The organism is Chryseobacterium sp. SIMBA_038 (genome assembly GCF_046535115.1).
In the GTDB taxonomy this organism is placed as follows: domain Bacteria; phylum Bacteroidota; class Bacteroidia; order Flavobacteriales; family Weeksellaceae; genus Chryseobacterium.
This window is the reverse complement of sequence record NZ_JAWRXH010000003.1, coordinates 115,344-230,686: the sequence shown is the minus strand read 5'-3', so window position 1 is coordinate 230,686 and position 115,343 is coordinate 115,344. Positions and strand designations below refer to the sequence as shown.

The 115,343-nt window shown below is 33.0% G+C and carries 112 protein-coding genes and 1 pseudogene (2 of these 113 cut by a window edge); 44 read left to right on the top strand and 69 right to left on the bottom strand.

Annotated elements, in window-relative coordinates; all coding sequences use genetic code 11:
• From SB689_RS11995 to SB689_RS11955, 9 genes are all read left to right on the top strand, one after another.
• A protein-coding gene (locus SB689_RS11995) for a hypothetical protein (RefSeq protein WP_410692378.1) crosses the window boundary here: on the top strand, positions 1-469 show its 3' portion. Its footprint begins 131 nt before the window's first position; the window shows 469 of its 600 coding nt (coding positions 132-600); its start codon lies off the left edge, out of view; the stop codon is at positions 467-469.
• Between the two features lie 4 nt (positions 470-473).
• Complete coding sequence (locus tag SB689_RS11990; RefSeq protein ID WP_410692377.1) at positions 474-722, top strand: redox-active disulfide protein 2; 249 nt, start codon at positions 474-476, stop codon at positions 720-722.
• A 68-nt stretch (positions 723-790) separates the two neighbouring features.
• Positions 791-3,493 (top strand): WG repeat-containing protein, encoded by a 2,703-nt coding sequence (locus SB689_RS11985; RefSeq protein WP_410692376.1) that lies wholly within the window; start codon positions 791-793, stop codon positions 3,491-3,493.
• A 179-nt stretch (positions 3,494-3,672) separates the two neighbouring features.
• The gene (locus tag SB689_RS11980; RefSeq protein ID WP_410692375.1) at positions 3,673-4,041 is read left to right on the top strand and encodes a hypothetical protein; all 369 of its coding nucleotides are present in this window, start codon (positions 3,673-3,675) and stop codon (positions 4,039-4,041) included.
• A gap of 26 nt (positions 4,042-4,067) precedes the next feature.
• Positions 4,068-4,604, top strand: coding sequence for a hypothetical protein (locus SB689_RS11975; protein WP_410692374.1), 537 nt, complete (start codon positions 4,068-4,070; stop codon positions 4,602-4,604).
• Between the two features lie 70 nt (positions 4,605-4,674).
• Complete coding sequence (locus SB689_RS11970) at positions 4,675-5,043, top strand: hypothetical protein (RefSeq protein WP_410692373.1); 369 nt, start codon at positions 4,675-4,677, stop codon at positions 5,041-5,043.
• A 23-nt stretch (positions 5,044-5,066) separates the two neighbouring features.
• Positions 5,067-5,573, top strand: coding sequence for a hypothetical protein (locus SB689_RS11965; RefSeq protein ID WP_410692372.1), 507 nt, complete (start codon positions 5,067-5,069; stop codon positions 5,571-5,573).
• Positions 5,574-5,806: 233 nt separating this feature from the next.
• Positions 5,807-6,337: a hypothetical protein gene (locus SB689_RS11960; protein WP_410692371.1), complete on the top strand. Its 531-nt coding sequence runs from the start codon at positions 5,807-5,809 to the stop codon at positions 6,335-6,337.
• An 11-nt stretch (positions 6,338-6,348) separates the two neighbouring features.
• Entirely contained in the window at positions 6,349-6,690 is a 342-nt protein-coding gene (locus SB689_RS11955; RefSeq protein ID WP_410692370.1) for a hypothetical protein, read from the top strand.
• A 166-nt stretch (positions 6,691-6,856) separates the two neighbouring features.
• Here SB689_RS11955 and SB689_RS11950 read toward each other — a convergent pair whose 3' ends face one another.
• The 3 genes from SB689_RS11950 to SB689_RS11940 form a co-directional block, all read right to left on the bottom strand.
• On the bottom strand, positions 6,857-7,783 hold the full coding sequence (locus SB689_RS11950) for a malate dehydrogenase (RefSeq protein WP_123980017.1): 927 nt from the start codon (positions 7,781-7,783) through the stop codon (positions 6,857-6,859).
• A 364-nt stretch (positions 7,784-8,147) separates the two neighbouring features.
• The gene (locus SB689_RS11945; protein ID WP_410692369.1) at positions 8,148-8,699 is read right to left on the bottom strand and encodes a biliverdin-producing heme oxygenase; all 552 of its coding nucleotides are present in this window, start codon (positions 8,697-8,699) and stop codon (positions 8,148-8,150) included.
• Between the two features lie 26 nt (positions 8,700-8,725).
• A complete protein-coding gene (locus SB689_RS11940; protein WP_410692368.1) occupies positions 8,726-10,915 on the bottom strand; it encodes an ATP-binding protein in 2,190 nt (729 codons plus the stop codon).
• A gap of 501 nt (positions 10,916-11,416) precedes the next feature.
• Between SB689_RS11940 and SB689_RS11935 the strand changes: the two genes are divergently transcribed.
• Positions 11,417-12,553: a porin gene (locus tag SB689_RS11935; protein WP_410692367.1), complete on the top strand. Its 1,137-nt coding sequence runs from the start codon at positions 11,417-11,419 to the stop codon at positions 12,551-12,553.
• Between the two features lie 18 nt (positions 12,554-12,571).
• On the top strand, positions 12,572-14,002 hold the full coding sequence (locus tag SB689_RS11930) for an anion permease (protein WP_410692366.1): 1,431 nt from the start codon (positions 12,572-12,574) through the stop codon (positions 14,000-14,002).
• 138 nt (positions 14,003-14,140) lie between these two features.
• On the opposite strand, the gene SB689_RS11925 is transcribed toward SB689_RS11930, so the two are convergent.
• Both SB689_RS11925 and SB689_RS11920 read right to left on the bottom strand, forming a co-directional pair.
• Positions 14,141-15,103, bottom strand: coding sequence for a hypothetical protein (locus SB689_RS11925; protein WP_410692365.1), 963 nt, complete (start codon positions 15,101-15,103; stop codon positions 14,141-14,143).
• 64 nt (positions 15,104-15,167) lie between these two features.
• Entirely contained in the window at positions 15,168-16,181 is a 1,014-nt protein-coding gene (locus SB689_RS11920) for a nucleoid-associated protein (protein ID WP_410692364.1), read from the bottom strand.
• A gap of 136 nt (positions 16,182-16,317) precedes the next feature.
• Between SB689_RS11920 and SB689_RS11915 the strand changes: the two genes are divergently transcribed.
• The 6 genes from SB689_RS11915 (at position 16,318) to SB689_RS11890 (ending at position 19,083) form a co-directional block, all read left to right on the top strand.
• Entirely contained in the window at positions 16,318-16,812 is a 495-nt protein-coding gene (locus SB689_RS11915) for a phosphoglycerate mutase family protein (RefSeq protein ID WP_410692363.1), read from the top strand.
• Positions 16,813-17,319: 507 nt separating this feature from the next.
• A complete protein-coding gene (locus SB689_RS11910; protein WP_228394297.1) occupies positions 17,320-17,481 on the top strand; it encodes a hypothetical protein in 162 nt (53 codons plus the stop codon).
• Positions 17,482-17,485: 4 nt separating this feature from the next.
• On the top strand, positions 17,486-17,842 hold the full coding sequence (locus SB689_RS11905) for a hypothetical protein (RefSeq protein ID WP_410692362.1): 357 nt from the start codon (positions 17,486-17,488) through the stop codon (positions 17,840-17,842).
• Between the two features lie 48 nt (positions 17,843-17,890).
• Positions 17,891-18,022, top strand: coding sequence for a hypothetical protein (locus SB689_RS11900; RefSeq protein WP_410692361.1), 132 nt, complete (start codon positions 17,891-17,893; stop codon positions 18,020-18,022).
• A gap of 48 nt (positions 18,023-18,070) precedes the next feature.
• Positions 18,071-18,466 (top strand): hypothetical protein, encoded by a 396-nt coding sequence (locus tag SB689_RS11895; protein WP_410692360.1) that lies wholly within the window; start codon positions 18,071-18,073, stop codon positions 18,464-18,466.
• Between the two features lie 56 nt (positions 18,467-18,522).
• Complete coding sequence (locus tag SB689_RS11890) at positions 18,523-19,083, top strand: hypothetical protein (protein WP_410692359.1); 561 nt, start codon at positions 18,523-18,525, stop codon at positions 19,081-19,083.
• A 73-nt stretch (positions 19,084-19,156) separates the two neighbouring features.
• Here SB689_RS11890 and SB689_RS11885 read toward each other — a convergent pair whose 3' ends face one another.
• Entirely contained in the window at positions 19,157-19,675 is a 519-nt protein-coding gene (locus SB689_RS11885; RefSeq protein ID WP_410692358.1) for a thioredoxin family protein, read from the bottom strand.
• 121 nt (positions 19,676-19,796) lie between these two features.
• Positions 19,797-20,336, bottom strand: a complete 540-nt coding sequence (locus SB689_RS11880; RefSeq protein WP_410692357.1) for a hypothetical protein — start codon at positions 20,334-20,336, stop codon at positions 19,797-19,799.
• 139 nt (positions 20,337-20,475) lie between these two features.
• On the opposite strand from SB689_RS11880, the gene SB689_RS11875 reads away from it, so the two are divergent.
• On the top strand, positions 20,476-21,366 hold the full coding sequence (locus SB689_RS11875) for a winged helix-turn-helix domain-containing protein (RefSeq protein WP_410692356.1): 891 nt from the start codon (positions 20,476-20,478) through the stop codon (positions 21,364-21,366).
• Between the two features lie 103 nt (positions 21,367-21,469).
• Here the strand turns inward: SB689_RS11875 and dnaK are convergent, their stop codons facing one another.
• Both dnaK and SB689_RS11865 read right to left on the bottom strand, forming a co-directional pair.
• Complete coding sequence (dnaK, locus tag SB689_RS11870) at positions 21,470-23,362, bottom strand: molecular chaperone DnaK (protein WP_410692355.1); 1,893 nt, start codon at positions 23,360-23,362, stop codon at positions 21,470-21,472.
• A 152-nt stretch (positions 23,363-23,514) separates the two neighbouring features.
• Complete coding sequence (locus SB689_RS11865) at positions 23,515-24,747, bottom strand: M43 family zinc metalloprotease (protein ID WP_410692354.1); 1,233 nt, start codon at positions 24,745-24,747, stop codon at positions 23,515-23,517.
• A 184-nt stretch (positions 24,748-24,931) separates the two neighbouring features.
• Here SB689_RS11865 and ppk1 point away from each other — a divergent pair, with 184 nt between their 5' ends.
• The 7 genes from ppk1 to SB689_RS11830 all read left to right on the top strand — a co-directional run bounded on the left by ppk1 (position 24,932) and on the right by SB689_RS11830 (position 33,925).
• Positions 24,932-27,004 carry a polyphosphate kinase 1 gene (ppk1, locus tag SB689_RS11860; RefSeq protein WP_410692353.1) on the top strand — a complete coding sequence of 691 codons (2,073 nt, stop codon included), beginning with the start codon at positions 24,932-24,934 and terminating at the stop codon, positions 27,002-27,004.
• Positions 27,001-27,885, top strand: coding sequence for an exopolyphosphatase (locus SB689_RS11855; protein WP_410692352.1), 885 nt, complete (start codon positions 27,001-27,003; stop codon positions 27,883-27,885). Before ppk1 ends, SB689_RS11855 begins: the two co-directional genes overlap by 4 nt.
• Before the next feature lie 504 nt (positions 27,886-28,389).
• Positions 28,390-29,043: an NAD-dependent epimerase/dehydratase family protein gene (locus tag SB689_RS11850; protein ID WP_410692351.1), complete on the top strand. Its 654-nt coding sequence runs from the start codon at positions 28,390-28,392 to the stop codon at positions 29,041-29,043.
• Between the two features lie 5 nt (positions 29,044-29,048).
• A complete protein-coding gene (locus SB689_RS11845) occupies positions 29,049-29,189 on the top strand; it encodes a hypothetical protein (protein ID WP_410692350.1) in 141 nt (46 codons plus the stop codon).
• A 155-nt stretch (positions 29,190-29,344) separates the two neighbouring features.
• Entirely contained in the window at positions 29,345-32,383 is a 3,039-nt protein-coding gene (locus tag SB689_RS11840; protein WP_410692349.1) for a choice-of-anchor I family protein, read from the top strand.
• Between the two features lie 97 nt (positions 32,384-32,480).
• Positions 32,481-33,311 carry an SIR2 family NAD-dependent protein deacylase gene (locus tag SB689_RS11835; protein WP_410692348.1) on the top strand — a complete coding sequence of 277 codons (831 nt, stop codon included), beginning with the start codon at positions 32,481-32,483 and terminating at the stop codon, positions 33,309-33,311.
• Positions 33,312-33,313: 2 nt separating this feature from the next.
• Positions 33,314-33,925 carry a hypothetical protein gene (locus tag SB689_RS11830; protein WP_410692347.1) on the top strand — a complete coding sequence of 204 codons (612 nt, stop codon included), beginning with the start codon at positions 33,314-33,316 and terminating at the stop codon, positions 33,923-33,925.
• A 56-nt stretch (positions 33,926-33,981) separates the two neighbouring features.
• On the opposite strand, the gene SB689_RS11825 is transcribed toward SB689_RS11830, so the two are convergent.
• Together SB689_RS11825 and SB689_RS11820 are read right to left on the bottom strand one after the other, a co-directional pair.
• A complete protein-coding gene (locus SB689_RS11825) occupies positions 33,982-35,565 on the bottom strand; it encodes a flotillin family protein (RefSeq protein ID WP_410692346.1) in 1,584 nt (527 codons plus the stop codon).
• Positions 35,566-35,593: 28 nt separating this feature from the next.
• Positions 35,594-36,160 carry a serine protease gene (locus tag SB689_RS11820; protein WP_410692345.1) on the bottom strand — a complete coding sequence of 189 codons (567 nt, stop codon included), beginning with the start codon at positions 36,158-36,160 and terminating at the stop codon, positions 35,594-35,596.
• Positions 36,161-36,321: 161 nt separating this feature from the next.
• On the opposite strand from SB689_RS11820, the gene SB689_RS11815 reads away from it, so the two are divergent.
• The gene (locus tag SB689_RS11815) at positions 36,322-37,707 is read left to right on the top strand and encodes a T9SS type A sorting domain-containing protein (protein WP_410692344.1); all 1,386 of its coding nucleotides are present in this window, start codon (positions 36,322-36,324) and stop codon (positions 37,705-37,707) included.
• 57 nt (positions 37,708-37,764) lie between these two features.
• Here the strand turns inward: SB689_RS11815 and SB689_RS11810 are convergent, their stop codons facing one another.
• Positions 37,765-38,013 (bottom strand): NifU family protein, encoded by a 249-nt coding sequence (locus SB689_RS11810; RefSeq protein WP_066755730.1) that lies wholly within the window; start codon positions 38,011-38,013, stop codon positions 37,765-37,767.
• A gap of 50 nt (positions 38,014-38,063) precedes the next feature.
• Positions 38,064-39,170 (bottom strand): Mrp/NBP35 family ATP-binding protein, encoded by a 1,107-nt coding sequence (locus SB689_RS11805; RefSeq protein WP_410692343.1) that lies wholly within the window; start codon positions 39,168-39,170, stop codon positions 38,064-38,066.
• A 127-nt stretch (positions 39,171-39,297) separates the two neighbouring features.
• On the opposite strand from SB689_RS11805, the gene SB689_RS11800 reads away from it, so the two are divergent.
• Entirely contained in the window at positions 39,298-42,099 is a 2,802-nt protein-coding gene (locus tag SB689_RS11800) for a GH92 family glycosyl hydrolase (protein ID WP_410692342.1), read from the top strand.
• Positions 42,100-42,169: 70 nt separating this feature from the next.
• On the opposite strand, the gene SB689_RS11795 is transcribed toward SB689_RS11800, so the two are convergent.
• The 4 genes from SB689_RS11795 to SB689_RS11780 form a co-directional block, all read right to left on the bottom strand.
• A complete protein-coding gene (locus SB689_RS11795; protein WP_410692341.1) occupies positions 42,170-43,177 on the bottom strand; it encodes an AAA family ATPase in 1,008 nt (335 codons plus the stop codon).
• Entirely contained in the window at positions 43,174-43,854 is a 681-nt protein-coding gene (gene pnuC, locus SB689_RS11790) for a nicotinamide riboside transporter PnuC (RefSeq protein ID WP_410692340.1), read from the bottom strand. The genes SB689_RS11795 and pnuC overlap by 4 nt, the downstream gene beginning before the upstream one ends.
• Before the next feature lie 9 nt (positions 43,855-43,863).
• Positions 43,864-44,577 carry a phytanoyl-CoA dioxygenase family protein gene (locus SB689_RS11785; RefSeq protein ID WP_410692339.1) on the bottom strand — a complete coding sequence of 238 codons (714 nt, stop codon included), beginning with the start codon at positions 44,575-44,577 and terminating at the stop codon, positions 43,864-43,866.
• A gap of 538 nt (positions 44,578-45,115) precedes the next feature.
• On the bottom strand, positions 45,116-46,366 hold the full coding sequence (locus tag SB689_RS11780) for a dicarboxylate/amino acid:cation symporter (RefSeq protein ID WP_410692338.1): 1,251 nt from the start codon (positions 46,364-46,366) through the stop codon (positions 45,116-45,118).
• Between the two features lie 221 nt (positions 46,367-46,587).
• On the opposite strand from SB689_RS11780, the gene SB689_RS11775 reads away from it, so the two are divergent.
• The 4 genes from SB689_RS11775 to SB689_RS11760 all read left to right on the top strand — a co-directional run bounded on the left by SB689_RS11775 (position 46,588) and on the right by SB689_RS11760 (position 52,318).
• On the top strand, positions 46,588-47,079 hold the full coding sequence (locus tag SB689_RS11775) for a BON domain-containing protein (RefSeq protein WP_123980119.1): 492 nt from the start codon (positions 46,588-46,590) through the stop codon (positions 47,077-47,079).
• A 6-nt stretch (positions 47,080-47,085) separates the two neighbouring features.
• A complete protein-coding gene (locus SB689_RS11770) occupies positions 47,086-47,505 on the top strand; it encodes an SH3 domain-containing protein (RefSeq protein ID WP_410692337.1) in 420 nt (139 codons plus the stop codon).
• 82 nt (positions 47,506-47,587) lie between these two features.
• Positions 47,588-50,362 carry an outer membrane beta-barrel protein gene (locus tag SB689_RS11765; protein ID WP_410692336.1) on the top strand — a complete coding sequence of 925 codons (2,775 nt, stop codon included), beginning with the start codon at positions 47,588-47,590 and terminating at the stop codon, positions 50,360-50,362.
• Positions 50,363-50,458: 96 nt separating this feature from the next.
• On the top strand, positions 50,459-52,318 hold the full coding sequence (locus SB689_RS11760) for a CocE/NonD family hydrolase (RefSeq protein WP_410692335.1): 1,860 nt from the start codon (positions 50,459-50,461) through the stop codon (positions 52,316-52,318).
• A gap of 172 nt (positions 52,319-52,490) precedes the next feature.
• On the opposite strand, the gene SB689_RS11755 is transcribed toward SB689_RS11760, so the two are convergent.
• From SB689_RS11755 to speB, 3 genes are all read right to left on the bottom strand, one after another.
• Positions 52,491-53,099 (bottom strand): alpha-ketoglutarate-dependent dioxygenase AlkB family protein, encoded by a 609-nt coding sequence (locus SB689_RS11755; RefSeq protein WP_410692682.1) that lies wholly within the window; start codon positions 53,097-53,099, stop codon positions 52,491-52,493.
• Between the two features lie 109 nt (positions 53,100-53,208).
• A complete protein-coding gene (locus SB689_RS11750) occupies positions 53,209-54,069 on the bottom strand; it encodes a bifunctional helix-turn-helix domain-containing protein/methylated-DNA--[protein]-cysteine S-methyltransferase (protein ID WP_410692334.1) in 861 nt (286 codons plus the stop codon).
• 68 nt (positions 54,070-54,137) lie between these two features.
• A complete protein-coding gene (speB, locus tag SB689_RS11745) occupies positions 54,138-54,992 on the bottom strand; it encodes an agmatinase (protein WP_410692333.1) in 855 nt (284 codons plus the stop codon).
• A 176-nt stretch (positions 54,993-55,168) separates the two neighbouring features.
• Between speB and SB689_RS11740 the strand changes: the two genes are divergently transcribed.
• The 3 genes from SB689_RS11740 (at position 55,169) to SB689_RS11730 (ending at position 56,720) form a co-directional block, all read left to right on the top strand.
• Positions 55,169-55,828: an HAD family hydrolase gene (locus tag SB689_RS11740; RefSeq protein ID WP_410692332.1), complete on the top strand. Its 660-nt coding sequence runs from the start codon at positions 55,169-55,171 to the stop codon at positions 55,826-55,828.
• Positions 55,829-55,914: 86 nt separating this feature from the next.
• Entirely contained in the window at positions 55,915-56,214 is a 300-nt protein-coding gene (locus SB689_RS11735; protein WP_410692331.1) for a hypothetical protein, read from the top strand.
• A 41-nt stretch (positions 56,215-56,255) separates the two neighbouring features.
• Positions 56,256-56,720 (top strand): tetratricopeptide repeat protein, encoded by a 465-nt coding sequence (locus SB689_RS11730; protein ID WP_410692330.1) that lies wholly within the window; start codon positions 56,256-56,258, stop codon positions 56,718-56,720.
• A 149-nt stretch (positions 56,721-56,869) separates the two neighbouring features.
• Here SB689_RS11730 and SB689_RS11725 read toward each other — a convergent pair whose 3' ends face one another.
• The 4 genes from SB689_RS11725 to SB689_RS11710 all read right to left on the bottom strand — a co-directional run bounded on the left by SB689_RS11725 (position 56,870) and on the right by SB689_RS11710 (position 60,617).
• A complete protein-coding gene (locus tag SB689_RS11725; protein ID WP_066755691.1) occupies positions 56,870-58,261 on the bottom strand; it encodes an arginine decarboxylase in 1,392 nt (463 codons plus the stop codon).
• 109 nt (positions 58,262-58,370) lie between these two features.
• Complete coding sequence (locus SB689_RS11720; protein WP_410692329.1) at positions 58,371-59,246, bottom strand: tyrosine-protein phosphatase; 876 nt, start codon at positions 59,244-59,246, stop codon at positions 58,371-58,373.
• Positions 59,247-59,428: 182 nt separating this feature from the next.
• Positions 59,429-60,058 (bottom strand): thiamine diphosphokinase, encoded by a 630-nt coding sequence (locus SB689_RS11715; protein WP_410692328.1) that lies wholly within the window; start codon positions 60,056-60,058, stop codon positions 59,429-59,431.
• Positions 60,048-60,617, bottom strand: a complete 570-nt coding sequence (locus SB689_RS11710) for a cob(I)yrinic acid a,c-diamide adenosyltransferase (protein WP_066759734.1) — start codon at positions 60,615-60,617, stop codon at positions 60,048-60,050. The genes SB689_RS11715 and SB689_RS11710 overlap by 11 nt, the downstream gene beginning before the upstream one ends.
• A 493-nt stretch (positions 60,618-61,110) precedes the next feature.
• Here SB689_RS11710 and SB689_RS11705 point away from each other — a divergent pair, with 493 nt between their 5' ends.
• A complete protein-coding gene (locus SB689_RS11705) occupies positions 61,111-61,602 on the top strand; it encodes a DinB family protein (RefSeq protein WP_410692327.1) in 492 nt (163 codons plus the stop codon).
• A gap of 113 nt (positions 61,603-61,715) precedes the next feature.
• Here SB689_RS11705 and SB689_RS11700 read toward each other — a convergent pair whose 3' ends face one another.
• From SB689_RS11700 to hemB, 6 genes and pseudogenes are all read right to left on the bottom strand, one after another.
• Positions 61,716-62,816, bottom strand: a complete 1,101-nt coding sequence (locus SB689_RS11700) for a linear amide C-N hydrolase (RefSeq protein WP_410692326.1) — start codon at positions 62,814-62,816, stop codon at positions 61,716-61,718.
• A gap of 28 nt (positions 62,817-62,844) precedes the next feature.
• Positions 62,845-63,795: a helix-turn-helix transcriptional regulator gene (locus SB689_RS11695; RefSeq protein ID WP_410692325.1), complete on the bottom strand. Its 951-nt coding sequence runs from the start codon at positions 63,793-63,795 to the stop codon at positions 62,845-62,847.
• 98 nt (positions 63,796-63,893) lie between these two features.
• Positions 63,894-65,621, bottom strand: coding sequence for an ABC transporter ATP-binding protein (locus SB689_RS11690; protein WP_410692681.1), 1,728 nt, complete (start codon positions 65,619-65,621; stop codon positions 63,894-63,896).
• Between the two features lie 165 nt (positions 65,622-65,786).
• Positions 65,787-66,044 carry a hypothetical protein gene (locus SB689_RS11685; protein ID WP_410692324.1) on the bottom strand — a complete coding sequence of 86 codons (258 nt, stop codon included), beginning with the start codon at positions 66,042-66,044 and terminating at the stop codon, positions 65,787-65,789.
• 339 nt (positions 66,045-66,383) lie between these two features.
• Positions 66,384-67,109, bottom strand: a pseudogene (gene lptB / locus SB689_RS11680) (LPS export ABC transporter ATP-binding protein); the annotation flags it as partial.
• A gap of 171 nt (positions 67,110-67,280) precedes the next feature.
• Positions 67,281-68,270, bottom strand: coding sequence for a porphobilinogen synthase (gene hemB / locus SB689_RS11675; protein WP_410692323.1), 990 nt, complete (start codon positions 68,268-68,270; stop codon positions 67,281-67,283).
• Between the two features lie 119 nt (positions 68,271-68,389).
• Between hemB and SB689_RS11670 the strand changes: the two genes are divergently transcribed.
• The 3 genes from SB689_RS11670 (at position 68,390) to SB689_RS11660 (ending at position 71,072) form a co-directional block, all read left to right on the top strand.
• Positions 68,390-68,740: a T9SS type A sorting domain-containing protein gene (locus tag SB689_RS11670; RefSeq protein WP_410692322.1), complete on the top strand. Its 351-nt coding sequence runs from the start codon at positions 68,390-68,392 to the stop codon at positions 68,738-68,740.
• Positions 68,741-68,847: 107 nt separating this feature from the next.
• Positions 68,848-69,759 (top strand): ABC transporter ATP-binding protein, encoded by a 912-nt coding sequence (locus tag SB689_RS11665; protein WP_410692321.1) that lies wholly within the window; start codon positions 68,848-68,850, stop codon positions 69,757-69,759.
• Positions 69,760-69,761: 2 nt separating this feature from the next.
• Positions 69,762-71,072 carry an ABC transporter permease gene (locus SB689_RS11660; protein ID WP_410692320.1) on the top strand — a complete coding sequence of 437 codons (1,311 nt, stop codon included), beginning with the start codon at positions 69,762-69,764 and terminating at the stop codon, positions 71,070-71,072.
• Between the two features lie 87 nt (positions 71,073-71,159).
• On the opposite strand, the gene SB689_RS11655 is transcribed toward SB689_RS11660, so the two are convergent.
• The 8 genes from SB689_RS11655 to SB689_RS11620 form a co-directional block, all read right to left on the bottom strand.
• Positions 71,160-71,828, bottom strand: coding sequence for a porin family protein (locus SB689_RS11655; RefSeq protein ID WP_410692319.1), 669 nt, complete (start codon positions 71,826-71,828; stop codon positions 71,160-71,162).
• 16 nt (positions 71,829-71,844) lie between these two features.
• On the bottom strand, positions 71,845-72,717 hold the full coding sequence (gene sucD / locus SB689_RS11650) for a succinate--CoA ligase subunit alpha (RefSeq protein ID WP_054510282.1): 873 nt from the start codon (positions 72,715-72,717) through the stop codon (positions 71,845-71,847).
• A gap of 92 nt (positions 72,718-72,809) precedes the next feature.
• Entirely contained in the window at positions 72,810-73,712 is a 903-nt protein-coding gene (locus tag SB689_RS11645) for an LpxD N-terminal domain-containing protein (RefSeq protein ID WP_410692318.1), read from the bottom strand.
• A 205-nt stretch (positions 73,713-73,917) separates the two neighbouring features.
• The gene (efp, locus tag SB689_RS11640; RefSeq protein WP_410692317.1) at positions 73,918-74,484 is read right to left on the bottom strand and encodes an elongation factor P; all 567 of its coding nucleotides are present in this window, start codon (positions 74,482-74,484) and stop codon (positions 73,918-73,920) included.
• A gap of 27 nt (positions 74,485-74,511) precedes the next feature.
• On the bottom strand, positions 74,512-75,306 hold the full coding sequence (gene lpxA, locus SB689_RS11635; RefSeq protein ID WP_054510285.1) for an acyl-ACP--UDP-N-acetylglucosamine O-acyltransferase: 795 nt from the start codon (positions 75,304-75,306) through the stop codon (positions 74,512-74,514).
• Positions 75,307-76,704: a bifunctional UDP-3-O-[3-hydroxymyristoyl] N-acetylglucosamine deacetylase/3-hydroxyacyl-ACP dehydratase gene (locus SB689_RS11630; protein WP_066755652.1), complete on the bottom strand. Its 1,398-nt coding sequence runs from the start codon at positions 76,702-76,704 to the stop codon at positions 75,307-75,309.
• The gene (lpxD, locus tag SB689_RS11625; RefSeq protein WP_410692316.1) at positions 76,697-77,728 is read right to left on the bottom strand and encodes a UDP-3-O-(3-hydroxymyristoyl)glucosamine N-acyltransferase; all 1,032 of its coding nucleotides are present in this window, start codon (positions 77,726-77,728) and stop codon (positions 76,697-76,699) included. The genes SB689_RS11630 and lpxD overlap by 8 nt, the downstream gene beginning before the upstream one ends.
• Before the next feature lie 80 nt (positions 77,729-77,808).
• Positions 77,809-79,026, bottom strand: coding sequence for an HD domain-containing protein (locus tag SB689_RS11620; RefSeq protein ID WP_410692315.1), 1,218 nt, complete (start codon positions 79,024-79,026; stop codon positions 77,809-77,811).
• A 279-nt stretch (positions 79,027-79,305) separates the two neighbouring features.
• On the opposite strand from SB689_RS11620, the gene SB689_RS11615 reads away from it, so the two are divergent.
• The 5 genes from SB689_RS11615 to SB689_RS11595 all read left to right on the top strand — a co-directional run bounded on the left by SB689_RS11615 (position 79,306) and on the right by SB689_RS11595 (position 85,380).
• On the top strand, positions 79,306-80,946 hold the full coding sequence (locus SB689_RS11615) for a S41 family peptidase (RefSeq protein ID WP_410692314.1): 1,641 nt from the start codon (positions 79,306-79,308) through the stop codon (positions 80,944-80,946).
• 150 nt (positions 80,947-81,096) lie between these two features.
• Positions 81,097-82,131: a YncE family protein gene (locus SB689_RS11610; RefSeq protein WP_410692313.1), complete on the top strand. Its 1,035-nt coding sequence runs from the start codon at positions 81,097-81,099 to the stop codon at positions 82,129-82,131.
• A gap of 18 nt (positions 82,132-82,149) precedes the next feature.
• Complete coding sequence (locus SB689_RS11605; protein ID WP_410692312.1) at positions 82,150-82,719, top strand: thioredoxin family protein; 570 nt, start codon at positions 82,150-82,152, stop codon at positions 82,717-82,719.
• Between the two features lie 262 nt (positions 82,720-82,981).
• Positions 82,982-84,526 (top strand): PglZ domain-containing protein, encoded by a 1,545-nt coding sequence (locus SB689_RS11600; protein ID WP_410692311.1) that lies wholly within the window; start codon positions 82,982-82,984, stop codon positions 84,524-84,526.
• 89 nt (positions 84,527-84,615) lie between these two features.
• Positions 84,616-85,380, top strand: a complete 765-nt coding sequence (locus SB689_RS11595; protein WP_410692310.1) for an exodeoxyribonuclease III — start codon at positions 84,616-84,618, stop codon at positions 85,378-85,380.
• A 50-nt stretch (positions 85,381-85,430) separates the two neighbouring features.
• Here SB689_RS11595 and SB689_RS11590 read toward each other — a convergent pair whose 3' ends face one another.
• The 13 genes from SB689_RS11590 to wecB all read right to left on the bottom strand — a co-directional run bounded on the left by SB689_RS11590 (position 85,431) and on the right by wecB (position 97,341).
• Positions 85,431-85,802 carry a septal ring lytic transglycosylase RlpA family protein gene (locus SB689_RS11590; RefSeq protein WP_410692309.1) on the bottom strand — a complete coding sequence of 124 codons (372 nt, stop codon included), beginning with the start codon at positions 85,800-85,802 and terminating at the stop codon, positions 85,431-85,433.
• A gap of 520 nt (positions 85,803-86,322) precedes the next feature.
• On the bottom strand, positions 86,323-87,063 hold the full coding sequence (locus tag SB689_RS11585; RefSeq protein ID WP_410692308.1) for a hypothetical protein: 741 nt from the start codon (positions 87,061-87,063) through the stop codon (positions 86,323-86,325).
• A gap of 38 nt (positions 87,064-87,101) precedes the next feature.
• Positions 87,102-87,761, bottom strand: coding sequence for a hypothetical protein (locus SB689_RS11580; RefSeq protein ID WP_410692307.1), 660 nt, complete (start codon positions 87,759-87,761; stop codon positions 87,102-87,104).
• A gap of 414 nt (positions 87,762-88,175) precedes the next feature.
• Positions 88,176-89,477, bottom strand: a complete 1,302-nt coding sequence (rimO, locus tag SB689_RS11575) for a 30S ribosomal protein S12 methylthiotransferase RimO (protein WP_410692306.1) — start codon at positions 89,475-89,477, stop codon at positions 88,176-88,178.
• A 94-nt stretch (positions 89,478-89,571) separates the two neighbouring features.
• Positions 89,572-90,117: a dTDP-4-dehydrorhamnose 3,5-epimerase gene (gene rfbC, locus SB689_RS11570; RefSeq protein ID WP_410692305.1), complete on the bottom strand. Its 546-nt coding sequence runs from the start codon at positions 90,115-90,117 to the stop codon at positions 89,572-89,574.
• 36 nt (positions 90,118-90,153) lie between these two features.
• A complete protein-coding gene (locus tag SB689_RS11565) occupies positions 90,154-90,723 on the bottom strand; it encodes a sugar transferase (protein WP_410692304.1) in 570 nt (189 codons plus the stop codon).
• An 18-nt stretch (positions 90,724-90,741) separates the two neighbouring features.
• A complete protein-coding gene (locus SB689_RS11560; protein WP_410692303.1) occupies positions 90,742-91,872 on the bottom strand; it encodes an aminotransferase class I/II-fold pyridoxal phosphate-dependent enzyme in 1,131 nt (376 codons plus the stop codon).
• A 1-nt stretch (position 91,873) separates the two neighbouring features.
• Positions 91,874-92,515 carry an acetyltransferase gene (locus SB689_RS11555; RefSeq protein ID WP_410692302.1) on the bottom strand — a complete coding sequence of 214 codons (642 nt, stop codon included), beginning with the start codon at positions 92,513-92,515 and terminating at the stop codon, positions 91,874-91,876.
• 104 nt (positions 92,516-92,619) lie between these two features.
• On the bottom strand, positions 92,620-93,294 hold the full coding sequence (locus SB689_RS11550) for a PIG-L deacetylase family protein (protein WP_410692301.1): 675 nt from the start codon (positions 93,292-93,294) through the stop codon (positions 92,620-92,622).
• Positions 93,287-94,246: a formyltransferase family protein gene (locus SB689_RS11545; protein ID WP_410692300.1), complete on the bottom strand. Its 960-nt coding sequence runs from the start codon at positions 94,244-94,246 to the stop codon at positions 93,287-93,289. The genes SB689_RS11550 and SB689_RS11545 overlap by 8 nt, the downstream gene beginning before the upstream one ends.
• Positions 94,239-94,823 carry a sugar transferase gene (locus tag SB689_RS11540; protein ID WP_410692299.1) on the bottom strand — a complete coding sequence of 195 codons (585 nt, stop codon included), beginning with the start codon at positions 94,821-94,823 and terminating at the stop codon, positions 94,239-94,241. Before SB689_RS11540 ends, SB689_RS11545 begins: the two co-directional genes overlap by 8 nt.
• Before the next feature lie 166 nt (positions 94,824-94,989).
• Positions 94,990-96,201, bottom strand: coding sequence for a glycosyltransferase family 4 protein (locus SB689_RS11535; RefSeq protein WP_410692298.1), 1,212 nt, complete (start codon positions 96,199-96,201; stop codon positions 94,990-94,992).
• Positions 96,202-96,207: 6 nt separating this feature from the next.
• On the bottom strand, positions 96,208-97,341 hold the full coding sequence (wecB, locus tag SB689_RS11530; RefSeq protein WP_410692297.1) for a non-hydrolyzing UDP-N-acetylglucosamine 2-epimerase: 1,134 nt from the start codon (positions 97,339-97,341) through the stop codon (positions 96,208-96,210).
• A 66-nt stretch (positions 97,342-97,407) separates the two neighbouring features.
• Here wecB and SB689_RS11525 point away from each other — a divergent pair, with 66 nt between their 5' ends.
• Positions 97,408-98,556, top strand: coding sequence for a glycosyl hydrolase family 28-related protein (locus tag SB689_RS11525; RefSeq protein WP_410692296.1), 1,149 nt, complete (start codon positions 97,408-97,410; stop codon positions 98,554-98,556).
• Here the strand turns inward: SB689_RS11525 and SB689_RS11520 are convergent.
• The 18 genes in view from SB689_RS11520 to SB689_RS11435 are tightly spaced (at most 46 nt apart) and all read right to left on the bottom strand, a layout consistent with a single transcriptional unit that may run on beyond the window.
• Complete coding sequence (locus SB689_RS11520; protein WP_410692295.1) at positions 98,553-99,671, bottom strand: NAD-dependent epimerase/dehydratase family protein; 1,119 nt, start codon at positions 99,669-99,671, stop codon at positions 98,553-98,555. The genes SB689_RS11525 and SB689_RS11520 overlap by 4 nt on opposite strands.
• Complete coding sequence (locus tag SB689_RS11515; RefSeq protein WP_410692294.1) at positions 99,671-100,096, bottom strand: WxcM-like domain-containing protein; 426 nt, start codon at positions 100,094-100,096, stop codon at positions 99,671-99,673. Before SB689_RS11515 ends, SB689_RS11520 begins: the two co-directional genes overlap by 1 nt.
• 8 nt (positions 100,097-100,104) lie before the next feature.
• The gene (locus tag SB689_RS11510; protein ID WP_410692293.1) at positions 100,105-101,139 is read right to left on the bottom strand and encodes a polysaccharide biosynthesis protein; all 1,035 of its coding nucleotides are present in this window, start codon (positions 101,137-101,139) and stop codon (positions 100,105-100,107) included.
• Between the two features lie 7 nt (positions 101,140-101,146).
• Entirely contained in the window at positions 101,147-101,905 is a 759-nt protein-coding gene (locus SB689_RS11505; protein ID WP_410692292.1) for an AglZ/HisF2 family acetamidino modification protein, read from the bottom strand.
• 5 nt (positions 101,906-101,910) lie between these two features.
• Positions 101,911-102,525 (bottom strand): imidazole glycerol phosphate synthase subunit HisH, encoded by a 615-nt coding sequence (gene hisH / locus SB689_RS11500; protein WP_410692291.1) that lies wholly within the window; start codon positions 102,523-102,525, stop codon positions 101,911-101,913.
• Positions 102,522-103,658, bottom strand: a complete 1,137-nt coding sequence (locus SB689_RS11495; protein WP_410692290.1) for an N-acetyl sugar amidotransferase — start codon at positions 103,656-103,658, stop codon at positions 102,522-102,524. Before SB689_RS11495 ends, hisH begins: the two co-directional genes overlap by 4 nt.
• A complete protein-coding gene (locus tag SB689_RS11490) occupies positions 103,659-104,402 on the bottom strand; it encodes a glycosyltransferase (protein ID WP_410692289.1) in 744 nt (247 codons plus the stop codon). It lies immediately after the preceding gene.
• 25 nt (positions 104,403-104,427) lie between these two features.
• Positions 104,428-105,246, bottom strand: a complete 819-nt coding sequence (locus SB689_RS11485; protein ID WP_410692288.1) for a glycosyltransferase — start codon at positions 105,244-105,246, stop codon at positions 104,428-104,430.
• A gap of 4 nt (positions 105,247-105,250) precedes the next feature.
• Positions 105,251-106,315 (bottom strand): EpsG family protein, encoded by a 1,065-nt coding sequence (locus SB689_RS11480; protein WP_410692287.1) that lies wholly within the window; start codon positions 106,313-106,315, stop codon positions 105,251-105,253.
• A gap of 46 nt (positions 106,316-106,361) precedes the next feature.
• Complete coding sequence (locus tag SB689_RS11475) at positions 106,362-107,423, bottom strand: glycosyltransferase family 4 protein (RefSeq protein ID WP_410692286.1); 1,062 nt, start codon at positions 107,421-107,423, stop codon at positions 106,362-106,364.
• Positions 107,420-108,922 carry an oligosaccharide flippase family protein gene (locus SB689_RS11470; RefSeq protein WP_410692285.1) on the bottom strand — a complete coding sequence of 501 codons (1,503 nt, stop codon included), beginning with the start codon at positions 108,920-108,922 and terminating at the stop codon, positions 107,420-107,422. Before SB689_RS11470 ends, SB689_RS11475 begins: the two co-directional genes overlap by 4 nt.
• The gene (locus tag SB689_RS11465; protein ID WP_410692283.1) at positions 108,923-109,921 is read right to left on the bottom strand and encodes a glycosyltransferase family 2 protein; all 999 of its coding nucleotides are present in this window, start codon (positions 109,919-109,921) and stop codon (positions 108,923-108,925) included.
• A gap of 4 nt (positions 109,922-109,925) precedes the next feature.
• Positions 109,926-111,026 (bottom strand): DegT/DnrJ/EryC1/StrS family aminotransferase, encoded by a 1,101-nt coding sequence (locus tag SB689_RS11460; RefSeq protein ID WP_410692282.1) that lies wholly within the window; start codon positions 111,024-111,026, stop codon positions 109,926-109,928.
• 6 nt (positions 111,027-111,032) lie between these two features.
• Positions 111,033-111,521 (bottom strand): acyltransferase, encoded by a 489-nt coding sequence (locus SB689_RS11455; RefSeq protein WP_410692281.1) that lies wholly within the window; start codon positions 111,519-111,521, stop codon positions 111,033-111,035.
• Positions 111,511-111,933: a sugar 3,4-ketoisomerase gene (locus SB689_RS11450; RefSeq protein WP_410692280.1), complete on the bottom strand. Its 423-nt coding sequence runs from the start codon at positions 111,931-111,933 to the stop codon at positions 111,511-111,513. The genes SB689_RS11455 and SB689_RS11450 overlap by 11 nt, the downstream gene beginning before the upstream one ends.
• Complete coding sequence (locus SB689_RS11445) at positions 111,923-112,324, bottom strand: sugar 3,4-ketoisomerase (RefSeq protein ID WP_410692278.1); 402 nt, start codon at positions 112,322-112,324, stop codon at positions 111,923-111,925. The genes SB689_RS11450 and SB689_RS11445 overlap by 11 nt, the downstream gene beginning before the upstream one ends.
• A gap of 23 nt (positions 112,325-112,347) precedes the next feature.
• Positions 112,348-113,640, bottom strand: coding sequence for a nucleotide sugar dehydrogenase (locus SB689_RS11440; protein WP_410692277.1), 1,293 nt, complete (start codon positions 113,638-113,640; stop codon positions 112,348-112,350).
• A protein-coding gene (locus SB689_RS11435; protein ID WP_410692276.1) for a GumC family protein crosses the window boundary here: on the bottom strand, positions 113,640-115,343 show its 3' portion. It continues 696 nt past the right edge of the window; 1,704 of the gene's 2,400 nt are visible here — the last part of the coding sequence; its start codon lies off the right edge, out of view; it ends in the stop codon at positions 113,640-113,642. The genes SB689_RS11440 and SB689_RS11435 overlap by 1 nt, the downstream gene beginning before the upstream one ends.

Here is a 115,343-nt window from a genome sequence, read left to right as displayed (position 1 = left end):
GGACATTCTGATCAGTCCGATTGCTGATATGGCTTCAAGTCCTATTTTGATCATTGTAATAATTTCTGTTGTGCTTTTATTCTTTCTATTTCAGGTAATACTGGTGAAAAACAGCGATAAAAACTGGAGTAAAAAGCTATTAGGAAGCTATAAAATAAATCATGAAGGTGATAAAAAAACGCTTCAAAAATCGATGATTCCGGTATTTGCCATACTTGTAGGTATTGAACTTCTCGCTTTGTTTGTAGGATTGGGGTTGGGTGAAGGCCGAATTATTAAAAAGAGAATTGATACTCAAGATTTAAAATACAATTACAAGATCGTTTCCGAATCCGGTGGCGAACCGACTGACATTTACATGATCGATATCAACAGTTCTTACTATTTTTATGTCGAAAAAGGAGACAGAAACATTAAGATCGCACCTGTTGGAAAAATTAATACCCTTGAAGTCATTAAGAAAAAATAAAACCATGAAAGAAACTAAACCAATAACCGAATACTCTGATGAAGAAATTATCAGCAATGAAAAGAAGATAAAAATTTTAACCATTATGTTGATGGTTTTCCTTATTCTTTTATTTTTAAGTACGATGTTTTTAACATTCAAAAAAGGATTCAGTGCTTTAACAGTTGTTCCGATCGCCCTACTTCCTATTCTGATCATGAATATCAACAACTGGAACAAATTAAAGAAAGAAAAAGCGGATAGAAATTTATAGATAAACACAGAAATTTATTACGAAAATTTAATTTTTGTACTTTCGTTTTTAAGAAAAAATATATTGTGGTGAAAAAAAATCTGTTTTTAATAATTATACTCTTACATCAGTTTTTGTTCGCTCAAAATATTGATTCGCTGAAAAAACAATCACTCCAATATTATGAAATCGGCGATATCCGAAATGCTTTATGCGTTTTGGAAAGCTATCCTGATGACGAAAAAACAAAAAGTGACATCTGGCAATATAAAATGCATCTGAAAAGCATTCTTGCCTATGATTTTACTCAAAAAGCAATTCTCAATCTTGATCACTGCATTGAAACAGTCACCTTCGAAAAAGGGATAATTTTCACGATGGGAATTTACAGTGCTAATGAAAAACGATACATTATCCCTCCTATTTATGACAAAGTTGGAGCTTTAAGCCTCAAAAAAGACCTTATTCTTTTAAGAAAAAACGGAAAATCAGGGATTGCAGATATCAATGGTAAAATTCTTCTCCCTTTAGAATACCACAACATCGGACAGCATATGAGAGATTTCATTGGTGTTATAGGCTTGGATTTCAGGTACAGTCTTTATGATGTTGATCTTAATATATTACTTAAAGACTATTTTGAATTCGTAGATCTAGACCATTCCGACGACTATTTTTTAGCTTATAAAACCAAAGGTGACGTTCGTCTTATTGAGAAAAAAACGATGAAAGTACTTGCTCAGGGCAGTTCAATCGATGCAACTTTGCTCAGTAATTTTGAACCGGGTCTTCAGGAACTATTTTTCAATAGAAGAGCATTGAAAAAATCGAATATTCAACTCATAAAAGTTAAAAATAATTCATCCGTAAAACTTTATGCGCTGTCTAATGAATCGGGTTTACAATATATTAATGAATTTGAAGAAGTTTATTTCGAAAATGGAAACATTGATAAAATCATCAATAATTATGAATCTGCTAAAAAACCTTTAAGTGAATACAAAGAATCAAAGCATTATATCCCTTTTAAAAGAAACGGAAAGATTGGCATTTATTGCGTTGATGACAACAGCGTTTATAAAGAACCGATCTTAGAAAACATTGATGAATTCGGGAACGGAATGGTGAATGGAAAAAAAACGAGTATCCTGTTTGATTATCCTGTTTCCCTTTTTAACTATGGTTCTTCAATTGTTCGAAATAATACTTTAATGTTCGAAAAAGACGGCAAAATGGGTTTAATGAATTACAAAGCCCAGCCCATTCTCGATGCCGAATATGATGAATTTTACAATTGGGATGGAAGAGATGTTTCAGACAAAAGAAATCTACTGTTTCTTCGAAAAGGCTATTTGTGGGGATTCCTTAACCTTAATGCAGGCCTTATACAACGGGCTATTTACGATTTCATTCCTATGGGCGAGCATGAGGAAGATGTCTATTATACCTATAAAGACCGACAACATTTTAAACGAAATGTTTTTGCAGCAGATTCCATGGAAGTGTATAAGCAAGCGGAAAACTTCATTCAAGATAACAGAAAGAATTTTTATCAAGCCAACGATACAGAAAATAAGGCTGAAGTTAAAAAAAAGAAGAAAACCATAACAAGTTTTTTCAAAGATCTTGATATTAACATCATTGAATATGGAAAAACAGGAAGATCAACTTACGCTCTAAAAAAATCGCCCGCATATCCTTTGGAACTCTACAAATTCGTAAAAACAGACAATAAATATGCACTAAAGGTAAGTTATGAATCGAATGGAAAGGAAGACATCAAAGCTTCTTATCCTCCACTTTTTGACTCTATAAAATATCTTAAGGGAAATTATTTTCAGGCTACTTTAAATGGAAAAATGGGTTTGATTGATGAGTACTACCAATGCATTTTGAATTATGAATATGAAGATATTAAATCTTACTATTTTCAGTTTATGGATGATCCTATTTTCAGGGTAAAAAAGGACGGTAAGTATGGTTTGATGAATAAGAATTTCAACTATATTCTGCCTCCGGAGTATGAGGATATACAGGTTTATGAAAATCAAACTTTAAGTGTAACACGGAATGGAAAGAATTATTATCTGTTGATCCAGAGCTTTACTACTCCCAATTTGTTTAATATGTTTGAGCATTCGGAAAGAAAATATGCGTTAAAGCAATATCATCCAAAACTCGGTATTACGACTTTCAGTTACATAGAAAATGGTAAAACAGGACTGGTAGATTATAATGAAAAAGAACTGCTCGCTCCAGTTTATGAAGATGCCCTTTTTGTGACTACATCTAATGATAAGCACTACTCTATCGTAAAAAATAAGAATCAGTATTATTTTTCTGATCAGGCCGGAAAAATTCTTGTATCTGAACCGGTTTCGATTGATAAACGATTTTTGTATCCTGAATCATTCAATGTATATTATCCGTCAGGAATTTTTGAAAAGGCTGTTATTTTAAAATCTGCCAAAACACAGAAGATGGGATTGTATGATTTTGAACTTGGTAAAATGATCATTCCTTTCAAATATGATGATCTGGAAAAAACCAATTCCCGTTCTTATAAAAATGATTTCGCAGAGACTATTATTTATGATAAAAATGATAGTGAAAAGAGAAACTATATTATTACTGTTGTAGATATCCATTCCGGGAAAACTATTTTTGGCCCGGTGAAAAGTTATTTTCATTTCTCAAACGATATTTATTTCAATGGAGGCGGAATCATCTATACGATTGACGGTAAGATCGTTGCAGGGCATAGCGATCCTGGCGTTAAGGAATACTATTAATTGTCTTTTTTATCTATAATTTTATAATAAAAATAAGTTCTTTTTAATTTTTCATTAATAATATAATATCAATTTGATTTTAATAGTAATAAATTAAATAATAACATTTTTTATCACTAATAGTTGATTTAATTAATATTTTAGTTACTTTTATACGAACTAAAATATTAATAATCATTATGAAAAAAACATTCTTGCTTGCTATTGCATGCTTCTTTGTCATGACATCATGCAATAACGAAAGCATTCCCGCTGTTGCTCAGGAAAACCAAACGGCAGAAGCTGTTCAGAATTTTAAACGAGCTGTCATCACTTTTAACAACGCCAAAGATCTTCCAATGTTTGCAGAAAGGCGAGACAAAAAATCTCCATTTCCTGAAATGAGTGAACAAAGAAAAGACATTCTGGTTCCTGCCGCGAAACATCTTATAAAGTCAACAGGGATAAAAGATGAACAAATTGAAAAAGCAACCAACGGCGACAAAGCAAAGATTATTGCATGGGCGATGGAAGTTTTCCAGAACAATTATTCAAATTCTTCTTTATAATCTTTAAGCTTTAACAACAAATCAATATGAAAAATATCTCATTATTCCTTTTATTATTAATCGGAACTTTCGCATACGCTCAGACAGGAAGCATGACAATCTACAATTTTTCTTCACAACCTATTAAGTACAGAATTTTGGGTACTAATGATTATAATTATACAATGGATTGCCATCCTCTCGTTGAAGGCCTTTCAGCAGCAGCATTATCCCCTGCGAGTACAGTAGTCTACTCTCAGTATAACTCGAGCCATCTGCCAATACCTTCTACAGCACCACCTATCAACCAATGGACAGTAGATTCTGATAGTATAGGAATTCCAAGCCAAACCTATAATGTATCAGGAGGAGTTACAATTCCTGCAGCTATTACATCAATTACATCCTGGCAATCTATTGACTTGCAGTTCGGTAATGGAGAACATATATATCTTGGAAGAGATTGTGGATATGTTAGTAGTAATAATGGAGCTTTCAGTGGCAGTACTCCAAGCAACATTCATGCAACATGGAACTATGTAGGTCCTTCTACCAGTGGGAATGTTGTAATCTTCATTAATTAAAATACCTATCCATATTTCACGATAATAAAATTAGATTCTATATTATCACAAACCTAAATTACTAATTACTATGAAAAAAACATTTTTGCTGGCTGTTTCATGCTTTATTGTCATGACGTCATGCAGTACCGAAAACATGCAGACCGTTGCTCAGGAGAACCAGACTGAAGAAGCGGTTAATAATTTCAAACGTGCGATCATTATCGTAAACAATTCTAAAGACCTTCCGGTAACTGATGAAAAACTCAACGCTGAATATCAATCTTTTCAGATGAGTGAGCAGAGAAAAGACCTTCTAATGCCAGCTGCAAAGCATCTCATTAAATCTACAGGAATAAAGGATGAACAAATTGAAAGAACAACTAACGGAGATAAAACAAAGATCATTTTATGGGCGATGGAAATTTTCCAGGATAACTACAAAAAATCTTCTTTATAACCTTTATGTTTAAACAAATCAATATGAAAAAAATCTCATTATTCCTTTTATTATTAATCGGAACTATCGCATACGCCCAAACAGGCACAATGACTATTTATAATTTTTCAGCTTACAGTGTTAGTTACAGATTGGTAGGTTCTCAACTCAATTCTTTTCCAATTGACTGTCAACCGGTTGTTACAGGTTATTCTGCAACATCATTAGCTCCTGCAAGCACTGTGACCTATCCATCGTATAATACTAGTCATCTCCAAAATCCTCCTATCAATCAATGGAATGTAATTTCGGAGGCAGTAGGTATTCCTAGCCAGACGTATAATGTGGCTGGAGGAACAACCATCAACCCGCCAATTACGACTGTAACAGCCTGGCACACTATTGACCTGAATTTTTCCAACGGCGGATTTATAAATCTCGGTGTACATTGTGGAGGTGGCGGTACCGGAATATTTACAGGATCAACCACTGGCCCCATCACAGCAACATGGAATGTACTTGGAAACAATGTTGTAGTATTCATCAACTAAGATAGGTTTTCACATCTAATATCAAGGCAGATTCGTTTTTTGAGTCTGTCTTTTTTTTATGGAAATATTGATTTTTATATTGAAGTCCCTTCAGCTATTTTTATAAGGGGATTTACCTCATTAGGTAAGGGAGTGTTTGGCGTGAGGAAGGGGATTTAATTATTTGACGTTATGGCTTTCCGTAATTTATTCACTTAGCATATTTATATTTTTGAAATATTAAAAATAATACCATGAGTAAAAAAATGAATCTTCTACTTTTAGGCCTGTTTATAATTCCTTTTAGTTGCAATAAAAACAAAAAAGAAATCGATACAACGCCGACTCCTGTTGATAGTTTAGCATTAATATCTAACAATGAAACCACTGAAATACATCACAATACTGAACCTATGAGCGAATCTGTAAATACTAATATTAAAAAAATTGACACAAAAAAAGAAATTCGAGAAAACGATGGAAATTTTAATCAAATGACTCTTTTTGAAGTTAATAAAGATATCAGTTTAGAACAATTAAAGAATTACTGTTCATCCGTAAAACCTAATTACACTGATGGTTATTTTCAAATTCTAGTTTTCTTTAAGGAACCAAATAGTGCAAGATTTCCAGATAATCCTGTAACTGCATTACATAATGATGAAAAGGATTTAAAGAATATAAAAGCTGTTTATACAATTAACAATATGAATGGTTATAGTAAATTAGATTTTTACGAGAATAATAGCTTTGAAAGTTTGGCACAAGTAGTTGGTGTAAATTAAAATAATTAATCATGAAAAAAATTTCACCTATTTTAATCCTGATTTTGGTATCATGTAACGAAAAAAATAATCCTGAACTTGAGTGGCTGAAAAATGGAACTCTTCATAATAAAACAATTACAGATTGGAAAGCAGCATCGGACGAAAATAAATTGGCAACCTGTGCCGATTTTGTAGTAAATCTAAAAGAAGTTGAACATCAAAAATATACATCCATTGATGAAATGAAATATGATGCTACTAATTTAAAAATATGTATTGATGAAGGAACAGCAAATAATAACTATGCTGATAATATGAAAATTAAAGAAATCGCTGTCACTTGTCATATTTTAATGGTATCAACTGAATAAATATCAAAAAATGAAAATAATCTTACAACAATTACATACCCTTTCTTGGACAACTACATTATTTACTTTATTGCAGTAGCAATAATCCTAGTACTTAAGAACCTTTTTAAAAGAAAATAAAAACCACGCCCTTCGGGCGCGGTTTCAATATATAAAGTCTAATCAATTAAAACTTCAAATCACCATTCACTTCTCTTACTGCATTAGCAGCTTCAGCGAATTTCAATTGCTCGTCAGCAGTCAATGTGATGTTAACGATCTTTTCTACACCATTTTTCCCGATGATTGCAGGAACACCTAGGCAGATATCATTTTGACCGTATTCACCTTCAAGCATTAATGAACAAGGAATCATTTTCTTTTGGTCACATGCAATCGCCTGAACCATTACAGAAACAGCTGCACCTGGCGCATACCAAGCAGAAGTTCCTAATAATTTAGTAAGAGTAGCACCTCCAACTTTAGTTTCTTCGATTACATATTTTTGTTGTTCGTCGCTAAGGAATTCAGTTACAGGAACTCCGTTTCTTGTAGCTTTGCTCAATAGAGGAAGCATACCAGTATCACTGTGAGCAGCGATTACCATTCCGTTTACGTCAGAAATTGGAGCTTCTAAAGCTTCAGCCAATCTGTACTGGAATCTTGCAGAATCTAAAGCACCACCCATTCCGATGATCTTGTGCTTAGGAAGACCTGAAGTTTTGTGTACCAAATACGCCATAGTATCCATTGGGTTAGAAACCACAATAATGATTACTTCCGGAGAATGTTTTACCAGGTTTGCAGTTACGTCTTTTACGATTCCTGCGTTGATACCGATCAATTCTTCTCTTGTCATTCCAGGTTTTCTAGGAATCCCTGAAGTGATAACCGCTACATGAGAACCTGCAGTTTTGCTGTAATCTCCTGTTGTTCCGGTAATTTTGGTATCGAATCCGTTAAGAGATGCGGTCTGCATCAAATCCATTGCTTTACCTTCCGCAAATCCTTCTTTAATGTCTACTAAAACTACTTCTGAACAGAAGTCTTTCATTGCGATGTATTCTGCACAACTCGCTCCTACAGCGCCTGCACCTACTACAGTTACTTTCATAATGTATACTTATTTAAATTTATTTGTTGTTTAGTTTCAATTTTTTGACTCCCAAATTTAACAATTCCTGAAAAATTGAGCAATCTTTCAGGAGTTTATATTGAACTTGGTTAAACTTTTTATTTTAACCACAAAAGAAGCAAAAGCTATTATTAAACTGTTTCAAGTTTATCTATTCTGAAAATAGAAGTATACAAAAGAATAAAAAATCAAAGATTTTTAGAACTTATGTGTTCTTATCTACCTTTCATGATGAACTTAAATAACTTATGTGTTAATCTTTTGTGACTTTTGTGGTTAAATTTTCATTAGCTTAAACAAGCTTATTATCTACTAGGTAAATATTTATTTTTTTGGAAAGATCTTAGTTTACGTTCAGTAAAAACGTATATAGTTTTTTAGCGCCTGATAAAACTTCATTATAGTTCTCTTCAGTAACTTCTATATCTAAAACTTCTTTGAAATTCTTCCACATTGCCCCTGTATTTTCCTGATAACATCCGAAGAAATTAAAAGTTACTTTATCAAAACCTTCCGTTTTAGAAAGTTGTTTTGCGATCACATTTCCACCCAAAGTAGAACCTTCAATCACGTACATTGCTCCTAAAGCCTCATAATCGTTGCTGAATTCAAGATCATGAGAAGCATTTTGATTTTCCAATGATAAACTTTGAAGGTCTTTCTCGATAAGAGGAAGTTTTTTTCTTTGATCCAATTGAAGTTTCTCAGAAAATTTATCAGAAAGATTGCTGAATATTTTGTCTTCAGAGTGAAGCAACATCAAATAATTGGTATTGATGATTTTTTTATAATCTTCTAAAGTGAAAGTCTTGTTAAAAATTTTTTCAGAATTAAAAAGTTTCTCTGCTGCATCGTGATATTCTGCAGTGTTTTGTTTAAGATATTCAGATACCATAATAAGGTTTTAAAAGTTTCCCAAATTTAAGGTTTTTTGAACGTTAAAATGAAACTTGTACCATCTTTATTGCTTTCATAATCAACATTTCCTCCAATTCTGTTCATAATCCTGTGAACAATGGAAAGTCCTACTCCATTTCCTTTAAATTTTTTCGCATTATCCATTCTATTGAAAATTTTAAACATCTTGTGTTTATCCTCTTCAGGAATCCCGATTCCGTTATCTGAAATTCTGTAAATAATGTTTTCGCCCTCTTCAAACCCTTCAATCTCAACCCTTGGCTGATCATGTTGTGAAGAATATTTCACAGCATTATTAATGATATTTAAAAATACCTGATGCATCATCGTTTTATCTGCCAACACTTCAGGACAATCTTTAATGATAATCTCACTTCGTGGACTTTCGAAAGTGATCTTAGCATTATCTGAGATCTTTTTAATGGTATTTGCCGGCTGAACTATTTCAAGCTCGATTTCGCTGTGTTTTGCACGGCTCAGTTGTAAGACATCGTGCATCATTTCTGCCATTCCGTCGATTTCTTCGATGATGGAAGTCAGTTTATTTTTATTTTTATCTGTTTTTTCAAAATTAGAAAGAAGCATTTGAGCATTAAGCTTCATAACAGTCAAAGGCGTTCCCAAATCATGAGAAATCGTGTAAGAAAAACTATCAAGTTCTTCATTTACTTTTCTCAGTTGATTATTTAATTCTTTGATTGCATTATATTGTTTATGGGACGTTTCCAGAATTACATCTCGCACAGATTGTATCGCACTGAGGTTTCTAGAACTCCATCTTCTGGAATTTCCTTTAATATTTTCTGTAAAAGTCTGAAAAGAAGTTCTTGGAGAAATAATATGCTTTTCTTCGCCGTTTTGTGAGAAGACACCTATTTGTTTTTCGGGATTTCCAGCCCAGTTGATGTGTTCATCAAATTCTTTTCGGAACCAGATCAACATTTCGTTTTTACTTCTTTCGATAAAATAAATGATGATTCCGGCTGCATTTTCATTTAAACCCAATTCATCTCCATATTCTTTAAGAAAACTTCGATTTACATATAAACTTTCCTGCGTATTTTCATGAGCCCAATTAATGATTTTTCCAATTAAAGAACGTTCAGGCGTTATGCCGTCCGTTACAATATCTTCATCAGAAACGATGACCAAACCATCAGCTTCGGGCAGTTCTCTGATCTCTCCTTTATTTTCAATTAAGGAATCAAATAAAGTATTATGCTTTAAAAAATCTGATTTCAAATAAGCCGATTTTTCATTCAGTCCAATACGATATTCAAGTTCTTTTTTAGATTTAAAAGATGAATAGGCATTCGAAGCCAAAGCCGTGAAAATTCCCGCCTGCACCCTATCTTCAAGGTCAATATGCTTCGCCTCTGAGTTTTGACACGTCACCAAACCCCAAAGTTTATCATCAATAATAATAGAAACACTGAAACTTGAAGATGCTCCCGAATTCTTGATATATTGCCCATGAATAGGCGACATACCGCGTGAACCTGTAAAAGTAAGATCAATAGTCTTATGAGTTTTACTGAGAAGAGGAACCGTTTCAGAATGTACATTACTGAAAATTCTCTTTCTTTTTTTCATGTACAATTCCCTCGCCTGTCTCGGAATATCCGATTCGGGATAATGAAGACCTAAATAACTTTCTATATCTTTATTTCTGCGTTCTGCAATTACTTTTCCGGAACCGTCTGCCATGAATTTATACACCATCATTCGGTCATAGTTCACGATTTTTGAAAGAGTGCTTAAAAGCTGCTCCCAAATTTCCTGTGCATTATCGATAATATAAAAGTTATCATATTTATTCGAAATACGTTTGTTCGGATTTGCTAAAACCTCTTCAAATTCAAGAAAAATATGATTTTTACTTCTAAAAACTGAAAAATGATACTCCGATACCCCAATAATGATTTTATCAAAATACGTTTCGTTTTCTCTTCTTGTGAATTTATGTAATGAATGATAAATGTCAGAATCCATAATACTTTTAAAGCTTTCAGGAAAATCTGTAATCTTTTTGCCAAAAAGAAATTCAACATTCTCAATATTGAAAATGTTGGAAATATTCTGGCTAAAAAAAGTAATGGAATGAGATTCTACATCAATGCCAATCAGATACCCAAAACTTTGTATGTACCCAGGAATATGAATGGGTTCTTCATGACAATCTACAAAATTCATATAATTCTTTAATCTATCAAATATAACGAAATTTTTAAAGCAATATTACGATGTGGTATCAAATGTTTAAAACGTTAAAGCATCGTTAATGCGGAGGATAACTTATGTAAAACACCTTTAAATCAGCACAAAAACATTTCCATTATTCATTTTTAAAAGGCCTTTTTACTAATAATATACTAAAAATAGAGCTAATAATTATTCTAAATTCACCGTAACTGATTATTCACATGAATTTTGTATTATAGTTTGAAAGTTTTATGTTAATTAAACAAAAATTATTAAATTTATATCACCAAATAAAGAATACATTTAAAAATCATTGAATATTTAATCATAAATCAAGATTAATTTTCACTTAAATTAAAACATATTATATGAAAAACTTCCCTTTTAGCACCTCTCAAAAAGAGTTCTGATTAGTAAACTTCAGATTCTTAGCTTAAAAAATAACACTACTCACTAAACACAAATTCTATGACTTTTTTTTCAACAAAAAAAATGAGTCTCCTGCTTTGTTTTATGCTGTTTTATTTTTCAGCAAATGCTCAGGTTCCGGACTCTCTGCACGCCAAACAAGAAACGGAAGACAATGTAAAATATCCTGTTCTTCAGATAAAAGGTCTGTTTCAAGCAAGATATCTGGTCGGAATGAAAAATGATGTGGACGTAAACGGATTTCATCACAGTGACGGCTCGGGAACCAACAATAATTTCATGGTGAAATACATGAGGGTTCAGGTTCGGGCACAAATCAGCAAACGGACGGAGGTTGTCGCTTTGGCCAATTTAGCCGACTTCAAAAATGATCCCAAAAGCAGAGTTCTCGAAAATGCTTATTTAAAATACACTTTCAATCCGAAATTAGCCTTTACAGTCGGGCAATTCAGACCTTGGTTTGGTATTGAAGAAACTTATCCTATCGACATTATTAAATCACTGGACTGGTCAAATCAATACACAGAATTCGGGAAATTAGGCTGGACGAGCTTCCAAATCGGAATTTCAGCAACAGGACAACTTGAATTAGGTAAAATCCCTTTTCAATACGCCATTTCTGTAGTGAATGGAAACGGGAAAAATCAAGTCAATGACAACGATGACGGGAAACAATATTCAAGTCGATTAGTTTTTGGTTTGGCTAAAAAATATAATTTAAATCTAGGCTTAAATGGAGGTATCGGTGAGGTTTTCGGAAAGAAAATTTATGCTGTTGGAATTGATTTAAATTCATTAGTCAATTTTGATTCAAAATGGAGCTTAGATATGCAGCTGGAAGCCAAACAGGGAACCAATCATCCTTTATATTTTGCCGTTGCACCGGAACTCAGACCCGACAACCCCGATGAATACTTGATTCGCGGAGCTTACTTTCTCCCGAATTTGCGATATGAAATCAATCATAGAAATTTAAGTGCTTTCGAATTGTCTTGTCGTTATGAGTATTTGGACACGAATTTCAGATTAAATTCAAATCCAAGACAGACAATAACTCCAATGTTCGGGTTGGAATTTTTGAAAAACTATGGCGCCAGAATTCAGTTGGGTGTACAGTTCGACCGTTACAAACACAGCATTGCAAACACCTCACAATACAACAATAATCTATTCATTGTTCAGGTACAGAGTAGATTCTAATTATTAAAACTAACTATTATGAAAGAAATAAATATCAAAGCCATAGCAATCACCTTTGCTGTTGCCCTTATCATATGGTTTATTCCTGCTCCGAAAGGCGTCGCGGAAAATGCGTGGCATTTATTTGCCATTTTTGCAGCCACAATTTTAGGAATTATCTTAAAAGCGGCTCCAATGGGAACGATGTGTATGATGGCTATCGGATTTACAGCGCTTACTCAAGTTGTAGCTCCGGGAGATGCAGGAAAATCAATCACAAAAGCACTTTCAGGCTTCGGAGACAAAGTAATATGGCTAATTGGGATTTCATTCTTTATCGCCAGAGGTTTTATTAAAACAGGATTGGGAAACAGAATTGCCTTTTTATTCATCAGAATTTTCGGGAAAAGTTCTTTAGGACTGGCTTACGGATTAGGGTTGGCAGATGTTTGCTTGGCTCCAGCAATTCCGAGCAATACCGCAAGAGGTGGTGGAATTATTTATCCGATTATGAAATCAATGGCTATAAGTTTTGATTCCGTTCCTGAAAAACCTGAAACACATAGAAAACTCGGTTCATTTTTAACATTAAACAGTTATTACATGAATTTAATTTCATCTTCCATGTTTTTAACAGGAACGGCAAGTAACCCGATGTGTCAGAAATTTGCAGCCAATTTAGGAATTAATATTACCTGGATGTCTTGGGCTGCTGCCGGTTTCGTTCCAGGATTAGTCGCTTTTTTTGTAGTTCCATTAGTTTTATACAAACTATATCCGCCTGAATTAAAGAAAACAGGTGACGCACCAAAAATGGCGGCTCAAAAATTAAAAGAGATGGGACCTATTTCTAAAAATGAGTGGTTGATGTTGTTAGCATTCTTCATTTTATTAGGTCTTTGGATTTTCGGTGGAGCACTATCAATTGATGCAACAACAACAGCTTTCATTGGATTAACCTTACTTTTATTAACATCAGTTTTAACCTGGGAAGATGTAAAATCTGAAAAAGGCGCTTGGGATACCATCGTTTGGTTTGCCGTTCTGGTGATGATGGCGAGTTCACTCAACGAATTGGGATTTATTGGATGGTTTAGTGATTTAATTAAGGTTAAAATCGGACATATGACATGGACGGTTGCTTTCCCTGTAATTATTTTGGTGTATTTTTTCAGTCATTACATTTTCGCGAGTGCTACGGCTCATGTTGCAGCAATGTACGCAGCTTTGCTCGGAGTTGGTGTTGCAGTAGGAATTCCTCCAATGTTATTAGCCATGATGCTTGGATTTTTAGGATCAATTTACGGTGTATTAACGCATTATGGACACGGTCCGGCACCCGTATTTTTCGGAAGTGGATATGTCGACTTGAAAGCTTGGTGGCTTCGCGGTTTGGAAATCGGAATTGTCCTACTGATTATTTACATGGGAGTCGGCGGACTTTGGATGAAAGTGCTAGGATATTATTAAAAGCGGGAAGATGGAAGGTTGAAGTTTATGAAAAATGAAGTTAAGAAGTTAAGAAGTTAATATGTGCTAATAAATCCTCCAGCTTCCAACTTCCATCTCCCAAACTTTAAAACTGCTATCGATTTTTCATATTTAAGTTTAATTCATCCTCGGAATTGTAATTTTTGAAGGATTATTTTCATCATACATAATCTCGATTTTGCCTTGTCTGGGAACAGAAGCTAAATCCAGAAGATTGACTATTTTTTTGAAAACCGTAATATGTTCTTTACCCTTAAAATCTTTAAAACTCACCTGAACCATAATCTGAGGTTGATCATTTACCGTTAAACCCGTTTGACTTACACTGATAATTTCGGCCTCGGCATTTCTACCGGCAAAAAGAATTTTCTCTTCTTTTGTTTTCTTAAAAAACTTCCCGACGATCATTTGATAAACCAAAATGGTTAGCAAAAACATTACTCCACTGAAAATAATCGGATGCATGAAAGTCAGAAACCGCCAACCAAAATCAAAGGATTCCGTGGTGTAGAAATAGTAGTACAGCCCAATAACATAGGCGATCATAAAAACCACAAATAAAATTCTCAAGATCATTCCGACAGGATTAAATTTGGTCTGTTGGCCACTTAAAATAAAATAAGGTTCTTCGGATATATTCGGATTCAGTAAAACTTTAACTGTTTTTCCTGCATCAAATCTTTTTTCCTGAGGTTTAATATCATGAAAAAGTAGCTCATGTTCAATCAAAACATTCCTCAAATTTTGGAAAGAAAGTTTGATCTGGATGGCATTGATATTCGATTTAGCATTATATTTTATCAATTGATAATCAATAATTTTCGCTTCTCTCGGTGTGCCGTTTTTGAGAATATTATTGATCGTATTTTTAGCTTTAAAAGTTTTTACGAAAAGATTATTGATGAAAAATATAATCACGTACAACCATACTAAAACAGAAAAACCAAGATAAATATAGCTGACAATCAGCGAATTTCTTGGTTCTAAAAGCGTTTCCGAAGTTGCCATATAAATGAAAATCGGAAACGGTATGCAGAAAAACAACATATAAAGTGCCCAGAAAATGATCATGAACTTCATAACGAATATTTTGTGATTGGTTATAAAGTTATCATTTTATTAATTAACCGGGCAATTTTATAGTTTAAACTTCTTTATCGAAATATAACATATAATATTTCCCTTTTTCATCTTCTCCTGTAGCCAATTTCTGACGATCTCCGTGGATGTAAATGTGGAAATTTTTATCTAATTTAATGATACTCTTGAAATGTCTTTGCGTCTTTTTAACAGCCGCTTCACTAATCGGGAATTCTTCCGCAATATTGATCTGCATATCCTGCTCGTAATCTGTTTTAAAATTATTAAAACTCTCGATCACATGCTCATCACCTAAAACTTCAGCAGCAAATTCGTCTAACTTAAATTCTTCTTTTTCTTTAAAGAAATTGATTGATTTATTTAAGAAATCTGCCTGATCTGCTTTAGAAACTTCAAATTCCTGAGGAAGTTGTTTGGTGATATAATCTTTGTACACCATTAACGCTTCTTGTGTATGAAAATATTCATCATCACGCTGTTTTACCTTTAAGAAATCCTCAAACCAGTAATACATATCTCCGTTTTTGTTATTGTCAACTACAGAAAGTACATATCCGGTTTCTTTATGATTATTGTAAATCAATGCTGCTTTATCGATTTTTGACAAACCAATTCCCAGATCTTTTTCAATTTCAAAACTTTCGCCCTGAGGTGCTATTTTTAAGAATGGTTCTCTTTTTTCTGTTTTAAAAATTCCGATTTTATCTACTTTTTCATCACCTTCTCTATCATCTTCAAAATAAACGATGAATAGTTCACCACCCATAACTCTTGGGTTTTCAGCAGCTTCAAAAAGGTGTTTGGCAATATTTTCGGCTTCCCAAAGAAACTTGGCTTTATCATCAAAAATTTCAGATACAGAACTGAAAACAGGATTATTCACCAAATAAGTATCACTGTAAAAATTGAATGTTTCCTCAGATTTGAAAGACCCTAAAAAGTAATCTTCAAGCGATTCTGCCATTCCTTCTTCCAACTGCAATTCTTCCTGAGAAAGTATTAAAGACTCTCCGTTGATTTTATTTCCTACTCTGTGTACTACTATTTTTGAAAACATTTTTTTTGATCTTTTTTGAAGGCACAAATATAGTTTTAAACTTCAAAGGCAACAAGAAACAAATAAATCTATTTTGAGGTTTGGATAAAATTATAGTAATTTAGTTTTGAATCAAAATCAATTAAAAACAACTTCGATGAAAAATTTATTAGCAACATTTTTATTGATCTTTTCCTTTACTTGTCTATACTCACAAACGACTAACATTTATATTGTAAGACACGCGGAAAAGGATATTTCTGATGTAAACAACAAAAATCCCAACCTCAGCGAAATTGGAAAACAAAGAGCCAAAAAACTATTGACAGAATTAAAAAAAGTAAAATTCGCGGCTGCCTATTCCACTCCTTTTAATAGAACTCAGCAAACTTTGCAGCCTATCGCAGAATTTAATAAAATTGAAATCACCAATTACAATCCTGCTGATAATAAAAAACTTATTGAAGAAATTCTCAGTAAATATTCCGGTAAAAATGTAATTATCGCGGGACATTCTAATACAATTCTCAATATTCTGGAAGCTTTTGGAGCTAAAAAGCCATTTGAAACTGTTTCTGAAGAGGATTACTCTAACCTTTTTCACATCATTATTAAAAAGAATAAAGTAAAGCTTAAGTCATCGAAATATTGATTTAATAGTGTTTTTTTAACGCAAAGCCCGCAGAGATTTTTTTGATTACTAACTGTTTTTAAGTTCGCAAAGGCGTTCTACTCAGCAAAGTTCTCAAAGCTTTTGAAATTAATTCTTCTTAAGCTAATTAAAAATTTAGACACAAAAGTTATTATTGAGCTATTTAAAGTTGAGCTATTTTGAAAACAGAAGCTTGCAAAAGAACAAAATCAAAGATTTTTTAAAAACTTATGTGTTCTTGTTTGCAATTCATAATCAGCTTAAATTAAACTTGTTAATCTTTTGTGTCTTTTGTGGTTAGAATAAAACTCGATCAATCTGAATCCTTAAGAAAACCTTGAGGATTTTTTCATGCCATTTCATTCTGATAAAAACCTTATCATTTTGACAGGCTTTTTTGCTTTAAAATTTTAATTAAAAACAAACAACTAATTGATTTTAAACCATTTAAATTAAATTAATATTAAAAGGAATACAATTTGGCATTTAGTCTTCAAAACATACAAAATGGACTTAAAGACATTAAACAGATTGGACACCTTAAGAAGATTAAAAAGCAAAGGCCCAAAAACGCCAAAATGGTTAAAGCCTTATCATGTTATATTGATCGCTTTATTGGTCGTCTTTATTTCCGGTGTTTTCATTAAAATTTTAGATCAAAATCAATAGTAATATGAATTATTTACAAGCTGCTCAGGAAATTACAGATGTGGTTCCCGACATTCAAAATGAATTGGAAAACAATAAAACTCAGAATTCTGACAGTGTTATCCAGACTTTTACGGATCGTATTAAAAACATGATCCGCCAAAACGACAGAAATCTTTTATTTAAGAGCTTACAAAAGATGGATGAGATTTACAAAAACGGCGATGTAAAACTGAGAAATGCTGTAGAAAACACTTTCATTTATTCTCTAGACAATTTTACCACATTTTGCAACGAGGAATATAGAAAAGCCATTTTTACTCATATTTCTCAGGACTTGCAGAAAATTTATTCAAAACAAATTTATAAACATGGAATGTAAAATTTTCATTACATATTTCACCCATTTTATTACAAAAAAGTTAAAATTATGAAGACAAAAATCAGAAAAGAATTCGACTGGAAACAATGGAAAAAGTCCAATTCTAGGCATAATATGGAAATATTGGCAACTCATATTGCTATCATAATAGGTGTATTTGTTTTTGCTTCCTGCTTATAAGTTTGGTACGGTTTTCGCGGCAATAGAAGTATTCGAAAAATATTAATTATGATGAATGTGCAAATGCAAACTATTAACCAAAAAATGGCTGTAGAGTATTTAAAATTTTTCTATCCACCAATCAGAAGTGAGATCACTCAATTATCAAAACAAAATAATTTCGCCGGGGTTATGCAGGCGACTATCAATTATCTGAAAGATCTTTTATTAGAGTCTAAGATTAACATCATTGGACATCATATTAAATTGATGGAATTCATTTACGAAAAAGGAAATTCTTATGTAAAAGATATGATTGAAAACCTTTTTGTAAGATCTTTTGAGAGCTTTAAAAAACACACTAAAATCCAATATTGGAACGATCTTTACAATTATATGCCTGTAAAATTTCAGGAAATATATGTAGAACAACAAAAGAAAGACGAAATATTCTTTGGTAAATAAAAATTAGATTAAGCTCCCTGAACGTTTTGTTTGGGGAGTTTTTTTATATTTATGGCATGAAAATAAAAATTGCTTTTCTTCTCATCTTTCAGCTATATTTCGTAAATGCTCAGATCTCTCAAAAAGTAAAAGCATTAGCAAAACCTTTAGATACAATCGACTATGCAGAATCTTCACATGTAGAAATTGATGGTGAGTCAAGTATTATTTATGGTTATTTCAAAGAAATATCTAAAGCAGCCAAGAATGATGAGCTCTATTTCTTTGCTAAAAATGGCAGTAATTCGTTAAGATTATATTCGAGTCTAGAGCTTTTTAAAAGAAATGATAAAAGGTTTTTGGAAATTTATAAATTCTATTCTGATAATCCACTTATTATGAAATACAAAATGGGTTGTGTAGGTAATAAGGAAAATATTTCAACTTACTTGAAAAATGAAATCTATATGGCAACCGAAATTGTTTCGATGAGAGACACTTCATTAAAAATGAAAAAGGATAAGTTTATTCAAGTTCAGTTGCAAAGTATTAAAGAAGAAGGTTATGATAAACTCACTCAAAAAAACTTAGAATTTTATTTAAAAGAAACAGATAAAATTGATAAAAGTAGCAATTAGGATCATCCTATTTATAACAAAAAATGCCTCTAAAAATTTACACTTTTAGAGGCATTTCAATTTTTAGAATTTATTATTGAGCTTTTTTCACAAACACACTTTGAATTGTCTGAAGCTCTTCTTTATTCAATTTAGAAGATTTTTCCAACTTAGCTAAAAAGGAATTAACCTCTTCTGGTGTTGCCGGTGAACCTAAATTATCACCTTTTTCATCAAAAGAATCTGCCAACACTTTTCCTTTCGGATCCAGTACAAGCCAAAAAGGAAGTCCTGCATTTTCGCCTTTATATTTGTTCATTGTTTCCTGTCCGCCAGGATTTTCAAGGCTTTTCTTTTCGCCTCTTTCCTGAACGTCAAGATATGCAGTTACAAAACTTTTATCGAAGAGTGGTTTTGTTTCAGGAAGGTTCATATTTTTCTCCATCATTTTGCACCACTTACACCACGATGCATGGAAAACCAAAAGAACGTTTTTATTTTTAGCTTTTGCTTCTGTAAGAGCTTTGTTTAATACAACGTCTGCTTTTTCCTGAGCAAAATTTAACTGAAATAACAATAAACCAACAATTAAAATTATTTTATTACACTTCATCTGAACTTTATTTTTTGATTAAAACTATACGAATTTAGGTATTTTTCCTTTAATTCTGGACACAAAAAATCCCCTCGCTTACGCTCGGGGATTTTATATTTATAGATATTTCATCATTTATTTAGCATCCGTCTTTGCGAGGGCTACGTTGGAAAATTACTTTACTATCCCGTTCTACATATCCGACTGGTATTATTGGGTATGCATACTTAGGTGCATGCATTAGGCTATGGCTTTTTATAATTATTTTGTCGTTAACTTTTAAGCTATGCAATTGCTCAAGTTGAGACTTTTCCGGCTGAAATATTGCAATGTAATCGTCATCATTAATCCTGACCATCACTCCGAAACCTAATCTTGAGCCTGACGGAAGAGAAAGAGAGGTTATAACTCCCTCCATATTTGTATACCCTTTAATATTCTTCCATATTTTAGCTTCAGCGTCCTGTACTTTTTTACCTGCGGGAGACACTTCCCATTTTTTGTACATTATACCGGCAGGAGTAGCCTCCCATTTTTTCTTTTCGGCTTTAATTTCAGTAGCAGAGAGAGTCTTGGGAATTGGTTTTTTAGAAGTTTCATTTTTAATTTCACAATTAGCGAATACCAGTCCGCTTACCACAATGAGTAGTAAGATCGGCGCATAAATAACTTTTTTCATGTTTCTTGTAGATTTAATTAATAACATTATTTTATAATCCTTTTAAAGTTTATGCATCAAAATTACTCTACTATTTTTCTGTTGATGAGCTTAAAATTGTAAATAAAAATGTAAACTTTGTAAATAATAACTTGACACTATGTTTAATAGCAGAAATCTCCTTTCAGGAAAACGCAAATACCTGTTCGGATTCATACTTTTCTCATTTATCTGTGTAATCTATGCAGCTTTCAGCAGTGAGGATAGTGACGATTTTGACTTTGCCAGAAGAGAAGTTTTGCTCCGTAAAATCGGACATGAGATACTTCTACAGTCGGGTGATCGTACATCAAGAGTACTCCCTGTGAAAAAAATTGCAAAAAATGAATATCTGATCAGCTTTGAGAATAAAATTACTTTTCAACCAGACTCTTTAGTGAATACTACTCAACGTTTGTTAGCCAAAGACCCGTTCGCAAGTGATTATGTTGTTAATGTACTTAACTGTACCAACTCCAGTGTAGCTTATGGATACGCTATATCTAAAAATAAACAAGATGATATTGTATCCTGCAGAGGAAGAAAGCAGCCCGTCGCCTGTTATATGATCAACATTAAATTCAAACCTACAGGAATAAATACAGTAAAAAATGGATATCTTCTGGGCGGCCTGTCATTTTTAGCATTTGTTGGTTTTATTTTTTTCAGATCTGTTAAGCCCAAGAAAACTTTACCTGAAAGTCAGCATACAGATATGCTAACTTTGGGCTCAGTGTTGTTCGATGCGAAGAACCGTAAGCTAATAAAAAATGAAAATACAATAGAATTGACTGGAACTGAAACGCGTCTGTTACTCATTTTCGCATTATCTCCTAACGAAACTATAGAGAGAACCAGATTACAAAAAGAGATATGGGAAGATGAAGGTGTTATTGTAGGGCGTAGTCTAGATATGTTCATATCAAAACTTAGAAAAAAACTGGAATTTGATCCGAATATCAAAATTGTTGTTATACGCGGAAAAGGATATAAGCTTGAAATTAGCGCTTAGAAATACAAGGAATATTTATTTAAGTATTTTACTTTAATTCCGGATACAAAAAAATCCCCTCGCTTTCGCTCGGGGATTTTATATTCAATCAGTCTGTAACTGCTTATTTTACTTCTTCGAAGTCTGCATCTTGTACATCTTCTGCACCATTTGCATTACCTCCAGGGTTTTGAGCTCCTGCTCCTTCTGCCTGTTGTCCTGCTGCATACATTTCTTCTGAAGCTGCCATCCAAGCTGCATCTAAAACTTCAGTTTTAGCTTTCACATCATCACCGTTTTTAGCTTCGAAAGCTATTTTCAATTCTGCGTGAGCTGCTTCGATTGCCGCTTTTTTGTCAGCTGATAATTTATCACCAAACTCTTTCAATTGCTTTTCAGTCTGGAAGATCAATCCGTCAGCTTTGTTGAAAATTTCAACTTCTTCTTTTCTCTTCGCATCAGATGCAGAGTTTTCCTGAGCTTCTTTTTTCATTCTTTCGATTTCTTCGTCAGAAAGACCTGAAGATGCTTGGATTTTGATAGACTGCTCTTTACCTGTACCTTTATCTTTAGCAGAAACGCTAAGGATACCATTTGCATCAATATCGAAAGTTACTTCGATCTGAGGAACTCCTCTTTGTGCTGGTGGAATATCAGTAAGGTCAAATCTACCGATCTCTTTGTTATCGTTGAACATTGGTCTTTCACCTTGTCCTACTCTGATGCTTACAGCCGGCTGGTTGTCAGAAGCTGTAGAGAAAACTTCAGATTTTTTAGTTGGGATCGTAGTGTTTGATTCAATTAATTTAGTGAATACAGAACCCATTGTTTCGATACCTAAAGAAAGTGGAGTAACGTCAAGAAGCAATACATCTGTTACGTCTCCTGTAAGAACTCCTCCTTGGATTGCAGCACCAATTGCTACTACTTCGTCAGGGTTTACTCCTTTAGATGGTTTTTTACCGAAGAATTTTTCAACTTCTTCCTGAATGATAGGGATTCTTGTAGAACCTCCAACCAAGATTACCTCATCGATATCAGAGATAGAAAGACCTGCATCAGAAAGCGCTTTTTTACAAGGCTCCATAGATCTTCTTACTAAGTCTGCAGCTAACTGCTCGAATTTAGCTTTAGTTAAAGTCTTCACTAAGTGTTTAGGACCTGTAGCTGTAGCCGTGATATATGGTAAGTTGATTTCAGTTTGTGGAGAAGAAGATAATTCAATTTTAGCTTTTTCAGCAGCTTCTTTTAATCTCTGTAGTGCGATTGCATCAGATTTTAATTCAACTCCTTCTTCAGCTTTGAACTCGTCTGCCATCCAGTTGATAATTACATCATCAAAGTCATCACCTCCTAAGTGTGTATCACCGTTTGTAGACAATACTTCGAAAACTCCGTCTCCTAAATCCAGAATAGAAACGTCGAAAGTACCACCTCCAAGGTCATAAACAGCGATCTTCTGATCTTTGTGAGCTTTATCCATACCGTAAGCCAATGCAGCTGCAGTAGGTTCGTTGATAATTCTTTCTACTGTAAGACCAGCGATTTCTCCTGCTTCTTTAGTAGCCTGTCTTTGTGCATCATTAAAGTAAGCCGGAACAGTGATTACCGCTCTTGTTACTTCTTGTCCAAGATAATCTTCAGCAGTTTTCTTCATTTTCTGAAGCGTCATTGCAGAAATTTCCTGTGGAGTATATTCTCTATCGTCAATTTTAACTTTTACAGTGTCATTCGGACCTTTTACAACTTCGTAAGGTACTCTTGAAATTTCACTTGCATCATCTTTAAAATGAGTTCCAATAAATCTTTTGATAGAATATACTGTCTTTTTTGGATTCGTTACAGCCTGTCTTTTTGCAGGATCTCCTACTTTTCTTTCACCATCTTCTGTAAATGCTACAATAGAAGGAGTCGTTCTTTTACCTTCTGCATTAGGAATAACAACAGCATCTTTACCTTCCATTACTGCAACGCAAGAGTTGGTTGTTCCTAAGTCAATTCCAATTATTTTACTCATAATATTTATATTTTTTCTAATTTTAATTATTAATTACAATCTCTATTTCTCAATATCTGTACCATATAGTTTTTTGTGACAAATTGACATATTAAAAAATTAAACCCCGAAATAATCGAGGTTTTAATATAAATAATTGGAAATTTTTTCACTTATTTCTTAATAAATTTCAGAGACTTAACGAACTGTTTGTCACTATAGGTTCTTACATAATAAACTCCGGATGCAAAATCTTTGACATCAATTTTGTCAGTTTCATTTTTAATAAAAGCTTTTTTCAATAATCTTCCTTCTGAATTAAATATCTCTACTTCATTAATTTTAACCATAGGTGAAGCTATAGAAATGTATTCTGTTGTCGGACTGGGAAAAATATTGATTGAAGTAGCTTTTTCACTTTCACTTGTACCTAAAACAGCAGAAGAACATCCATTGGCATTGAGTAAACTGGCACGCGGGCCTGCCATTGTATTACTTGTAATTGTTTTCTGATCATTACTAAACATAGCCATTGCGGCATCATCTACATAATCCATAAAATTCATAAACATAGCGCCATTTGCAGAGGGTGTGCATGTTAATTGATTATCTGGAAATGTAGGCGAATCATAATACGGTCCGTCAGTAGCAGGAGTATCAGCACAAAAATCATCATTATCAGGAGTTCCACAAGCACTTCCGTTAAGTCCCCAAATATGTTCCAGTCCAAAATAATGTCCGATTTCGTGAGTCGCCGTTCTTCCTTTATTAAAAGGCGAGGAAACCGTTCCAGTTGTTCCAAAAAATTGATAACCAATGGCAAGACCATCAAGTTCAGATCCCGCGGCATCCGGTAAATATGCCCAACCCAAATATCCGGGAGGTAAATCACCTATCCAGATATTTAAATATTTCGTAGGATCCCAGGCCAAAGCACCCGAAGCATCATAATAGTATCCTTCAAAATCAAAATTTGAAGCTACAGATTTCCTTTCAATACCGGTTGTTTGGTTTCCGTTGGGATCTTTTGTTGCCATACAGAAAGCCAATTCCAGATCTGCAGCCATTGGTTTGAATGCATTCGGAACTACGGTATTAAAGTCTGAGTTCATCTTTCTGAAATCATTATTTAAAACTGCAATTTGAGATGCAATTTGAGCGTCAGAAATATTCTGCGTCGCATTCTTATATAATACATGCACAACCACAGGAATAGTAATGACAGTTTGAGGAGATTTCGCCGTATTATTTTTCTTAATAAGAAAGTTACGAAGATCTGTTTTTCTTTCTAAAGCCTGAGGATTTTTTTGAAAAAACTCTTTCATCTTCTGATCTGTTGCACATCCTCTTTGTGCATAGATGTTAGTTATAAATAAACCGATGATTAATAATAAATACTTTTTCATAAATAATTTTTTGTGGTTATAATTTATCTTTATAACTATAGTCGGAATCGTTTCAGAATCCTTACAGAAAATTATCTTTTCTTTTGTTCTTTATTTAAAACATTAAAAATTAATCAAAGTTTAACCTAGAAAAATAGTTGAAAAGCATATGAATTATTATTTTTGATAAATTATAAACTAGAGAATGTCATTACACTTTAATCCGAGAGATATCACATGGCTTGCCTTCAACGAAAGAGTTTTGCAGGAAGCGATGGACGAAAATGTACCTTTACATCTGAGAATCCGTTTTCTTGGGATTTTTTCCAATAATTTAGATGAATTTTTCAGAGTGCGGGTTGCCGGATTAAAGCGCGCCATGGATTTTAAGGAAAAAGTAATCGCTGAGTCTTTTTATCAGCCACCTTCTAAAATCCTTCAAAATATTAATGAAATTGTTATTAAACATCAGCAGAATTTCGATAAGACCTGGAAAAAAATTCAGACCGAAATGGCTGATCAAAAGGTTTTCATTAAAAATTCAAAAAATCTAACGGCCAGACAAAAAGAGTTTGTAAGAACATATTTCGATGAAGTTGTGGAAGCTAATGTTATTCCTATTTTACTTCACGAAAACACGCCAATGCCTTATATGAGGGATAAAAGTCTTTATTTGGGTGTTGCGATGAGAAAAAAAGACTGGCAATATTCCAGTAATTATGCGATTATTGAAATTCCGTCGCGTTTTGTGGGAAGATTTGTGTTGCTTCCGACAGAAGATCCAGAGGAAAAAAATGTAATGTTGCTGGAAGATGTCATTACATTCAATTTACCGCATATTTTCTCTTATTTCGGATATGATGAATTTGCTGCAAATGCTTTCAAAGTAACAAAAGATGCCGAAATGGATCTTGATAACGACATCAGAACCAATTTCGCAGAAAAGATAGAAAAAGGAATTAAAAACAGAAGAAAAGGAAAGCCGACAAGGTTTGTTTTCGATAAAGATATGGATAAAGCGTTGTTGGAATTGCTTATCCGTAAACTGAATTTAACCAAGAAAGACAGCATTATTCCGGGAGGAAAAATTCATAATTTCAAGCATTTCATGGATTTCCCTGATGTTTTTGAATCTTATGCAAGACCTGCAGAAAGAACTTCTTTTGAACATCAAGCTTTTGAACATGGCGAAAGAGTAACGGACGTTATTCTTGCAAAAGATGTACTTCTTACCTTCCCTTACCATAAATATACTCCTGTCATTGATCTTCTTCGTGAGGCCGCAATGGATCCTGATGTAAAATCAATTCAAATCACAGCGTACCGTTTGGCGAGCAGTTCAAAAATCATTAATGCTTTGATTTATGCTGCAAGAAACGGTAAAGATGTTACCGTAATGCTTGAACTTCAGGCAAGATTCGACGAAGAATCCAATTTAAAATGGAAAGAAATGCTGGAACCGGAAGGAATTACTGTTTTAGTGGGAATTCCGGATAAAAAAGTTCACGCTAAGCTTTGTATCATTAAGAAAAGAGCACAAAACAAAACCCTTCAATACGGTTTTGTAAGCACAGGAAATTTTAACGAAAAAACGGCCAGAATTTACGGAGATCATTTATTAATGACCTCGGATCGTCATGTGATGGCGGATATTAATAAAATTTTCAACGTATTAAAGAAACCGAAAGAAGATTATTTACCTGTTTTAAAGACTTGTAAAAATTTATTGGTTTGTCCACAGTTTATGCGTGAAAAGATTGTTCATCACATAGACAAAGAGATCGAGGAAGCAAAAGCAGGAAGAAGAGCAGAAATGATCATTAAAGCCAATTCGGTGAGCGACCGTGCTTTAATTACAAAACTATACGAGGCTTCTATTGCCGGTGTTGTCATAAAAATCATTGTAAGAGGTATTTACTGTGCTGTGAATCAGAAAGATTTCAAAGAAAAGATAAAAGCCATCAGTATTGTGGATGAATATTTGGAACACGCCAGAGTAATGTATTTCTACAACAAAGGTGCGGAAGATATGTATATTTCCTCAGCAGACTGGATGACCAGAAACCTAGACTACAGAATTGAAGCCGCAGCCAAGATCACCGACAAAGATCTGAAGAAAGAATTAAAAGAAATTCTAGACATTCAGTTGAGAGATAACGTAAAAGCTCGTATTTTAGACAAAAAATTGAGCAACGAATACATCAGCAATGGAAAAGAAGAATGCCGTTCTCAGATAGAGACTTATAAATATTTAAAAGCTAAAACAAGCAAAAAATGAAGATCGCAGCTATAGACATTGGTAGTAACGCAGCCCGACTTTTAATTAATGAAGTAAAAATCAACAACAATAAGCCTGAATTCATCAAGCTTAATCTTCTGAGAATCCCTCTGAGATTAGGAATGGATGTTTTTACATTGGGAAAGATCGGTGAAGAAAGAGAAAAAATGGTAATCGATTCCATGAAAATTTTCAGTGACTTAATGAAAATCTATAAAGTTGAACATTACAGAGCTTGTGCTACGAGCGCAATGCGTGATGCAACCAACGGTCAGGAAATCATTAAACATGTAAAAAAAGCTTCCGGAATTGAAATCGAGATCATTTCAGGAGACGAAGAAGCAACCCTGATTTATGAAAACCATGTGGCAGAAGGCTTAGACAAAGAATTCGCCTATCTTTATATTGACGTTGGCGGTGGTTCTACCGAGCTTACCTTTTACGAAAACGGTAAAATGGTCTATGAAAAATCTTTCAATATCGGAACAATCCGTTTATTGAACAATCTTGTTACTTTCGATAATTGGAAGGAGATGAAAGAAGAGATCAACAATAATATTTCAAGCAAAAAACCTATTGTTGCCATCGGTTCGGGCGGAAACATCAACAAAGTTTTCTCCATGAGCAAAACCAAGGACGGAAAAGCGATGACTCTTTCTCATCTTAAAAAGGTGTACAAAGAATTTAACGAACTTTCTGTGGAAGAAAGAATGACAAAACACAACCTCAGAGAAGACAGAGCCGATGTTGTGGCGCATGCTTTGAAGATTTTTAATAATGTCATGACATGGTCTGATATCAATAGAATTTTTGTTCCGAAAATCTCTGTTGCAGATGGACTTATTCATAATATTTACAGTCAATTACATGATAAAAAATAATTGTAAGTTTACAATATAATAGTAAAACCAGTCATTTTTGGCTGGTTTTTTATTGTGGATAGGCAAGAATTGTAATTATTCATTACCAATTACTCATTACTTATATTCTTGGGAGCTATTTCCCGCTCTCCGCACTCGCTATTTTGTTGTGTTTCGGCGCGGCGGCTTTGCCGCCGCGCCGAAACACAACAAAAATGAGCTCAAACAAATGCTGCGATTGGGGCTAGGGATTTAGTCATCATTGGAAATATTCAGCAAAAAACCGGTGGCTTCGAGAACCTCAGCCTCCAGTTTTATCGAACTTTGGCGACCATTCGATAAGTCTTCAAATCAGTATTTCATCAGATAATTTTCTCTATTGATAACTGAAATGAAGTTCTCAACTGGTGGCTGAGGCTCTCGAAGCCACCACAATAAAAAATAATTTCAACAATAACCTATTTTTTGTAATTTACTTAAAGTAAAAACAAATCCGGAAACGTCATTACTTTATAACATAAAAAAATGAGCTCAATCAAAATAATTCTGACAGGTGCAACCGGAATGGTAGGCGAAGGCGTTTTACTGGAATGTCTTGAAAATCCAAACATTTCTGAGGTTCTAAGTGTAAGCAGAAAACCATCCGGAAAAACACACGCGAAACTAAAAGAATATTTAGTTCCCGACTTCCTTGGAATTGATGTAAACGATGAAAATTTAAAAGGTTACGATGCCTGTTTTTTCTGCGCCGGAATCAGCAGTGTTGGGATGAACGAAGAGGATTATACTAAAATTACATACGACACGACTTTACATTTTGCCAAAGTTCTTTTAAATCTGAATCCGGAAATGGTTTTTAACTATGTTTCAGGAGCTCATACTGACAAAACAGAAAGCGGAAAATTGATGTGGGCGAGAGTAAAAGGAAAAACAGAAAACGATTTGAAGAAATTAGGTTTCAAAGATGCTTATAATTTTCGTCCCGGATTTATGAAACCTGTTGACGGACAAGTAAATGTAAAATGGTTTTTCAAACCTGTGATATGGCTCTTCCCTATTCTTCTGCCTTCAAAATCGTTAACATTACATGAAGTCGGAAGAGCAATGATTAATACTGTGCAGAAAGGATATTCTACATCAATTTTAGAAATTCAGGACATTAAAAATTTAGCAAAATGAGAGCAATGATAAAAAGAATCATCTTCGTTATTTTCATACTACTGATTATCACAGCAATTTCAGGATTTTTGTATACACAAAAACATCAGTCCGGAAAAGTATCAACTTTAAAAAGTAAAGATTATAACGAAAAAGCTACAAGATAAATTTCAGAAACAGTTTCTGTCATTATTAATTATATCTTACTGTTTTAAAATTAATATTTAGTTTTCATTACGAATTATTAATCATTTCTTAAGATTCTATTAAAACCTTTACAGACTAGAAAGTTCATTTTTGCATAAATCTAATTTAAGTAAAAATGGTTAACAATTACCTTTTAAAAGGGTCTGTCATTGCCGCATTCTTTCTTCAGGGCGGACTTTTCGGGCAGACACTTATTCACTATTGGAATTTCAATAACAATGCTTCAGCAGCTGCTATTACCACTCCGACTTCCACGTTGGTGAGCGGTTCTCTTACCGCAGTAACGAGTGGAACAACAGAAGTAGATTTCGCAGGAGGAACCGGACAAAACTTCAGTACAGAAAACCTGAATGCCAGAAATGGCGATGCACCGGGAACCCATTTAAGATATAATTTCCCAATTAACGGAAACCTACAATTCAACCTTCCGACTACAGGATATAACAATGTGGTGGTGAAATTCACGACAAGAAGATCAGGATCGGGAGCAGGAACTCAGACTTGGTCTTATTCAACAAACGGAACGACTTTCCTACCTTATCAGACCGTTTCTCCTCAGGATGCCAATCCACAATTAATTACTTTCGATTTTTCTGCAATTTCAGGCGTTGCAAATAATCCGAATTTTAAATTAAAAGTGGAATTCTCAGCAGGTACAGGAGGAACTGTTGGAAACAACCGTTTTGATAACTTTACGGTAGACGCAGCTGCAACAGGCGGTGCAGACACTACTCCACCCACGGTAGCTTATCTTCCGACAAACAGCACAAATAATGCCTCTACGACTGTAAATCCTACGATTTCTTTTAATGAAAATGTAAGATTAACAGACAATTCCGCGATCAACGATTCTAATGCACAAAATCTTGTAGATTTCCGTCTTGGAAGTTCTACAGGTACACAAGTTCCCTTTACAACAACATTCAGCAACAACAAAATCACAGTAATCCCGACTGCAGGTTTAGTTCCAAATCAAACTTATTATTTGGCTTTAAAACCAAATATGGTAGAAGATACCAGCGATAATGCGGTAACGACAACAACGGCAACTACTTTCACAACAGCCGGAACTTCTATTTCTTTAGATAAAAACTTCATTAAAGTCAATGAAAATGCGGGAAGTTTGGCATTTAAGATTAATGTTAACAATCCATCTACTTCAACGGTGAATTTGGTGGTAAAACCTGCACCTTTCAGTACGGCAAACAGTAGTGATTTTACTTTAACAAATCAGACAATTAATATTACTCCGTCAACAACGAGTTATACCGTAAATATTCCGATTATTGATGATACATTGGAAGAGCAAAGCGCTGAGTATTTCGTTGTAAGTCTTGAAAATCCTGTTGGGGCAACGATTTCTGGTGATAATAATGCTACCGTTTATATTATTGATAATGATAAGCAAGCTCCGGTTCCTTCTCAGCAGATTCAATTAAATTATATTGGAAGTTTTGACCCTTCTGGAAACAGTACAAGTTCTACGGAAATTGTAGTTCATGATGCTACCTCACAAAAATTATTCACAATCAGTTCTCTGACTGATGTTTTTGATATTATTGATTTCAGCAATCCTACCACTCCGGTTGTTACTAAAACCGTGAACATGGCTTCTTTCGGAGGAATTACAAGCATCGCTGTGAAAAATGGAATTATTGCCGTTTCTTCTCCTAACGCAAATCCTCAATTAAATGGTTCTGTTGTTTTCTTTGATATTAATGGAAACTTCATGAAACAGGTTACGGTTGGCGCTTTACCGGACATGATCACCTTCACTCCGGACGGAACCAAAGTTATCACAGCTAACGAAGGTGAGCCAAACGATGCTTACACGGTAGATCCGGAAGGAACTATAAGTATTATTGATATTTCTGGAGGTGTTGGAAATCTTACTCAAACTAATGTTTCAACCCTAAATTTCAATGCATTTGATTCTCAACTTGCAGCTTTAACCGCAACAGGATTAAGAAAAGTAAGAACCAATAACACACTTTCTCAAGACCTAGAACCTGAATATGTTACGGTAAGTGCTGACAGTCAAAAAGCTTGGGTTACGCTTCAGGAAAACAATGCTGTTGCGGAAATTAATTTAGCCACAAAAACCATTACAAGTATTTGGGGATTAGGCAAAAAAGATATGAGCTTACCTGGAAACGGTTTTGATGCTTCTGATAATAATAGTGAGATTTTAATTGCCAACTGGCCAGTAAAAACATACTACACTCCGGATGCCGTTCAAAACTTTAAAATCGGAAGTACCAATTATATCGTAACAGCAAATGAAGGAGACGAAAAAGACCTTTCTGGTTTCAGTGAAAGAACGACCGTTGGAGCGGCTGCTTACACTTTAGATCCAACCATTTTCCCGAATGCTGATATTTTAAAAGCTTCTCATAATTTAGGAAGATTCAGAGTTTCAAATGCAACAGGAAATACGGACGGAGATGCAGAATTTGAAGAAATTTCTGCGTTGGGTGCGCGTTCATTCTCTATTTTCAATGCAGATACAAAACAGATCGTTTATGATAGTGGTGATAAATTTGAAAGATATATTGCAGCTAATCATCCATTAATTTTTAATGCTGATAATGAAGCAAACGGTGCAAAAAACAGAAGCCGTGCAAAAGGCCCTGAACCGGAAGGTGTAGCGTTGGGAACAATCAACGGACAAACTTACGCGTTCATTACTCTGGAAAGAACAGGTGGCGTGATGGTTTACAACATTACAGATCCTAATAACCCTACATTTACTGATTATAAACATTCCCGTTCTACTTCGGCTTACGGAGGCGACAATGGCCCGGAAGGAATCACTTATATCGCTCCTCAAAACACAACGACAGGAAAAGGTTATGTGATTATTGCCAATGAGATCAGTGGAACTTTATCTATGTATGAAGTGGCAAATTCTGCAACGTTAGGAACAGGAGAAATAAAAACTGAAAATTCCACGTTCAATATATTCCCGAATCCTGTGGCAAAAGGAAATACGCTGTACTTCAACAGAGCGCAAGGATACGAATTGTATGATATGTCCGGCAAGTTAATCGGAAAAGAGAAAAATGCTTTAACAATAGATACATCAAAACTTTCTACAGGAGTTTACTTGGTAAAAACTTCAGAAGGTCAGGTGAAAAGAGTCATTGTAAAGTAGATATATTATTTAGTTGATTGCAAAAGGCTTCGGAATTATTTTCCGGAGCTTTTTTGTTGGCAGGAAATTGATTAGTTTTAGATTTTTATTATTTTAAATGAAAACACAACTAGAAGATATTATTCAACAAGTTTATAAAAAGGAAAAACGAAATCTTTTTACTTTCCTCACAGGCGCAGGAATCTCTTCCGACAGTGGAATCCCAACATATCGGGGAACAGATGGTATTTGGGTGAAAGGAACCCAGTTTCACAAACCGGAAGAGTTTGGAACATTCAAATATTTTAAGGAACATCCTGAAGAAGTTCTGCAATATTCTTTATTCAGAAAAAAGATGTTTGAAGATGTTGAACCCAACCAAAGTCATTTTGAATTGGCTGAAATCGAAAATATTTTGCAAGACAGATTCCATTTATTAACTCAAAACATTGACAATCTACATCGTCGCGCGGGAACTCAAAGAATTTATGAAGTTCATGGAAATAACAGAGAGCTTAAATGTTCAAACGGATGCAAGGAAATTATAAATCTTCCAGAAGAAATCAAAGGCAAAAATATTGACGAAGATCTAACTCAAAGAGATATCGAGCTTTTGACCTGCAAAATTTGTGGACACTGGATGCGTCCTAATATCCTTTGGTTCGATGAATATTATGATGAAAAGGCTCATAAGAAATTCAGTTCTTTAAAGGTTGCCAAAAACAGTGGAGTTCTTTTTATCGTTGGAACTTCTGGGGCAACAAGTCTCCCAATTGCCATTGCTGAAACGGCTTTGAAATATGGAGCTACAATTGTAGATATTAATACCGAAGACAATAACTTCACAGAACTAATTAAGGATAAAAAGAACAAATTGATTATCAGAGAAAAATCAACTGACGTTTTGAAAGTGATTAAAGAGATTATTAAAAAAGTTATAGTCGAATAAATATGTATAAAAACCTATTTTTTTTAATTTCAACAATGACGCTTATAAGCTGTCATAATGAAGATAAATTTGAATTAAATCAAAACATCAATGAATTTGATGATATAATAGAAGCTGTAATAAACAATGATAGTCTAAAGGTTTTTAAAAATAATAAAGAAAATAATGTCGTTATTGAATATTTAGAAAAACAAAAAATTTCGGATTCTAAAGAATATAAAATCGATGGCATAATTCAAGTAACCCCTCCAAATGATCTTTCTATTGGAGATTTATTTAATCTTTGGCAAGTTGATGCAAAAGGGTTTGATAAAAAAGATTCACTTTATTTACTTTCTCAAAATACCAATCCTGATTCATTAAAAATTTCAGGAAAATTACTCTCAAAAATTGAACATTTACCGCATCAACAAACTTTACAAGAGTGGAAAAAAGATAATTATTTAAAATATTTCACCTTTTGTATACCTATTATTTCTAAAGATAAATCAAAAGCCTATGTAGAATCCGGTTACCATTGTGGAGGTTTATGCGGAAGCGGAAGAGCTTATTTCTTAGAAAAAATAAATAAAAAATGGAAGGTTGTAAAGAAATGGGGAACTTGGATAAGTTAAAATAAAAAAGACAGGCTTCAAAAAAACCTGTCTTTAAAAATATCATTTTATTTTAATTAAGCTTGTGGAAGATCCCCTTTCGGAGCATCATTTCCAGAAGTCATATCATCAAAATTCTTCTTCTCTTTTTTCTCAACAACTGTTATAATCTCTTTTTGAACTTCTTCCGGCTTTCCTTTAAGGTATTCCGGTAAATTCAGTCCGGCCATATTAAATAAGTCATTCAAAGGAGGTACAGATTTCATCATTCCTGAAACAAAATTAGAGGTAGAAATCCCACCGTCTTGTCCGTTTCCGCTGTCCCAAACTGTAATTTTATCTATCTTAATATTCTTAACCGCTTCAACCTGAGTTTTAACCAATTCAGGAAGTTTTTCAATTAACAATAACTGGAATGCACTGTTTGTATCACCACCCGCAGCTTGTATTATTTTGTCATAACCTTCTGCCTGTTTTGTCAGGATTTCGTAAAGACCTTTTGCTTCAGCTTCCATTTTAGCGAAGATAGCGTCTGCTTCTCCTTTTGCCTGAACTCTTATTTTCTCGGCTTCTGCTTGAGCATCGATGATCGCTTTATGTTTTGCAATCTCTGCATGAACGACAATATTCGCCTGTTGCGTAGAACGTTCTCTTTCAGCTCTGGCTGTTTCTGCTTTTTGTTCGGCAAGATAAGATTCTTCCAATGATCTTGCAGCCTGGACTTTCTCGGCAGCCGTTGCAATTCTTAATGCTTCTGCTTCTTTTTCTCTTCTTTCTGCATCGGAGTTGGCGATGGTAATTTTTGCTTCGTTTTCCCCTTTTACAGCAATTGAGTTGGCTAATGAAGTCGCAATTCTGGCTTCTTTTGCCGCTTCCGCTTTACCGATGGATTCATCTTTCATTGCAGAAGCAATACTGATCTCTTTATCTTTTTGAGTGATTGCAATTTTTACATCTCTGTGTCTTTGCGTTTCAGCGATCTGAGTATCTTTTTCTCTGTCAGCAATCGCTTTTCCGGTTTCCCCGATCTTCGTTTGTTCAGCAACACTGATGATGGCTTCATTGATCGCTTTTGCAGCAGCTTCTTTTCCTAAAGCTTCTATATATCCAGATTCGTCTCTGATATCCGTAACGTTTACGTTAATTAGTTTTAAACCAATTTTCTTTAATTCAGTATCAACATTTTTAGAAATATTATCTAAAAATTTATCTCTATCAGAGTTGATCTCTTCAATAGTCATCGTTGCGATAACCAAACGAAGCTGCCCGAAAAGGATATCTTTAGAAAGTTCCTGAATCTGCTCCTGAGCCAATCCTAATAATCTTTCCGCTGCATTTCCCATAGAATCCGGTTCTGTAGAGATTGCGATGGTGAATCGACAAGGTACGTCCACACGGATATTCTGTCTGGATAATGCATTGGTAAGGTTGGCTTCAATTGAGATCGGTTTCAGATCTAAATAAGCATAATCCTGAATCACAGGCCATACAAAAGCACCACCTCCGTGAATACATTTTGCAGAGCTGCCTCCTGTTTTACCATAAATAACTAAAATTTTATCTGAAGGACATCTTTTGTACCTTGAAATAAGGGCTAAAAACGTGACGAATAGTACAAATACGATTACTACTATCAGAATAAGTGTTCCGGGTATTGCCATAAATAAAGAATAAGTATGTTATAATAAATTAAATTTTTGCAACAACAAGTGTTTCATCATAAATATAAATCACTCTCACAGAATGACTGGACGGAATATTTTCCTCAGCTTCGGTCATCGCCTGAAGCTCGTGATTTGTTCCGTTTAAAGAAATCTGAATCTTCCCTTTTCCGCCCATTTTGGCAGGGATGGTAAGATAAACCTCTCCTACTTTTCCGATCAGATTTTCAACCTTAAAAGTATTGTCTTCCGTAAGTTTTAATATTTGAAGAATTAAAAAGAAAAATAAAACCACAAAACCGATTCCTATTATCACTGAAATAATAATCAAAAAAGTTTTGCTTTCTATAGAATTATAAAATGCGACACCACCCCAACCAAAACCTAACAGGAAATTGACCAGATTTCTCAATGAAAATAACTGAAAAGGGGTATCGTGGTGAAGATTTCCATCAAAATCAGTACTGAAGTCACCACCATGATGACCGCCGATAAAAGTAAGAACAGTTTGAAATAAAAAGAATAAACTGGCACCTAAGGCGATATACCAAAATCCTTGGTGAAGAGAATCCAGATGTTGAAGAAATTCAAACATAATTTGTGTGTTTTCTCAAATATAATTAAAAAAAGTGAGATTTTAAAATGGAAACACCAAAAAGATTAAGACTAATACCTCTTTATTCACAGGAGCTATTCGTGTATATATCATAATTTTAAAAACATAAATTTTGGTAACTTCGCGGTTTTAAAATAACTATGAAAAACATTTTTACTACCGTAGCAGTAATCGCTGCTTTATATACCAATATCAATGCGCAGACAATCAATTTAGACAACTCTTTTGGAAGCGGAGGAATCGTTTCACTACCGTTATTTGGTGAAGCAGATGATCTACAAATTTCATTAAGTTCAGATAATAAAATTTTCGCGTACGGAAAAGATATTGCTTCATCAGGTTCTATCAATCCTAATAAGATTTATAAACTAAACCTTGACGGAAGTTTAAATACCAATTTTGGCACTGGCGGAATAGTAACTCTTCCAAACTATGTAAGTGATTTTAATATCATTCCACAAGGAAATGACAAAATCCTTATCACCTTTCAAAAAACAACCAACGATCCTTCTTCTGAAACAAGTATTTTAAGATATAATCTTAATGGTATTTTAGATACAGCTTTTGGAAATAATGGAGAATTTAAAGCTCCTTACGACGGAACCAATGGTTTTAGATATAACAACACTGTCGTTCTTTCTGATAATTCTATTATTCTGGCAACGGGAAATAAATTAATAAAATTATCTTCGAATGGATCTATCGATACCTCTTATGGAAACAATGGAATGATTGATAAAATCAACAGTGGAAATATTCAATTATCAAATTCAAACATACTCGATTTTTATGATACTAAAATTGATAAAATCAGTACAACCGGAACTCCTGTTAATACATTTGGAACCAACGGAACTTTCACTTATCCGGATTCAGGAAATTATTTTTCGAAACAATCTTCAGATAATAATATCTCGACGTTAGATTTAGATAACAATACTTTCTACAATATCAATGCTAATGGAAATACTTCAAATATGATTTCATTGACGGATGATAATAACACGCTTGATTACTACAGTAATTTTAATTTTGCAGGAAATAAAGTCTATTTTGTAGGCACAGCATCTACAGACTCTCCATTCATTATAAGCTATGATAACGCGGGGAATATCATTCCTTTAAACTCTCAAAATTCTTATAAAGAAACTTCTTTCACAGCAGGAAATTACACTTCGATTGTAGCAAAAGATAACGCCATTTACGTAGGAGGTGACAAAAAAGATCTTTCAACAAATAAATGGTATTATGTAGTGGCAAAGTACAACGTATCAACACCTACTTTATCAACCAATGAAATTCAACCTGAAAACTTCATTTCGTTTGAAAATCCGGCTAAATCAAATTTAATTTACACTACCAAAGAGAAAATAAGAAAAATTGAAATCTATTCTGCAGATGGCAAATTATTAAAAACAGTAACTGAGAATAATGTCAATATTTCCGATATAATAAAAGGTATTTATATTGTGAAAACTGAGTTTCATAATGGAAAAACTATCACAAAGAAGCTGATCAAAAATTAAATAAAAAAAAGACAGGCCTAAAAAACCTGTCTTTAAAAATATTTCAATTTTATTTTTTTACTCTACGTTAATTACTTTTTCAATTTCCGGAGCGTGTTGTTTAATAGTAGTTTCAACACCCAATTTAAGGGTTGAAAAGTTTAGAGAACAACCGGAACAATTTCCTAAAAGTTTTACATAAACCGAGTTATCTTTCACATCAATAAGCTCAATGTCTCCTCCATCTTTATTCAAAAACGGACGAATACTTTCTAAAGCCTCCATTACTCTTGTTACAGTATCTTCGTGTGCTATCTTTGTTTCCATATTTTTTTCTTCAGTTCAATTCGGTTTTTCAAATGTATTGAAAATAATTATTATTTTGCTTTCGGAGAACATCCAGCCATTGTGGAGATTTTCACCGCTTCAGTTGGAGGAAGGTGTTTGTTTCTTTCAACAAGACTTTCTACCATTTTACGTGCAGTTTCTGTGTAGATTTCTGCAATTTTAGAATTTTCCTGCAAAGCAGCCGGTCTTCCGACATCTCCTGCTTCTCTGATGCTTTGGATCAAAGGAATCTCTCCCAATACAGGAATTCCAAGATCATCGGCCAAATATTGCGCTCCCTGGTTTCCAAAGATATAATATTTATTGTCTGGTAATTCTTCCGGTGTAAAATACGCCATATTTTCGACTAATCCAAGAACCGGAATATTAATACTTTCCATATTAAACATCGCAATCCCTTTTCTAACGTCTGCTAAAGCTACGTGCTGAGGTGTACTTACGATCACCGCACCTGTCACAGGAACTTCCTGAATGATTGATAAGTGAATATCACCCGTTCCCGGAGGAAGATCGATCAATAAAAAGTCTAATTCTCCCCAAGCTGCATCTCTGATCATTTGGTTTAATGCTTTTGAAGCCATTGGGCCTCTCCAAACCACCGCCTGATTTGCTCCTGAGAAATATCCTATTGAAAGCATTTTCACGCCATAATTTTCGATAGGTTTCATTAAGCTTTTTCCGTTAACATCTATAGAAATCGGTTTTTGACCTTCTGTATCAAACATTGTAGGAACAGACGGTCCATAAATATCAGCATCTAAGATTCCGACTTTAAAACCCATTTTTGCTAAAGTAACCGCAAGGTTTGCTGCCACTGTAGACTTACCAACACCTCCTTTTCCGGAAGCTATGGCGATAATATTTTGAATTCCAGGAATTTGTTTTCCTTTGATCTGACTTTGCTGAATTTCGGTAGGTTCGGGAGAAACGATCTTTAATTTTAAATTAATTTCTTCTCCAAACTCACTGGCAAAAGCCTGCTTCATAGCAGCTTCCAATTTCTTTTTTTCGTGCATTGCAGGCGAATGAGCCGTCATGTCGATATAGACATCATTACCCATAACCTGAAAATTAGTCACTAAGTCATCTACTTCTATCTCTTTAAGGAAATCCTGTACCTTTTCTTTCGTCAACATATACATATAAATTGTTTACAAATTTACGGAATTTTTAGCTATTTAGAATAAGTAAACGTAATCATAGATAAATTCTTTTGTGAAACCAAATTTTGTGGTAATTTAGGGCGATTTTAATTTTTACATGATGAAAAAAATATTAATTATTCTTTTAGGAATTATTGCCCATAATTTGTTTTCTCAAAATTATTCGCAATATGTAAATCCTTTTATTGGAACAGGGGGTCACGGACACACATTTCCGGGTGCTATTGTTCCATTCGGAATGGTACAGCTTTCACCCGATACAAGAGTGGACGGAAGCTGGGACGGTTGCAGCGGATATCATTATTCAGACTCTGTAATTTATGGTTTTTCTCACACGCATCTTAATGGAACCGGTGTTTCTGATTACGGAGACATTATGCTGATGCCTACAATGGGAAATCCAAGCTTGGATAACAAGGAATATTCTTCAAAATTTTCGCATAAAAACGAAAAAGCTTCGGCAGGATTTTATTCCGTTAAATTAGATAAAAATAATATTGATGTTCGACTGACAACTACAAAAAGAGTCGGTTATCACGAATATACTTTCAACAATGCAGGAAATGCAAACATTATTTTAGACCTCAACCACAGAGACAAATTGCTTGAAGGTGAGGTTAAAATAATTGACGATAAAACAATCGAAGTTTTCCGTAGAAGTGAAGCTTGGGCAACTAACCAATACATTTATGCAAGAATTGAGTTTTCAAAACCAGTAAAAATTTCAAAAAAATTAGTGAATGGTAAAGATGAAAATAACCTATTCACAGGAACAAAATTGGCATTAGCATTTTCAACCCAAGTTAAAAAAGGAGAAAAAATTAATGTAAAAGTGGCGATTTCTCCTACAGGTTATGAAGGTGCAGGAAAAAATATGTTAGCTGAAGGTAAGTCTAATGATTTTGAAGCCATCAAAAAACAAGCTGCTGCTGATTGGGACAAAGAATTATCTAAAATTGAAGTAAAATCTTCCGATAAAGATAAACTGGCGGTTTTCTACACGGCAATGTACCATGTTTTCACACAACCAAACATTAATATGGATGTTGATGGGAAATACAGAGGCCGTGACAACAAGTTCTACACAGCTAAAGACTTCGGTTATTACTCGGTTTTCTCGCTGTGGGATACTTTCAGGGGAGCGCATCCTTTAATGTCTTTAATTGACAGAAAAAGAACGTCAGATTTCATCAATACTTTCATCAAACAATACGAACAGGGCGGAAAATTGCCGGTTTGGGAACTAGCTTCCAATGAAACGGAATGTATGATCGGTTATCACTCGGTTTCTGTAATTGCAGACGCAATGGCAAAAGGAATTACAGGTTTTGATTATGAAAAAGCATTTCAGGCTTCTAAAAATTCTGCAATGCTGGATATTTTTGGTTTAAATGCTTACAAACAAAATAATTACATCGCTATTGATGACGAACATGAAAGTGTTTCTAAAACTGTAGAATATGCTTACGACGATTGGTGTATTGCTCAGATGGCTAAAATTTTAGGCAAAAAAGAAGATTACCAATATTTCATGAAGCGTTCTCAAAACTGGAAAAATTTGTACAATCCAAAGAACGGATTTATGCAACCTAGAAAAAACGGAAATTGGAACGAACCTTTTGAACCAAGAGAAGTGAATAACAATTATACGGAAGGAAATTCTTGGCATTATTCATATTCTGTTCAGCAAGATATTCCGGGATTGATTGCTGCTCATGGTGGAAAGGAGAAATTTGAACAATTTATTGATGCTATTTTTGCTGCTCCAAACACAACGACAGGCAGAGAACAGGTGGATATCACAGGTTTGATGGGACAATACGCCCAAGGTAACGAACCGAGTCACCACATTGCTTATTTATACAATTATGTTGATAAGCCGGAAAAAACGGATGCAAAAATCAAATATATCCTTGATAATTTTTATAAAAATACGCCGGATGGTTTAATTGGAAATGAGGATTGCGGACAAATGAGTGCATGGTATATTTTGAGTACAATGGGAATTTATTCTGTAACTCCAGGATTGCCGGAATGGCAGACTACCACACCTTATTTTGATGAGGTTAAAATTCATCTGGAAGACGGAACAACAAGAACTATCACAAAAAATACAGGCAGAGCTGAACTTAAAAAACTAGGTTTTGAGAACGCAAAATCATTCAAAGATTATAAATATGATGAACTGACAGCCACGCCGGTCATTAAAGCAGACAGAATTTTCGATTTTTCTACAAAAGTTGAGATCACAGCTTTAAATCCAAATGACAAATTGTATTTTATGACCATGGATGAAGGTGATGCCAATGTAAGAAAGACTTTTAAAGCTTACAAAGAACCATTTAGCATTAGTAAAACCACTCAAGTTTCGGCTTACGCTGAAAGAAATGGTGAAAAAAGTTCAATTGTAACTGCCAATTTCAACAGAAGACCAAATAATTGGGACATCACAGTGAATTCTAAACCTACTCCACAATATACAGCAAGCGGAAAATTGTCTTTAATTGACGGAATCAACGGTGATACAAACTGGAGAAAAGGTGAATGGCTGGGTTATCAAGGTCAGACTTTTGAAGCAATTATTGATATGAAATCACCTCAACAGATCACAAAATTGTCTTCAACTTATCTTCAGGACAGCAAAGCATGGATCTTGATGCCTAAAAAAGTAGAATATTATGCTTCTATGAATGGGAAAGATTTCATTCTTCTAAAAACAGTTGATAATACGGTTGATCAGAAAGATGAAACCATTCAGGTAAAAGATTTCGGGACAGATATCCTTCCAACCGAAGCCCGTTATGTAAAGGTAAAAGCTTATTATTTCGGAATTCTTCCGGAATGGCATCAGGGAGCTGGCGGACAGGCTTATATCTTTGTTGATGAGATTTCTGTGAAATAGTTTACAATTAATTTTAAAAATAAAAACCTTCGAAAATTTTCGAAGGTTTTTATTTTTTCACTAAAATATCTCAAATCTTGGAACCGAAATAATTCGAATATTTTTTAAATTCCGAAAGGATATTTTCAACTTTCTGAATTCTTTCTTCCAGATTTCCGGAAAGAAGGATATACGGTATATTTCTTTCCTTAAGATCAGCAATAATTTGTTTTTGAAAAATTTCTCTTTTTTGATCTCCGCTTCTATCCCAGGTATCATCATACGGAATATCGATATCACAAAGAAAGAAGAGATCATATCTTTTGTAATTTTGATCTGCTGTTTTCATTAGAAATTCGGGGGCTTTTCCATGATAATCCATTGCAAACATATAGGTCGTGATCGCATTCGTATCAACGAAGAAATATTCATTAGCATTTAAAATATTTCTGTCCTCAATTTCGATATGTCCTTTTGCAATCACATCAAAAGCTTCAAAACCAATTCTTCTGTTTACATGATGCTTGGTCCAATATTCTCTCCCATATTCAGGTGCAAAAGCTGTGTTAAGTTTCTTAGCCAAAGCTTCCGTAAGAGTAGATTTTCCTGAAGACATTGCGCCTAGAAAGACAACTTTCGTTATTAAATCTTTGTAAACAATATCACTTACAAACTCTTTATTAGCAAATGAATTCTCTCTTATTTTTGTTGCAGAAATGGGCACAATATCCCTTGCCTCGTCGATTCTTCTGTCAACTGCATTTAAAGCCTTACTTACATGATCCCCGTAAAACTCACTTGAATAAAAATGGGTGATTTCCTTCCCGTTAAGCATCTTTAAAATGTATTCTTCCTGAATAATTTCAAACCATCTTTCGCTGGAATATCCATCCGGACCATCCCAACATTCTATGACCTCAACTTGTGGATAAAGATCTTTTATCCATTTTGCTCGAATATGCAAAGGAACTTCAGTCACGTCTGTATCATAAATAAGAACTACCAATTCATCAACCTCACTCAAAGCCGTATCAAATACAAATTGATGACCTTTATGAAATGGCGCATATTTTCCTAAAGTAAGCCCTGTTTTCTTCATTGTTTTAATTCTTTACTTCCTTTGTTCCAATTATAATATCCATACACAGCATTGATCAAAAAAGCCGACCACATCGCAATCATCATTATTCCGCTTTCGCTTCCATCTGCAGTTCTTATAATCCAGATAATGACGGTAACAATATTTAAAATAATGTATAAAAGCCATTGTTCCTTATAACGGAAAATCATTAAAATGGTAGCAACAATTGAAATAACTGTAGACATCCCATCCAAATAAGGACTATTTTGATTATTGATTATTGATAAAAAATATCCAAGAACAAAACATCCGATAACGGTACCCGAAAACACAAATAAAACAGACTTTACATTGAGCGTTTTCATTTGCACAATATCATTTGTTGTATGATTTTTCCACATAAAATATCCTACAATATTCATTGGCAAAAAGAATAATATGTACAATCCCAACTCTCCAAATAAACCATTCATGTAAGCAACATAAGCATATGCAATGGTATTTACTGTTCCTATTATATAATTCCAGATACTGCCTTTAGCAGCCAGAACTACACACAAAACACCAGAAACAAGAACTAAGAAATTAAGCCAATTATCCTTGTTTAAAATCGCAATTCCAACTCCTAATAATGAAAATGATAAAAGCCAAATAATCTCAAATGGCTTCCATGATTTTAAAATGTTATTCATCATTTTTCTTTGTTAATTTATTCTTTCCGACCAATTCAATTCTTTCGGAAGTTCTCTATCAGAAAATTCGATGTGAATAACTCTCCTTTTCTTACCATTTGTTGTACGATTGGAACCGTGAAGCGTTAAAGGTTTCATGATCATAATTCCACCTTTTTCTACATTGCAAATTTCTTCGGTTTCTACATTCCAATCAATTGTTTCCGGTCTATAAATTCCTTTTGCGTGAGATTTTGGAACAACTTTTAAAGCTCCGTTATTTTCATCGGTATCATCTAAATGAATCCTAATTGTAAAAATATTTTCAAGAATATCCAAAGGAGGCTGAACTGCAAACTGATTCTGTTTTGTCGTCCAAGGTCCGAAATTTTCCAAATCAACTTTTTTATCAACAGAAATTGTTAAGTCCTGATGATAGGCAACATACCAATTTGATTTTTCAGGTTTATCGAAATAAATACTTTTTACAGCAAAATATTTTTCACCGAAGATTTCTTTGATGATCGTTTTTATACTTTCATTAAAAATCAAATCTTTAGCCTCAGGAATTTCCTTTAAAAATTGTCTTATTGCAAAAAGATCTTCTGATTTTCTGAAAGTCTCTTTTGAGGTATCTATATTTTCAAGAATGTGAATTATCTTATTAATTTCTTTATCAGAAAAAATATTATTTATTACTGTAAAACCATTTTCTGTAATTAAATTTTTATGATTTTGTAAATTCATTAAATGTAAGTTTTATTGCACACGCCTGTCATTCTTAAAGAAGCAAGCGTATTGAAGAATTTATTTAAACGCAAAGATCGCAAAGATTTTTTGTAAAATGATCGAGAATATTTTTTTGTTCGCAAAGGCGTTTCACTCAGCAAAGGTTGAATCTTTTTTGTCATTGCGAACAGACTGAAGGTCTGCGAAAGTATTTCAAAAGCGACGAAGCAATCTTTTTGTTATTACTAAATTTTTATGAGATTGCTTCACCTTCGGTTCGTAATGACCAATTTTGAAAGAAGGACAACTACCCTAGCCCCGATTGCAGCATTTGTTTGAGCTCATTTTTTTGATTTCGGTTTCGGCGAGCCTTTGGCTCGCCGAAACCGAAATCAAAAAAATAGCGAGTGCGGAAAGCGGGAAACAGCTTCAAATAATAGAATAAATATTGGCTGTTCGACGTAGTCAAATTGCTCCTAAAAAAATAAATGGTCAATAATGAAGCTATAAAAAATTCACTATTGACCATTCACTTAGCATAAGCTAAATTGACATTTTACATATCACCACCGTGATTCTCCAACTGCCCTTCCCATTTGGAAACCGCAGAAGTCGCCAAAGCATTTCCTAAAACGTTGGTCATACTCCTTCCCATATCACAGAAATGGTCGATCGGCAATATTAAAGCAATACCTTCCGGCGGAATTCCAAACATTGAACACGTTGCTACGATGATCACCAAAGACGCTCTCGGAACACCTGCAATACCTTTTGAAGTCAACATTAATACCAAAAGCATTGTAATTTGCTGTCCGATTGTCATTTCAATTCCGTAGATCTGAGCGATGAAGATTGACGCAAACGTCATGTACATCATACTTCCATCAAGATTGAATGAATATCCTAATGGTAAAATGAAAGATACTACTCTATTATTACACCCGAATCTTTCCAATTCTTCAACCAATTTCGGGAAAACAGCTTCCGAACTTGTTGTTGAAAAGGCGATTAATAAAGGCGCTTTTATTCTTTTTAATAATTCGAAAAGACGGTTTCCTAGGATCAGATATCCAACCAATAATAAAACCAGCCAAAGAACAGCTAATGCAAAGAAAAAATCTCTTAAATAAATGGCGTAAACTTTAAAAATTTCAAAACCATTGGTTGCGACGACAGCTGCGATAGCTCCTAAAACTCCAAACGGGGCAAACCACATGATGTAGCCGACCATTTTTAGGATTCCGTGAGCTACAATGTCGAATAATTTAATAACGGGTTGAGAATATTCCTCACCCATATTTGCCAAAGCAACCCCGAACATAATAGAGAATACTACAATCTGTAATACCTCATTGGTTGCAAAAGCTTCAAATATACTTTTAGGAATTACGTGTTTTACAAAATCTTCCATCGAAAAACCTTTACTGCTTTTCAATAATTCTTCTGCAGATGCTGCATCCTGAATAGGAAGTTTGGTTACATGTCCCGGTTCAAGCCAGTTTACCAATATCAAACCAATAAAAAGAGAGATCAGGGAAGCAGAAATAAACCATAACATTGCTTTAGTTCCTACTCTTCCGATCATCTTAATGTCACTCATTTTAGCAATTCCTACAACCAAAGTCGTAAAAACCAAAGGAGCAATAATCATTTGTACCAATCTGATGAAAACTGTACCGAGAAGTTTTATGTTTTTAGAAAAAGGTTCTGCGCTTTCCGGATACTGCAAATGCACAAATCCACCAATACCCACACCAATAATAAGCGCAACGATAATTGCTATAAAAAGTTTATTTTGTCCTTTCATATAATAGTTCAAGTTTCGCAAATATAATAGTTTTTAAGTTGGCATAGGATTTTATTAAGGCTGTAATAATTTTATGTTAAATTAATAATACATTAAAATTAATCGCCTGATTTATAAAATATTGTAAAAAAAGTCAGAAATATTTATTTAATTTTTATCTGTTTGGTATAAATTTTATTATTACATTTGATTGTATTAACAACATTAATAAATATACAACTATGAAAAAAACTATCGCAATGGCTGCACTGGCTATGGCAGTATCTTTCGGAGCTATTTCTTGTAAGAAGAAAGTTTCTGATGCGGACCTTCAGACTCAAGCAACAACAATCGTAACATCTAATCCGAACGCTTCTGTTGAAGTAAAAGAGGGTGTTGCTCACTTAAGCGGAACTTTCGCAGATCAGGCTTCTAAAGATGCAATGATCGCTCAATTAAAAGCTGTAAAAGGTGTAAAAGAAGTAATGGATATGTCTACTATTGCAGCTCCAATGCCTGCTACTCCTGCAGTTGAAACTACTTCAGCGGTAGATCCTGCTGCTCAGAAAAAAGTTCAGGACGCTGTTAAAGATTTCCCATCTGTAAAAGTTGAAGTTGTAAACGGTGAATTAACGCTTACAGGAAACGTTTCTTCTCTACAGGCTAGAAAAATCAAAGAATCTGTAGATGCTTTGAAAGTTGGAAAAGTAAATTATAACTATACAGTAAAATAATTAGAAATGAGCACATTACAAGATAAATATTCAAGTGTAGTTTCTGCAGCTCAGTCAGCAGGAATTTCAGGTCTTCAGGTTCAGGAGCAAGATGGAATCCTTTATGTTTCAGGAAGCGCTTCAAACACAGCTGCAAAAGATGCTGTTTGGAATGCTTTAGGAGCAATTGATTCTACTTATTCTGCATCAGATATCAACATCGATGTACAGGTTTCAGGTCTTGCTGCCGGTGCATCTCTTACTGTTGCTACAGAAGATTCTAACCTAAACATCAGACAAGAGCCTTCTACGGAAGCTGCTGTTGTTGGTAAAGCTGCAAAAGGTTCTAACGTAACGTTGATCGAGCAGACTTCTGACGATTGGTGGAAAGTGAAAAATGATGATGGACAGGAAGGTTACGCTTATTCAAGATATTTGAAAGCTTAAAAATTAAGTTTAACTCTATTTAACTTATAAACATCCCTTTGCGGGGATGTTTTTTTTTATTTTTGTGCCTTAAACAACATGAATGAAAAAAATTATTGCGGTATTATTTATCTTAACCATTAATATTGTATTTGTAAACGCACAAAAATTTAGTATCGACGGAAAAGTTTCAAATTTTGAAAAGAAACCTGTAGAAAATGCCACCGTCTATCTTCTCAAACAAAAAGATTCTTCTATTATCAATTACACGGCAACGAATAAAGAAGGCAAGTTTTCCTTAAAAACAGATGAAATCAGTGAGCCTTCAATATTAAAAATTGATGCTGATAAATTAATTTCTTACACTAAAAACCTTGAAAAGCTAGACAAATCTCTGACTTTGGGAGATATTGAACTCGATAAAAATTCAATCAAAAATATTGAAGAGGTAAAAATTACCGTTTCTCCAGTAAAAATCAAAAAAGATACGATTGAGTTTAATGCTTCAGCGATAAAAGTTCGTCCAGACAGTAAAATCGAAGAACTTTTAAAACAAATTCCGGGCGTTGAAATTGATAATGACAGTAAAATAACCGTCAACGGTAAAGAAGTAGATCAAATCATGATCAACGGAAAACCTTTCTTTGATAAAGACGGAAAAATTGCCCTGCAAAACCTTCCTGCGGATATCATTAAAAATATTCAGTTTACGACAACAAAAACAAAAGAAGAAGAACTGACCGGAAAAACTGCAAAATCAAACAACGCAACCATTAATTTTAATATTGACGAAAAGAAAAATAAAGGACTAATTTCCAGGCTTACCCTCGGATACGGATCCGATAAACGATATGAAGGAAGCGGACTTTTAAGTTATTTTAAAAATGATACCAAAATAAGTATTCTGTCATCATCAAACAATATCAACTCGAAAGGATTTTCTAATGATGAGGTTTTCGACAGCATGGGTCATGGACGAAATTCTTGGTTGATGCAGGGCGGAAGCGTTAGAACCGTAGGAAGCACGACCTATTATACGGATGGCGGCGGTAATAATAAAGGAATTCAAAAATCAACGACAATAGGATTAAATTACAGCGATAAATTTGGAAAAGGTGCAGAGCTTGAAAGCGTAAGTCTGATGCACTACAACAGCAACCTGGAGACAAGATCCAAAGTTTCGAGAACAACTTTACTTCCTGATTATGCTTTAAAAACCAACTCAGAAAGCAATGGTGAAAATGAATCTAAACAATATAATTTTGATACTTCCGCAAAAATAGATCTGGATTCTCTGACGAATATTTATATTTCACCAACATTTTCAAGATCCGAAGGTTTCAGTTTTAATAATTTAAAATCAAACACTTTTAGAGATAATACTCTGCTTAATGAGAGTGATTCTTATACAAGCACAAAGTCTGAGAGCAATACTTTTAGTCCTAACATTTATTTTTCGAAAAAATTTAAAAAGAAGGAAAGAGTTGTTTATGCAAACATCGATACTAATATTTCTGAATCAAAAAATGATAATCTGAACAGGTCACAAACCCTTTTTTACCAAAGTACAGGAGCCAACGATATCAGAAATCAGCTTGCAAAAAATAAAAACCAGAGCAGTGATTACCGTTTCAGTGCAGGATATACAGAACCCATTTCTGATTCGGCAACGGTAACTCTTAATATGAGCTATAGTTCAAAGCTAAACCGCGACATCAGAAACGTTAATGATTTTAATGAAAATACAGGGCAATATTCAGATTACAACATCCTTTTATCCAATAATATGAATCAAAAGGTTAATCAGATTACTCCTGAGTTATCATTTGCGCTTAATAAAACTAAGATCAATATGTGGGGTTCTTTTAATCTTGATATTTCAGATATGAAAGTAAATTCTGTTTTTAATGGAGAACAATATGACCTTCAGAAAAACTTTGTACTTCCCAATTATAATGTTGGTGTTAATTATGAATTTTCACCCAATAAAAGATTAAGTATTTACAATTCTGCGGATTACACGATTCCCACTGCAGAGCAACTGACTCCTTATCAGGATTTTTCTAATCCGTTAGTAGTTTTTCAGGGAAATCCCGAACTGAAAAATACGTGGGCAAACAGAACCTATCTTTATTTCAATAATTCTAATCTGATAAAAAATATCAGTTATTATATGAATATCGGTTTCACTTACAGTAATAATGACATCATTAATTATTCTTATTATGATAAGTCAGGAAAGCAGTTTGTGACCTACTCCAATGTAAGTGGAAATAAAAATTTCAACCTCGGAGGAAGTTTCACAAAAACCTTTAAATGGAAAGAAAATAAGCTGACCATTAACCCAAGATTTAATATAAATTATAGCTATAGCAGTGGGTTTATTGACAGTCAAAACTTCACAAGCAATAACTATAACATTAATCCCGGATTTAATCTTACCTACGAAATCAAAGATAAACTTACTATAAAACCATCATACAGAATAGGTTACAATACTTCCAATTACACCAATTACAGTATTGATAAGGTACAGACAACCCATCAAACCCTAAAACTTGAACTCACCAACTATATTTTTAAAAGCAACCTTGTTATTGGAAATGATTTTGAATACAACACCAACTCAAATATAGCTCCCGGATTCAAAAGAGATTTCTATTTCTGGAATACAAGTTTGGGATATGCTTTCTTCGACAAACAACTTACTGCCAAAATCAAGGTTTATGATGTTTTAAATCAAAATCAAAGCGTGAAAAGAACTATTTCAAGTGCTTATTTTGAAGATCGTGAAGATTTGATCTTAAAACGATACATTATGTTTTCATTAAGTATGAAACTCAACAAGTTTGCCGGAAAGAAAATGAAAAGTAAATAAATGATTAATAGTAAATGGTTGGAAGTTTTTCCAGCCATTTCTTTTTTAAGTTCGGTTAAAAATATTTTATGATTAAATTAGCAACAAATTAAATTCATGAAGATCCCTATTTCAATTCTATTTATTTTCTTTTTCATTTTTGGAAATTCACAAAATACGCAGCCGGCAGATCCGTTTGTGAAAGATAATTTTACAAAGAAAGAAGTTTACATTCCGATGCGTGATGGAACGAAGCTTTTCACCGCAGTTTACATTCCGAAGGATATTTCTAATAAAAACAAATATCCGTTTTTGATGCAGAGAACCTGCTACAGCATTGCTCCATATGGTGAAAATGAATATAAAACCAAGGTTGGTCCGAATCAATATTTAATGAATGACAAATACATTTTTGTATATCAGGACGTTCGTGGACGATATATGAGCGAAGGAACTTTCACGAATATGACGCCTCAGGTAGATCATAAAACGAAAAAAGATGTCGATGAAAGTACCGATATATATGACACAATCGATTGGTTAATAAAAAACATCAAAGATAACAATGGAAAAGTAGGTCAATACGGAACTTCTTATCCCGGTTTTTATACTGCTGTTGGGATTTTGGCGGAACACCCTGCATTAGTTGCATCTTCTCCACAAGCTCCAATTTCCGACTTCTGGAATGATGATTTTCTTCACAACGGAAGGTTTATGTTAGGTTATTTTAAAACATTCCCTGTTTTTGGAGTTCAGAAAACAAAGGCAGAAAACAAAGCTTGGTATTCAGATTCAATGATTAAACCAACATCTGAAGATGGTTTGAAATTTTATAGGGATATGGGCACGTTGAAAGACGGTTACGAGAAATATTACAAAGACAATTTCTTCATGACCGAAATAATGAACCATCCCAACTATGATGAATTTTGGCAAAAAAGAAGTCTTCTTCCTCATCTTAAAAACGTAAATCATGCAGTAATGACTGTTGGTGGTTGGTTTGATGCTGAAGATCTTTCAGGGCCTTTAAATATTTACAAAACCATTGAAAAATCAAGCCCAAAAGCGAAAAACACCATTGTAATGGGACCTTTTTCTCATGGCGGATGGGGACGCGAAGAAGGGAAACACTTCCATAATCAGATCTATTTTGGAGACAGCATTGCAACGTATTATCAAAAAAATGTTGAAACGAAATTTTTCAATCATTATCTAAAAGGAAATACAAAACAGGATGCCGGACTTCCCGAGGCTTTGATGTACGACACAGGAGTAAAACAATGGAGAGAGTTTACGACTTATCCTCCAAAAGAAGGGCAAAAAGTGAATTTCTATTTAGCTAACAAAACATTGAATAAATCTGCAGGACAAGGTTCATCAGAATATTACAGTGATCCAAATAATCCGGTTTTAAGTTCAGATAATCTGAAAGATTTTAATGGATTTACGCCTAGAAATTATATGTCGGAAGATCAAAGATTTGCAGAAGGAAGACCTGATGTCTTGACTTTCACAACCGATGTTTTAGCGGATGACATGACTTTTGCAGGAGAAATTATGGCAAAATTAAATATTGCTTCCACTTCTACAGATGCAGATTTCGCCGTGAAATTAATTGATGTTTATCCTGAAGATTTCAAACCTGTAGAAAAGAAAGACGGTGTGATTTACGGAAACTATCATCAAATGGTGAGAAGCGAAATTATGCCTGCAAAATTTAGAAATTCCAGAGAAAAAGCAGAAGCTTTAGTTCCAAATCAAAAAACGGCAGTGAATTTTAGATTACAGGATGTGGTTCACACTTTCAAAAAAGGACATAAAATCCAGATACAAATAAGTTCAACTTGGTTTCCGCTTTTTGCGATTAATCCACAGAAATTTATGGAAAATTCGAATTTTGCAACGAAAGAAGATTATACGAAAGCGTTTATCAAGGTTTTTGATGATAGTGCGATTGAAGTTGAAGTTTTGAAATAAAATTTAAAAGGCTGTTCAGGATTTGAATAGCCTTTTTTTCTTTAAACTTAACCACTCAGTTTGTCATTCCGTAGGAATCTAAACAAGGATTTTTATAATTAAACCTCTAATAAAAGAGTCTAGATTCCTACGGAATGACAAACTTTGGGGTTAAAATCTTTGCTTCAAAAATTTATTCTTCAATGGTTCTAAAAGTCAAATTCACTCTAGGAATTTTCACTTTTGTCGTCGGAGGAAGTCGATGAAGCCAATTGTCCTGAGTTTCCCCTTTCATTATTAATAAACTTCCGTTTTCAAGAAATATCTCCACCTTTTCTTTGGTAGTTTTATGTTTAAATAAAAACTTCCTTTCTGCTCCAAAAGTTAGAGATGCAATTGCACCATGTTTTTTCAAATCCTTTTCGCCATCGCTGTGATAGGCCATTCCTTCGCTGCCATCGTGATATAAATTCAACAAACAAGAGTTGTAGGTTTCTCCTGAAACCTCTTCGCATTTTTTCTTTAATTCTAATAATTCGGGAGTCCAGGGTTTTGCTAATTTTGTTCGTTTTGAATAGGTATATTCAAATGGTTTTTCTCCAAACCAGCCTACTTTTCTTTTGGTTAAAATTAATTTTCCAAAAATTACCGCTTCATCATTTTCCCATGGAACTTGATTGAACAAATAATCATAATAAAAATCGGATTTTTCCTTGGAGAAAACCTTTCCGTAATAGTGAACGATTCCATCGTTGGGGAGGATATTTAATGGATAATCTGATATATCTTCGAATAGACTCATCATTTTAATAACTTTTAAAACTATATTTTAAACACAAATTACACGAATATTTTTCACAAATAAACACAAACATCTGTGTAAATCCGTGAAAAACTATGGGAGAAAAAATTTAAAGTAAAATAGAATCCTCAGCATAAACATGAGAACTTTCCCAACCAATAATCAACTGCTTTCTTTCACTTCCCCACATATATCCTCCAATATTTCCAGAAGATTGAATCACACGGTGACAGGGAATTAGAAAAGCCACAGGATTGCTTCCAATCGCTGTTCCGACTGCTCGTGAAGCGTTTGGATTTCCAATTTTTTCGGCTAAATTTCCGTACGTTGATAATTTCCCCATTGGGATTGTGAGAAGGCTTTCCCAGACTTTCAATTGAAAATCGGTGCCTTTTAAATGTAATTTAATAGTATTGAGTTTTGTCCAGTCCTGATTGAAAATGGACAAGGCATTTTTCTGAAATCCGTCCTGTTTTTCAAAAAAAGAAGCATTAGGAAATTTATGTTTCAAATTCCCTAATGCTGTTCCTTTATCGTTTTCAAAAGCCATATAACAGATTCCTTTTTCTGTGGAAGCTGTAATTATTTCTCCAAAAGGACTTTCGGAAAAACTATAATTGATGGTAAGGCTTTTTCCTCCATTTTTATATTCTGCCGGAGACATTCCTTCAATTTTCACAAACAAATCGTGTAATCTGCTTGTGCTTGAAAATCCTGTCTCGTAAGCGGTATCAAATAAGCTCGCTTTTTCTTCCTTCAACAAATTTTTAGCATGTTCAAGACTGATGAACTGTAAAAATTTCTTCGGACTTGTTCCTGCCCAATCCGTGAATATTTTCTGGAAATGAGCCGGACTCAAGTGAATTCTCTCTGCCACTTCATCCAAATTCGGCTGAAGTTTAAAATTGCTTTGGATATACTCAATCGCTTTGGCAATTCTTTCGTAATCTATTTGATTTTGTGTGGACATATCATTTTATTTTACCTCACAAATTTCCAAAAAAACCTTTGCAGAAAAAATCCGAATCTTGCGGAATTTTAGTCTTGGTTGATGTGATAATAAGCAAGCATTTTGTAATATAACTTAGCTGCCAAGAATGCACTTGGTTTTGCATAAGGAGAATCCATTAATTCTACAATATCAAATGCTACAACGTTACATTTTTCAAATACTTTTCTTAATAATTCTAATGTCGGATACCATTGTAAACCACCTGGCTCAGGAGTTCCTGTTGATGGAGCAATAGATGGATCAAAAGCATCTAAATCAATAGTGATATAAACGTTTCCTGAAACTTTTTCTAATACGTCATTCACCCAATTTTCATTATTGGCAATTTCATGAGCGAAAAACACTCTTCCTTCCGGTAAATATTCAGCTTCTTCAACATCCATAGAACGAATTCCCACTTGCACTAAGTTATGCTTCTGGTTGGCTTCAAAAACCGCACAAGCATGATTAGAAGTAGAACCGTGGAATTCTGGACGTAGATCTGTGTGAGCATCTAACTGAAGTACAGTCAGGTTTTCATATTTTTCACCCACCGCACGGATCGAACCTATAGAAACAGAATGCTCACCTCCAAAAAGGGTAAATAATTTATCATCATTCTGTAAAAGCTCTTTTGTTTTTTGATAAACAGCTTCTGTCATTGCTTCAGGCGAAGATTTTTCTGTAATTTCTCCAGCTAAATAAACACCTTCCAAATAAGGTTCAGTTCCTGTTTCAATGTCATAAAGTTCCATGTTCTCAGAAGCATCAAGGAATAATTCAGGACCTTTGTCTGCTCCTTTTCCCCAAGTTGAAGTTCCGTCATAAGGAACCGTTACCAATACTACTTTTGAAGCCTCCAATGAAGCATTTTCTTCAGGAATTCCTGCGTATGTTTTCATGTTTTATTTAAAAATTAAATGATTCCTGCAAAGATACAAAGAAGTTGGAAGATGGAGGATTGAAGATGGAAGTTTCTTGATCATCTCATATAAATTCTGCGTCACAATTTTAACTTCAATCACCCGGCTTCAAGCTTCCAGCCAAAATCATTATCTTTATAAAAAAATTCAAAAATATGCCTTTAAAAGCTGTTCTTTTCGATATGGATGGAGTGATTGTAGATACAGAACCATTGCACAGAAAAGCTTATTTCAAAACATTTAACGACCTTGGAATTGACGTTTCAGAAGATCTATACACGTCTTTTACCGGAGCTTCAACGAAAAGGGTTTGTGAAATATTAATCAATCAATTCAATTTAACTCAGACTTACGAAGAAATCGCAAAAACTAAGAGAGATTATTTCAAAGATTATTTTTATAACGATGAAGAATTTGATCTGATTCCGGGAGTCAAACAATTGATCGAACATTACTACGAGAACGGAATTACATTAATTCTGGCTTCGTCTGCAACGATGAATACCATTAATATGGTTTTTGAAAAATTCGAATTAGATAAATATTTTAGTGGGAAAATAAGCGGTGCCGATTTAAAAGAATCAAAACCTCATCCTGAAGTTTTTCTTTTGGCAGCAGAATTAGCAAACCAACCTGTTGAAAATTGTATGGTTATTGAAGATTCAACTAATGGAATTCTGGCTTCTCACAGAGCGAATATTTTCTGTGCGGCGTACAGAAGTCCACATTCTAAAAATCAGGATTATACCTTGGCAAATATTGTGGTTGCAGATTATATTGAACTGGAATTAGATAAAATATCAAAATATTTTTAAACTAGAAATAAAAATTCTGAACTCATATTTATTCAGAAACAGTTTTGTGTAAATTTAGAACGTAATTCAATGCTTAAATTTAATACATGAAAAAAAATGTCTTTCTAATTCTATTTTCACTTACTACATCATGTTTTTTAAGAGCACAGGAAAGCTATAAGCTTGCTGAAAAAGAATTTGATAAAGATAATTATGAAAAGGCAATTACCTATTATACAGAATCTATTCAAAAGAAAGAAGAGGTAGCAAAGTCATATAATTATCGCGGAATGGCCTATCTATATTCTGAAAAAATGTCGGAAGCTCAGAAAGATTTAGAATATCATTTCAACTTGACTCTAATGATTATAGGATATACATCAGTCTCGCGCGTTTTTGTTATCTAACTCAACAATTTGAAAAGGGGTTAGAGTATTATAATGTAGCTTTGGAAAAAGAGCCCAAAAGATATGATCTTTACAACGAAAGAGCAGGTGTAAAAGCCATATTGGAAATGTATACCGAAGCGATTGCCGATGCCGATTTCTCGATAAAAAACCTTCCTAAAGATCATTCTGCCTATCTTAATAGAGGATTTGTTTATTTAAGAATGGGGAAATATGATGAAGCAATAAATGATCTAACGGCATCATTAAAAATTGAGAAAAGCCAAAAAGGATTTGGAAATCGTGGAACAGCTTATGCTTTATCAAAAAAATATGATTTAGCACTTAATGACTTCGATAAGGCTCTAGAATACAATGCAAATGATCCTTTGGTTTTGTACCAGAAAGGAGAAGTTTTATTATCATTGGGTCAAAGAGACAAAGCTTGTGATTATTTTTTAAAAGTTAAACAATTGGGTAACAATGAAATTGATGATATCATTGAAAAGGAGAAATGTCGTAAATAATTCTCCGCGTCAACAAAAAGTAATTTCAATATTTTTGTTGAAAGAAAATAGCCATCAATTTGATGGCTATTTTTATTTATAAACGGGTTAAAACCCGTTCCTATTGATGAGATTGCTTCGTCGCTTTCGCTCCTCCAATGACGGTTTTATTAATATCCTAAAAGTTTCAAAATATCTTCCGGTTCCTGTTTTTCACGGAAAATTTCATATTGGAACTCGCCGTTTTCATCTTTTTGGATCAAAATATGTCTTGGTTGAGGCATCAAACAGTGGTGAACACCGCCATAACCTCCAATTGTTTCCTGATAAGCTCCGGTATGGAAGAAACCAATATATAAAGGCTTCGTATCACTGAAAACTGGTAAATAAATTGCGTTCGTATGTTGCTCAGAGTTATAATAATCGTCTGAATCACAAGTCAATCCACCTAAGAATACTCTTTCATATGTATCATCCCAACGGTTCAATGGAAGCATGATAAAGTGTCTCGAGATTGCCCAAGTATCAGGAAGCGTTGTCATGAAAGATGAATCGATCATATTCCATTTTTCTCTGTCATTCTGACGTTTTTGAGAAATAATTTTATAGATATTTGCTCCGCTTTCTCCAACGGTAAAGCTTCCGAATTCAGTATAAATGTTAGGTTCTTCTACTCCTTCCTCTTCACAGAATTTTTTAATTTGAGAAACGATTTCTTCAACCATATATTGATAATCGTAATCAAACTGCAAAGAAGTTTTGATAGGGAAACCGCCACCGATATTCAATGAATTTACTTCCGGAGCAATTTTCTTCAAACGTGCGTATACACGAAGACATTTGTACAATTCGTTCCAATAATACGCCGTGTCTTTAATCCCCGTATTAATGAAGAAATGAAGCATTTTCAATCTTGCATTCGGGTGTTCAGCGATTTTTTGGCTGTAATAAGGAATAATATCTTTATATCCAATTCCTAATCGTGAAGTATAAAATTCAAACTTAGGCTCTTCCTCAGAAGCAATTCTGATTCCGATATCGAAAGTTGTGTCTATACTTTCTGTAAGTTTATCCAATTCACGGTAATTATCCAAGATTGGCGTGATATTCTCAAAACCGTTATTGATCATATCTGAAATTTTCGCCAGATAATCATCAGTTTTGAAACCGTTACAAATCACTTCGATATCTTTTGTTACTTTTCCTTCCTTGTAAAGTGATTTCACGATATCCATATCGTATGCAGAAGAAGTTTCTATAGAAATATCATTCTTTAGTGCTTCTTCAATTACAAACTTAAAATGGCTGGATTTTGTACAGTAACAATATCTGTAGTTTTTCTTATATTCGGTTTTCTCAAAGGCTTCTTTAAACCAGCTTTTCGCTTTCTGAATATTTTGAGAAATCTTCGGGAGGTAACTTACCTTTAAAGGCGTTCCAAACTTTTCAACAACTTCCATTAAAGGAATATCGTGAAACAACAAATTGTTCTCAGAAACATTAAATTCTTCCGTAGGAAAATACAATGTCTGATCAATAAGTTCCGAGTATTTTATTTTCATTTTTTGACAAGTGAATTAAGAATGCAAAATTGCTAAAAAAGTTTGATTTTTGGGTGTTAAAATTATTATAAATTTCAAGCAATTTTCGGTGAAATTTTAAACCAAATTATTAATATGTAAACTTCCTGATATATTCTTTTCTTTTATCTTCAGAAATCTGCAAAACATTTTGAATATAAAAATCCATTGAGCCATATTTCTTATCAATTTCATCAAAAGCGGCATCAAGATAATTACTTTCAATCCAGCTTAATTTTTCTAAAACTTTTAAATCCATTTTAGGATAAATGAAATGTAAATTATTTGCTAAATTCAGCCTTTTTAGAATTAATTTTTTCCTGAAATTATTGGATAAAAGATAATCGTTGTAAATGGTTTCTTTATCGAATTTTAAGATAGTGAGAATTAACGCTGTAGTAATTCCTGTTCGGTCTTTTCCAGCTGTGCAGTGATAGAGAATTGGTTGGTCAGATTCCAGGATTTCTGTAATAATTTTCTTTATTATTTCCGGATTTTCTGTTACATAATCTTTATAGAAATCCAACATTCTTTTGTTCGCGTCTGAGCCGTTTACTTTTCCTTTTAAAACTAATTTTTTAGCTTGTGACAACTGATCTCCTTGATCTTCAAAAGCAGAATAATTTTTATAGCTTATGTTTTCAGGAAGATGATCCGGTTTTTGAGAAATCTCCTTTGAATTTCTAAGGTCAATAATTTCCGTTATTCCTAATTTTTCCAATTCCTTAAATGAACTGTTTTTTAGCTTATGAAGATCTCCGCTTCGATAAAATTTTCCTTCTTTTAAGGTTTTCCCTTCAGAATTTTTAATATTTCCTACAGTTCGGAAATTGTTTACTTTTTTAATCTTAATTGGGTTTTCTGTTTCTTTTTTACCGTATTCGGGTGTGGAAAACTGCTGTACTTTACAGGAGAAAATACAGAATAATGAGATGATGAGAAATGGTATTTTAATTAGGTTTTTCATTTTTTATTTCCCACTGATTGCACGGATTTACACAGATGTTGTGTTTATTTTAATAGATTAAATTTAAGTTTGGCTAAAGCCAATTGCATTATATTTATTGTGTAAACGGGCTAAAGCCCGTTCCTATTAATGAAAGTACTTGTGTGTATTCGTGAAAAAAATTAGTGTAATTCGTGTTTAAACTATAAATAATTCCTCCCAATAAAAATCAACAAATTTCCTTTTTCATATTCAACAGAAACCTCATCTTCAACAGCAAAATTTCTGGTTCCGATTCTTGAAGTTATACTTAAATTTCCTTTTGTTAGAGGCCAATTCAAACCTTTTGTTGTAATATTTTCAACCGTTGGAAATGGATATAATGAAACCATTTTATTTTTAACGCCTTTTACAGCAAAACTTTTCGGAACAAAATAATATTCCGAAAATTCATCATAAAACTTAATATTTAATTGATCTTTAAAACCAAAAGCAACGGTAAGATTTCCTAAAAAATGATCTTGTTCACCTCCACTTCCGCCTAAAACTTCAACATTTTTAAAATCTTTTTCTACAATAATTTCTAACGCTTTATGAAAATCCGTTTTATCCTGATCTGGAGTGTAGATGAATTTTTCGTCATACACATTCTCATCTGAACCAGAATGCGAATCAAAATCACCGGAAATAAAATCCAGTTTATCTAACGGGAAATTCAGATTCTTTAAATAATGAAAAGCGCCGTCTGTACAGGCAATTAAGCCATAACTTTCTATTTTTGGAAAAGATTTTGGAGGATCTCCATTGATGAAAAGTAATACTTTATCTTTCATTCGGGTTCCAGTATTCTTCCGTTTCGTTGTTGATTTTAGAGATATATCTTGCCAAAACAAAAAGATAATCCGACAGTCTGTTTAGATATTTAATCAATTCAGGGCGCACTTCTTCAGACTCATTTAAGAAAACCAAAGAACGTTCGGCTCTTCTGCAAATTGTTCTGGCTGCGTGTAAAAATGTAGCCGATTTTCCTCCTCCGGGAAGAATAAAATATTGAAGAGGTTCTAATTTTCCTTCAAAAGCATCCATCCAATTTTCCAATTCTTCAACTTCAGTTTCAGAAATAATTAATGGAAGACGCGATTTTCCGTTCGCCAACATCAATTTATCAACCGGAGTGGCAGCTTCCGAACCTACCGTAAACAAATCAAACTGAATTTTTTTCAATTGTTTCAGTACTTCTTCATCCTCGATATGACTTTTAGAAATCCCTATAAATGAGTTAAGTTCGTCTATATTTCCGTAACTGTCGACCCTTGCGCTGGCCTTGGAAACTCTCGTCCCGCCATACAGAGCCGTCTGTCCTTTATCTCCTGTTTTCGTGTAAATTTTCATAGTACTAAAATACTTTATTTTGTAGAATGTAAAAAGTAAAATATCCTGAAATAAACAAATTTCAAAAGTTTTTAGGAGCTATTTGACTACGTCGAATTGGAGTTTTATTTATTTTTGAAGCAATTTCCAGCTTTCCGTTACAATCTTTTTTTTCAAAAAAGGATTTTCTCTGCAATCTGGGCTAGGGTTTTTGTCGAAGTTTAAATATTCGTCATCAAAATTCAATTCTCACTTTAAATAAAATTCTCCATTTTCGCTCAAAACAAAAAAAATGACCGATTAAAAAAATCGGCCATCTTCAAATTATTTATCTACCTCTACATATGTTACATTGTTTGATCTTGTGATGTATCGGATATACATTGAACGAGAAATATTGAATGATATTTTACAACAAAGAAAATATTTTTTAAATGTGAATTTCCTACTGACAAACTGTTGTCATAGCTCGGTCATATCTTTGTATCAACAATAACAAACAAAATTAAAAATTATGTCAACTACAGCAACAATCACAAAGCAATTTATCTCATCAGAACAATTATTAGAGCATTGGCAAGGGCACAGAAACCTAACAAGAAGAGTCATTGAAATGTTCCCTGAAAAAGAATTATTTGAGTTTTCAATCGGCGGAATGAGACCTTTTGCAAAATTGGCAGTTGAGCTGATCAGCATCGGAGGACCTGCTTTAAAAGGAATCGTTAATAAACATGAAGAAGCTTTTAATGAAGAAGCACTCAACCCAAAAACAAAAGAAGAGATCCTGAAAAAATGGGACGAAGAAACTCAAGTAATCAACCAATATTTTAATGAAATTTCGGAAGAACGTTTCCAGGAAACTTTTAATTTATTCGGTCAATATGAATTTCCGGTTTATCAGAATATTTTATATTTCGTTGATAATGAAGTTCATCACAGAGGTCAGGGATATACTTATTTAAGAGCTTTAGGAATTGAACCACCTTTTTTTTGGGAGAGATTTTAGGATCATTAATGCCTTTATTGAAACTAAAATCGCTGATTCAGCACAATATAAAAAGATCAATCATTTCCAAACAAAAAAGCTTTCAGAATTTCTGAAAGCTTTTCGTTTATAATTTAATTTGGAAGAATATTTTTGAAAAACGTAATTATATTTTTCTTGAGCTTTACAAACGTTTCTGAAGTTCCAAATTCTTTGTTGTCATATCCGATCGGGAAACCTTTTTCAACATATTCATTGTTTTTGTTTAAAGTCAAATCTTCAAAATTTTTATTAACCTCACCTAAACTTTCGGTATGAATATCGAGGAATTTTACCGTTGTATTTTTAGAAAAATCTAATTTCTTAATATCAATTGTTTTGACTTCTTTTTTTAAATCAGAACGAAAGGAAAGGTTCATATTTTTCAGATCAATAACTGTCTGCCATTCTCCGGCGTGAATTGAATTTAAAATATTCCAGGCATAATCTACAGGTTTTTGATCGTACTTATAATTTTTCAACATATAGTAAGCACGGTTGTAGCGGTCTTCCCATTTTCCTTGCTGATCAAAATCAAACTTTTCGTTTCCACCTAAAAAATCAAATTTATGAGCAATTTCAAAATCTTTTTTATACTGATTATTACATAAAAGCGGCATTGGCATTTCTTTATCTGTCAATACTTTATATTTTCCATTCAGCAAAGCAATTGTTGCTGTATTTCCTTTTGCATCACTTAAAAAGAAGTGACTTCCGGCTGCATTTGGCCACCAATCGATATTCGGACCTTTATTCAGATTGTCAACCACTTCTTTTACCGATTTATAATTATCCAACTGATATTGAATCCATTGCGCCCAAAACATATTGGATTGTGAGGGATTTACAACTTTTGAAGTCTCTTCAAGATACAATTCAACCAAGAAAAGTCCTTTCTCATTGACTCCATAACAAGGAAAATCGTAACCCAAAAGATTAAAAGTTACCGAACCAAACTTTGAGATCCATTCTTTCGAATATTTTACATTATTCGTTGTAAGATTTTCCCAGCTGATATTTCTTTTCTGAACATCACGTTTATTTACGACAATCATTCCGGGCATTGTTTTCCAGTTTTCATTAAAACCGACTACACAATGGTCTTTTCCTTTTAATAAAAAAGCTGAACAGGCAGAAACTCCAACCGAGTAAACGATTGCGCATAACAACAAACAACGTACTAATAAAAACTTCATGGTTTTGAATAAAATGGTTAAAATATTTTTAAATCTTATTTGAAATTTTGATGACCAATTCTTTAAGGCTTACTTTCAAAGATTCAGGCTCCAGAACTTCTGCATAATCAGCAAAAGTAATCAACCAACGTGGAAATCCATCTTTGATCCAATCGGTTTCGAAGATTAGTTCTACTCCATTTTCTCTTTCAACCTCATCAATCAATCCATAATATTTTTTTGAATTACTGAGATGTCCGATAATTTTTTTATCAACCAAAAGTCTGACTTTAGTTTTATTTCCGTTCGGATTTTGTCTGTAATCGTTGATCTGACCATATTCCTGCAGGAAAGGATTTTGAGTTTTAAAAATCTGTAAAATCCTGTCGACTCTAAACTGTCTGAAATCATTTCGCAACGTACAAAAAGCCATAATATACCAATAATTGAACTCAAAAAAGACACCAACAACTTCAATCGTTCGCATAGAAACTTTGGAATCCACAGTTGCATATTCTAAAGTTATCTGCTTTTTTTCTGCGATACTTTCCAGAATAATCGGAATGATATTTTGAATATTATCCACTGTTTTTGGATGATAATTATAAACATCAATCTGTTTTTCAATATTCTGAATTAAATTTCTATCCGAATATTTTAATACAGAACGCACTTTTTCCATGGCCGTTTGATAATGATTTCCTAAACTTTGATGTAAAAATTTCTGCATCAGTTTTTCTGCTGTAATAAAGCTCAAAACCTCTTCTTTTGTGAACATTACAGGCGGAAGTTTGTAGCCGTCCATCAAAGAATAACCGCTTCCCGCTTCACCAATAATTGGAATTCCGGCATTTTCTAGCGTTTTTACATCACGGTAAATCGTTCTGACGCTGACGTCAAATTTAGCAGCTAGATCTTGCGCTCTGACAATCGGTTTTGATTGTAATTGAGTGAGAATAGCAGTAACTCGATCGAGTTTTTTCAGGTAATGGTCGTTCATTGAGGTTTTGAGCGTTTTAGTGTTTTTAGTGTTTTTAGCGAAAATAATTCCTAATTCCTAATTCCTAATTCCTAATTCCTAATTCCTAATTCCTAAAATTAATTATCTTTAAAAGTATTCATCAGTTTATCAAGATTTAAACTTCTTGCGGAGGCATCAAAAATCTCGCGGTAAGTTCCATTGGTTTGCACCAATTCATTGTGAGTTCCGCTTTCGACTACTCTACCTTTTTTCATCACATAAATTTTATCTGAATCTAAAATTTGAGATAAAGAATGTGAAATAATAATCACAGTTCTCCCTTCTTTTATAGCATCCAAAGAATTTTTGATCTGTTCTGTTGCGATTGCATCTAAGCTTGCAGTAGGTTCATCAAGGAAAATAATCGGAGGGTTTTTCAAAAATAATCTTGCAATGGCAATTCTCTGTTGCTGACCTCCTGAAAGCTGGGTTGCATCGTGCTGATATTGCTGTGGTAAATCTAAAATCTGTTCATGCAAGTACGCCTTTTTTGCAGCTTCCTGAATTTCTTCAAAACTTGCATTCATATCTCCATATCGAATATTATCTTCAATACTTCCCTGAAAAATGTGGTTTTTTTGAAGAACCAAACCTAGATCATCTCTCAGAAAAGTATTATCAAACTCATTTAAACTAACATTATCCAATAAAATTTCTCCGGAATTCGGAAGATAAAATTTACATAAAAGATTAATGATTGTTGATTTTCCGGCTCCACTCAGACCAACCAAAGCGGTTGTTTTACCATTTTCAATTTTCATGGAAACATCATGTAAAGCCTGTGTTCCGTTTGGATATGAGAAGTTGACATTTTTTAATTCAAAATTTCCGATAATTTTATTTTCTACAAAAGTTCCATTTTGTTCTTTTTCGTCGTCTGCATTTAAAATATCAAAATAACCTTCCGCATAAATCATTGCATCATTCATATCATCATAAATTCTGTGCAACTGACGAATCGGAGCCGAAACATTGTTGAAAAGCATGATATGAAGCATGATTGCACCAATTGTCATCTGCTGATCCAACACCAGATAAACCGTTAAAAGAATAATTAAAACCACCCCAAACTGCTCAATAAAGGTCTTTAAACCATCATAAATAAAGTTAGTTTTTCGTGTGAACATCTGACTTTCCATTAACTGCATCTGCAAGTCGTATTGTTTTTTGCCTTCAAATTTTTCACGGACAAAACTTTTGATCACCATGATGGAATTGATCAAATTCAATAAACCTGAGGTTTTCTGCTCACGTTGATTTCTTAATTGTCGACGAACTCCGCCCAATTTTTTTGCCTGTAATGAACTGATATAAAAATAAATAGGAACAATGATCGTAGAAACCAATCCAACATAAACATTTTGCATATACATGATAATCAATGCAATAAACGCGTTGGAAAATAACGGTAACATGTCGATAAAAAAGTTTTGAACTAATTTTGTCAGACTTTCAATTCCTCTGTCTATTCTGATCTGTAGTTTTCCGGACTCGTGGTTTTCATCGTTAAAATAAGCAACCCGATAGGTCAGAATCTTATCAATTGCTGATTGCGCCAAAACCGAACTTACATTAATTCTAATTTTTTCACCATAAAATTTCTGCCCGAAATTGATGAAAATATTTAATAATTCTTTTCCGAGTAAAATAATGGAAATGATGACTAAAACATGAATTCCCTCAGACATTGGATGAGGCAAATGCGTCAGTTTTGTAACCTCATCAACGGTATATTTCAAAACAAGTGGGTTCACCTGCGCTGCGAAAGCTCCTAAAAAAGTAAGAAGTAAAGTCCCGTAAATCATTAAGCGATAAGGCTTAATAAAAGGAACCAATTGTTGATAAATTCCAAATAAAGTAACTGTTCTGTTAAAAGGTTTTGCCATAGGAATTATTTTAACTAAAAAACGCACCGTTTCAAAGAGAAAAGGTACGTTTTATTATATTTTTCAGCAAATGATTGCTCGATTTTAAATTTTATCTTTTAAACTTCCATCATCATTGATGTATTTAAATTGATGATTTTGATTTATAATTTTTCCTCCTATATCAAAAAAAGGTTGCCACATTGAACACCAATCTTCAATATCATTTTCTTTTGGAGTATCCCAACGAATTACTGTTGAGAGTTCATGTATTTTTAAATCAATTATAACTCCATATTCATTATCAAGAAAAACTTTCGTTCCTATATTAAAATCTTTGTCAATATTTGAATTATCAGTCATTAATTATCCCGCGTAAATATAAGTTGTAAGATAATGCAATTCTGATTTACTTGCCTCCTGAGATTCGACTTTTGCCTGTTCTAAAGAATATTGAGAATTAATTTCTTTCCTCTGGAAAACAAAAGAATTATTTGCATTTTTATCCACAACATCATTGAAAATGTGTTCAATTTCAGAATTTGCTAATGATGCAAAGCTGATATCTTCAAAACCATACATTAATCTCAAATCATCAAATTGAGCAAAGTTTTCATCAACAAAACCTTGAAACTGAGATTTTGAATCGAAATTTCCTGCCCAAATATTGTAAGCGTAGGTTTTCTTTTTCGGTTTGTCTAAAATACTCTGATAAACGAAGTTTTCACCAAGATAAGCTTCTCTTACCTGCGGATCATTGGCTAGTTCTTCGGGAAGTCCTTCTTTTAGGATCTTTCCTTCGAACATAATGTATGTTTTATTGGTAATCGCCAGAGTTTGCTGAACGTTGTGATCCGTAATTAAAATTCCGATGTTTTTATCAACCAAGCTTCTTACGATCTTCTGAATATCTTCAACAGCAATCGGGTCAACCCCCGCAAATGGCTCATCCAAAAGGATAAAATTCGGACTTGTTGCCAAACAACGCGCGATTTCCGTTCTACGTCTTTCTCCTCCCGAAAGAAGATCACCTCTGTTTTTACGGACATGCTGTAATGAAAATTCTTCAACCAATTCGTCGCATTTCATCTGCTGTTCGCGTTTTGAAAGGTTGGTCAACTGTAAAACTCCCATAATATTTTCTTCCACCGAAAGTTTTCTGAAAACCGATGCTTCCTGAGCCAGATATCCGATTCCTTTTTGCGCTCTGCGGTACATTGCATCGGTTGTAATTTCCTGGTTTTCTAAGAAAATTTTTCCTGAAGTGGGCTTAACCAAACCAACAATCATATAAAACGATGTGGTTTTCCCTGCTCCGTTCGGACCAAGTAAACCAACAATTTCTCCCTGCTGAACCTGTACAGAAACGCCTTTTACAACTTTTTTTGGACCGTATTCTTTGATTAAGTTTTCTCCTCGTAAAATCATAGTGGCAAAGATAAAGTTTTTTTGAATTCAAATTTTAGATTAAAGATTGTGTTCAAAAGTTTTATGATTTTTTTAATAAATGTTTCGACGGGCTTAGGATTGCACAGTTGTTAGATATTTCATAAAAAAACACCTCAAATTGAGGTGTTTTTCTTATATAATTACTTTTGATTATTTATTTAAAAGAATCGCAGCTTCTTTAGCAAAATAAGTAAAAATCATGTCTGCTCCTGCTCTTTTGAAGCATGTTAAGCTTTCGATAATCGTTTTATCGTTATCCAGCCAACCGTTTTGAGCTGCAGCTTTTACCATTGCATATTCACCACTTACATTATAAACGGCAATCGGAAGATCAATAGCTTCGCGAACTTTAGAAACAATATCAAGATAAGGAAGTCCCGGTTTGATCATAATGATATCTGCACCTTCTTCAATATCTTTAAAAACTTCATTTAATGCTTCACGAGAGTTATGAAAATCCATCTGATAGGTCTTTTTATCCTTTGGAATTTCTACATCATCTGTCGGAGCACTGTCTAAAGCACTTCTGAACGGTCCATAAAAAGAACTTGCATATTTTGCAGAATAGCTTAAAATTCCAACATCTGTAAATCCGCTGTCTTCCAAAGCCTCACGAATTGTTAACACTCTTCCATCCATCATGTCACTTGGTGCCACAATGTCAGCTCCGGCTTCGGCATGTGACACAGACATTCTTGCCAATGCATCGTTGGTCGCATCATTTACGATTTTTCCGTTTTCAATAATTCCGTCGTGACCGTAAATTGAATATGGATCTAAAGCAACATCAGGCATTACGATCATGGCAGGAACAGCATCCTTAATCGCTTTAATCGTACTTTGCATTAAACCATCTTTGTTCCAAGCTTCTTTTCCGGTGTTGTCCTTTAAATGATCAGACACTTTCATGTACAGATTGACAGCTTTTACTCCTAAAGAAAATAATTCCTTACATTCCTTCACCGTTAAATCTATACTTCGCCTGAAAATACCCGGCATCGACGGGATCGCTTCTTGCTTGTTTTCGCCCTCCATTACGAAGATCGGCATTACAAAATCGTCAGTTGTAAGGATACTTTCTCTTACCAAGCTTCTCATAGATTCATTAACTCTAAGTCTTCTATTTCTTGAATGTATCATTTTGGAATACTTTTTGAATAAGTTTCTGCAAATTTAGTATAAGTTCTATAAAAAAATATTGCAAGTGATTATAGAATTATTTACTTTTGTTATGAAATACCTAGAGAAATTATAATTTGATGAAAAAACTTTTACTTTTATTTCTATTTATAGGCACTTTTGTTGGATTTTCCAACAATTTTAAAGCTCAACTGAGAGAGCCTGGTTCCATTTCGCAAAAAGCAGATGATGGTGTACTTGTTGCCTATCCGAATCCTGCGAGGGATTTCCTTGTCATTAAGGCAAAAGACTCTTCTTTAAGAGTTAAGAGCGTAACTTTTTATTCAATTTTGGGTACACAAGTTGCTAATTACGCTGTAAATATGAACTCGGGAGAGATCAATATTGAAAAATTGAAACCCGGAAAATATTTAATTCGTTACATTTTAAGCGATAATACCCAAAAGGTTACTCAAATCGTAAAACAATAAAATTTAAATCCTGATAATCATCAGGATTTTTTCTTTTAGATTAATTCTGTTTCAATTATTCCGTAACTTTCGGGATATTTTTATACTAACTATAGAAAAACAAATTAATGCTAAAAGCTGAACATATTACGAAGACCTACAATGCAGGTAAAAAAACAGCATTGGATGACTTCAGTATACATGTCCCGACAGGGAGTATTTATGGTCTTCTAGGGCCAAACGGAGCAGGGAAAACTTCCTTCATTCGTATCATCAATCAAATTACTCAAGCTGATTCCGGAGATGTTTTTATTAACGGAGAAAAGCTTAATCAAAATCATATCAGAGATATCGGTTACATGCCTGAAGAAAGAGGTTTGTATAAAAACATGACCGTTGGCGATCAGATCCTTTATTTTGGAGAATTAAAAGGAATGACCAAAAATGATGCTTTAAGTGAAGCAAAAAAATGGTTTGAAAAACTGAACATCGATCAATGGTGGAAGAAAAAACTGTCTGAACTTTCAAAAGGAATGGCTCAGAAAATTCAGTTTGTAGTAACTGTTCTTCACAGACCACACCTTTTGATTCTGGATGAACCCTTCTCTGGTTTTGATCCTGTGAATGCCAATTTGATCAAAGACCAAATCATCGAGCTTAAAAATAACGGAACAACTATTATTCTTTCGACTCACCGAATGGAAAGTGTGGAGGAAATGTGTGATTATGTAGCATTGATCAATAATTCTAAAAAAATTATTGACGGAAGAGTCTTCGACGTAAGAGAAAAATTCAAGAAAAACATCTTCGGAATTACCCTTTCTGAGGTAAGTGATCATCAATTTGATATTTTCAAAAACAAATACGAGATCTTTAATTATACCAATGAAAATAATCTGATTTCTTTCGATCTAAAGAATGAAAATGATCAGAACAACATTATTTTAGATCTTGTAAATGTTGGAAAAGTGAGATCGTTTGACGAAAAAATTCCAAGTATGAATGAAGTATTTATTAATGCCGTAAGCAACAACTCTTAATTATGAATAATATTTTTTTAATTACAAAAAGGGAATTTCTTACGCAGGTTAAGAAAAAATCCTTCATTATATTAACTTTACTGGCTCCTGTTATGATCATTGCTTTTGGAGCAGTTATCGGATTAATGTTTAAGGCTAATGAATCGCACAGCATTATTGAAGTTGTTGATAAAAGCGGATTATTCAAAGATCAGTTAAAATCAAATGATAAACTTAATTATGTTTTTGTTTCTGCGGCTGATGAAAAGTCGAAGATCAATAACTTAAAAGGGAATGAATCTTTAGACGGGATTTTAATCTTACCGGAATTGAGCGGTCAAAATTATGATGATCTTGAGAAAAATTCAAGGTTGGTTATTAATTCTAAAATTGGTTTTGATACAAAGCAGAGAATCATTTCTGATATTACTAATGTTATCAAAAAAGAAAAGATCAAACAATTAGGAATTGCTGAAACTCAACTTGATAATCTTGATAAAGGTTTTACTTTAAAAACAATCAATGTTTCAGAAAATAATAAAGAAGATTCTGATCTTAGTTTCGGCGTGAAAACGGGATTGAGCATGGTTTTAATGTACGTTACGTTCATGTTTATCCTTATTTATGGTGTGAGAGTGATGAGAAGTGTTTTAGAGGAAAAAAACAACCGTGTTGTGGAAATTATCATCTCTTCTGTGAAACCATTTGAATTGATGATGGGTAAAATTTTGGGGGTAACAATGGTTGCTTTGACCCAGTTTATTATCTGGATTACAATGTCGGTTATCGGAGCGTTGGTTTTAAATACAGGTTTTAATTCAATACAAAAAAATATTCCCGGCGGAAATGAAGAAATGATGAGTAAACTGGATATTGCTCAGATTGCAACTCAGGTTTCTCACAGTTTATTGGAGCTTAATTTCCCTTTGATCATCGGTGTATTTATCATATATTTTCTTTTAGGATATATTTTTTACAGCTCGATTTATGCAGCAATTGGTTCTGCGGTTGATAATGAAACAGAAACTCAGCAATTCACCTTATTTGCAATTTTACCACTAACATTGGGAATGTACGGAAGTTTTTCTTTAATGAATAATCCTGACGGACCATTAGGTTTTTGGTTATCAATAATCCCTTTCACATCACCTGTTGCAATGATCGCCAGAATTCCTTTTGGAGTTCCTATTTGGCAGTTAGCCTTATCGATTGTGTTATTATTGGGAACAACGGTTTTCATGATATTCCTTGCAGGAAAAATCTACAGAGTAGGAATTTTGATGTATGGAAATAAAGCTACGTTGAAAGAGCTTTGGAAATGGGTTAGAGGATAAAATCATCATCTGAATATCAAAAATTATAAAACAAAAATCCCGAGAATTAAAATTCCCGGGATTTTTTATGTTTCTTATGAAATCTTTTTATTCAAAGATGTAGCTTATTTTAGCACTAAGAACTTGTTCAGATTTACCTTTTGTACTTCCGAATGGCTCATTCTTAAGACCTGGATAGGTATTAGAAATACCAAAGTCATAGTTTAAAGCAAATTCTAACTGTCTTTTGTAACTATATCCTACACCAATTCCTACACCAAAGTTAAAGCTTGCTGCTTTACCGTTTACTCCAGGAAGACTAGGATCAGTAACGTCCGGATCGTAATAAGGTCTTGTTACAGGAGCGTTTTTAACTTTCTGACTAATTAAAAAATTAAATCTAGGTCCTGCCATTGCAAAGAATTCTGATTCAGCTTCTGAAAAATATCCTTTGAAATAAATAGGAACACTGATGTAATTATTTGCGTAAACAGCGTCATAACCATCTCTTCCTTTACCATCCTTATCCTTTCCTGTTTCTCCGGCTCCGTAATATAAAACCTCAGGCTGTAAGAAAAACTGGTTTTCTTTTCCCATTGGAATTAAAGCTAAAGCTCCGGCCTGAACCGTAAATCTAGGACCTGAAGGGTTGTGAGCATTTTTTACTCTGGCGTAATTACCTCCTGCAGTGATACCGAATCTTGTGCTACTGAAATCGATCTGGGCGAAAGATAACGTAGAAAGTACCAATGCTGAGGTTAATAAAAGTTTTTTCATATGTTGGGTTTTATAATTAAGCTAAAATTTTCGCTACAGTTGCACCGATATCAGCAGGAGAATCTACAACGTTGATTCCGTTTTCTCTCATAATCTCCATTTTTGCCTGAGCAGTATCTTCATCACCACCTACGATTGCACCAGCGTGTCCCATAGTTCTACCTTTAGGAGCAGTTTGTCCAGCGATAAATCCTACAACCGGCTTAGTAGATCCACTAGCTTTGTACCATCTTGCAGCTTCAGCTTCAAGACCACCACCGATCTCACCGATCATAACAACAGCTTCAGTTTCCGGATCGTTGATGAATAATTCTAACGCTTCTCTTGTAGTAGTTCCAATGATTGGGTCACCACCAATACCGATAGCCGTAGAAACACCGAAACCAGCTTTTACAACTTGGTCAGCAGCTTCATACGTAAGAGTTCCTGATTTTGAAACGATACCTACTTTCCCTTTTTTGAAAACGAAACCTGGCATAATACCAATTTTAGCTTCTTCAGAAGTAATGATTCCCGGGCAGTTTGGTCCGATCAATCTACAATCTCTGTCTGCGATGTAAGATTTTACTTTTACCATGTCTGCTACAGGAATACCTTCAGTAATACATACGATCACTTTAATTCCAGCTTCAGCAGCTTCCATGATAGCATCTGCAGCAAATGCAGGTGGTACAAAAATGATACTTACGTTTGCTCCAGCTTTTTCAACAGCATCAGCAACAGTATTAAATACAGGCTTTCCTAAGTGCTCGCTACCTCCTTTTCCTGGAGTAACACCACCTACTACGTTTGTTCCGTATTCGATCATCTGACCTGCGTGGAAAGTACCTTCGTTACCTGTAAATCCTTGTACAATTACTTTAGAATCTTTGTTTACTAAAATTGACATTTTATTGTTGTTTTAATTTATTTTTATTATTCTATTAATGCTCACAAATTTACTTATTTTTCTTTGATTTTAGATAAAACCTTAACAATTGTTTATTTGAGATTTCTCAGTTTTACCTCTTTTTTCAAATAAGTTTTAAAATCTTCCGCAAACATTCCGATATAAGTACCTTTTTCAAGATCTCTGTTAACTCCGGTTTTACCTAATAATACAGATCCGTCAGCTATTTTATTACCGGAAGCGATACCAACCTGCCCCCAAAGTGTCACTTCATTTCCTATCACACAACATCCTGCAATTCCCACTTGTGAAGCAATTAAACATTTTTTTCCGATAACAGTATCGTGACCGATCTGGATTTGATTATCCAAAACAGAACCTTCTCCGATAACCGTAGAATCTGTAACACCTCTGTCAATTGTACATCCGTTTCCGATTTCTACATTGTTTTCAATAACAACATTTCCTACAGAGATCAGACGATCGAAATTTCCGTTTAATTTTCTGTAATAAAAAGCATCACCTCCTAAAACAGTGTTTGACTGAATAACTACATTGTCACCAATAACAGTTCTGTCACCAATGACAACATTCGGAAAAATAAGTGTATTCTTCCCAATACTAACATTATTTCCAATAACAGCGGTACGATGGATTTTTGTACCCTCTCCTATTTCAACATCGTGAAGTTCTTCTGTGAAGTTATATATTCTCGTAAAATGAGTATTGATCTTATTAAAATCTCCGAAAGGATCTTCGGAAACCAACAATGCTTTGCCTTCCGGACATTCAACTTCTTTATCAATTAAAATAATTGTCGCTGCTGAATTTAAAGCTTTGTCGTAATATTTTGGATGGTTTACGAAAACGATATCGCCCGGTCTCACCATGTGAATTTCATTAGTTCCTAATACTTCAAAGTCTTCAGAGCCAACAAATTTTGATCCGATAAGATCAGCAATAGTTTTCAGTTTTTGTGGTTGATGAAACGTCATATTTTTAAATGATGTTTAAATTTTATCAACCGTGTCAAGGTTTAAAACCTTGACACGGTTTTTAAATTCGGTTCTATTTCCGATCTTATTTAATTGGATTTTATCCAATTCTCTGTTAAGTCGTCCCTACGGGACTCCAAAGTTTTTACAAAAACAAAATTCGGAATGCTAGTGCAAACCGAATTTATGTAAATTTTATTTAAAATTATTCTTTTACTCTTTCTAAGTAAGAACCATCTTCTGTACTTACTTTGATTTTGTCTCCTGCTTCAATGAACAGAGGAACCATTACTCTTGCTCCTGTTTCAACAATAGAATTTTTAAGAGCGTTCGTTGCCGTATTTCCTTTTACTCCCGGATCAGCTTCGATAACTTCTAAGTAAACAGATTGAGGAAGTTCTGCAGACAAAGGCGTCTCATCAGCTTCCTTTAAAATGATAGTAACTTCTTCACCTGCTTTCATCAGATTAGAGTTTTCAATCATTTCTTTGTTCAAATATAATTGAGAGAAATCTTCATTGTTCATGAAGTGGAAACCATTCTCATCATCATAAAGATATTGGAATTTTCTTGTAATTACTTTTACCTCATCAATTTTGTGACCTGCAGAAAACGTATTATCCAATACCTTTCCGTTAGTTACTGACTTTAGTTTTGTTCTTACGAAAGCAGGACCTTTTCCTGGCTTTACGTGCATAAATTCAACTACCTTGAAAATATCGTTACTGAATTCAATGCAAAGTCCTTTTCTTATATCGTTACTTGTTGCCATTAATTTTATATTGTCTTTTAATTTGTATTAGTTACTTTCTTTTCCTGTTCCGTATCCTTTTACAATACCTCTAGGAGAATTTTGAATAAACTGAAGAATTTCATCTCTTTCAGCAGTTGGAAGCATTTCTTTTTCAATGTAAGTTACAGCCTGAGAAACGTTCATTTTCATTTGGAAAATCGTTCTGTAAATCTTTTGAATTTCGAAAATTTTCTCATTTGTAAATCCTCTTCTTCTCAAACCTACTGAATTGATTCCTGCGTAAGACATCGGTTCTCTCGCCACCTTTACATAAGGCGGAATATCTTTTCTTACCAATGTTCCACCGGAAATCATTACATGTTTTCCGATTTTACCAAATTGATGCACAGCACTAAGACCTCCCATTACGGTATAGTCTCCGATTTCTACGTGCCCCGCAATACCGCAACCGTTCACAATGATAACGTGATCTCCGATAACGCAGTCGTGTGCAATATGGGAAGTTGCCATGATAAGGCAGTTTTTACCAATTTTGGTAAATCCAAGGGCTTTTGTCCCTCTGTTTACCGTTACACACTCTCTGATCGTAGTTTCGTCTCCGATAATTACCTGAGTATCTTCACCATCAAATTTTAAATCCTGAGGGATCGCAGAAATTACCGTTCCCGGAAATATTCTACAGTTTTTACCTATTCTGGCACCATCCATAATGGTAACATTAGGGCCAATCCAAGTTCCTTCTCCGATTTCTACATCCCCTGCTATTGTAGTAAATGGTTCTACAATAACATTTTTGCTGATTTTTGCACGTTTATCAACGGCTGCTAATTGATGAATCATTTAATCAACTTTATTTTTTGCAACTTGAGCCATTAATTCTGCTTCTACTGCTACAGTATCTCCCACATATCCGTATCCCTGCATATGAACAATACCTCTTCTGATAGGCTCTATCAATTCAATTTTGAAAATCATAGTATCACCTGGAACTACTTTTCTCTTGAATTTTACTTTATCAATTTTAATGAAATATGTAGAGTAATTTTCAGGATCCGGAACGCTTGCCAATACTAGGATACCTCCTGTCTGCGCCAATGCTTCAACTTGAAGAACTCCCGGCATTACAGGCTCTTTAGGGAAATGTCCAACGAAGAAAGGTTCATTCATTGTAACATTTTTCAATCCGACAACGTGAGAATCCGACAATTCTAAGATTTTATCAATCAATAAGAATGGTGGTCTGTGAGGCATCAACTTCATAATTCCGTTGATATCGAACACAGGTTCTTTTGTTAAATCAAAATCAGGAACATTTTTTTTCTTTTGTAATTTCCACTGACGGTTCAATTTTTTAGCAAATTGAGTATTTACAAAATGTCCTGGTTTATTAGCAATAACTTTTCCTTTTATTTTTACTCCAGCCAAAGCTAAATCACCTATTACATCAAGTAATTTGTGTCTTGCAGCTTCGTTAGGATAATTTAAAGTAAGATTATCAAGAATACCGTTTGGTCTGATAGACACTTTGTCTTTACCAAAAGCTTTCTTTAATTTTTCTGTAGTTTCAGGAGTAAGATCTTTATCTACATAAACGATCGCGTTAGAAATATCTCCACCTTTGATCAAACCGTGATCTAAAAGCATTTCTAATTCATGTAAAAAGCTGAACGTTCTAGCAGATGAAATCTCTTCTTTAAAATCTGAAATATTTTTAAGAGTAGCATTCTGAGTACCTAAAACTTTAGTCCCAAAATCTACCATTGTAGTAATTTCGTAATTATCTGAAGGAATAATTGTAATTTCTGAACCCGTTGCCGGATCGCTATAGCTAAGAACTTCTTTTACCACCAAATATTCTCTGGCGATACCTTGTTCTACAATTCCTACACTTTCGATGGCTTCCACAAAAAACTTTGAAGAACCGTCTAAAATTGGAGGTTCAGAAGCATCCATTTCCAACATTGCGTTATCAATATCACAACCAACTAAAGCTGCCAAAAGATGTTCACAAGTGTTAATTTTAACTCCTAATTTTTCTAATGTCGTTCCTCTTTCTGTTGCTACAACATAGTTTACATCAGCTTCGACCTGAGGATGACCCTCTAAATCTGTTCTCACAAAAACGAAACCTGTATTTTCTTTAGCAGGTTTTATGGTCAATTTTACTTCTTTACCAGTATGAAGGCCAATTCCGGAAAGTGTTACCTCTTCCTGAAGTGTTTTTTGCATATCACTCATTAGTATGATCTTTTGAGGTATTCTCAAGATTATTTATTCGTTTTACAATTTCAGGTAAATTCCTGAAATGTACATAGCTTCTAAGGTAATCATTATAACTTATCGCAGGAGAACCGTACACAGTTTCTTTATCATTTACGCTAGAATTCACACCACTCTGAGCCTGAATTTTCACCTGATCTCCTATTTTAATATGCCCTACGACTCCAACCTGACCGCCAATTTGGTTCCAGTTACCGATAGTAGTAGATCCTGCAATTCCTGCTTGTGCGGCAATTACGTTATTCTGGCCAATTTTCACATTGTGGGCGATCTGGATAAGGTTATCTATTTTAGTCCCCTTTCCAATAATGGTAGATCCGATGGTTGCTCTGTCGATACTACAGTTAGAACCAATTTCAACATCATCTTCGATAATTACATTACCCAACTGAGGGATTTTTTTGAATCCGTCAGGAGTAGGCTGAAAACCAAACCCATCTCCACCAATCACAGTATTGGAATGAATCACACAGTTATCTCCAACGATACAGTAATCGTAAATTCTGGCACCACTGTCTATTTTACAGTTTTTACCAATTTTAACCCCTTTACCTATGTAAACATGAGGATAAATTTGTGAACCTTCACCAATTTTTGCTTTATCTGAGATGTAGGTAAACGCACCGATATAGGCTTTTTCGCCAATAACAGCTGTTTCATGAATTGAAGAGCCGTCTTCGACACCTTCTTTTCTACCCTGCATTTCCTGATACAGATTCATTAAAACCTGGAAGGCAAGATAAGCATCTTTTACGGCAATGATGGTAGGATTATAATTATCTTTAGTTATAATATCTTCAGAAACGATAAGAACGGAGCATCGTGAAGTGTCCAAATAATGGGAAAATCTCTCTTGTGCTACAAAAGAAAGATGCCCTGATTCCCCATTTTCAATGGGTGAAACTCCAGTAATAAGTGCATGCTCGTCACCTATTATTTTTCCGTCGATAAAACTTGCAATTTGCGAAGCTGTAAATTCCATATTCTGCAAAGATAAGAAATTCTATAATTCGCAAACATTTTTTAGTTTTAGGATAGTGAATTTTAATATTATTTAAGAAATTAATTAGACATATCTCTTGGGAAAGTAAGGATATATCTTGTTGTTTTATTTACAATCAACCCCGATAAAAGCTGGTCTTCCGACTCGTCTAGCCTTAATTTGACCCCACTTTTCTGCAATAAATAAATTGGTTGCTTTTCTGTATCATAAGGCAACAATTTTCTCTTGATCTCGTGTACAAGGTCTTCCCCGTTATCAATTCCGAAAAATTCGTTAGTGTTTTTTATTTTTTCTTCAATAAATTTCGGATCAAAAGGATGAGAAGAGATAATTGTTTTAGGCAGGTTTCTCTGTATCACGCATTTACACCAATAAGAAAGAATAATATCATCAGAATTTTGCCAAGATTTCATCGCCTGAATAACGTCATTATCATCCATTTGTGTGAATCTTTCAACGTCTTCATCGGTTGCTGAGCTTTTTCCGCGGTATAAAAAATATTTCAAATTTTCCGTCGCAGGCAGATCAATTCCCTGAGAAACCAAATATTTTGCTCTTTCCAAGATTTTAACCAAAAGAAACTCTGCCAAAGCCGAAGTTTTATGATAATATACCTGCCAATACATGAACATTCTTGCGGTCAGAAAGTTTTCAATGGAGTAAATTCCTTTCGCATCGATGACTAATTCGCCTTCTTCACACACGTTCATCATCGAAATAATCCTTTGTGTATTGATATTTCCTTCTGAAACTCCTGTAAAAAAGCTGTCTCTTTTCAAATAATCCAATCTGTCAACATCTAATTGAGAAGAAATAAGCTGATTGAAAAATTTTCTATGATATTTTCCTTGGAACATTTCAATAGCAACATTAAGCTGGCCATCAAATTCAACATTTAATCTATTCATTAATAATAATGAAAGATTTTCGTGATGCCAATCATCCATTAACATGCTTTCCAACGCGTGAGAAAATGGGCCATGACCAATATCATGCATTAAAATAGCCAACATCGCTCCTTTTTCCTCTTCATCCGAAATTTTAACTCCTTTCTGCTTTAAAGTCTCCAATGCCGTAAACATCAAGTGCATCGCGCCCAAGGCATGATGAAATCTCGTATGCGTAGCACCCGGAAAAATTAAAGTTAAAAGTCCAGTCTGGGAAATTCTTCTCAGCCTTTGAAAGTATGGATGTTCGATGATGTCGAATAAAATTTCGTGAGGAATTTTGATAAATCCGTGAACCGGATCATTGATGATTTTAAGCTTATTCTGCATTGAAATGTCAGTATTTGTACACAAATTTAGGGATTTTAAATTTTAGGGTTGATTAATTTTCTATTAAAAAATTATGGTGTAAACACAAGTCGAACAAATTTTTTCACGAATAACACTAATTAAAAAATTAAGTTTTGGCTGAAGCCAATTGAATAGGGCTGATTAATTAAACGGGCTAAAGCTCATTTTTCTATTAATACAAAGCTTGTGTCATTCGTGAAAAAGTTTGTGCCTTTTGTGTTTAAAAATTATCTTTGATACAAATTCCAATACCCTTTCATGAGAAAATTCTCACTTTTTGTCATCATCTTTTTAAGTATCAATTTTTCGGCACAAAATTTATCTGAAACTCAAAAATTAGAGTCTCTTTGTAAAGTTTGGGGATTTTTAAAATATTATCATCCGAATGTTGCCAAAGGAAATCTCAATTGGGATAATCAGCTTTTCCTGAAATTAAATGAAATTGAAAAAATCAACGATAAAAATCAATTGAATGAATTTTATGCTAATTGGATTGACAGTCTGGGAAAAGTTGAAGCTTGTGAACAATGTAAAAAAGAGGATAACAAACTCTATTTTTTGAAAAACTTTGATCTTAATTGGATTAACAATCAGACTATTTTTTCAGAAAATATAATTAAGAAATTGAGTTATATTCAGGATAATAGAAATATTGGAGACAATTATTATTTCGGGATTGGTGGAAGAAAAGTATTTTTCAGAAATGAAAATTCTTATGGGTCAAAATTTATCTCAAAAGAGATAAGCTTATTAGAATTATTCAGATATTGGAATTATGTAGAATATTTTTTCCCTTACAAATACAAAACAGATCAAAACTGGAATGATGTTTTAACAGAGATGATTCCGAAGTTCCTTGTTATTAATAATGATGAATCTTATCATTTAACTTTAGCAGAATTGGTTACCAAAACAGATGATTCTCATGCTTTTTTGTTTTCGCCGTTCATTAGTTTGCATCAATATGGAAGAAGAAAAATTCCTGTGGAATACAGTTATGCAGAAGGAAAACTAATTGTTACTAAAATTAATTCCAATAAATTTAATGAAGAAAATCCATTTAAAGTCGGTGATGTAATTTATGATGTGAATGGGAAAACTATTCCACAAATGGTCAATAGTTTTGGGAAATATATTCCTGCTTCCAATTCATGGGGAAAAATCAAGAAAGCGAAAAATCTTTTTCTTTTTACTAATAATGATTCAATTTCGGTTAAACTTGAACGGGATGGACAAAATTTTTCAATTAAAGTAAAAGCATACTTACTCCGAGATATTATCAATGAAAAACCTGCGACACCTGAAAAATGGAAATTCATTAATGAAGAAAGAAAAATCGGCTATGTAAACATGGGAATTATTGAAAGAAAAGATCTTGATGAGATGTATAAAAACCTGAAGGAAACAGAATCTATCATTTTTGATCTCAGAAATTATCCGAAACAAACCATTTTACCTTTAAGCAAATTGTTACTTCCTGAAAACACTATTTATTATCAATTCAATTTCCCTGAAACCAATTATTTGAGCAAATTTTACAGTCGAAAAAATAGTATTGGTAGAAAAAACGCTGATTATTATAAAGGAAATGTGGTGGTTTTGGTTGATGAAAACACCCAAAGTCAAGCCGAAACTACAACTATGATGTTTAAACAACATCCAAAGGCAAAAATTATTGGCAGCAATACTTCCGGAGCCAATGGAGATATCATAAGGTTCAATATTGCAGATTTGGAGACGAGTTTTACGGGATTGGGAGCCTATTATCCCAACGGTCGAGAAACTCAACGAATAGGAATTATTCCTGATATTTTGATAAAGCCTACAATAAAAGGCATCAAAGAGGGAAAAGATGAAGTCTTGGAAAGAGCTTTAGTATATATAAATACGGGGAAATAATTCATTAAAAGAAAAATTCAATCAAAAATAAATACCTGTTTTTCAATCAATTAATTATTAAAACTAATATTTTTTACATTTTTTTGTCAGCAATTCAATTTGTTTACGTCTAAGTTATTAACAAATTAGCCTAAACAAATAAAATTGATTATGAAAAATTGCGTTTCAGGAAAACAGACAAAATTAGGAGCTATTGCTTTATTAGCTTTACTGTCAATTTACTCTTGCAGTCACGACAACGAAATAACTGTCGACCAAAATGCCAAGACAGAGGAAAAAGTTGTTGTTGCAAACCGTGTTAGCAGTTCTGTTACTTTTATTGATGCTGTTACCAATAACGTTACAAAGACGCTTACTATCGCAAATTCGGATCCGATGTACGTTGTTTACGTTCCGAAAACCGACAAATTGTATGTTGGAGACAGAGCAAATAAGAAAATTCATGTCATCAATCCTCAAAATCAACAGATAGAAACCTCAGTTAACGTTGGAAACGGTGTTTTTCACATGTGGGCAGACGCTCAAGGCAAAGAACTTTGGGTGGTTAATGATATAGATAAAACAATTTCTGTGGTAAATCTAGCTACAAATTCCGTAACCAATACCATCAGTGTAGATGTGACGCCTCACGATATATTTTTATCTCAAGATGGAACAACCGCATATGTTTCCGTATTTACAAGTAGTTCTACATCGGATAAAATTTATAAATATTCTACTTCCACTTATGCTAAAACAGGTGAAAAAACAGTTGGAAAAGAACCTCATTTATTTTATGCCAACAATAAATTATATGTTCCCTGCCAATTAGAAAAAACATATATTTTGGATGGAAACACATTAAATACTTTGTCTGAAAAAGTATTCACAGGCGCTCATGGAATTTTCACGCTGCCTTCTCAAAACATATTTTTTGTGAGTAATATTACCGGTAATCAATTATATTCAATCAATGCAACAACTGGAGATCAAATTGGAAGCTCCGTATCATCTTCTGCTGCAATAGCTCATAATATTGTGCTTAATGATAAAGGTGATAAAATGTTTGTCACCCATTCCGGAGGTACTGCAAATACGGTTTCGATCTATAATGTGAGTTCGTCGGGAACTATCTCGCCATCGGCTACAGCAACTGTAGGAACCAATCCTTTTGGTTTGACATATTATAAAAGAGAATTAAAATAACCTTTAAAAACAGAAGTCATGATCGAAGCATATTGGAAAAAAGGTATTTCTTTCGAATCTTATCTTCGTAATATCGAAAAGAAAATAGAAGCTCCCGAAAAACAGGATCTTGGTGAAGAGAAAATCCAAAAATGTAAACTTTCCCTCGAAAGAGCCGAACAGATCATGCAAAATTACTTTCCGGATACCTATCATGAGAATATTCTGGATGAAAAAAACTTCAACGGAAAGATTTTAATTATAGCTGAAGACTGGTGTGGAGACTGTAGTCAAGCCATTCCGGTAATAAAAAAATTCTTTAAGGACAAAAATGCCGTAAAAATACTATACAGGGATGAAAACCCTGATTTGATGAAATTATTCTTAACAAGTGGAAGCGAGTCCGTCCCCATTGTCATTATCCTTGATGTCAAGAGCGATATTATAAGTCATTGGGGACCACGGACCGCGTTTGGATTTGAACTTTTAGCCAAATACAAAAGCGATCCCGAAAAATTTCCTAAAGAGGTTTTCCTCTACGAATTACAGGAATATTACGAAAGCAATAAAGGTTTTGATATTATTGATGAAATAATTTCTCTTTTATGATTTCAAGTTTAAAAATTAACTCGTAAAATTTCTTATAAAAGTATAAATCTCTTCAATACATTAATTAAAGAACCAATAATTGATTTTTCATTAAAAAACATACTATTTATAGTACAAATGCGTTATCTTCATAGTCAATTATTACAATGAAAACGCATCAAAATTTTTAACTAAGATTTAACTTTTAAAGTCTCTATTTTCGCAGATTTTACGAGCTTTTGGTCGCAATTTTGATATACTAACCCTGAAAAATTAAATTATTATGTCGGAAAAGATATTATGGATAGATGATGAGATAGATTTACTTAGACCTCATATTGTATTTTTAGAAAAAAAAGGTTACCACGTAACCCCTGTAAATAACGTAAATGAGGCATTAGAATTAATAGATTCGGAAAAATTTGCACTTACTTTAATAGATGAAAATATGCCTGGAATTTCCGGGCTTGAGGCTATTCCTATGATCAAACAAAGAGATAGTTCTTTGAAAATAGTGATGGTTACAAAAAGCGAAGAAGAACATATTATGGAAGAAGCCATTGGTTCTCAAATCGCGGATTATATTTTGAAGCCTGTAAATCCTAATCAGATCTTATTGTCTTTAAAGAAAAATCTTCAGGAAGACAATCTTGTTGAACAAAAGACAATTTTACAATATCAGCAGGAATTCAGAAACCTTTCTATGGAACTTTCTTATTTAAGAACGTATCAGGATTGGGCAGAATATTACAAAAAAATCGTTAGCTGGGAGATCAAATTTGATAAAGTTGCAGATAATGAATTTGCAGATCTTTTACAGTCTCAAAAAGAAGAGGCCAACATTCAGTTTGCTAAATTTATTGAAAACAATTACGAAGATTGGTTGAATGGAAATGAAAAACCATTAATGAGCCACACCCTTTTCAAAGAAAAAATAAAACCGGAAGTAGAAAAAGAAAAAGTTCTTTTATTGATGGTTGATAATCTTCGTTATGATCAGTGGAAAGTAATTGAACCTTTGTTCACTAAATATTATAATAAAGTTTCAGAAGATTATTATTACAGTATTCTTCCGACAGCTACACAATATGCGAGAAATTCTTTCTTTGCAGGTTTAATGCCTTCTGAGATCGAAAAACGTTTCCCTGAAAAATGGTTTAATGATAATGAAGACGGAAACAAAAATGAATTTGAGCGCGATTTCCTAGAAGATCAAATGAAAAGAATTGGTTTAGGTTCTAAATCAATGAAATATTTAAAAGTTTTGAATGCCGATTTTGAAAGAAAGATCTACGATGATTTCAATCAGCACAAAAACAATGATCTTTTGGTGATTGTTTATAACTTTATTGATATTCTTTCACACGCAAAAACAGATAATCACATTGTTGACCAATTAATTCGTGATGATAAAACTTTCCGTTCTTTAACATCGAACTGGTTTGAAAATTCATCTTTAATTAAGATTATTAAACTAGCTGCTGAAAGCGGTTACAAATTGGTCATTACAACCGATCACGGAACAGTTTACGTTAAAAAACCAAGTAAAGTTGTGGGTGACAGAGAAACATCTACTAACATTCGTTATAAAACAGGTAAAAGTTTAACTTACGACGACAGAGATGTGTGGGCGATCACAAGCCCTGAAAAGTTATTTTTACCAAAAGGAAATTTAAGCTCAAAATATATTTTCGCTAAGAATAATATTTTCCTGGCTTATCCTAAAAATTATAATCACTTTGTGAATTATTATAAAGAAACCTACCAACATGGTGGAATATCATTGGAAGAATGTATTATTCCAATAAGTATTTTAGAACCCAAGTAGTTTTTTTCATAGTTTATTTAACTTTGGGTAATAAGGGTGGCGGAAAAAATCAATTGATTTTTTCCGCTTCTTTTTTATATTTTTGAAACATGAGATTAATTACTTACAACGTAAACGGAATAAGAGCTGCTTTTACCAAAGATTTTCTAGGTTGGCTGAAAACAGCTGATCCGGATATTATCTGCATTCAGGAGAGTAAAGCAGGAAACGATCAAATAGACATCGAAAGCCTTGAAAAATTAGGTTATCATAGTTATTGGCATTCAGCAGTAAGAAAAGGCTACAGCGGTGTCGGAATCGCTTCAAAAATAAAACCCAATCATGTAGAATATGGCTGCGGTATTGAAAGCTATGATAATGAAGGAAGAATTATTCGTGCAGACTTTGATGGTTTCTCGGCAATTTCTGTATATGTCCCTTCTGCTTCGAATATTGAAAGACTAGAATTTAAAATGCAGTTTTGCCATGATTTTCTGGCTTACATTAAAGAATTAAAAAAGACTATTCCAAATCTTATTATTTCGGGAGATTTTAATATCTGTCATGAAGCAATTGATATCCACAATCCGGTTGGTTTAAAAAATACTTCAGGCTTCTTACCAATGGAAAGAGAATGGATGACAAGTTTCATCGAAGAATGCGAATTGATAGACAGTTTCAGGTTTTTTAATAATGAGCCCGACAATTATACCTGGTGGAGTTACAGACAGAATTCCAGAGCCAATAATAAAGGCTGGAGGTTGGATTACAACTTTGCATCCTATTCATTAAAAGAAAAGCTTTCCAGAGCCGTTATTTTGAAGGAAGCAGTGCATTCGGATCACTGCCCTGCTTTAATAGAAATTAATATCTAAAAAAATAAAAGCCAGCTTATTCAGCTGGCTTTGCAATTTAATCATAAATGTTAATCGACAATTTCATATTCCACCGGAATCGTACCGTGATCGGTATCTCCGATTTCATCGAACGCGGCTCTAGACATATCTAGCGCTCTTGATGAATGGAAAGGCCCTCTATCATTAATCTTCACTATTACCTCTTTTCCATTGTTCAGATTGGTTACTTTAATAGTTGTACCAAAAGGAAGCGTTCTGTTGGCTGCAGTAAGCTTTGAATTATCAAAGATTTCTCCGCTGGCCGTTTTTCTACCGTTAAATTTATCGTGGTAGTACGATGCATAACTTGTTTTCTTCGCATCTGTGGCATTATTCTTGAAAGAATAAACACCAAAGGTTGAAATCATCATTATGATTACGAGAATGAATCTTTTCATCATCTTGAAATTTTATTGGTTTTGACTCAGCAAAAGTATCATGAATATGGTAAAGTCCATAGTCTAAATGTTAAAAACTGTTAACAAAAACCCAATTCTATCCCAACGACCCTTGTAACTCCCTATTAACAGGCTTCTTAGAGTACATTGTTAAAATGTGTTAAAAATAACGTTAAAAAGTTAACGAAATTAACTAATTAGCGCATAATTTAAAAAAACACAAAATAAAAGTTACTGAAAATCAATATCTTAATTTTTTTAACAAGTTTTGATGAATCTGAAAAAATTACTTTAAATAAAAGCGAGATGGTTTATACTTAAAGTATAAAATAGTTTTAATTAATTCCATTCTATAAATTAATCCAAAGCCTTAATTTATAACAATAGAGAAAAAACAGCATAATAAATAGCGCTAGATTTAATTTAAGAAATATAAAGCTTCGAATCAATTAATTGAGAAATTAAAAAACAAAAAAACCAATGAGATAACTCATTGGTTTTATATTTAAAATGTAGTTATAGCTTATTTAGTATATTCTACAATATAGTCATAAGTATCAGCAGGATAAACTACAGACATACTTGGAGAACCTGTAATAAGGTTACCATTAGTAATATCATAAGAATAAACTCCGTTAGCAAAAACACTTCCTGTACCTGCTTTGAAAACAGTTACTCTGTAAACGCTTGCTGTTCCACTAGCAGGAACTGAGATAGCTCCATCAGGATAAGATGTAGGTGCAGTAGAAGTTCCACTTGCTACAAATCTTCCTTTTTTAGCATACACCTGTCTACCATTTACTAAAGTATTAGTAGTTGTTTCAGCAGTTGTTACATTGAATTTTGGATCACCTCCAAGTGGTCTCCAAACTCCCGGTTGTACTGTTTGATTATTATATCCATTTGGATTATAGAAGAAATAATAACCTGGCGCTACAGCTGTAGCAGTTGAAGATCTATTACCAGCAGTAAGTGTTGTTCCAGTAGATCTGTTGTAAACAATCATACCATCAAACATAGTAGGGAACGTAGCACCATCAGCTAAAGTCAAATCAAACTGAAAGTTAACAAGGTCAACACTTGGAATGATAATACCTTTACCAACGTTTGGTTGTGCTCCAACTTCAGTACTAAAGTTTGTACTACCATCTAAAAGTACATTTGAGTTTGTAATTGTTGCATTTACAGGTTGATTAGTAAGAACCTGAGCGGTTGCTATAGATCCTAAACCTGCTAACAACAAAAGGCTAAATATATTTTTCATCTTGTTTAAAATTATATTATTATTAAAATTAGGGGAAATTATAAACCTACACTTACCCATTGAGTTCCAGACCAAGAGAACGTACGCCCTCTTTGGAAGTTATTTCCAGTTTGCCCAGTAACACCTAAAATAGTATTAGCAGCATTTGAAGGATTGTTATTGAAAACTAATATAACACGTCCAGCATCAGCAGCAGTAAGAACAGGGAAAGTAATTGATACTCCTCCAGTAGTTGCCTGAGTATTAATCAAATAATCAGTAGCACCTATAGTATAAGTCCCAGCAGTAACATTAGCTACACCCCCTCTGATAACTTCATACCTTTGAGGAGTAGCAGCACCACCGCCTCCAACAGCAACCCATACAGAGTTTGGTGCATCATAATAATAGAATCCTGTAGCAGTTACATTAACTGTTTTACCAGTTCCTGCACCATCTATAGCATTAACAAATACAAGAGCACCATTTTGGTTGGTTGCTCCAGTTCCATTGGCATAAGCAGCATTTTTTGCTTCCAATTGAGCTCTTGACATACGAGGGACTAAAAGCGCATCAGGTCTTGTAGCGTCAGCTGTATTTGCAGTAACGTCTAAAGTAGAAGCAGGTGTAGTTGTGTTTATACCTACACGCCCCTGTTGAGCTTTAGTAAGCGCTGTCATGCTAACAAGTACAGTCGCTGTTAATAAAATTTTTTTCATAAGTTTTTAAAGATTTTAAATTACATTTTTCATCAATGATATTTATTCAAAATGGGACAACTCATCCCAACTTGTGCCTTAACAAATGAAAATCAAACAAATAAGTAAGAATAATATTCTCAAAAACTGTTTCATTTTCGATTTAGTTTTAAATATCTAACGTTCAGTAAATAGCATTATAAAAATCTATTCATACCGCAAAGTTAGTACTTTATTATTTAACTGCAATAGTAAGATATAAAAAGTTTTACAAATTCATTTTGATAAAAACATAAAACACTGAATTACAAACAGTTAAACACAATATTAAAATATAATAAAATGTGTTAATTTTTATTAATGCTTAAAATAAATTTAGATATATGACATTATCAATGAAATATATATTGAAAATTCACTAATAAATGAGATATTTTAAACTAATTCTCCATATAAGTCGAATTCTTCAGCAGAAGTGATTTTAACCTCTGCAAATTCACCAATAGAGATATACGTATTATCTGCAGAAACCAACACTGTATTATCTACATCCGGAGAATCATATTCCGTTCTTCCAATAAAATAGTTTCCTTCTTTTCTATCAAATACACATTTGAAAACTTTCCCGATCTTCTCCTGATTCTTTTCCCAAGAAATTTGTGACTGCAATTCCATAATCTCTTCTACTCTAGCTTCTTTTACTTCCTGAGGAATATCATCCTCTAAAACATAAGCCGTAGTATTTTCTTCATGAGAATATGTGAAACAACCCAATCTATCAAACTTTTGTTCTCTTACCCACTCCTTCATTTCCTGGAATCTTTCTTCGGTTTCTCCGGGATACCCAACGATTAAAGTTGTTCTAATGGCCATATCAGGAACTTTCTCTCTGAATTTAGCTAGAAGTGCATCCGTCTTTTCGTGAGTAGTACCTCTCTTCATCGATTTCAACAAATCTGAATTGATGTGTTGAAGTGGAATATCTATATAATTACAAACCTTAGGTTCTTCTCTGATAATATCTAAAACATCTTCAGGAAAACCGCTTGGGAAAGCATAATGAAGACGAATCCATTCTACACCTTCTACTTTTACAAGTTCTTTTAGTAAATCTCCAAGGGCACGTTTTTTATAAATGTCTAAACCGTAATAGGTAAGATCCTGAGCTATTAGAATTAATTCCTTAGTCCCTTTTTTTGCTAATTTCTGAGCTTCAGAAACTAATTTCTCAATCGGTGTAGAAGTATGACCACCACGCATTAAAGGAATTGCACAAAAAGAACAAGGTCTGTCGCAACCTTCAGATATTTTTAAGTAAGCATAATGTCTTGGAGTAGTTGTTAATCTCTCACCAACAAGCTCGTGCTTATAATCTGCACCTAAATGTTTCAATAAAATAGGAAGATCTCTCGTTCCAAAATACTGGTCTACATCAGGGATTTCTTTGATCAAATCCGGTTTATATCTTTCAGAAAGACAACCTGTAACAAAAACTTTTTCAACTTCACCTCTATTTTTAGCTTCTACATATTCTAGAATAGTATTGATGGATTCTTCCTTTGCATTATCTATAAATCCGCAGGTATTGATTACAACGATATCACCTTTGTCTTCATGCACCACTTCTTTTCCATTGGCTTTCAGCTGGCTCATCAACACTTCAGAGTCATATACATTCTTTGAACAGCCGAGTGTGACGATGTTAATTTTCTTCTTACCTATGGATTTTGTACGCATCTTTTTGATTTTGAGTTTGCAAAGATACGAAATATTGAAGAGTATGAATTAAAAAAAGAGAACCACTTTAATAAAGTGATTCTCAATATGCTATTTAAAAGTTTTTATCTTTAAAGCTTGGTGAATTTTGATCTTTCTCCGAAAGAATCATATCATTTGGATCAACTTTCCAATCAATATTAAGCTCAGGATCATCAAATTTTACACTCCCTTCGGATTCTTTATTATAAAAATTATCACATTTATAAGCAAATACTGCCGTTTCACTTATTACTGAAAATCCATGTCCAAATCCTCTTGGTATGTATAATTGAAGTTTATTTTCTTCGGTAAGTTCTATTCCGAACCATTCTCCAAATGTTGGAGAATTTTCTCTCAAATCAACAGCTATATCCCAAACTTTACCTTCCAAACATGAAACGAGTTTAGCCTGAGCATGCTCTCCTTTCTGTAGGTGTAACCCTCTTAAAACTCCATAAGAAGATTTAGAAATATTATCCTGAACGAAATGCCCGTTCATTGAAGTTAGTTCTTCAAACTTCTTTTCATTAAATTTCTCAAAGAAGTAGCCTCTATCATCTTCAAAAATAGTAGGCTCTATTATATAACAATCTTTAAGTGGTGTTTCTTTTATTTTCATATAATTTAAATATAGCTTTTAAAAGCGATCTGCAATTTATTTTAATATTTTGAAAATTGTTTTTAATAAAATTTTCAAATCTTCGGAAAACGACATTTTTTTCAGATAATCCAAGTTCATCCTTACTTTATCTGGAAATATAACCTCATCGTTATATACTATAGGATTTTTCTGAGAGCTTAATAAAAATTCTTCATTACTATATTTTATGCTTGCCTCAGAAGTTACTCCCGGTTTTAGTTTTAACACTTCCCTGTCATTCCCTTGAAGTTTATCGTAATATCCTTCAATATCCGGACGCGGACCTACAAAACTCATTTCTCCTTTAATAATATTGAATAATTGGGGAAGTTCGTCAAGCTTAGTTTTTCTCAATAATAGACCTAAGTAAGAGCTTTTTTTAGTTTTTTCATTAATTGTTTTAAATTTATAAATTGTAAAAAGTTTACCGTACTGGCCTACTCTCTTTTGACAGAAAATTCCATTGGACTTTGTGTCTATACTAATTACAATAAATAAAACAATGAATAAAGGCATCATCAAAATAATCAAAATGATTGAAAAAATTAAATCAAAAATGACCTTCCAATGTTTATAATGATTCATTGATAATAAAACTAAAGCTTAAAAAAACTTACTGATCACATTTGCAATTCTTTCTCTTTCTTCATTGGAAAGATTGGATCCTGAAGGTAAACAAAGCCCATCTTCAAATAATTTCTCGGAAACATTAGTTCCATAATATGGTGCATCAGCAAAAATTGGCTGCATGTGCATTGGTTTCCATAATGGTCTTGATTCTATATTATCTTCTAAAAATGCTAATCTTAAATCTTCTCTTGTTTTACCAGTAATAGCAGGATCAACTATGATAGAAGAAAGCCAATGATTTGAATAAAAATCAGAATTTGGTTCAGAAAAAACTTCTACTCCATCAATTTTTTCAAAGATATTCACATAAAAATCATGCATTGCTCTTCTTGCATCTACTCGATTTTGTAATACTTCCATTTGTCCTCTACCAATACCAGCCACTATGTTACTCATTCTGTAATTGAAACCAATATGTGAGTGTTGATAATGAGGAGCATTATCTCTGGCCTGAGTAGATAAAAATACCGTTTTATCTTTATCATCCTTTGTGTGACAAACTAATGCACCTCCACCAGAAGTCGTGATAATCTTATTGCCGTTAAAACTTAGAATTCCAAAACGCCCAAAAGTACCGCAAGACTGACCTTTATATTTTGAACCTAAAGCTTCTGCTGCATCTTCAATGAGATCAATCTGATATTCACTAGCAATAGAAACTATCTCGTCCATTTTCGCAGGCATTCCATATAGATGAACTACAATGATTGCTTTTGGCTTTTTACCATTTTTAATTCTATCTTCAATAGCTTCTTTTAAAGCTTTCGGACACATATTCCATGTATCTGATTCGCTATCGATAAATACTGGTGTTGCTCCGCAATATGAAATAGGGTTTGCAGAAGCAGAAAACGTCATTGACTGGCATATAACCTCATCACCATGCTCAACTCCACATTCTATTAAAGCTAAATGAATAGCCGCCGTACCCGCAGATAAAACAGCAACATTCACCTCTTTATTCAAAAAAAGTTCTAAATCTTTTTCGAACCCATCAACATTAGGTCCCAATGGAGCTACCCAATTTTCTTTGAATGCTTCATTTATATATTTTAATTCGTTGCCTCCCATGTGAGGAGAGGATAACCAGATTTTTTGTGACATATTATTCATGAAATTTTATAGGTTTTGCAGGAATACCAACAGCTGTACAGTTTGCCGGAATACTCTTTGATACAACGGCACCCGCTCCAATTATAGTATTTTCGCCTATTTCAAGCAAATTAATAATTTTTGCACCTGTTCCTACATAAACAGCTTTATTAATTATAACTTCTCCCGAAATATTTACTGTTGGCATAAACGAGCAGTATTCTTTAATTTTAGTATCATGCCCTACAGTACAAGAGAGATTAAGAATTACAAAATCTTCTATTTCAATATCAACTGTAATAATAACACCTGCGCAAATAATATTTCCTTTTCCTAACCTCACATTATCCTGCCCGATGATAACAGACGGATGGATTAAATTAGGAAATTCAATATTTACATTATCAATATTTTGAATTATTTTTTGTTTAGTCTTAGGATCGCCTATTGCTACTGCTATAGAAAGTGGATAATCTACTTCATTTATTTTTTCAAGTCCACCTAAATATGGTAACCCGTTTATTTCGGTTTCATATTTTTTGTCATCAAAAAAACCGATAATTTCAAATTGGTTATTTTTTTGGTTAATATGGTCAATTAGCATCTTGACTTCTCTCCCAAATCCTCCAGCACCAATAATTGCAATTTTTCTCATGTTTAATATTTTTATATGGCAATAATGCCATTCTCCTTTATGACATTTATTTTAAGTATAGAATTTCTAGTATCATACAATAAAACTCTCTTTTAAGGATGTAGCTACAGAATTAACTGACGCTCTACCACAAAAGCTTCTGCTCTTTGTACCCCTACAGTAGCTCCTCTGTACATCGCTAAAGCATCAAAAGCTTCTACAGAACGAGAATGCGGAAATTCTTTTATTTGTGATCCAAAAAATTTCATTGCCTCAGTTTTCTTTGAGAAAGTATCTGTAACATTTACAAAGTGGTTTGGAACGAACGCTTTCTCCTGCATAGGAGTCCATTCTGTCTCAGAAAGTGTTTCGTAACAATATATGTTCAGGATTTTATTATCGCCCTGAGGTCTTGCTGCTACTAAGGAGGCTCTGTAAATTGCTTTATGATCCTGATGAATATCTCCAGGATGGGGCAAATATAAATGAGTAGGTTTTACTCTTTCAAATATCTTAAAAATTTCCAATGAAATTTTAAATTCCGGAAAAGCATTTAGTGCAGGAGCCGGAAAATCAAGGAAAACAGTTTCTTTAACACCTAAAAACTGATGTGCAGCAATTGCTTCAGAACGTGTTTTGTTTATTTGATCTATTGAATAAAGTTCAGGTGCTCCTATTGAAGCATTTGTAGCAATAATCACTATAACTTCGTCACCAGAATTAATATGTTTAGCAATGGTTGCTCCACATCCAATTACCTCATCATCCGCATGTGGTGCTATTACAATTACTCTATTCATTTTTAATTTGTTTTTTTATTTTGTAAATTTCGTCTTCAATATTATATCCCAATTTATCTCCTACGTTAATAGAAATATCGGAGCTAGTATCTTTAAATGTATATTCTTCTATCCATAAAAGACCTTTTCCGGTTTGGATAAGTATGTTTCCTTCTTTATTTTTCAATAAAACTCTACCAATTACTCCCTTAAACTGAATATCGTTTTCTGGTCTGCAAGACCAAATGATTAACTTTTCATCCTTGCAGTAAGTGTATGCCCCAGGATGCGGTCTAGAAGCTGCTTTTATTAATCTATTGATATAATTTACATCATCATTCCAATTAATCAAACCATCTTCTTCTTTTCTTATTCCATAATAAGATGCAAGATGTTCGCATTGTGGGACTGGGTTCCAAAAACCTTTTTTAAGTTCCGGAAGCCATTGATCTAATGCTAAATCTATATGCTGCATAATTTTTGCTTCCACTTTAGTTGCATCATCTTCTTCTTCAACTTTAAAAATAGACTGCGTAAAAATAGGACCATCATCTGCTCCCTCACCCATAAGAAAAAATGATGCAGAACCGTAAGACTGTTCTAACGTAATCCATGCCAATGGTGCTCTTCCTCTTCCAATTGGAAGTTTTGTAGGATGAAATCCTATACACCCCAGATTTGAAACTGAAAACCATTGCTCATGCATCAACTGAGAGAATCCAACAGCAAAAATAATATCGGGTTTCTTATCTAATGCCCAATTAAGGTTTTCTTTATCATTAATCTTACTAAAACCTTTATAATTGATATTAAGAAGAGATGTAACTAAGGACAGATCTGCCCATCCTGAAATTTTTTCTTTATTTTTAGGCTCATGTCCAAGAACACCAACAATTTCCAGATTATGCTCAACCAATTTGTTTATAATCTGCACTGTTGAATTTACAGCTCCTATTACTAATATTTTATACATTAGGGTGCTTTATGTATTTATCCTCTCCATTGAGAAGTATTAAAAAAGTTTTAAGTATAATCTTTACATCCAACATAAAACTCTGGTTTTCTACATATTTTCTATCGTACTTCCACCTTTCTTGCCAAGACAAGTGAATATTACCATTAACTTGAGAAAGTCCAGTTAATCCTGGAACAACTTCAATACGTTTCTTTCCGTCTTCGTTAAATTCGGCTAACTGATTTGGAAGACATGGTCGCGGTCCAACCAACGACATATCCCCATTAAAAACATTGATAATTTGCGGCAATTCATCTATTTTAAATCGTCGCAAATAATATCCCACACGCGTCACTTCTGCATCATGTTTAAGGATTTCTCGATCTGCAATCCTTTGTTTATCATACATTGTTCTCACTTTATATATCTTAAATGTTTTTCCTTTATAGCCAAGCCTTTCCTGAAAGAAAAAGAAATTTCCGGAGCTATCAAGTTTTACTAAGATATAAATTACTATAAATATGGGAAATAAGAATATAATAACCAAAAGAGCTACAATAATATCTAAAATTCTTTTTATAAAGGCTTTATACATCGTTTATTTAATTTTAATCAAGTTTAAAACCATAGTTATAATGAATTCTCTTGTTATTAATTTTTTTGTCATTCAAAATTATAAATTTCTCTTGAAATAGTGAGATAAAAAAACACTTACAAACCTTACATTGTTTCCAGGCTTCTAATAATAGACGATCTATTTATTAATGTAATAATTTTATTATTTTTTGATATGACTGCTCAACTTGAAAATCTTTTTTAAGAAATTCTAAGCTGTTTTGTCTCATTTCTTCAAATTTAGTGCCATCCATTTCTATAAATTTGTCTACACTTTCTAACATCGCAGGTAAATTACCTGAATTAACGGCAAAACCACAACCATTCTTCATAATATCAGCTCCAATATCTGTATTAGAATCCGTTGCAGCAAGTACTCCCATTTTAAATTCAAGATATGAAAGCAACCTTGACGGATAATTTGGGATTGTAAAATCTTTATGTAAAAAAATTAATCCTATATCGCAAGTCTGCACCAGCCTATCATAATCACTTTTTGGAACAGCCGAAAGTAGTAAAGCATTTTTGGGGCGAAAGGTATCAAACCAATTCCTGATTTTATTGTATTCTGTTCCTGATCCAATTACAACAAAAAAAGCCCTCTCATCATCTGATTTTGCCTTTAGAGTTTCTATAAGAAAGTCAATTCCTTGCGGTTTCCCAAGATTCCCACCATATATGAAGGTCTTTTTATCATTTGGTATACCATACTTTATTTTTATCTCTCTTTTCTCGTTATCCGTCATCTCAACAAAAGGTACTAATTCAATAGAATTTGGGTTAATTTCTATTTTTTCTTCTGATAGATATGGATTATGATTTAATAAGAATCTCACATTAGCTTGAGACATACACCCTATCTTATCCGAAATATTATATAATGCTTTTTCTTTTGTCCTAAAATAATTGTATAATAATCCTTTTTTAGACATTAGCTGCATATCAACGGCATTCTGTGGAAAAATATCTTTAAGCAGCAGATATGTTTTAGCATTATCTCTTTTCTTAATGTATTTAATGACCCCGGTAAATGTAATAGGAGGAGTAGAATAAATAACCAAATCAAATTTTATATCTGAAAAATATTTTTTGACAGCTCTTAAAAATATTTTTTCGATAGTTAAGGTAGAAATTCCCTTCTCAATAAAATTAGTTTTCTGAATATTGAATGTTCTTACATTTAAAAGTGTTGTATTTCCTTCTATTTTTATACTGCTTTTTTGATTTTCGCGTCTTTCTGTTGGTGAAACAATATAAAGATTATGTCCATGATTAGAAAACTCACGCATCAGATCATGATAAATACCTCGTTGCTGTAAGGTCTCGATTTTTGCTAGCGTAAGAAATAATACATTCATAATTTATTACTTACTCCAGACTACTCTGTTAATATAATCTGTATAACTTAATATGATTCTCACTACTTTTTCAGAAACATTTGGCATCGAATAATCGGCTACAGGTCTGTAGTTTCTTCCTTTACCTACTTTTTGCTGTTGAAGTTGCGTTAATCCCTGCAAAATTCTTTCCGGCGACATTCCTACCATCATTACAGATGCCTCTTCCATTGCTTCAGGTCTTTCGTGAGCATCTCTGATATTAAGAGCTCTAAAATTCAAAATAGAAGATTCTTCCGAAATTGTTCCCGAATCCGACAAAACAGCATAGCTTCTCATTTGAAGAGCATTATAATCATGGAAACCAAGTGGTTTTAAAAACTGAATTTCCGGCCTCATCTCTATCTGTTTTTTATCTATCATATTTCTGGTTCTAGGGTGAGTAGAAACAATAATAGGATATCCAAATTTTTCAGCAATAGCATTAAGGCTTTCCATTAAACCATTAAAATTCTTTTCTGAATTAATATTTTCCTCTCTATGTGAAGAAACTACAAAATATTTTCCTTCTTCCAAGTTCAATCTGCTTAAAACATCAGAACTCTCGATTTGAGGTAGATAATGGTTTAAAACCTCAAACATAGGAGAACCTGTTTTAATAATTCTGTCTGCAGGAAGTCCTTCTCTCAACAAATATTCGCGGGCAATATCAGAATATGTTAAATTAACATCTGAGGTATGATCAACAATTTTACGGTTTGTTTCTTCCGGAACTCTTTGATCAAAACATCTGTTTCCTGCTTCCATATGGAAAATAGGAATTTGTCTTTTCTTAGCAGGTATTGCACAAAGACAAGAATTTGTATCACCCAAAACTAAAAAGGCATCAGGTTTCAGCTCTTCAAGAAGTGGATCAATTTTAATTAAAATATTTCCTACGGTTTCTGTAGCTGTTTTTCCAGCTGCTTCTAAGAAGTAATCTGGTTTACGCAAGCCTAAATCTTCAAAAAAGATCTGATTAAGTTCATAGTCATAATTTTGTCCTGTGTGGACGATAATATGTTCTATAGCCTCAGAAGCATCTAAAGCTGATAATACTCTTGATAGTCTAATGATTTCCGGTCGTGTCCCCACAACCGTCATTACTTTTAATTTTTTCATTGTATTTTTTTGCCGCTACAAAGATAATTTTTTATTATATTTAAACTCAACATTGATAAAAAAAGTATGAAAAGTTATTTAATATTTTTCGGTTTACTCCTAAGTATTTTCTCATATTCTCAAAATATTGACATCACAAAATATGGTGCAAAAGGAGATGGAGTGTCAGATGATACAAAAGCATTTGAGAATGCAGTTACAGAAATCAAAAAAAAATATAGTAATCAGAAAAAACACGTAAATCTATATATTCCATCAGGTACTTATATAATTTCTAAACCTATAGTTCTTAATAAATATATAAGCATAACCGGAGAGTTTGTCAACAGTACAATTATCAAAGTGAAAGAGGCCAATTCTGAAGCTCTTATTTTGGAAAAAAGCTATGATGAAAATATTATTTATAATGGCTACAATTATATAAAGAATCTTACTTTTTTAGGACCTAATAGTGATATTCAAAATATATTTACACCAAAAAATATTAAATCTAATATTACTAATAGCTCAGGTTTAAAAATTTATGGATTACGAACCCGCATTGAAGATGTACAGGTAGAAGGATTTTCAAATAATGGAATTGAAATTATTTCAGCCTATTATACTTTTTTAAATAATTGTTTTGTTCGCAATAATGGGGTAGGAATTCTTATAGACAAAGAGTCTACTAGCGTTTATCTTACTAAAAGCGAGGTAAGACATAATTCTATAGGAATTTACATTACCGGAAGATCATTTGCGAATTTTATTAATGATAATATGATTGAGAATAATCTTGCAGGATATTTGGCTCCGGATAAAACTTCACAATTATCAAATTTGAAAAGTAATGGCAGAGCTATCGTTATTGATGGAGCATCCAATAATATTATAACAAATAATTACTTTGAGCAGCACTACATAAGCATCGCAGTAAAGGATTCATATAATAATCTGATCAATAACAACTTCTTTGCAGTGACCGGTGACACTGCTAATAATGATAAAAATCAAACATTATATCAACTAAGTGGAAGTTCTATTAATAATGTATTTGAAAAAAATGTTACAATTAACTCGCTTGAAAGCGTAAATCCTAATAAAGTAAAGTTAGGGGCTGATTTAGATTACTCTAGAAATACCATTGATACAGGTGCAGAAGGTAATACAAAATTAAAAGAGGAACTCCTGAAAAACAAAACCTCCTCTTTTAAATCCCCAAAAATCCCCAATTAAACCTCAACAAAATAAGTATCCGAATCTTCGGGATTAAATGGTTCATTGATCCAAAAAATTGTATAGAGTTCTTCTTCTCCTACATTTTTAATATTATGAGTGTACCAAATTGGCATGTCTACATAGGCGGGCTCATTACCATCTAAATAAAAATCAAGAACATCATCTGTATCGATTTTTCTTAGTTGAATTAATGCCTTTCCTTTAATGACAGCAAATCGTTCTATTTTTCTTGTATGGAAATGATTTCCTCTTGTGATTCCAGGCACCGTAGTTGAGAAAGAACATTGGCCACCAATTCCTAATCTTATTACTTCTACAAACGCTCCTCTAGGATCTGTGTGTTCGGTAAATTTTACAGGATAATAATCTTTAATATCAAAATAACAACGAAAAGTATTGAAAAGATTTAAGTCAAATTTTGTTTCCAAAACCGGAATTTCTCCGTTGTCAAAATATAATTTTTTATAATTTTCTAATTTTTGAAGGACTTCCGATACTTTATTTACAGATGTATGTGGTATTTGATATAGTTCTTTTGTTTCAGCAGTTTCTATTTGATCAATAATTTCCTGAACCAGTTCTCCTACATAAATAAGTTTTACCTCACCATCAGTATCAATCACTGGATTTTCTCCGTGCGTAAGTTTATGGCAAAATGTAGCAACAAAAGAATTATAATTAGGCTTTCCGAACGGCCCGAAAACATTTGGAATAATCATTCCCGTAAACTTACCCCCAGATTTTTTAGCCCAATCAGCAAAAATTTCGCGGCCTTCCTTTTTAGATTTTCCGTATAAATTATCTTTTTCTTCTTGTGAAGAGGAAGAAAAGAGAATATGTGCTTTGGAATTAGTATTTTCTAAAGAAGTGACGAGTTTTTTAACTAATTCGACGTTATTATTAAAAATAACTTCTGGATCAGGGTGGCGATTCATTGCTGCAAGATGTACAATAACATCACATTGTGCTACAAATTTATCGAGTTGGTCTGAATCTTCAAAAAAATCTCTTTCAAAATCAATTCTTTCGAAATCTTCAGGACGTAAACCTAATGTATTATATAAATGCGAACCGACAAATCCATTTTGTCCGGTAATACCAATTTTTTTCATTATTTTAATTTTTCAAAATAATCTAGCGGGAAACGATAATTATCCACAATCTCTTCTAAAGAATAATCTGCCATGACAAGCAACTTAGAGCCATTTTTGGTAGCCTGAATTGCAGTCACATATCCTTTTGGAATATGAATAATATCTAATTTATCAGAATTTAATCTAAATTGTAAGATCTCTAATTCTTTTGATGGAGTTTCCCAATTATCAATTTTTATAAGTTTTATATCAAAGCTTCCCTGCATTGCAGAAAACCATCTTTGCTCAATTTGATGGCCTGTCCAGCCTCTTACAAATTCGGAATCAGTATTTTCTATGTAATAAATCCTTTTAATTTCTGATGCATCAAAATCATTATTAAAAAAAAGATTTCCTCTTTCATCAGAATACTTTCCTCCCTTGATCATTTTGGCAATTTCCATAAAGCTTTTTAATCTGGATATTGCAATAGATCCTCACCTAATACTTCTTTTCTTATCAGTGGAAGTTTTAACAATAGCTTTTTCATCCCCTCAACATCATGTTGTTCAGTATTATGAGAATGATAATCTTCTATTTTAGATATATCTTCTACTCCTTCAGAGAAATAATGCGCGTAATTCAGATCTCTATTATCTGCAGGAATTCTATAGAAATCTCCCATATCCTCAGCTTTGATCATTTCTTCACGGGTACATAGCGTTTCATATAATTTTTCGCCATGTCTGGTACCTATTACTTTTACAGGATTATCAACTTTGAACATTTCCTTTAATGCTTGTGCTAAATCTCCAATAGTTCCAGCAGGTGCTTTATTCACAAATAGATCTCCAGAATTACCATGCTCAAATGCAAACAATACTAAATCTACGGCTTCCTCTAATGACATTAAAAACCTGGTCATATTTGGATCAGTAATCGTAATTGGATCTCCATTTTTAATTTGTTTTACAAATAAAGGAATTACAGATCCTCTTGATGCCATTACATTGCCATATCTAGTAAGACAAACGACTGTATCTTCGAGATTTCGAGAAGCAGCAACTGCCACTTTCTCCATCATTGCTTTAGATATTCCCATAGCATTGATAGGGTAAGCTGCTTTGTCAGTACTTAAACAAATTACTTTTTTTACATTATTTATCCCGGCAGCATCTATCACATTCTGGGTACCTTCAACATTTGTTTTTACAGCCTGCATCGGGAAGAATTCACAAGAAGGGACCTGTTTTAATGCTGCTGCATGAAAAACATAATCAACACCTCTCATGGCCGGCTCAATACTTTTATAATCTCTCACATCACCAATATAAAATTTCAGTTTATCATTTTTAAACTGATTTCTCATATCGTCCTGTTTTTTTTCATCACGAGAAAAAATACGAATTTCTCTAAAGTGATCCGTATTTATAAATCTTCTCAAAACTGCAGTTCCAAAAGAACCTGTACCTCCTGTAATAAGAAGTATTTTATTTTTTATTTGCATACTAATGTTAATAAAGAGTATTTTTTAGTTCATATTCCGGATAATTAATCAAGACTGCATTGTATTTTCCTTTAAATACAAAAAGACTTCCTGCAGCTGCCCCAATAATACCGAAACGTTCAATTAATTTTTTTATATCATCTAAAGAACCAGCCCCACCAACTACTGTTATTGGGATAGATAATTTTTCACTTATTTTTTCAATAAGATTAAAATCATATCCTTTTCCCGTTCCATCCAAATCTATATTATTAATAATAATTTCTCCAACCCCTTTTTTTTCAAGTTCAGATACTAAAGAGAAGATATTTCCTTTAATTGCTTTTCTTCCATTATTGATATAAATTTCATAACCACCAAATGTTTTTTTCTTTATATCGAGAACAGCAACAACACTTTGTACTCCAACCTTTTCAGCTATTGATTCTATAATATTAGGTTTAGTAAAGATAATACTACTAACTGCAATTTTTTCTATACCAAGATTAAATATCTTTTGTGCCTGTTCTGCATTTTTTATACCTCCACCATAACAAATTGGCATTCTAGACTGCGCTGCTATCTTTTCAATAAGATTATAGTTGGGTTCATAATTTTGCGTTGTAGCTCCTATATCAAATATACAAAGTTCATCAACTTTCTTTTCATTAAAGATTTTCACTGTATTTATAGGATCTCCAATATATTTAGCATCTTTAAATTTTTTGGTTTTTACAAGTCCTTCATTTTCTAATAATAGACTAACTATAATTCTAGGTCTCAACATAGTAATTATAAATTAGCAAAATTTCTTAAAAAAAGTTCACCAATATCATGGCTTTTCTCAGGATGACATTGAATCCCCAAAATATTATCTGCACCTACAACACTAGCAAATTTTTCTCCATAGTTTGTTATTCCATAAGAATTGTCAACATTTTGAACATCAAAATAATAGGAATGCAGAAAATAAAAAGATTCTTTTTCTTTCATATTATTAAAAATAGCATGATTTATTACGGGTTCAACATCATTCCATCCCATATGTGGTAATTTTGATCTGTGCTGTATATTTTTTATACTTATTTTTTTTACGGAGCCTTTAATCCAGCCTAGTCCGGTAAGCATTCCTTCATCACTTGAATCTGCCATTAATTGCATCCCAACACATACACCTAGTATATATTTTTTTTCCTGTAGTACTAATTCGTTCAATCTATCTTTCATCCCGGAATTGTTCAGTCTTTGCATTGCATAATCAAAAGCTCCCACACCAGGTAAAATTAGTTTATCTACATTTTTTAAATCGTCTTCGTTTGATGCAATTGTTACAGGGATATCATATTTTTTAAAAATATTAACAAAAGCACTTATATTACCAATTCCATAGTCTATGATAGTAATCATCTAAACAGTCTTTTTTCCAGACCTAAAAATTTGGTCATTTGTATTCCAATTCCAATTAAACCTCTTTTAGATTTAAAATTTTTATATGTTTTATTTTCTCCCTTGAATATATTCCATAACTCACTCACTTCAAACCCCATTTTTTGAGCTACAAATTCAAATTCATTCTTTAGAGTAAGCTCATCAAGTTCTGGTTTAGAAATTCTATTTAGAGCTTCTTCTCTTGACATTTGTCCTGTTAAAATCAAACTGGAAAAATGAGCACGTCTTTTATGAAAACCAAACTTTTTTGGAAGCCAAAAATCTTCATAAAATCTAGTGAATCGTGATTCATGGTGCTTATGTTGAAATGATTCCCAACCAAACTTCTCATTAAGCAACTTTTCAACATCTTTTTTAATATATGACACATAATTTAATGGATGAAAAACTTTCATTCCAAAAAAATATTTATAAAAAATTTTATAAATCAAAATATCTATTATCGGAAATGTTTTAAGTTTATTATTTCCAAATTTCTTATAAATATCATTAATTAAAATTTTGTCTATTCCAGGATAGGCCCCCCATTCCTCAGGTTCTCTACAGCATTCGGTACTATAGTTGGCTCCTGTTAAGATATATTTTATTTTATTTTTTTTTGCAAATTTATATAAGCTCGAAAAAAAAGCGGTATCCTGTGGAAAGTCTAAATCCGGTATTTGAGAATAAAAAAAAGCTCTTTGCAAGTCTTTCATTTCTTCCCAATTTATAACATCCGTATAAAGCTCTAAATTTAAACCGTTAATTAGTTTTTCTATATTACTTGTAGCTTGATGCGAATTCCAACCAGCGTCTACATGGTATAATAATGGATTAAGGCCCATTATTTCTTTTGCTACATAGACTGCATATGAACTATCTAATCCTCCACTAATACCTATAATACAATCAAAATCTTTATTTGAAGAACTTTTTTTAATTTTTTCAGCAACTCTATACAATTCTTTTTCTTTACCAATCCCATGATTCCATTCAGGAAGAATATTATTAGTAAAGTTGGTATAATAATCACTTTCCCCAGCATCATTAAAAATAATCCTAGGGTCTGAAGTATCCATTATAGTCTTTGTACAAATTTGATATTTTCTCATTTACGTTTTTAATTCAAATGTTTTCTTCCTCTTTTTTAGTTCAAAATACGATTTTATAAAAACAATTCTAGATTTCGTTTTTTTTATAAATGGGCGCTGAGTAGGTGTTGCATTAGCATCATGTATTCTATGCAAAATACTATTTTCCTCAAGATGTAAGTTAGATTTTATTACATTTCCTGCCATTCCTATCCATAAATCATGTGCTTCTATATAATTAGGAAAAGGAAGAATTATTTTTAAAAACTCTCTCCTGAATCCCATCGTACAACCAAAGTATGGTATATTTCCTTTAAATATTTTTAGAATATTCTTAGAATATTTTGTAGAATCATGTTCATAAAGTTTATATTTTTTATCATTATTTATATTATAATCATTATCAAAACAAATAAAACTTGAAGATATAAGTTGTACATTTTCCCTGTAAAAATAATTTTTAAAAAATTTCAATTTACTTGGCATCCAAAGATCGTCTTGATCGCTCAAAAATATCAATTCATTTTTAGAAAGCTCTATTGCTTTTTCAAATGATTTGACATGTCCCATATTTTTTTCGTTATGAAAAATTTTGATTTGAGGATGTTTAAATGACTCAATAATGCTAATTGTATTATCTTTAGAAAAATCATTTACAACAATAATTTCATCACCCTCATTCAATTGATTGAGAATAGAAATTAGCTGTCCTTCTATATATTTTCCTCCATTATAAACAGCCATACATATTGATACATTCATCATTTTATTCATTTTCTAGACATAAAAATTAAGATGTTAATCTTATTTTAAAAAATTCTAAGCTTTTATGTCGAAAAGTCAAACTTAGCACTCTAGGTAAGTCCACATAAAAAAGCATTGAATAATGTTTATTATTAGATTTGGCATAAGCTTTAAGATCTTTAATAAACAATTTATATCGTGATATATCCTGTTGTTTCGTATTTTCCAAAAATGAAAAACTTTGGTTAATTCTAATAGGCATAATTTTCATATTTAGATTATGTGCTGATAATCTATCGATAAACTCATGATCACAAAAATCTAATCTCAGTTTAGAATTGTAGCCATTATTCCTGAAAAAAACATCTGTTTTAATCATAATCCCAGTATTTATACATGAATTTCCTTTTAAAGGTAATTCATCATCCTCAAATTTGTCATACAACACTGATCGGAAGTTTATATAACGGCTAGGTGATACTAATCTATTATTTGCATAAATCTGAGGCACACATAAAGGAAAATTCGTTGATGAATAACTTTTATAGATCTCATAGAAATTAATAGGAAGTTCAGTATCCTGATCTAGAAAAACTATTTCACTGAAATCTTGTTTTTTTGCATACTCAGCTATAGTATTGTATGCAAAAGAAATTCCCGGGTTTGTTTTATCATGGATATATTCAAATTGTATATCTGAAAAGGCAGGAATTGATAAATTCCATTTTTCAACATCAGTATTATCAAAAATAAAAATGTGTAATTTACCTCCATCATTTTCATTTTTAAATGATTGATAAAGACTCTTAAAAGATTTACATTCCCAAAACTTTTCTCTATATGTCACTATTCCAAATAAAATCATAATATTAAAGCCAAGTTTTATAAGGTTTAAAAATATCTGATATTTCTATCATATAATAAAATTGAAATATACAAATAATGGCAATGAAAACATATCCTAATATTTTAAATTTTGGATGAAGTGTATTTATTATAAGAGGATATAAAAGAATCTGGCCAACACTTAAAAGCTCAAAAGACCGTAATGAAAAGGTAACGGCCGATAAACTTAATGTGAAAAATGCAATTAACGAGATAATATGTATTTTGAATAATACATCAAAAAAAGGATTATCTTTTATATGCTTATTATAATTAAAAGCAAAATATATTAAGAAAAATATTGCTATAATAATCCTGAAATTAAAAATATTTATTTTTTCTTCATCCATCCATCTCATAATTTCCATGTAAACGGCAACTTTAGGAAAAAATAAATCTAGTCTAAGTAATGAAACGATATCAACATTAATTACTAATAGTAAAAATGACACAAAAAGACCGATGTAGTAATATTTAATATTTGCATTTAATTTTATTAAAACAAAAACAAGAATAAAAAACATACTACTTGAATGGAATACAAAGCATAAAGCGATCTTTAAGAAAAACATCCAGTATTTCTTCTCAATCATATCTGGTATGGCAAATAAAAATATTCCGGCAGCAACTCCTGCTCTTATCGTAGTCATTTCCTGTATAAAGAACAGGTTTGTAAAGTATATTAAGAGAGATAATATATAATAATTTGCATATTTTGAAATAGTAATTATTTTCGGTGTTATTCCTAAAAATGCAAAAGTCAGAAAAGAAAAATTAATTATAGATTCTTTAGTATAAAAAATTGATCTTGAAAATTCTGTTACGAAATATAGGCAACTTTCAAATCCAAATTGTTTTTTATACTCAGACAAGCTATTAGGTACAAATTCAAATACATCCTTGTACAAAGGATAGTCACGATCAATATCTACTCTTGTTCCTGCAAAAATAGCCAAGATAATAATAATGAAAGACGTTTTTTTCCTTCTATCAATTGGTAATATGCCTAAAACCGTTATAAATATAAATAATAAATAATAGATTCCCATCTTAATTTCTAGTCCCTTTCAGTTTTGTAATAACGATTATTTTTTATTACTCTTTAAAATATTTTAACATTTTTTCTGCTATATATTCCCAGTCAAATTCTTTGATATCCATATAGCCTCTTTCTACTTTTTTTACTTTATCTGGGTCCGTAAGTGCTTCTTGAACTACTTCAGAAATTGCATAAGCATCTTTTATAGGTATTATCCATGAATTATCTTTATTGGAAGGATAATAACCTGTAGTAATTACCTGTATTTTACAAGCCATTGCTTCAATAACAGGATAATGTATTGCTTCAAGTTGTACTGTTCCTGCACTAATGTAGATATTTAAAGAATTGTAATAGTTGGCCAATTCATTATCTCCATCAGGAGCGATCACAGTGATACCTTCAATTTCTTCTAAGTGTTTTTCACCAAAAGCAACATGCAGTTCAATTTTCTCGCCATATAGTTTTCTTAGTTCTTTAAATGCCTCTACAATATAAAAAGTACCTTTATATGCCTCAACTCTTCCTATTGTTCCTAATATAATTTTCGAATTATCTTTATTTTTAAAAGAAGGTTTAAATATACTAAGATCTAATCCCGGAAAAACAACTCTATGTGTTTTAATTTCCTTGTAGTCTTGGTACATTGAAGCATTAACAATAATATTTAATCCTAATTGATATGATTTTCTGCTTATTGTTTTTAAAATAAAATCTTTAAAATTCTTATGGTAAAAATACTCTGGCTCATACGCCTGAACATAATAAAACTTCTTTGCTTTGATAATTGATTTTTTTACAGGAGAAGCCGTAAAAGAATGATTGGCTAAAACCACATCTGCATCTAGTTGATCCAAGGCCTTTCTTAATGCCCTTCTTAAAATAAATAAGCTTAAAAACGGTTCCTTTTTTTTATTATCAGAATGATCCGATACATTTCCCGAATTATCATAATATAAAATTTTTGCATAAGTAGGAAAATAGGCTCCTTCAGAACCTATATAAGATAAAAAAGTAACATCATGACCTTTATCTATAAAGTGATTTGCCAGTTGCGATAAAACTCTATAACCTCCTGATTTACCAAAAGTTCCTATAAGAGGAATTAAAATCTTCATTTGTTTTTACTTTTAAATCTTTCTACTTTGCTTTTAATAAATATAGAAATATCCATCTTATTATTCATTTTTTTATATGAATAAAATATTGAAAACAATCCCAATATTATTGTATTTCCATATTTAATATAAATATTATTGATAAATAAAACGTTTAAAAGCCCTAATCCTAATATCAGCGTAGAGACCAATAAAATATTACGATATTCCTTTTGCAATACAAAATGATATTTATTTCTTGTTAATACATTAATACTTATAAAGTATACAATATACAATATAAGAACTCCCCAAGCAATTCCGTTAATACCTCCGAAATAATATCCTAAAGTATGTCCTAATAAAATAAGCACACTATTAAGTATACCTTCAAATAAAAAGAAAACCTTTTTATCACCTTTGGCAAAAGAAATATATCCTATAGGATATGATGCTGCTTTAAAAAGCATTGCTAAAGACATGATACCAATAAATGTCGAAATTGCTAAAAACTTTTCACTCAATAAAATTGATATAAGTAAAGGAGCAAAAGATATAAGGGCCAGTAATATTGGACAAACAATTATTAGCAAAATTTCCCCTTGGTTATTGACTAAATCATTTACCTTATCCCTATCATTTGAAATTGCAGATAATTTCGGAAAATAATCTGCAGCCATTGCTGTAAATACTACTCCTATATATTGGGTTGTTATTCCGTTACCCGCAGAAAACAAGCCTAAATCATTTAAAGAACCAAATTTAACAATAAAAATATTAATTAAGTAAGTTATCAATGTACCTATAAAAGACGATATCATCATGACCAATCCAAGCTTTACCATATCACTTCCTTCATTCCAAATTTCACGAACAGGAATTTTAATCCTTTTTATTTTACTTTTTCTTACCAAAAAATAAGAAAAGAGAAAAGATAATAAAGCACTTAGGACTATAGAATAAATTATGGCTCCCTGTTTGAAAAAATAAAACAAAGGGACGCTAATAACAACACCTATTAAGGCACTTAAAAAAGATGATCGTGCCATCTCTTTAAGCTTTCTACTTCCCTGGAGAAAAGCATTATTCCCATTGTACAATATGGTAAAAAGTACTCCCAGAGATAAAATGGCAATCTCTATTTTACGTGAATCAGAATCAAATGAGGCCAAACTAATATATTTAGCTCCAACTAACGTAATTATTAATCCAAAAAAAGCACATAATATTGTCCAATAATTAAATACATTATATGTTCGCTCAATTTTTTGATGGTCATTTTCTTCAAATGATAATGAAATGCTTCTTACTGCACTAAAGTTTAGACCTAAATATGCAAAAAGTGCAATTAGAGTAAGAATATTATTAAAAATAGAAAATTGTCCTACTCCATTTACCCCAATAAACATTGCAACAGCCTTAACTTTTATCAAGTTGATGAGTATCAAAAAGACCTGTACACCTCCAAATATAGAGATGGATTTAAGGATTTGTTTAGATGATTCTTTTTGAGATTTCATTTATTTTTTAATTACATTTACAAATAAATGATAGAACTTCAGAGCATTGTAGTTTTGCTGAACAAATATTTTAATTAAATTTTGTTTTGTGGATTTTAGAACCACACTCTTAAATTTATATTTGTTATCGTTATAGATTTCTTTTAACTTATTTTCAGTTATTTTAAAATCATGATCTGTCAGAGCCTTTCTATTTTTATAAAATATAGAAGTAATTCTGAATATTTCATGATAAAATGTCTCCCAAATTTTGACAATATCAGAATGATCATTTCCCGCATTATTTTTAACAAATCTTTCAAGCATTTCCACCGTCATAAAAGAATCCAATAATTTAGGATTCCATTTCTTTGTTATCGAATTTGGATTATTTTGTCTGTAATAAAAATTTTCTTCAGTAAAAACAACTTTATTGCTATAGAAATATAATAATCTGGTAGTATATTCATCACTATTTATTCCAAAATCGAAAAACTTATAGTCAAAATGTGACAGCAAGTTTGTTCTCCATAGTACAAATCCTGTAATTTCCCAATTTAATGACAAAGAAAATGCTTCTCTTCCTGATAAAACTTTTGAATAATTATTATTGAGACCAAAAATCCCTGAACTTTTATCCTCTCCCGGATAGTAGAATATTGTATTAGGAACTACTGCATCTGCATTTGTTTCCTTTAACTTTAAATAATTAATTTCTAATAATTTTTCACTAAAAAGGTCATCCTGAGAACTATACATGAAATATTCTCCACGCACATACTGCAATCCAAAATTAATTGATTTAGCAGCTGTTCCACCATTCGATTTAGTAAAAACCCTTATAAAATCGTATTTTTCGGCATATTCATTGAGGATTTTCAGACTATTATCTGTGGAGTTATCATCAATGCAAATTACCTCAAACTTTTTAAAAGTTTGCTGCACCAATGAATCGAGTGTTTCCTTTAAAAAAGGCGCTCCATTATATACAGGCATTAATATGGAAATTGCAATATCCATATTATTAAAAATTATTAATTATTCGTATAATTTCATTCACATCCTTATCAATCATCACCGGTGAAATAGGAAGACTTAGCACTTCCTGATGAATCTTTTCGCTGATTGGAAGCAACATATCATTCCATTGCCTATAAGCCTCCTGTTTGTGGGGTGGAATTGGATAATGAATCAATGTCTGAACACCATTTTCAGTAAGATAAGCCTGAAGAGCATCTCTGTTTTCGGCTCTTATAATGAAAACATGCCATACATGTTCTTTTTCATTTTCAGGATTTTCCGGAAGAATAATTTTCGGATTTGAAATTTCGTTGATATACCGTTTGGCGATATTTCGTCTAACGCTGTTCTCTTCGTCAATATATTTTAATTTAACATCCAAAACTGCTGCCTGAATTTCATCCAGTCGCGAATTTAAACCCTGATAAATGTTGACATATTTTTTATTGGAACCATAATTCGCTAAAGCTCTTATTGTTTTAGCCAATTCTTCATCATTGGTTGTTACTGCTCCAGCATCACCTAAAGCACCCAAGTTTTTCCCGGGATAAAAACTGAAACCTGCTGCATCGCCCAGATTTCCTGATTTTTTACCGTTCCATTCTGCTCCGATTGTTTGAGCATTATCTTCAATAATTTTTAGACTATATTTTTGAGCTAATTGTTGTAGTTCTTCTGAAAAAATGATTCTTCCATACAAATGAACAATTAAAATACCTTTTGTTTTTGAAGTTATTTTTTCTTCAATTTTTGAAATATCAATATTATAATTGTCAATATCAGGTTCTACCAAAATAGGAACCAGACCATTGTCTGAAATGGCAAGAATAGATGCAATATACGTATTGGAAGGAACGACAATTTCGTCACCTGTGCTCATGATGCCCAATTCAACATATGCTCTTAGAATAAGTCGCAATGCATCCAGACCATTAGCTACACCAATAGAATGTTTAGCTCCGATATAATTATTAAAGTTTTGTTCAAAATTGGTAAGTTGATCTCCCATCAAATACCATCCGGAACGAAAAACTTCCAGAAGTTTTGCTTCAATTTCTTCTTGATATTGTAAATTGATTTTCTGTAAATCTAAGAATTTGATCATAAGTGTTTAAATATATAATATTTCTCCTTTTTCGTTAATAGTTCCCTTTTGCCTCGCTGGATTTCCAAACCAAACCGTATTGGCGGGAACATCTTTTGTAACTACGCTTCCTGCTCCGATTAAAGCATTCATTCCAACGGTATTTCCTGCAACAATAGTAGTATTTGCTCCTATGGAAGCTCCTCTTTCTATTAAAGTTTTACTGAACTCTACAGGGTACTGCTTAGAACGCGGAATCAAATCATTAGTAAAAGTAACATTCGGCCCAATGAATACATTATCTTCCAATGTAACTCCATCCCAGATCTGAACACCGGGTTTTATGGTAACATTGTCTCCGATAATAACATTATTTTCAATAAAAACCTGACAATTAATATTGCAGTTTTTACCAATTTTAGCGCCTTTTAAAACTACACAAAATTGCCAGATCATGGTATCCTCACCAATATTATCGGTTTGTACATCTGCTAAATTGTGAATTCTATTTCCCATGTTGTATTTTTAAATAGGTTTCATAATCTCTTACATAATCAGATTCATTATATGTATGTGAGGCTAGAACCAAACAAATAGCTCCTGAAGAAAAATTAACTTCGGAAGCCCAAATTCCTGGGGGAATGTGTAGTCCTAAATCTGGACGGTTTAAAAGAACTTGTCTTTTGAATTTCCCATCGTCTAATGAAACTTCAAAACTGCCGCTAGCAGCAATAAGAAATTGGTGGCATTCTTTGTGAGAATGTGCGCCCCGACTTTCTCCGCCAGCAATATCGTATAAATAAAATATTCTTTTTATATTAAAAGGAAAGGAAGAATTATTTTCAACTACCGTAAGGTTTCCTTCATCAAAATTGATTTTGCCTAGATTAATTACACTACAATCAAATACTGAAAGATTATTTTTCATTCAAAAGCTTTTTAAATTCTTCAAAATCTCTTATGTAATCATGCTCATTATAAGATTTGTCTGATACAATAAGCGCTAATGAATTGGTAGAAAAATTTTCAAGTCTTCGCCAATACATTTTTGGAATGTACAACCCATAATAAGATCTGTTTAATGAAAATCTTTGTTCTTTATCTCCATTATGGATCACCACATCAAAGCTTCCTGAAAGAGCAATAATGAATTCCTGCTGTTCTTTGAATGCATGGCTTCCTCTCATTTCTCCACCCGGCACATCATAAATCCAATATGTTCTTTTGATCTCAAAAGGTATTTGATTTGGATGTTCGAAGAATGATAAATTACCACGTTTATCTAAAATCTTTGGGAGGTTGATTAATCTTGCTTCCATTAAAATAATTTAACTATTAAAATTTACAACCTAGCATCTACTAAACTTCTATCTAAACATGCTTTTGCATCGAAGACTACAGCATTATCTTTTTTTAATTTACTTAAATCCATCTGAAGAAATTCATTATGAGAAACAGCAACAATAAGAGAATCATACTTCTTCCCTTCAATTAAAGTATCCAGAATTTCAACTCCATATTCATGGTGAACTTCTTCTTTACTTGCCCATGGATCATAAATATCAACATTTACTCCATAATCTACAAGTTCATTATATATATCAACCACTTTTGTATTTCTTACATCTGGGCAGTTTTCTTTAAATGTAACTCCAAGAATGAGCGATTTCGACCCTTTGATAACTCCTCCTTTTGCAATAAGAAGTTTTACAACCTTAGAGGCAATGAATTTTGCAATAGAATCATTAACACGGCGTCCCGATAAAATTACATCAGGATGATATCCTAATTGTTCTGCTTTATGCGCCAAATAATATGGGTCTACGGAAATACAATGACCTCCGACTAAACCTGGTTTATATTTCAGAAAATTATATTTTGTTCCTGCTGCATCTAGAACATCACTTGTATCAATACCAATTCTATCAAATATCAAAGCTAATTCATTTACAAAAGAGATATTAACATCTCTTTGTGCATTTTCAATTGCTTTAGAAGCTTCTGCTACTTTAATGCTTGGTGCTTTATGCGTTCCCGCTTTAATAATTTTTTTATATAAATCATTTACCTCTTCTGCTATTTCCTCTGTAGAGCCAGAAGTTACCTTTTTAACATTAGTAAGTGTATTTATTTTATCACCCGGATTAATTCTTTCTGGAGAATATCCTACAAAGAAATCTTCGTTGAATTTTAATCCTGATTCTTTCTCTAAAACAGGAACACATTCTTCTTCTGTACAGCCAGGAAAAACAGTAGATTCATATATTACAATATCTCCTTTCTTAATAATTTCTCCTAACATTTTTGAAGCAGAAATTAATGGGTTTAAGTCCGGTGCATTATACTTATCAATAGGTGTGGGAACGGTTACTATAAATATATTGGATTGAGTAATATCAGCTAATTGGCTCGTAGCCTTATACCCGATATCACCATTTGATTCTCTGTATTTATTTAAGCAATTATTAAGCTTATCTATTTCGGCTTCAAGAGTTATATCTAAACCACTATTAAGCTGGTCGACTCTTTGTGAGTTGATATCAAAACCAAGAACAGGATAATGTGTAGAAAACTCCAATGCTAGTGGCAGTCCTACATATCCTTGTCCAATAATAGCAATTTTATAAGATTTCATTAATTGAATAAATTTTTAATTTTTTGTAATAAGCTTTTCTCTTCTACATTATTATATCCATATCCATATTTATTGCTATAACCTAAGTTTTCTCTACTTACATCATTTAATACAAATCCTACATTTTTAATTTTTTCTTGATCAATATTATTATTAGCAAATTCCATCAATGCCTTTTCAGTATATCTTGATCTTGAAACATATATTGTAATATCTGATAGGCTCGATATTAAGAAGGTATCGGTAACCAATAATAATGGAGCTGTATCTAGAATGATATAGTCATACTTTTCTTTAAGGTCTTTTAATAATATTTCATATCTACCATTTGATAACAATTCAGTAGGATTGGGAGGAATCATTCCAGAGTAAATTACATCCAAATGAGGGTTAAAAGATGAAACATGAATAATATCTTGAATCGTTGTTTGATCTGAGTATAGATATTCGGTAAGTCCTATTAAACCTTTTCTTGCAGGATTATAACGTTGAAGCTGTGGATTTCTAATATCCGAACCAATAATGATTGCCTTTTTCTTAGGATTAGCTAATGTTAATGCTAAATTAACCGATGTAAAAGTTTTCCCTTCTCCTTTTACAGTGGAAGTAACAAAAATAACTTTTCCTTTGTCACTAATTTTAGTAAGCATAAAGTTCATATTGGTAATAAGAATTCTAAATGCCTCAGCCATTGGTGTAATATCATTCATTCTAACAATATCTGAATCGCCTTTTTCTAAACTTGGTAATTCAGCTATTACTGGAGCATGTATTAATTTTTCTAAATCATGCTTAGTAATTAATTTATTATTAAAAAGTTCTGATAAATATATAATCAATAGAGGAATAAGTAATCCTATAACCAATGAAAGCATTAAAATCATGCTGCGTTTAGGAGCAACAGGAACATTTGATGCGTATGCAGCATCTATTACTCTTGCTTTAGGAGCTGTAATAGACTGTGCTATTGCGGTCTCTTCCCTCTTTTGCAATAATAAAAGGTAAAGGTTTTCTTTTATCTGTTGTTGTCTTTCAATACCCCTAAACAACTTTTCAATAGATGGTAGCTTCGATATTTTATTTGAAACCTTATTTTGTTCTCCTAAATATTCATTCTTCGCTAGCTCGAGCCCAGCCTTATTTCGTTGTAGACTTTGTACTATTGATGAACGCATAGTTCCTATCTGTCTTGTAATATCAACTACAGCAGGGTTTTCTGTTGTTGCTGATTCTAATAATCTGTTTCTTTGTAAAACTAATTGATTATAGGAAGTAATACCGGCAAGAGCATCTTGATTATTTAAGCCCACATTATACGGTAATGTTTGAAATTGACCTTGATTTGCTACAAATCTTACTAATTCATTTGTTAATTCTAATTGCGCATCAACATCCAACTGTTTTGCTCTAGCAGCTGAAGAACTTTCCAGATCAATCTTAACTTCAGTCTCTAAATCAGTAAGGTTATTTTTAGACTTAAAATTCTCCTTTTGATTTTCTACTTGTCCTAACTCTATGGTAAGTTTCTTTATTCTATCCTCAATAAAGTCTAAAGTCTTCTTAGATTCTAAATTTTTATCTACAATTGCATCATTATTATACGCAACAATTAAAGAATTTAAAACATCTTCGGCTTTCACAACCTGTGGATATTTCATTTCCAGTTTAACTACAGTCGCATCCTTATTAACCAAGTTAACATC

Bases quoted from the DNA above. Each gene is read 5' to 3' on its own strand.
- SB689_RS11950 (WP_123980017.1), bottom strand. From the start codon at position 7,783: ATGAAAGTAACTGTAGTAGGTGCAGGCGCTGTAGGAGCGAGTTGTGCA.
- SB689_RS11760 (WP_410692335.1), top strand. From the start codon at position 50,459: ATGAAGATCCCTATTTCAATTCTATTTATTTTCTTTTTCATTTTTGGA.
- SB689_RS11980 (WP_410692375.1), top strand. From the start codon at position 3,673: ATGAAAAAAACATTCTTGCTTGCTATTGCATGCTTCTTTGTCATGACA.
- SB689_RS11845 (WP_410692350.1), top strand. From the start codon at position 29,049: ATGATAAAAAGAATCATCTTCGTTATTTTCATACTACTGATTATCACA.
- SB689_RS11785 (WP_410692339.1), bottom strand. From the start codon at position 44,577: ATGAATTTACAAAATCATAAAAATTTAATTACAGAAAATGGTTTTACA.
- SB689_RS11505 (WP_410692292.1), bottom strand. From the start codon at position 101,905: ATGTTGAGACCTAGAATTATAGTTAGTCTATTATTAGAAAATGAAGGA.
- SB689_RS11655 (WP_410692319.1), bottom strand. From the start codon at position 71,828: ATGAAAAAACTTTTATTAACCTCAGCATTGGTACTTTCTACGTTATCT.
- SB689_RS11895 (WP_410692360.1), top strand. From the start codon at position 18,071: ATGATGAATGTGCAAATGCAAACTATTAACCAAAAAATGGCTGTAGAG.
- SB689_RS11610 (WP_410692313.1), top strand. From the start codon at position 81,097: ATGAAAAATTGCGTTTCAGGAAAACAGACAAAATTAGGAGCTATTGCT.
- SB689_RS11445 (WP_410692278.1), bottom strand. From the start codon at position 112,324: ATGGAAGCAAGATTAATCAACCTCCCAAAGATTTTAGATAAACGTGGT.
- SB689_RS11720 (WP_410692329.1), bottom strand. From the start codon at position 59,246: ATGAAAAACCTAATTAAAATACCATTTCTCATCATCTCATTATTCTGT.
- hemB (WP_410692323.1), bottom strand. From the start codon at position 68,270: ATGATACATTCAAGAAATAGAAGACTTAGAGTTAATGAATCTATGAGA.
- SB689_RS11800 (WP_410692342.1), top strand. From the start codon at position 39,298: ATGAAAAAAATATTAATTATTCTTTTAGGAATTATTGCCCATAATTTG.
- SB689_RS11620 (WP_410692315.1), bottom strand. From the start codon at position 79,026: ATGCAGAATAAGCTTAAAATCATCAATGATCCGGTTCACGGATTTATC.
- SB689_RS11455 (WP_410692281.1), bottom strand. From the start codon at position 111,521: ATGGGAAATAGAATTCACAATTTAGCAGATGTACAAACCGATAATATT.
- SB689_RS11915 (WP_410692363.1), top strand. From the start codon at position 16,318: ATGAAAAATTTATTAGCAACATTTTTATTGATCTTTTCCTTTACTTGT.
- SB689_RS11485 (WP_410692288.1), bottom strand. From the start codon at position 105,246: ATGATTTTATTTGGAATAGTGACATATAGAGAAAAGTTTTGGGAATGT.
- rimO (WP_410692306.1), bottom strand. From the start codon at position 89,477: ATGCGTACAAAATCCATAGGTAAGAAGAAAATTAACATCGTCACACTC.
- SB689_RS11715 (WP_410692328.1), bottom strand. From the start codon at position 60,058: ATGAAAGATAAAGTATTACTTTTCATCAATGGAGATCCTCCAAAATCT.
- SB689_RS11805 (WP_410692343.1), bottom strand. From the start codon at position 39,170: ATGTTGACGAAAGAAAAGGTACAGGATTTCCTTAAAGAGATAGAAGTA.
- SB689_RS11930 (WP_410692366.1), top strand. From the start codon at position 12,572: ATGAAAGAAATAAATATCAAAGCCATAGCAATCACCTTTGCTGTTGCC.
- SB689_RS11700 (WP_410692326.1), bottom strand. From the start codon at position 62,816: ATGAAGTTTTTATTAGTACGTTGTTTGTTGTTATGCGCAATCGTTTAC.
- SB689_RS11795 (WP_410692341.1), bottom strand. From the start codon at position 43,177: ATGAAGAAAACAGGGCTTACTTTAGGAAAATATGCGCCATTTCATAAA.
- SB689_RS11685 (WP_410692324.1), bottom strand. From the start codon at position 66,044: ATGACTGATAATTCAAATATTGACAAAGATTTTAATATAGGAACGAAA.
- SB689_RS11645 (WP_410692318.1), bottom strand. From the start codon at position 73,712: ATGACGTTTCATCAACCACAAAAACTGAAAACTATTGCTGATCTTATC.
- dnaK (WP_410692355.1), bottom strand. From the start codon at position 23,362: ATGAGTAAAATAATTGGAATTGACTTAGGAACAACCAACTCTTGCGTT.
- SB689_RS11825 (WP_410692346.1), bottom strand. From the start codon at position 35,565: ATGGCAATACCCGGAACACTTATTCTGATAGTAGTAATCGTATTTGTA.
- SB689_RS11600 (WP_410692311.1), top strand. From the start codon at position 82,982: ATGTCGGAAAAGATATTATGGATAGATGATGAGATAGATTTACTTAGA.
- SB689_RS11585 (WP_410692308.1), bottom strand. From the start codon at position 87,063: ATGAAAAATATATTTAGCCTTTTGTTGTTAGCAGGTTTAGGATCTATA.
- sucD (WP_054510282.1), bottom strand. From the start codon at position 72,717: ATGTCAATTTTAGTAAACAAAGATTCTAAAGTAATTGTACAAGGATTT.
- SB689_RS11710 (WP_066759734.1), bottom strand. From the start codon at position 60,617: ATGAAAATTTACACGAAAACAGGAGATAAAGGACAGACGGCTCTGTAT.
- SB689_RS11970 (WP_410692373.1), top strand. From the start codon at position 4,675: ATGAAAAAAACATTTTTGCTGGCTGTTTCATGCTTTATTGTCATGACG.
- SB689_RS11775 (WP_123980119.1), top strand. From the start codon at position 46,588: ATGAAAAAAACTATCGCAATGGCTGCACTGGCTATGGCAGTATCTTTC.
- SB689_RS11450 (WP_410692280.1), bottom strand. From the start codon at position 111,933: ATGAAAAATAATCTTTCAGTATTTGATTGTAGTGTAATTAATCTAGGC.
- SB689_RS11470 (WP_410692285.1), bottom strand. From the start codon at position 108,922: ATGAAATCTCAAAAAGAATCATCTAAACAAATCCTTAAATCCATCTCT.
- SB689_RS11480 (WP_410692287.1), bottom strand. From the start codon at position 106,315: ATGGGAATCTATTATTTATTATTTATATTTATAACGGTTTTAGGCATA.
- SB689_RS11705 (WP_410692327.1), top strand. From the start codon at position 61,111: ATGTCAACTACAGCAACAATCACAAAGCAATTTATCTCATCAGAACAA.
- efp (WP_410692317.1), bottom strand. From the start codon at position 74,484: ATGGCAACAAGTAACGATATAAGAAAAGGACTTTGCATTGAATTCAGT.
- SB689_RS11780 (WP_410692338.1), bottom strand. From the start codon at position 46,366: ATGAAAGGACAAAATAAACTTTTTATAGCAATTATCGTTGCGCTTATT.
- SB689_RS11550 (WP_410692301.1), bottom strand. From the start codon at position 93,294: ATGAATAGAGTAATTGTAATAGCACCACATGCGGATGATGAGGTAATT.
- SB689_RS11875 (WP_410692356.1), top strand. From the start codon at position 20,476: ATGTTTAATAGCAGAAATCTCCTTTCAGGAAAACGCAAATACCTGTTC.
- SB689_RS11725 (WP_066755691.1), bottom strand. From the start codon at position 58,261: ATGAAAATAAAATACTCGGAACTTATTGATCAGACATTGTATTTTCCT.
- SB689_RS11865 (WP_410692354.1), bottom strand. From the start codon at position 24,747: ATGAAAAAGTATTTATTATTAATCATCGGTTTATTTATAACTAACATC.
- SB689_RS11830 (WP_410692347.1), top strand. From the start codon at position 33,314: ATGTATAAAAACCTATTTTTTTTAATTTCAACAATGACGCTTATAAGC.
- SB689_RS11835 (WP_410692348.1), top strand. From the start codon at position 32,481: ATGAAAACACAACTAGAAGATATTATTCAACAAGTTTATAAAAAGGAA.
- SB689_RS11940 (WP_410692368.1), bottom strand. From the start codon at position 10,915: ATGAATTTTGTAGATTGTCATGAAGAACCCATTCATATTCCTGGGTAC.
- SB689_RS11520 (WP_410692295.1), bottom strand. From the start codon at position 99,671: ATGAAAAAAATTGGTATTACCGGACAAAATGGATTTGTCGGTTCGCAT.
- SB689_RS11590 (WP_410692309.1), bottom strand. From the start codon at position 85,802: ATGATGAAAAGATTCATTCTCGTAATCATAATGATGATTTCAACCTTT.
- wecB (WP_410692297.1), bottom strand. From the start codon at position 97,341: ATGAAAAAATTAAAAGTAATGACGGTTGTGGGGACACGACCGGAAATC.
- SB689_RS11820 (WP_410692345.1), bottom strand. From the start codon at position 36,160: ATGTTTGAATTTCTTCAACATCTGGATTCTCTTCACCAAGGATTTTGG.
- SB689_RS11615 (WP_410692314.1), top strand. From the start codon at position 79,306: ATGAGAAAATTCTCACTTTTTGTCATCATCTTTTTAAGTATCAATTTT.
- SB689_RS11535 (WP_410692298.1), bottom strand. From the start codon at position 96,201: ATGAATGTATTATTTCTTACGCTAGCAAAAATCGAGACCTTACAGCAA.
- SB689_RS11755 (WP_410692682.1), bottom strand. From the start codon at position 53,099: ATGAGTCTATTCGAAGATATATCAGATTATCCATTAAATATCCTCCCC.
- SB689_RS11605 (WP_410692312.1), top strand. From the start codon at position 82,150: ATGATCGAAGCATATTGGAAAAAAGGTATTTCTTTCGAATCTTATCTT.
- SB689_RS11920 (WP_410692364.1), bottom strand. From the start codon at position 16,181: ATGTTTTCAAAAATAGTAGTACACAGAGTAGGAAATAAAATCAACGGA.
- SB689_RS11990 (WP_410692377.1), top strand. From the start codon at position 474: ATGAAAGAAACTAAACCAATAACCGAATACTCTGATGAAGAAATTATC.
- SB689_RS11525 (WP_410692296.1), top strand. From the start codon at position 97,408: ATGAAAAGTTATTTAATATTTTTCGGTTTACTCCTAAGTATTTTCTCA.
- SB689_RS11695 (WP_410692325.1), bottom strand. From the start codon at position 63,795: ATGAACGACCATTACCTGAAAAAACTCGATCGAGTTACTGCTATTCTC.
- hisH (WP_410692291.1), bottom strand. From the start codon at position 102,525: ATGATTACTATCATAGACTATGGAATTGGTAATATAAGTGCTTTTGTT.
- SB689_RS11740 (WP_410692332.1), top strand. From the start codon at position 55,169: ATGCCTTTAAAAGCTGTTCTTTTCGATATGGATGGAGTGATTGTAGAT.
- SB689_RS11495 (WP_410692290.1), bottom strand. From the start codon at position 103,658: ATGAGAAAATATCAAATTTGTACAAAGACTATAATGGATACTTCAGAC.
- SB689_RS11580 (WP_410692307.1), bottom strand. From the start codon at position 87,761: ATGAAAAAAATTTTATTAACAGCGACTGTACTTGTTAGCATGACAGCG.
- rfbC (WP_410692305.1), bottom strand. From the start codon at position 90,117: ATGAAAATAAAAGAAACACCACTTAAAGATTGTTATATAATAGAGCCT.
- SB689_RS11735 (WP_410692331.1), top strand. From the start codon at position 55,915: ATGAAAAAAAATGTCTTTCTAATTCTATTTTCACTTACTACATCATGT.
- SB689_RS11810 (WP_066755730.1), bottom strand. From the start codon at position 38,013: ATGGAAACAAAGATAGCACACGAAGATACTGTAACAAGAGTAATGGAG.
- SB689_RS11900 (WP_410692361.1), top strand. From the start codon at position 17,891: ATGAAGACAAAAATCAGAAAAGAATTCGACTGGAAACAATGGAAAAAG.
- SB689_RS11905 (WP_410692362.1), top strand. From the start codon at position 17,486: ATGAATTATTTACAAGCTGCTCAGGAAATTACAGATGTGGTTCCCGAC.
- SB689_RS11560 (WP_410692303.1), bottom strand. From the start codon at position 91,872: ATGTCACAAAAAATCTGGTTATCCTCTCCTCACATGGGAGGCAACGAA.
- SB689_RS11840 (WP_410692349.1), top strand. From the start codon at position 29,345: ATGGTTAACAATTACCTTTTAAAAGGGTCTGTCATTGCCGCATTCTTT.
- SB689_RS11665 (WP_410692321.1), top strand. From the start codon at position 68,848: ATGCTAAAAGCTGAACATATTACGAAGACCTACAATGCAGGTAAAAAA.
- SB689_RS11515 (WP_410692294.1), bottom strand. From the start codon at position 100,096: ATGGAAATTGCCAAAATGATCAAGGGAGGAAAGTATTCTGATGAAAGA.
- SB689_RS11660 (WP_410692320.1), top strand. From the start codon at position 69,762: ATGAATAATATTTTTTTAATTACAAAAAGGGAATTTCTTACGCAGGTT.
- SB689_RS11855 (WP_410692352.1), top strand. From the start codon at position 27,001: ATGAAGATCGCAGCTATAGACATTGGTAGTAACGCAGCCCGACTTTTA.
- SB689_RS11850 (WP_410692351.1), top strand. From the start codon at position 28,390: ATGAGCTCAATCAAAATAATTCTGACAGGTGCAACCGGAATGGTAGGC.
- SB689_RS11460 (WP_410692282.1), bottom strand. From the start codon at position 111,026: ATGATCAAATTCTTAGATTTACAGAAAATCAATTTACAATATCAAGAA.
- SB689_RS11440 (WP_410692277.1), bottom strand. From the start codon at position 113,640: ATGAAATCTTATAAAATTGCTATTATTGGACAAGGATATGTAGGACTG.
- speB (WP_410692333.1), bottom strand. From the start codon at position 54,992: ATGAAAACATACGCAGGAATTCCTGAAGAAAATGCTTCATTGGAGGCT.
- SB689_RS11690 (WP_410692681.1), bottom strand. From the start codon at position 65,621: ATGATTTACGGGACTTTACTTCTTACTTTTTTAGGAGCTTTCGCAGCG.
- SB689_RS11670 (WP_410692322.1), top strand. From the start codon at position 68,390: ATGAAAAAACTTTTACTTTTATTTCTATTTATAGGCACTTTTGTTGGA.
- SB689_RS11890 (WP_410692359.1), top strand. From the start codon at position 18,523: ATGAAAATAAAAATTGCTTTTCTTCTCATCTTTCAGCTATATTTCGTA.
- pnuC (WP_410692340.1), bottom strand. From the start codon at position 43,854: ATGATGAATAACATTTTAAAATCATGGAAGCCATTTGAGATTATTTGG.
- SB689_RS11490 (WP_410692289.1), bottom strand. From the start codon at position 104,402: ATGATGAATGTATCAATATGTATGGCTGTTTATAATGGAGGAAAATAT.
- SB689_RS11885 (WP_410692358.1), bottom strand. From the start codon at position 19,675: ATGAAGTGTAATAAAATAATTTTAATTGTTGGTTTATTGTTATTTCAG.
- SB689_RS11475 (WP_410692286.1), bottom strand. From the start codon at position 107,423: ATGAAGATTTTAATTCCTCTTATAGGAACTTTTGGTAAATCAGGAGGT.
- SB689_RS11465 (WP_410692283.1), bottom strand. From the start codon at position 109,921: ATGGATATTGCAATTTCCATATTAATGCCTGTATATAATGGAGCGCCT.
- SB689_RS11965 (WP_410692372.1), top strand. From the start codon at position 5,067: ATGAAAAAAATCTCATTATTCCTTTTATTATTAATCGGAACTATCGCA.
- SB689_RS11960 (WP_410692371.1), top strand. From the start codon at position 5,807: ATGAGTAAAAAAATGAATCTTCTACTTTTAGGCCTGTTTATAATTCCT.
- SB689_RS11565 (WP_410692304.1), bottom strand. From the start codon at position 90,723: ATGAATCATTATAAACATTGGAAGGTCATTTTTGATTTAATTTTTTCA.
- SB689_RS11815 (WP_410692344.1), top strand. From the start codon at position 36,322: ATGAAAAACATTTTTACTACCGTAGCAGTAATCGCTGCTTTATATACC.
- SB689_RS11880 (WP_410692357.1), bottom strand. From the start codon at position 20,336: ATGAAAAAAGTTATTTATGCGCCGATCTTACTACTCATTGTGGTAAGC.
- SB689_RS11955 (WP_410692370.1), top strand. From the start codon at position 6,349: ATGAAAAAAATTTCACCTATTTTAATCCTGATTTTGGTATCATGTAAC.
- lpxA (WP_054510285.1), bottom strand. From the start codon at position 75,306: ATGATTCATCAATTAGCAGCCGTTGATAAACGTGCAAAAATCAGCAAA.
- SB689_RS11910 (WP_228394297.1), top strand. From the start codon at position 17,320: ATGGACTTAAAGACATTAAACAGATTGGACACCTTAAGAAGATTAAAA.
- SB689_RS11510 (WP_410692293.1), bottom strand. From the start codon at position 101,139: ATGCAAATAAAAAATAAAATACTTCTTATTACAGGAGGTACAGGTTCT.
- SB689_RS11540 (WP_410692299.1), bottom strand. From the start codon at position 94,823: ATGTATAAAGCCTTTATAAAAAGAATTTTAGATATTATTGTAGCTCTT.
- SB689_RS11545 (WP_410692300.1), bottom strand. From the start codon at position 94,246: ATGTATAAAATATTAGTAATAGGAGCTGTAAATTCAACAGTGCAGATT.
- lpxD (WP_410692316.1), bottom strand. From the start codon at position 77,728: ATGGAATTTACAGCTTCGCAAATTGCAAGTTTTATCGACGGAAAAATA.
- SB689_RS11975 (WP_410692374.1), top strand. From the start codon at position 4,068: ATGAAAAATATCTCATTATTCCTTTTATTATTAATCGGAACTTTCGCA.
- SB689_RS11935 (WP_410692367.1), top strand. From the start codon at position 11,417: ATGAGTCTCCTGCTTTGTTTTATGCTGTTTTATTTTTCAGCAAATGCT.
- SB689_RS11630 (WP_066755652.1), bottom strand. From the start codon at position 76,704: ATGAGTGATATGCAAAAAACACTTCAGGAAGAGGTAACACTTTCCGGA.
- ppk1 (WP_410692353.1), top strand. From the start codon at position 24,932: ATGTCATTACACTTTAATCCGAGAGATATCACATGGCTTGCCTTCAAC.
- SB689_RS11945 (WP_410692369.1), bottom strand. From the start codon at position 8,699: ATGGTATCTGAATATCTTAAACAAAACACTGCAGAATATCACGATGCA.
- SB689_RS11770 (WP_410692337.1), top strand. From the start codon at position 47,086: ATGAGCACATTACAAGATAAATATTCAAGTGTAGTTTCTGCAGCTCAG.
- SB689_RS11595 (WP_410692310.1), top strand. From the start codon at position 84,616: ATGAGATTAATTACTTACAACGTAAACGGAATAAGAGCTGCTTTTACC.
- SB689_RS11555 (WP_410692302.1), bottom strand. From the start codon at position 92,515: ATGAGAAAAATTGCAATTATTGGTGCTGGAGGATTTGGGAGAGAAGTC.
- SB689_RS11925 (WP_410692365.1), bottom strand. From the start codon at position 15,103: ATGAAGTTCATGATCATTTTCTGGGCACTTTATATGTTGTTTTTCTGC.
- SB689_RS11765 (WP_410692336.1), top strand. From the start codon at position 47,588: ATGAAAAAAATTATTGCGGTATTATTTATCTTAACCATTAATATTGTA.
- SB689_RS11750 (WP_410692334.1), bottom strand. From the start codon at position 54,069: ATGTCCACACAAAATCAAATAGATTACGAAAGAATTGCCAAAGCGATT.